Below are 115343 nucleotides of genomic sequence, written 5' to 3' on the forward strand. Positions count from 1 at the left end.
ATACAGGATCATTACTCGGATCTTGACTGAGGCGATCGCTGAAGTCTCCGATCCACATGAAAAGCTTCACAAACTTATCCAGACACATGTCTACCTGAGTGAGGCGATGCGAAGTTTGTTTTATTTCGTCTACATGGAGACAAGGTATCTGAAAAAAGAGGCTCAAAAGAAATCTATGGAGATGGAGTTGTTCACGGAAAAGCTCTTCACTGACATCCTTGATGAGGGCTGCATAAGAGGGCAGTTTCATTCAGTGGATACAGTGCTCACAGCGGCAGCGATTAAGGCTCTCTTGCAGGACTGGTACTTGAAACCATGGAAATACCGGCAACGTAAAATCACAGTTGAGGCATACGCCCAATTTGTAACGGCAATTGTCGATAGTTATGTACTGCTGTCACCAGCCACACCGGAATGAGCACGCATTCGTCTCCTTTTAGGAAATGGTAACTCATCGGGGGAAAAGGAATAATAAAGTCAAGGTTCACTGAAACAGAACAGGGAGGGTAAGGCATGGATTGTACCGACAAAACAAAAGCGGTTCGCGAAGGAGAAGGATTCGAGGTAAAACGCGTAGAGGCCTTCCTTAAGGATTCCATTCCAGGGCTGGACGGGCAGCTTGAAGTGTCGCAGTTTCCCGGAGGCTTTTCCAATTTAACCTATCTCATCAAAATTGGCGAACGGGAACTTGTCTTCCGCCGACCGCCTTTCGGTACAAAAGCAAAAAGTGCCCATGACATGGGTCGTGAATACCGAGTCCTCAAGCAGTTGAAGCCTGTGTTTCCATATTGTCCGAGACCTCTCCTGTTTTGTGAGGACGAATCCGTAATCGGCTGTCCATTTATTGTTATGGAGCGACTGAAAGGTGTCTTACTGAGGAAAGAACTGCCGCCTGGGCTTGCGTACACACCAGATCAGGCCCGGAAGCTTTGTGAGAACATTCTCGACGTACACGTGGCTCTTCACAAGGTGGATTACATCCGGGCCGGCCTGGAAGATTTCGGGAAGCCTGAAGGATATGTACAGCGACAGGTTGAAGGTTGGAGCGAACGCTACCGTCAGGCCAGAACGCCCGATGCACCTGACTATGAGAAAGTAATGACCTGGTTGGCGGACAAGATGCCAGGTGACAGCGGTATCGTCTCCGTTATTCATAACGATTATAAGTTGGACAACATCCTCCTCAAGCCAGACCAGCCTCCCATTGAAGTCCAATGTGTCCTGGACTGGGAAATGGCAACCGTTGGTGATCCTCTCATGGATCTAGGCGGGACCTTGGCCTTTTGGGTCGACCGCGATGATCCACCCATCCTCCAAGCAGTCAGTGTTACCCCAACAAATAAAATGGAAGGCGCCATGACGCGGAAGGAACTCGTGGAGCGATACTGCGAGAAAATGGGCATTTCCATCGAACATATCGATTATTATCACGTCTTCGGTCTCTTTCGCCTGTCTGTCATCATCCAACAAATCTATTACCGCTTTTACCACGGTCAGACGAAAGATGTGCGCTTCAAACCGATTGTGATCGGCGTCCACGCCTTGGAGGAAGCGGCCCAAAAAGTCATCGCTCAATCCGATCTTTAAGAAAAACATGCCGTATGGGAGGGGGTGATTGACCAGAAGTGCAAAGCCAGAAGACGGGATGTGTTGAGCAGTGAGACATGTGTGGTGTGTGGGCACTTTCCGGCATTATGGACGATAGGAACAAGGAACAAAATCATCGTATTTTTAATAATGATTCAATAAGGCCAATTACATCATCATTCCCACAAGGAGGGAGAATCCATGTCTAATAAAGGTCAAAAAGATACTGTGATGCCACCGCTCCAATGGCCAAAGGCGGGTGTCATCACGGTAAAATATGAAGGTGAAATTCAGGATGTCTGGGCCTGCCGATACGGAACCCTTACGGAACTTATGAAGGCTGGTGTGGCCAAGTACGGGAATAAGCAAATGTGGTATTTCCCCGAAAACAACCTGCGCTGGTCTTACAACGACTTCAACTCCGTCGTTAACAACGTCGCTTTTTGCCTGAGTCAGGATTACGGCGTGCAAAAGGGTGACCGTGTCGCCTTAATGATGAACAATGTGCCCGCAGCTTTTGTCGCCTACCTGGCGCTGTCTCAGATCGGTGCTATATCGGTTATTATAAACGCACGACTCGCATCCGAGGAAGCACAGCGCCAGCTGGAGGATGCCGGGTGCGTTGCATTGGTCATCGAGGCCCGCCTTTGGGATGACATGAAAAGAGTTGTCAGTTCATTGACCGGGCTTCAGCATATTTTTATTGCGGAAGGTGATGCTGCTGATGGGGCGGTTGCGTTTTCACAATTGATGGAAAAAAAGGCCTTACGGGAAGTGATTGCCGATGTTAGCGAACGAGACATTTGCAGCCTGCTTTATACCTCGGGGACGACGGGCCGTCCCAAGGGAACAATCATCACACACCGGGGCCTCATCAATAATGCACTAAATGGCATAAACTGCGCCACGCACATCTATAACGCACCCTTTGAAGAATGGCGGCAGTTAATTCTGACCCCCTTCTTCCATGTGACTACGCTCCATTCGCTCGTGAACTTCACCCTCCTTGGTGCCTCCTCCATAGTCATACCGATGTTCAAAGCCAAAGAGGCCGTGGACCTAATCATCGATGAAAAGATCAATTTCATGATCATCGTTACGGCTATGTTCTGGCTCATGCGGATGCAACCACGCTACCCAGAAATGGTAAAGGCTAAGTCCCTAAAATACATAATGCAGGGCGGATCTCCCATGCCACCAGAACTCTTCAAGGAACTGTTCAAGGATTTTCCGGATGCCCGTGTGGGGAACGGGTATGGATTCACGGAAGGCACTTCCCTTGGCTGGCTCACGTTACTGGGGGGGGACTGGGACATCCTTATCAAGAAAGCGGGAAGTGTTGGCGGGACGTTGGGCAACACCATGTTGAGGATCACAGACAGCAATCTGCAGGACGTCCCACGCGGACGGACTGGCGAGATCTTGGCTGCTAGTCCGGGGATTAGTCCGGGCTACTGGAATCTTCCTGATGAAACGGCAAAGAGCTTCATCCTCGACGAAGAAGGACGCCGCTGGTTCCGCACGGGCGACCTCGGATACATGGATGATGATGGTTACACTTACCTTGTAGACCGAGCTAAGGACATGATCATCCGGGGAGGTGAAAACGTCTATTGTGTGGAGTTGGAGAACCTGATCAGTCAACATTCGAAGGTGCTCGAGGTCGGTGTCGTCGGGGTTCCAGACAACGTCTTGGGTGAAAAGATCAAGGCTGTCGTGTTTCCCCTCCCCGGTGAAACGGTGACCGAAGACGAGATAAAGGACTTCTGCCGCAGCCGCATTGCCCGTTACAAGGTTCCGGATTACGTCGTATTCACGGATCAGTTATTGCCCAAGAACCCAGGAGGAAAACTCATCAAAAAAGAATTAAAAAGCATATAAATTGAGGGAAACCATGAAAACGATACAGTCAGTCGCCGGCCCCATAGATGTCGCCAGTCTGGGAAAGACATTAATCCATGAGCATTTCTTGTTCGGTTATCCCGGATGGGAGGGGGATGCCAGCGTCGCTGGCCAATTCGATTATAAAGCATGTATCCAGGCCGGTCTGCAAATGGCTGAAAAAGTCAAAGCACATGGTGTTAAAACTATTGTGGATGCAACTCCAAACGATATGGGGCGCAATCCCACCCTCCTTAAGGAAATTGCAGAAAAGAGCGGTCTGAACATCATCTGTGCATCGGGTTACTACTCGGAAGCAGAGGGTGCCAGCCCTTATTTCAAGGCATGGAGCAAATTCGGAGACGGTGTAAAACAGATTTATGATGTGTTTAAGAAAGAGACCACTGAAGGAATCGGGGCGACAAGAATTAAGTCAGGAGTTCTCAAGCTCGCATCGAGCAAAGGGATTATCACCGATTATGAACGGATGTTCTTTAAGGCGGCGGCCTTGGTCTCTCAGGAAGAAGGCATCCCCATCGTGACACATACGGAGGAGGGCACTCAAGGTCTCGAACAAACGGATCTTCTTTTGTCAGCGGGGGTGGACCCTAAGCGGATCATGATCGGTCATATTTGCGGCAGTACGAACATGGAATACCTGCTCTCCATTCTCGAAAAAGGCGTGTACATCGGTTTTGACCGATTCGGCATCGAGGGAATTGCCGGAACACCCAAGGATTCCCGGCGTGAGGCCTGCCTGATCGGTCTGTTGGGCATGGGGTATACCTCGCAGATAATGATCTCCCATGATTGGGTAAATTATTGGCTGGGGAGGCAAGGAGTATCGGCTATCATATCGATTGTCATGCCGAACTGGAAACCAACCCATCTCTTTGAGGATGTCCTGCCTATACTGGAGAAAGCTGGTGTGAAAGCTGACCAAGTAGAGTCCATGCTCAACGAGAACCCGCGTCGGTTCTTCGCCGGATCATGACAAATAGTTGAGTGTATTGAACACCGGCAAAACCGCTTAGCTTGGAGTTTATCCCTTCTCTTTTTGCCCTGTTCTATGAGCCCCGAGATTCGGTAGAGGTGAAGAGCGAAGGAGTCCCTTGATTGATGTGGGGGATCGGCAGAAGGAAAAGATGAAGAATACTAATAAAGGAGCAAGAAATTATGTGGAAGTTGGAACCCAGCGATGAGTATATGCATCCTGTTGAAGAAGCAAAGAATTTTAACGAAAGCATGTACTTCAATGTTTTTGATGCAGAAAAAAAAGTGGGTGGTTTCTTCCGAATCGGAAATCGCCCGAACGAGGGATATGCCGAGACGACAATATGTCTCTACCTCCCCGACGGGAGTGTGGCCTTCATGTTCAACCGTCCAAAGATAGTGGGGAATGAAGCATTTGACGCCGGCGGGATGAAATTCGAAGCTTTGGAACCCTTCAAGAAACTTTCCATCACCTATGATGGAAAGGTGCTCCTTCTTAGCAATCCCTTGGAGATGAACAACCCCAAGAAAGCCTTTGCTGAGAATCCTTATCTCGATTGCTCTGTGCGGTTGGAATATATTGGCCTATCTCCCATGTTCGGCGGAGAGCCCATGGAAGAAAAGAAACTAAGTGAACATGCGGAAATGGTAAACTTCGCCCGGAGACACTATGAACAGCATGTAGCGGGAAAAGGGGACATCCGTATAGGAGACCGGAGTTGGCAAATCGACGGTTTCGGCGTGCGGGACCACTCATGGGGGCCTCGCTACTGGCAATCTATATGGTATTATCGCTGGATGACGGCGAATTTCGGCGCCGATTTCGGCTTCATGATAAGCCTCATTGCAATGCGCGACGGCACGAAAGTGCGTTCCGGCATGGTGTTCACCGAAGGCCGCTACGATTTGATCAAAGACAATGATATTCAGACGGAGTGGATGGGAGAAGATCGTTACCACAAACGGCTTCTCATTACCGCCAGAACGGCGAACGATACTTACGAAATCGATGGAAATGTCCTCTCCCTCCTGCCTTTGCGCAATCAGCGTGTTTCTCCGGAAGGAGAAACATTGGCAACGCGGATCTCCGAAGGCATGACGGAGTGGAAGTGTCGAGGGAAGGTCGGCTACGGTCTTTCGGAATACCTGGATCAGCTTGTTGACGGAAAGGCCGTTGGGGCGACTTCATGAAGACGTCTGACAAGATCAAGCTGGCAGAGCACCTTGGGAAATCTTCACACACGCTTCCCGCAGATATTCGATGATCTGCTCCGCCATAAATCGCTTTCGACTCATCCTGCCCTCCTCGCGAATCCAGTCTTATGCCGTTATCCTAACATAAAACTGGAAACGTTGAGGGGCAGGTCAAGTTTCTATTTCCGGATCAGGTGGACCGCCGTGGCCTTGAAGGAGGCGTCGACGGCGCTCCCCTCTTCAAGCGTCAGGTCTTCCACGGACGAGGCCGTCACGTATGCCGTGATCGGAAATCCGCAGTCCAGCAGAACCTTGTAGAAAAGGCCCATGGGAACGACATTCGCGATCCTTCCATGGAAAACATTCCGGGCGCTTGCTCCGCCTGTCGGGAAGTTTGTAGACAGGGTGACCTGCTCCGGGCGGATACAGCACAGGACCGGATCCCCGATCCGTCCGATTCCGACTGCCTCGATCCGGCCGCCGGATATCTGCACGGTCACCGTTCCCGCCCCTGTCCCGGCGATTTCACCGCCAAGAACCGTTTCCACGCCCACGAAGGAGGCGACGAACTCGTCCAGGGGATGGTTCATGACCTCCTCGGGGGCGCCGACCTGAACGATTCCCCCTTGTTTCATGATCGCCATCCGGTCGGAGAGGCGAAGGGCCTCGACGCGGTCGTGGGTGGCCATCACAGCGGTGGTTTTCGTTTACCGGAGGATCCGCTGCAGGTCGTCCATCAGACCTTCCCGGGTGGGCGGGTCGAGGGAAGAAAAGGGCTCGTCGAGAAAGATGATCTCCGGTTCCACGGCGAAGGCCCGGGCCAGGCTCGTCCTCTGGGCCTCCCCGCCGGAGAGCTTCCGGGCATGTCGCCCCGTCAGATGTCCGATGCCGAAGCGCTCCATGCATTCCGTAACGGTCCGGCGGATGACGTCGCGGTCTGCCCCCCGGAGCTTGAGGCCCGAGGCCACGTTGGACTCGACGGTTCCGTCGAAGAGCAATGGCTCCTGGAAGACCATGGCGATTCTCCGCCGGTATTCCAGAAGGCCGTTTCCCGCCTCCACGGCATCTCCGCGGAAGGAAAGGGCGCCCCTGCGGCGGGGCAGGAGGCAGGCCAGCACGAGCAGAAGGGTCGATTTTCCGGCCCCGTTCGGACCGATGAGGGACAGGACCTCGCCTTCCCGGATGCAGAATTCGGGAATGTCCAGGACGGCGACACCGCCCCTGCGCACCTCCAGATCCCGAATCAGAAGGACGGCTCCGGAATCGTTCATCGCGGCCTCTGCTGCTGCTGGATGGCGGTAAGGATGGAATTGATGACGAAGGCCAGGAGCAGCAGGATGATCCCCAGCGCAATGGCGATGTCGAAGTTGCCCTTGCCCGTCTCCATGACGGTGGCCGTCGTGAGGACGCGTGTGTAACCCTTGATGTTACCGCCGACCATGATGGAGGCACCGACCTCGGAGATGACGCCTCCGAAACCCGCCATGACCGCCGCAAGGAGGGGCAGCTTCGCTTCCTTCATGAGCATCCAGACCATCTGGAGGCGGGTGGCCCCGAGGGCCAGGATCTGGAGGCGCAGGTTTTTCGGGAGGTGCTGGATGGCCGCGAGGGTGATTCCCATGACGATCGGCGTGGCGATGATGGCCTGGGCGATGACGATGGCCGTCGGTGTGTAGAGGATCTCCATGAAGCCGAAGGGCCCGTTTCGCCAGAGGAAGATCGACACGAACAGGCCCACGACCACCGGCGGCAGCCCCATGCCGGTGTTGATGAGGCTGATGACGAGCCGCTTGCCGGGAAACTCCGTCAAGGCGACGGTGGTGCCCACGGACATACCGAAAATCAGGCTGATTCCCGTGGCCGCTCCGGAAACCTGGAGGGAGAGCCAGGTGATGCCCAGGACCTCCCGGTCAAACGAAAAGAGAAGGTAAAAGGCCTGCCGGATGCCTTCAAGGATCAGGTCCAAAATTCACCTGCGGATTCTGCGATGGTGAAACCCGCCGCGACGATCCGCCTTCGATCGCCGCGGCGGGCAGGTTCTTCATTCAGCCCGGATCGGGTCTGCCGCAGCACGGGAAACGGGCGGCGGCATTCCAGCCGGTTACTTGCCCAGGGACTCCTCTTTCTTCCCGGCATCCGGGAAGAAAAGGGGCGATCCGAATTTTTCCACGCCGAAGGTTCCGATGATCTTCTGGGTCTCCGGGGCCACCATGAAGTCCGCGAAGGCCTTGGCGCCGTCGGCGTTGATCTTCTTGAACTTGGCCGGATTGACCGGAATCACCGAATAAACGTTCAGCAGGATGGCGTCTCCCTGGTTGAGGATATCGAGTCCCAGGTTCTTCTTCAGGGCCAGGTAGGTGCCCCGGTCCGCCAGGGTGTAAGCCTTTTTCTCCGCCGCGACGTTCAGGGTCTGGCCCATGCCGAGACCCGTCTGCTGGTACCACGTTTCCTTTTCGGGATTGATGCCGGCGGCCTTCCAGATGCCTTTTTCCTTCGCATGGGTTCCCGAATTGTCACCCCTGGACATGAAGAGCGCCTTCGAGAGGGCGATCTGCTTGAAGGCGGCCGCCGCGCTCTTGGACATCTTGACTGTCGCAGGGTCACCCGGGGGGCCGACGACGATGAAGTCGTTGTGCATGACCAGGGTGCGTTTCGTGCCGTTACCCTCCGCCATGAAAGCCTTCTCCGCGGCAGGCGAATGGACGAGAAGCACGTCCGCCTCGCCCTTCTTGCCCATCGCCATGGCCTGACCGGAACCGACGGCGATGGTCTTCACGAAGTAGCCTGTCTTCTTCTCGAAGATGGGGATCAGGACGTCCAGCAGGCCCGAGTCCTGGGTGCTGGTCGTCGTTGCCAGGATCAGGTTCTTCATCGTTGCCGGCGCCGCCGTGGCGTTGCCTGCCATTCCGACAGCCAGAACCAGCGCGAGGACGACGGCCAGCAAAGCCGTCCGCAGATACGATCGTTTCATCATTGTATGAACCTCCTTGGAGTATTTGATTATTTTTTCATCTTCCACTCATCGGAATTGGGGAAGAACAGCGGGCTGCCGTATTTGTCCTTGCCGAAGTCACGCACGATCAGCTGGCCTTTTCCCGGCGAGGTCAGCCAGGCGATAAAGGTTGCCGCATCTTTGGCGTTGACCTGCGGGAACTTCTGAGGATTGACCGGTATCAGGGAAATGAAGTTCAGAAGCGCCTCGTCGCCCTCGACCAGCACGGCCAGCTTGATGTCCTTCTGCAGGGACAGGTAGGTCGCCCGGTCGATGAAGGTGTAAGCCTTCTGCTGATCGGCATAGCGCAGCGTGGCGACGTTCCCCTCGGAGCCCTTCTCGTAGATTTTATACCAGGCGCCGGCGGGCTTCATTCCCGCCTGATCCCAAATGACCATCTCCGCCACATGAGTCCCGGACTTGTCGCCCCGGCTGATGAAGAGAGCATTCTTCGCGGAGAGTGCCTTCAGGGCGTCGGCGGCCTTTTTCATCCCCTTGATCCCCGCTGGATCCGCGGCCGGCCCGACGATGACGAAGTCGTTGTACATGAACGGAATCCGCTTTGTACCGTATCCGTCTTTGATGAATTTCTCCTCGAGGGACTTGGCATGGACCATGACAAGATCCACGTTCCCATTCGTGGCGATTTTCAGGGCCGCACCCGTCCCGGCCCCCACGTGACGGACCCGGATGCCCGTATCCTGCTCGAAGCGGTCTTCCAGGAGAGACACAATCCCGGAATCGATGGGACCGATCGTGCTGGACAGAAGAAGGAAGCCCTCTCCCGCCTGACACGGCCCGGTGAAGAGAAGCACAAGGAAGAGGACGAATGAGAAAACGGATTTTTTCATGATTCAGCTCCTTTCCGAATGGATGGTGTGCAGAACGCGGCCTGCACGGTGAAAATCATACCCTCCCAGCCGTTCCACGCTCCGCTGGAAGGACAGACTCTGCAGGCCTTCGAGAAAGGCCTGAACGCCCATGCTGAAAAAGGTGGCCTGCCGGAGGACCATGTCGAAACTCTCCGTGGCCAGGGGAACCATTTCCAGGCCCAGGAGCCTGGCTACGGCGGATGAGGCGATTCCTGCGTCGGCGTCTCCCGTAAGTACGGTCAGGCCGACGTCCATGTGGGTGAAAACCACCCGGTCATACCCCGGAAGGATCTCCGGTTCAGCCCCTGCCTTCTTCAGGTGATAGTCCAGCAGGATGCGGGTGCCGGCACCAGGCTGGCGATTCACGATCCGCGCCCGCATCCGGATGAGATCGTCGAATCCGCGTATCTCGAGAGGGTTGCCTTTTGCCGTTATCAGGCCGATCTCCCGGTTGAAGAGGTGAACCACCACCCAGCCTGCTCCCTGCAGGTATTGTGCAATAGCCGCAGGGGTGTTGTATTCGCCGCTTGCCGGGTCGATGATATGCGTCCAGGCGAGGTCGGTATAACCTTTTCCGAGGGCCTTCAAACCGTCGGCACTCCCGGTGCTGGCCGTGAAGATGTAGAATTCGGGATGAGACGCCTTGAGCGTCGCCAGAAGCATGTCGAGAACGGGATCGTTGCTTCCCGCCGCAAGCAGGGCGCCCTCGATCCGGGTGCTCTTCCGGCGGGCCTCCTGGAGTCCATCGCCTGCCCGAGTCCGGATCCAGTCATCGACCAGCGCCTTCGGGAAAAGCCATTTCCCCGTCACCCGGGTTGCCGGGATCCGGCGGGCCTTGATGAGGGCGTAAACTTGTTTTTCATGGATATCCAGGTAGTCGGCCACTTCCTTCGTATTCATGAATTCGTTCGGCATGGCTGCGTATCCTCGAAGTTTCGTCCATAGCGGATTTGGGACAGGGAATCAAGACGAAGACGTACCATTTATTACTAAAAATCATAAATATTCACAAATAAGAACTCTGGAGGCTGTTCGAGTTTTGATTATTTTTGATGATTGGTGAAACAAGCAAATGGGAATGAAGGCATATTGGAGAGATAAAAGAGGAAGGGTGCTTAGTTGTCTGCCCGCAGCATCGAAATCGCCGCCGTTCCACGGGAAAGATGGACAGCCGGGGGCTAGACAGGCTAAACTTCTTGACATATTGGGCATTTTACCCGATAGTTCCAAGGTTCCCGTGCCGGTGGGGCCGTTCGAACCGGCATGTTCGGAGGATTCCCGTGGAAAAAATAGGCTGGATCGGAACCGGCGTCATGGGCCGTTCCATGGCCATGCACGTCCTGAAAGGCGGCTATCCCGTTTCCGTCTTCAACCGAAGCCGGGAAAGGGCTGAAGATCTGTGCCGGGAAGGCGCGATATGGTGCGACAGTCCCGGGGAGGTCGCCGCCCGGAGCGATATCGTCTTCACCATGGTCGGCGAGCCGGCCGACGTCGAACGGGTCATCCTGGGGGAAGATGGCGTGCTTGCCCGGATCCGGAAGGGATCCGTTATCGTCGACATGACCACGTCCGAGCCATCCCTGGCTGTTCGGATTTACAACGAGGCAAGGGCACGATCCGTTTCTTCCCTGGATGCACCGGTTTCCGGCGGAGACGTCGGGGCGAGGGAGGGAACGCTGGCGATCATGGCCGGTGGCGATGAAGAGGCCTTCCGGCGCGTCCTTCCGGTATTCGAGCGGATGGGCGGGAACATCGTCCTCATGGGCGGCCCCGGCATGGGCCAGCACACGAAGATGAGCAACCAGATCCTGGTTGCCTCGACGATGATCGGCGTCGTGGAGGCCCTGCTCTACGCCCGGCGTGCGGGTCTCGATCTGGAACAAACGATCGGCGTCGTGGGAAAGGGGGCCGCCGCGTCGTGGGCCTTCAACCAGCTGGGGCCGCGAATCGTGAAGGGAGACACGGCCCCGGGTTTTGCAATCCGCCATTTCGTGAAGGACATGGGAATCGCCCTGGCCGAGGCAAAGAAAATGAGACTGTCTCTCCCGGGGCTTGCCCTGGTGAACCAGTTCTATCTGGCCGCCGTGGCGGAGGGACTTGAAAATGAAGGAACCCACGCTCTCTTTCACGTTCTCGACAGGATGAACCGCCCCTGAAGGCCGGGGAAAAGAGGGAGCGCAACAAGCCGGGAACCCGGCTTTCGGCATAGGCTTCGCTCGCAGCGAAGATGGAAAGAAACAAACAAATCGAGGAGAGAAGAAAACATGCAGGAAGAAGGAAGAGAGAACGATTCAACGGTCGGCGTTCCGGAGGTTCCGGGCGTGGAAGGCCGCGGAATAACTATGAATGAAGATGAACGGATTATCGAGCCGGCGGACTCCCTGCCGGAAGTGAAGCTGGAGGAACTCCCGGAGCAGCTGCAGACAGCCTGCACCCGGGCTGGATGGGCGCGACTCCTGCCGGTTCAGTCCCGGGCGATCCCGTATGTGCTGGCGAAGCGGAACCTGATGGTTCAGTCGCAGACCGGAAGCGGCAAGACCGCAGCTTTCGTCCTGCCGATCCTCGCGCGGATCGATCCCGGAAAGCGCGCCTGTCAGGCCCTGGTTCTGGTTCCCACCCGGGAACTGGCCGGCCAGGTATCCCGGGAAGCGGAAACGCTCGGGGCCGAGATGGCGATCCGCACCGCCGTCGTATACGGCGGAGTCTCCTACGGACCCCAGCTTGAGGCCTTCAAGGCGGGCGCCCAGTTTGTCATCGGTACGCCGGGCCGCATCCTGGATCACCTCATTCAGGGGACCCTTTCCCTCCGGGAGTTGCAGATCCTCGTATTCGACGAGGCCGACCGCATGCTCTCCATGGGCTTTTATCCGGACATGAAGCGGATCCAGCAGTTCATGCCCAAAAAGCCGATCAGCGGTTACATGTTTTCAGCCACCTTTTCCCCCGACGTGCTGCGCCTCGCCAGCCAGTTCCTCCAGGATCCGGAATTCCTGAGCCTCAGCCAGGACCGGGTCCATGTAACCGGGACGGACCACGTGTACTACCTTGTCCCGGGAATGCAGCGGGAGCGGTCCCTGGTCAGGATCATCGAAATGGAAAACCCCACCTCGGCAATCATTTTCTGCAACACCAAGGCAACGGTGCATTTCGTGACGATCGTCCTGCAGCGGTTCGGGTATGATGCCGACGAGCTCAGCTCCGACCTCTCCCAGGCCGCGCGGGAGAAGGTGATGAACCGGGTCAAGAAGAGGGTCCTCCGGTTTCTCGTGGCGACCGACGTCGCCGCCCGGGGAATCGACATCCAGGACCTCTCGCACGTGATCCAGTACGAGCCGCCGGAGGACACGGAGCTTTACATTCACCGCGCGGGACGAACGGGACGGGTCGGGGCGACCGGCACGGCCATCTCGATTGTCGCCGGCATGGAGCAGTTCAAGCTCAAATCCATCGCCAAGACATACCAGATCAACATGGAAGAGCGGGTACTGCCTTCGGAGGAAGACGTCGAGGCGGTCGTGTCGCAGCGGATCACCGCGGCGCTGGAAGCGGATCTCCGGGGGCGGGACCGGGTGCAGGTCGAGCGGATGCAGCGGTTTATTTCCCTGGGACGGAGCCTGGCGGAGGCGGAGGGGGAAATCCCCGTGATCGCCATGCTGCTGGACGATTATTACCAGCGGACACTGCAGGCGCCGATCCCGTCGCCTTCGGACGCAGAGCCCGTCGAGCAGGCTCCGGAGGTGAGAAGAGAAGCATCCCCGCGGCGGGACAGCGATCGCCCGAAGCGCCGGAGGCCGCCGAGAGAACGGGACAAGGATCGCTCGCGAAGACGCCGCTCCGGATCCGGGGGCGGAGGCGAATCGGCCTGATCCAGACTGGATGGTTTCCGGGGGTTCAAGAATGTGCTTCCCCAGATGGAAAAACCTGGTGAATCAGGCTCACTCGTCAGTGCAGCAGGAACAGGAGAGGCCTTTCGCTTCGGCAAAGGCCTCCCGTCCCTCCCGCCATGAAAACCAGGCGATTCCAAGGGCACCCAGGGCGTCCAGGCCGCCGATGCCCGTCAGTTCGTAGCCGGCGCTGGCCGCCAGGAGCACCGCCGACAGGAACATGCAGGCCCGGGAGCATTCGGCATCCGCCAGGATGGCCGGCGAACCGAGCTCCCGCCCCACCCGTTTTTTCGCACGAATCAACCACCACATGAACGACAGGGATACCAGGGAGATCACGACGCCCCAGAAGGTCGTTGCCGGACGGTGCAGTGTGTAGAGACTCCAGGCGGCCGTGACGGCCAGCCCCGCGGCGAGGATGTAGAATGCCGTGCCCGTCACCCGGAGGGCGGTTCGTTCGAAGCGATCCGGATCTTCGTCGGGCTCGACTTGCTGGCGGCGGACCATGTGCCAGACGCCGATCCCGGAGATGACCTCCACGAAGGAATCGAGGCCGAATCCGAACAGCGAAAGGGTGCCATCCTCAAGTCCGAACCAAACCGATACCACTCCCTCGGCAATGTTGTAGAGGACCGTGATCAGGGCGAGGTTGAGGGCGTGGCGGTAGAGGATATGATGATTTCCTCCGGAATACGGGTTCAAACTCATCCGACGTTTCGACCCATCGAGAAGGCCCTGCCCAGTTTATCCCCCAGACCGAAATAATATCCGTCATCCGGAGCATAGAGAATGGGCCTGATTCTCTCAATGTCCAGGGAGCCGCCTTCGGAAAGAACGGATTCCTCCGCCTTGAGATCCAGGATCTCCCCGACGAACTGGGTGTGAAGGCCCAACTCCAGGACGTGGACGAGCCGGCATTCCAGGACGAAGGGAAACTCCCGGATGAAAGGGGCGTCGACGACGGTGCTCTTCTCCGGGCTGAGGCCTGTGGCGGCGAACTTGTCAACCTTCCTGCCGGATGCCATTCCGAAATAATCCACTTCCCGGACGTATTTTTCCGAGGGAACGTTCACCGTGAAGGCCCGCCGATCACTAATGCTTCCGTGGGTGTACGTCGCTTTTCGCAACGATACGGCGATGCAGGGCGGCGAGGAGCAACAGATGCCCGCCCAGGCGGCGGTCATCGCATTTGGTTTCCCGTTTTTGTCATACGTACAGATAACGAGCGCCGGAGTGGGGTAGATAATTGTTTTGGGACCCATAGATTTTTTCATGGCGGATTTCCTCCCTTAGGATCGTTCATTCAATTTCCTGGCCTGTATTTCTCTCCAGAAAGAGGCCGATCCGGGTTGAGAAAAGGAAAATCGACTCCTCCCCATTCATATCTGCTCAAGCAGGATGACCCGGCCTTGGGCTTCAAAGCAGGCCATCAGTTTCTCCATCTGTTCCTTCTCCCTCTCCGTGAGGGAGCCGCCGCCGAGTCGCTCGCCCCGGTAGCCATTGGCGATGACTGTCCCAAAGCCGTTCAGGAACGTGGTCAGGTCCTCCACGTTTCCCGCCTGCAGGTAGAGGCTGATGTCGTTGACAAAGAGAATGTCCCGCGAGGTCTTGGAAGCACGCGGGAAGAGTGCATCGATGGCCAGGCGGTTCCGACGGGCCTTTTCCAGGGCTTCCGCCTCCGTTCGCGAACTGAGACGGGGCGGTTCGGGAGATGCCTCGAAGACGAGGACATGCCGGCCCGGGGGAGGGGACAGCCTGCCGCCGGCGCCCCGCAGCCCCTTCTCCAGGGCGAGTTTCTCCGGGATCACAGGCGCCAGGTCCAGGATGACGATGCGCGGACCGAGGCCCGAGAGGCATAAAGCGGATAGGATCTCCCCGCTCCGGTATGTCTTGCCGGTGTTGATGTCGCCGACGATCAGCGTCCTTCTGCCCAGGAAGTCTTGTACGTCGATGTCGCTCATGTTTCATTCACTCCACCGGAGCGCAGCGTTTCGGGGAGAAACAGGAGCAGCGCCGCTCCGAGGATGTAAACGATGCAGGTGACCGCCAGGCCCGTCTGGAGCCCGTAATTCTTCCCGATGGCGCCGATGGTGAAGGGAGCCAGGACGGCACCGATGCGCCCCATGTTCCAGCAGAAGCCGCCGGCATAGGCTCGGATTCTTTCGGGGAAAAGCTCCGCGAAGTATGCCCCCAGCACGCCTCCGACCCCGCAGAGACCGAAGCCCACGACGATTCCCCACCAGAAGAGGAAAACGGGATTGCGGACCACGATGTAAAGGGCGACGGCAAAAGCGACTGTAAGGAACGCGGCGATCATGGCCTTCCGCCGCCCGATCCGGTCGGACAGCGCCCCGAAAAACTGGAATCCGAGAAACATCCCCAGGTACATGACAAAGGAGAACCACGCCATGGTCGTAAGGCTGAGCCCCCGTTCCCTTGTCAGAAAGGTCGGGATCCAGTATGCCGCCCCCCAGTATCCGGCCAGGTTGACCACGCTGATCAGCGTCGCCAGGAAGGTGGTCCGGGCCATTCCATCCCGGAAGATGGCACCGACACCCACGCCGGGCTGACGCTCGCCATCCGGCGATGCCGGTTGAGCCGGATCGGGCGGCACAAGGCGGTAAACGAGGAGCGCAATGGGGATGGATACGGTACCCATGAGAAACAGGACATGCCAGTCCGTGTGCAGGACCATCCGCCCGACCAGGGAGGCCAGGACGGCACCGATGGCGAAGCTGCTGTAGACGAACGACGCGGCGCGGCCCCGGTATTCCGGCGACCAGTGCGCGGCGATGAGAGCGGCGCAGGGTCCCCAGATCCCGCCGATGGCGATCCCGGTGACGAGACGGAGGACCATCCACTGCTCCCAGGTGGAAACGACATAGACGGCCCCCATCCCAAGGCCCAGCCAGAGTAGGGCCAGGATCAGGGCGAAGCGCCGGCCGCGGTTCTCGGCGATCAGGCCGAAGAGGACGCCGCCGGCCATGGCGCCCAGCATGGTGGCCGAACCCAGGAGCCCGCCCTCGGGGAGCGACATGTCCAGGACCTTGAGCAGGACGGGCATGGCGATCGCCAGGACGATCAGGTCGTAGCTGTCCAGGAGATAAGTGATGAAGGCGGCCCACAGGACCCGCCAGCGATGGGGCGTGCCGCTCATTTCCCGGCTCCTCGGACCGCGGCGGCCAGGCGGATCGCCGCCTCCCTGATATCGGGCATGGCGAGGATCGAGGAGACGACGGCCACTCCGTCCACGCCGGTTCCCATGACCGCTCCCGCGTTTTCCGCCTTGATGCCTCCGATGGCGACGACGGGAATGTTCACAGCCCGCTTGATGCTCCGGAGGTCGTCGAAGGTCACCGACTCGTTGCCCAGCTTCGTAGCCGTCTCGAACACGGCGCCAACCCCAAGGTAGTCGGCCCCTTCCTTCTCGAAACGCAGGGCCTCCTCGACGGTGGCCGCCGAGGCTCCGACGATTTTCCCCGGTCCCAGGATTTTCCGCACCGTCGGCACGGGAAGGTCGTCCAGACCGAGATGGACGCCGGCGGCGTCCACTGCCTGGGCGATGTCGAGACGGTCGTTGATCATCAGGGGAATTCCATAGCGGTCGGTGAGCGCCTTCATGCGCAAGGCAAGCTGAAAGAAGGAGCGGGAGTCCACGTCCTTCTCCCGCAGCTGAACGACCGTCACGCCTCCGAGGACGGCCTCTTCGACGCAGTCAACCAGGTCCCGGCGCGCCAGCCAGCGCCGGTCCGTTACCAGGTAAAGGCTGTAATCAATCACTTTCTGCTCCTTGATATTACTGTAATACCTGATCGATCACCCCGCCTCCGAGGACTTCGTCGCCCCGGTAGATCACCACTGCCTGACCCGGCGTGATGGATTCCTGTGGCTCTTCGAACTCGATCCGTAGTCCTCCTCCCTCCGGAAAGATCCGGCAGGCCGAGGCCTTCTTGCGGTAGCGGATTTTCGCTTCCGCCGTTTCCGGCCAGGAATCGACCAGGAGATTGACATTCGACGCCCGGAGGCCCGGGGACAGCAGATCGCTCTTTCCCCCCACAACGACCCGGTTTGTATCCGGGTCCACGGAGACGACATAGAACGGTTCCGGGGCGCTGATGCCCAGGCCGCTCCTCTGGCCGATCGTGAAGGAGACGATGCCGTCGTGCCGGCCCCGTTCCCGGCCGTGCATGTCCACGATCAGGCCCGGTTGCTGGGTGCCTGCCAGGTCGCGGATAAACTGTCGATAGCCCTTCCGGGGCACGAAGCAGATGTCCTGACTCTCCGCTCTCTCCGCAACGGGAAGGCCTGCGTCCCTGGCCAGTGCCCGAACCTCTTCTTTCGTCCGGTCCGCGAGTGGAAACAGGATCGACGGCAGGTCCTCCCTCCGGATCGGATAGAGAAAGTAGGTCTGGTCTTTCGTCCGATCCTTCGGTCTCAGAAGACGATACCTGTCTCCTTCCTTCTCAATTTTCGCGTAGTGGCCCGTGGCCATGAATTCGAAGCCCGTCGACCGGGCCGTCTCGAACAGGCGGCCGAACTTGAGATGCCGGTTGCAGTCGATGCAGGGGTTGGGTGTCCGACCCCGACGATACTCCCGAACGAACCGGCCGATGACCTCCGCGTGCATCTCCCCGGCGAGATCGACAACCCGGTGGGGAATCCGCAGCCGGTCGCAGACCCGCCGTGCGTCGCGGACGGCGTCGCGGATCCAGCAGCGGCCGTGCCCGTCATCGGACCGGATTCCCAGGTGCATGGTCACACCCGTGACACTGTAACCGGCCTCGCAAAGCAGCAGCGCTGCAACCGAGGAATCGACGCCGCCGCTCATGGCCGCCAGAACGGTTTTTTTCTTCATCATCACCATGCGTTTTTTTAATTTGTTACGGGCCGGGAGTCAGCTATTTTTTAAAAAGGGATTCCAGCCGATCCCTGGAGGAGGATTTTCCCTTCGCCGGTGCCGCCGGCGACGATCCATCCCGGAAGGTAAAGAAATCGCAGAAGTTGCTGCGGTCCTTGTCCACGACCCGCTCGGCCTGCGGCTCACGGCAGTCGTTGTAGACCCCGGGAGCATAAAAGCGGCAGCAGATGCAGACGTGGAGGTCCCGGCTGCAACGTGGGCAGGTCTCCCGCCGGCCGATCCGGTCGCCCAATTCGATCCCTTTGCTGCAGAAGGGACAGGTCGCGTTCATTTTTGCACCTCCGGTGCCGGGGCCGGCGCGGACTGGTTTTTCCACTCCGATCCTGCATGAGCAGGGGAGGGCGGCGGCAGCGCAGCCGAAGCGCCCGGAGGGATCGACAGGATTTCCGTTTCCGGACGTCCGTCCCGCCAAAGGAGCCGGATCGGCTCGGGACGCCCGTTGTTCACCTCGAATTGCCCACCCCCGCTGACTGCGCGCAAGGTGACCCGGGGATCATGACCGAACGTAAAAGAACGACCCTCCCGTTCGGGAAATCGCCCGCGCCCCGTGACGGCACCGTCGATCATGAACAGGGCGGGACCCGCCGGCATCCGAACTGCCCAGGCCTGACGTTCCTCCGACTGCAGAACCGGTTCTCCCGCAAGGGATTCCATCCCGTAAAGAAACGATCCGTCACCCGTTTCCAGGATCACGTTTCTCGTCACGGTTGTACCCGCGGGAACGTCGGTTTTCCCCAGGCTCCAGGGGCCGCAGGCTCCGGTGGCGCATGGAGTGCTTGCCTGGGCCGCAGGGGTGGGCGGAGATTCTTTTTCCGGGACCGGTTCGCCGGCTTTCTTTTCCGCCGCGCCCTTGCGTGCTTTTTTCCCTTTTTTCGGGGCAGGGAGGGCAGTCTTCTGTGATGAAGTCCCGGCATCCGCTGTAGCCGTTGCCGGGATGTTCGACGGTTCCGGAAACGCCAGCATGACCCGGACGTCTTTCCAATCCTGGCCGGATGCCTGTCTCAGCTCGGCGTCGAAAGACATCCGGATCTTGCCCTCACCGGGCCTCGCCTCGATTCGATAGGAAGGAGTCCAACCGCAGCCGCCCGTCCGATAACTGAAAGTCAGCGTCTGTTCCCGGGCTGCCGTCCCGGAGAGGGACGCCGTGACCTGCCACGTCGCTTTGCGGTGCTCCGGCAGGGCCGTCCGTTCTGCCTCGACGTCGCGGAGTCGCTGCTCCGCCCTGCGGAGGCTGTCTTCAAGGGCGCTTTTTTCCTGGCCGGCCTTGCGGATGTTTTGACCGATGGCGGCGGCCATGTTCCGGGCATCGGCGAGGGTCTTCGTCTTGGCCTTGGTCTGGAGTTGCCAGAACTGGATCTGGGCCTCCGTGGCGAGAATCGCAGCCCGTGTCCGGGCGGCCTCGTCTCTCACTTTTGCCGCTTTCTTTTCGAGTTCCACTTCCTTCGCGCCCAGCGGTGTCTCGATCCGCTTCACCTGATAGTCCTCGACGCGGCAGGACCCCGCCGGCAGGCAGCCGATGGTCAGCGTGGCAGGGTCTGCCGATCCGGGAAGGGTAAAATTCGCCGACGCCAGGCTGCCGGCCGACGATGGAAGTTTAACCCGGACCGTCTCGGTGATGCGTGCGGAATCCGGGTAGAGGGTCACTTCGATTGGGACTGCGAAGAGCGAGGACGGCCCGGCAAGAACAAGCAGACCCAGGAAAAAGGGCAATGCGAACCGGGCAGCCCGGAACAGCTTCGTTTCTCCATGTTTCCCGTTCATGAGTTCCCCGTGCGGTCGGACTGGATCTTTTGTCCGATCCGCCTCACCTCTTCCATGGCGGCGCTCAGGTCGATCGTCAGGAGGCGCCGGTCCTTCATGACGACCTTCCCGGCGATCACGGAGGTTGTGACGTCGGAGCCCCGGGCGGCATAGACCAGATGGGAACACAGATTATACAGGGGCGTGAAATGGGGCTTGTCCAGGTCCAGGAGAATCAGGTCGGCCTGCTTTCCCGGTTCAACGGACCCGATCTCCTCTTCCAGCCCGAGGACCTTCGCTCCCTCGATCGTGGCCATGCGGAGAACGGTCGTGGCGTCCATGGCAGTCGGGTCCATTTCCATGAGCTTGTGGATTTTCGCCGCCGTCGCGATCTCCCCGAACAGGTCCAGGTCGTTGTTGCTGGCGCAGCCGTCGGTCCCCAGGCCGACGGCGATTCCCCGGCGGAGCATCTTCGGGACAGGGGCCATCCCGGAGGCCAGCTTCAGGTTGCTTTCCGGGTTGTGGGAAACGTTTACGCCCCGGGCCGCCAACCGGTCCAGTTCGTCATCCTCTATCCAGTTGCAGTGGACGGCGATGGTTTTTTCGTCGAGGACGCCGATGGAATCCAGGTAGCCGACGGGTGATTTCCCGTAGCGTTTGCGGATGATGTCCACCTCTTCCCGGGTCTCCGACAGGTGCGTCTGGAAGGGCACGCCGATTCGCCGGGCTGTTTCCTTGATGGTCGTCAGTGTCCCGGTGGAGCACGTGTAGGGCGTGTGGCAGAAGAGGGAAGGGGTGACCAGGGGCGAGCGGTCCCGCCAGGTCCCGACGAACTTCTCGGCGATCTCGATCTGCCGGGAGGGATCCGGGCTGTCGGGGGTGGGAAAATCGATGAATCCCTGGGCGACGACGGCCCGCATGCCCGCATCCACGGCCGCCCGGGCGACGGAACTGCTGTAGAAGTAGCTGTCGCAGAAGGTCGTGGTGCCGGAGAGGAGCATCTCCGCGATGGCCAGCGTGGTCCCGGCATAGACCATCTCCCGATTCACGTACTTCGCCTCGGCGGGCCAGATGTGCCGCTCCAGCCACTCCATCAGTGGGAGGTCGTCGGCGAGACCGCGGAAGCAGACCATGGCGGCGTGGGTGTGCGTGTTCACCAGGCCGGGGAGGACGGCACAGCCCGTGGCATCGAGCCGCTCCCGGGCCTCCGGAAGATCTTTCGTTCCCGGCCGGACGAAGGCGATCCGGTCCCCCCGGATCCCGATCGCCGGATCCTCCAGGACCTCCCTCTTTCCGTTCATCGTCAGGAGAGTCCCACCGGTGACAAGCAGATCCAAAGGGTCGCTGTCCATCATTTTGCCATGCTCCGCTTGACCCGCTCGGCAATGCGCCGGACGCGCTCCATGGCTTCGTTCACGTCGATCGTGAGAAGCTTCCGGTCTTCCAAGACCAACTTCCCGTTGATGAGGACCGTATCGACGTCGGAACCGCTCACGGCATAGACCAGGTGGGAATACTCGCTGTACATCGGCGTAAGATGCGGCCTGTTGAGGTTCACCAGGACAAGATCCGCCTTCATGCCGGGACGGATGGACCCTACCAGATGATCCAGGCCCAGGACCTTCGCCCCGTCGCAGGTGGCCATCCGGAGGACCGTCCGGGCCGACATGACCGTTGGGTCCAGTCGGACCGACTTCTCCAACTTGGCCGCTGTGTCCATCTCCTGAAACATGTCGAGGTTGTTGTTGCTGGCGCAGCCGTCGGTCCCCAGGCCGACGGTGATCCCCGCTTCGATCATCCGGGAGACGGGGGCCACGCCGGAGGCCAGTTTCATGTTGCTCTCCGGGTTGTGAACCACCTTGCAGCCGTGATCCGCGAAGATACGGATGTCCTCGTCGTCCATGTAAACGCCGTGGAAAACGAAGAAGCGATCGTCCAGATATCCGATCTCCTTCAGGAATTCGGAGGCCCGCCGGCCCAGCTTCTCCCGGATGATGTCCGGCTCCGTCGTGTTCTCCAGGTAGTGGGTAGCCACCGGAACGCCGTACGCGTCCGCCAGGGCCTTGGCGTCCTTCAGCAGGGTGGGGGAGCAGGTGTAGAGTGCATGCGGCTCCACGACAATGTTCACCAGGGGGTCGTCGGCCCATTTTTGAATGAGCATCTCCGTGTAGCGGAGGCCTTCGCTGGGCGTCTTGACGTTGGGAGAGGGAAAGTCGAAGAGGACCTCCCCCAGGAGGCACCGCATGCCTGCCTCATGGGCTGCCCGGGCCGTCTCGTCCTCGAAGATGTACATGTCGCAGAAGGTGGTGGTTCCCGACAGGATCATCTCCGCGCAGGCCAGGAGGCTTCCCCAGTAGGCCAGTTCGGGATCGACGTTGCGCGCCTCGGCGGGGAAGATGTAGTTGCTGAGCCAGTCCATCAGGTCCAGGTCATCGGCGATCCCCCGGAAACAGGTCATGGCCGCGTGGGTGTGGGCGTTTACGAGGCCCGGGAGGAGGAGGCAGTTGGTGGCGTTGATCTGCTTCCGTGCCGAGAACTCCCGGTCGATCTGCTCGACGGTTCCCACGGCAGCGATGGAGTCGCCGACGACGGCGACGGCGCCCCGTTCGAGGATGGTGTCCTTCTCGTCCAGGAGCAGGACTCGCGCCCCCGAAAGGACGACGTCTGCTTTTTTCATGAAGTTCCTCCGGAGATGGAATGTGAGGCGTCCTGCTTGTAGCACATCGGCCGGAGTCCCTTCAAGAATGAAAACACTGGAATTCCCTGTTTTTCCGGGGGTCCGGACAGGAACGACCGGGATCGGTTCGCGACGTGGAATCGGATCCCTGTTGACAGGTCACCGGCGATGATCTACTTGCCAAAACATGCAAATCGACCAGCATATTACAGGTGAAGCTGCATGAAGGCCCTTTTCTTCGACGGCGCCCTCCGTTTCCGGACGGACGCTCCCGAACCTCCGCGGGCAAAAGGATGGGCGCGGATCCGTGTTCACACGGCGGGCATCTGCGGAACGGATCTGCAGATCCTCGCTGGCTACCACGACTATCGGGGCATCCCAGGGCATGAATTCGTGGGCGTCGTCGAGGACGGGGACGATCCGTCCCTGATCGGTAGACGGGTCGTCGGGGAGATCAATATCGGCTGCGGCCGTTGCGCCTGCTGCAAGGCCGGAATGGAAAGACACTGCCTTGAGAGACGGGTTCTGGGCATCATCGGCCATCCCGGCTGCATGGCCGAATTCTGCAGCCTCCCTCTTGTCAATCTCCACCCCGTGCCAGAAGAAATCGGCGACGAGCGGGCCGTCTTCGTCGAACCGCTCTCTGCGGCCTGCGAAATCCTGGAGCAGGTTCCGCTCCGGAGGGACGAGCGGGCCGTCGTCCTGGGAAACGGGAGGATCGGTATCCTGTGCGCCTGGATCCTCTCTACGGTCCTGGAGGATGTGACCCTCGTGGGACATCATCCGGCCAAGCTGGAAGCCGCCCGCTGGCACCATTTGAAAACATGCGAAAAGGCGGGCGAGGCGGAGCGAAGCGCGGACCTGGTTGTCGAGGCCACCGGAAGCGCCCACGGCCTGGCGGAGGCGCTTGCTCTCTGCCGGCCCCGCGGAACCGTCGTCCTGAAAACCACTCTTGCCGCTTCCTTCCGCATCGATCTTGCCCCCGTCGTCGTGAAGGAGATCTCCGTCGTCGGGTCCCGCTGCGGCCGCTTCGCCGACGGGCTGGAGATCCTCCGTGCACACCCGGACATGCCGCTGGAACGGCTGATCACCGGACGTTATCCGCTGGAGCGGGGAGTCGAAGCCTTCGAGCAGGCGAAACGGAAGGACAGCCTGAAAGTCCTCCTGGAACTCCTTTAGAATCGGGCATTTTCGGGACAATCGCCTTGACACCCATCGGGAAAACCGTTAAGAATCCCCACCATGCCCGGGTGGCGGAACTGGTAGACGCAAGGGACTTAAAATCCCTCGGTCCTCGCGGCTGTGCGGGTTCGATTCCCGCCCCGGGCACCAATAAAAACAAAGGGTTAAGCATTGACGGCTTGACCCTTTTTGTTTTCGATTTTGGTGACTGTGCCCGAAATTGTGCCCGTCTGTGCCTGAAGGTAGGTTTCCAGCTTGTGGGCCGCAAGCTGTAAGTCGGTATCCGAAACCACGTTGTAACGCTCGAACACGCTCCGGGTCTTGTGCCCGGAAATCATCATGGCGACACGCTCCGGGATTCCACCCCGCACCATGTTGCGAACCGCCGTCCTTCTGAAGTCGTGAAATAGACGCTTGCCGATCTTCGCTTCATCGCAGGCTTTCGCCCAGGCTCCCCGGAAGTCCTTGACTCTGTCTGTTCCAGACTCATTGGGGAACACACAAGGCAAAACCTTCTGTAAACCCTTTCGGGATTCCCACTGCTTCTGGAACACGGCTTTCAATTCATCGTCAAGGCATACCGTCCGCGCTTCGTCGTTTTTAGTTTCTCCCGTCTCAAGTCTCACGATCCCTTGTGCAAGGTCCACGTTTGACCATTGAAGGTTTTCAATCTCTGAAACCCTCCATCCTGTCTTGTACGCAAAGGTCACAAGCCCTTTCAGGTAATCCGGCAGGGCATCCCGCAAGGTCAGAAAGTCGCCATGCTCAAAGAATCCTTTGCGGACGTTGTTTTCCTTCAACATGGGAATGAAGGGGAGGCGGTCCACCTTGGGCGGGGTTTGTTTTGCCCCAAGGTTCAGAATCCGCTTCAAAGCTGCAAGCTCACGATTCACGGTTGCGTTTTCCGCTCCCGCTTCAAGTCTCCCGTCAATGTATTTCCGTATGCGGGGTGTTGTGATTTCAGGAACTCGCATCCCTTCAAATGCAGTCTTTAGGTGCTTAACGCTACGTTCAGCACGGACTAAAGACTTCCTGCCGTTGATCTTGTAATCCGTTATGAAGTCCTCCGCCAATTCGTTAAAGCGGACCTTCTCAAAAACAATGCCGGGGAGCTTGCCGTCCACAATCTCTCCTTCACGCTTTCTTAACAACTTCTTTGCCTTTGTTTCGCTTACGGTCTTTGCGGACTCCCGATAGGGCTTCCCGTTCCGGTAATACTTGATCCACCAGACCTCGCCGCGCTTGTAAAGGCTTCCCATTGCTCTTGACCTCCTTTCTCGTTTTCGTTTTCTTTTTCGTTCCCTCCTTGCCGGTTACGCCTTCACCTCCTTCCAATTCCAGACACCGAAGGGCAAGATGCAGGAACGGCGGAATCTCCCTGACTCCCCGCTCCCACTTGCTTATGGTCATGACATGGACTTCCAAAGCCGCTGCTAACCGTGCTTGGGCGTATCCATGAACCTCGCGCCATTTCTGCAATTGATCCGCTTTCATGATTCATCCATAAGCCATTGGCTTATATTTGTCAAGGGAATTCTTCACGGGTAAGTGGTTTTCTGCATTTCAATCCATCGGTCCATATCGTGAACGTCCAGTAGGATTCGCCTTCCATCGCGGACAACCGGCAACTTTCCCGCCCATACCATTTCCCGGACGGCCCATATGGAACGGCCCAAGTAAACAGCGGCTTCCGGCAGGGCGTAAAGCCGTTTCAAGATTGTGCCCGTTGGATTCGTAATCCTTCGCGTCGTTGCAACCTCCCGAATCTACATGGTCAATTTTTCGACTGTGCCCGGATTGTGCCTACAAAAGCTCCCCTTGGATGATCGTCGGAACAGTCTTTCCCTTCATCAAGCAAACGGAGGATTCGAGGAAATTTTCCTGTTGGGACGGACCTTCCTTCATCCCCGGAATGGACTGTTGATAATGGCCGTCCGATTCCTTGACTGTCCCCCCTCGTTTAAGCCGGATCGCTTCCATCTCTGCCGCGCTTCTTCCGGCCCTGATGAAATTCGGGTTTTTCCCCAAGCGGAAGGGGTAGAGACCGCAGGACGGCTTGATGCAATCCCGGACAAAATCCGCCCGTCCACCTTGGCAGGAAAGGCAGAATTGACGGATCAATCGAACGGAAGGACGGCCCTTTCCAAACCTGTAGGGATTGAATTCACAGGACATGAATCCCTTTTCCCTTGCCGACTCTTCGCCGTCGCATCCGGCAACCGCTGAAGCCTGTCCTCCACAGCAATGAACACAGTAACGCCTGATTGCTTCTCCTGGGGTCAAATCATCCTCTCCTTTCTGTGCTGGTTTGTGTCCCGGCGGGGGTAATCCCTTCGCCTTCTTATGTCCCCCCTTATGTCCCCCCTTATGCCCCCCCTTTGCACCCCTTTTGCCCCCCTTGGGTCCCGTCGGGATGTTGTCTTGTTTCCCTTTGTCAAACTCCGACTCGATCAAAACATCAACCACCCCCGGTGGGGGGGACCGCCCCCTTATCGGTTCTTGATAATTTGCCCCTGTGTACCCGCCACGCAAAAAGGGGCATAAATTCACAAGTAATAAAGCGGACAGGCAGAACCAAAAAATCACATCATTTCGTCAATGACGCATTGACGGAACGGTCTTAATATCCTCAATGAAAACAAATTGATTCATCATCCGTATTTATTGGCATTTCGTAAAAAAAGTGGTGCCAATGTCACCAGTGAAAAGACAAAAAAGAGAAAGAACGCTTGACCAAGAAAGCATAAAAAAGGGTCTCATTAGATTTCCGTACCGCCTGGGCTTTGGACTCAGGCTGTCTTTCCTGGATCATGCGCGCGTGCGCGCGTATCGGTGCATATAAATCGCGCGTGCATAGCTACCGCCAATCCTTTCAAATCCTGTATGTTTCAAACGGTTACTGAATGTTCTGGCTATTGCCATTGCTGCAATACACGCACGTACTGTTTGGGCGGATCATTAACAATCCTGTAATAATCAGCCTTCCCCACGGTCCTTCCGTTTCAGGGTGACAGTCACAGGGATAGGTGCATCCTTCGGGATATAGATCATCCCGACGATCCCGCCTTCAGCTTCCATGGCATAGCGATGGAACCGCTTGCTGTCATGCTCGTAACGAAATGTGCCCTTTGCTTCTGCCGTCATGCTTTTCCTCCAATGGGTGTTGGTTTACTCGGTAAAGGTGCATCACCTGAACATTGGGTTTCCTTCCAGTAGGAGCGGAGTTCATCCGGTGTGATGCAACAGGCGCAAATGCTGTCAAAACGAAACGGGTAAGCGGCTTCCAGTTCGGGCGGTCTCCTCCATCGCAGCATGATTCGTCCGCATCGCTTACAAGGTACACGCTCTGCATAACAAGCCTTCTTCAGGGAACCACCCCATGAAGGCAAGCCAACTTTTGTAACAGCCGTTCCCATTTGTTTCATTTCCCAGTCCATTTTGTGCACTCTTCACTCTTCATTTTGTGCACTGGTGGCATCATGCAATGGCACCAACAGTTCAGATTTTGGACACTGAAAACCGGAATATTCCTTCCTACAGTGCACTTTCTGGACTCTTTACTAATATTTACCATCCCTAGTCCCCCCTGAAACCTCTTTCTCCGTTAGTCTCTCCTTCGCTTTATTGATGAAAATCTCCGCATAATCGGGTTCGGCTCGCTCAATTACTCCTTTCCCAATCCCGCCCTCGTACCGTTCCCAATCTTTGGACAAGCGGAAGCGGTTGCTGACCTTGGCATTTCCTTCGCGTAGCCCCCCTTTCATGGTCCGCACAGCGAAGCCCTTTGCTTCAAGATCCACATAGGATTTGCGGAACGTTGACTTTGCAAATCCGCATTTTTCGGCCTCTTGAAAGGTGAAGGTAAACTGGGTTGCGTATAAGGCAGGGTCATCCAAGCGGCATTTCACCTTGCCCAGGAAGTAGGGGAGAAGTTTTGCCGCTGACGGGATCAACCGCTTGTAAGCAGATGAATTGAGAATATCCCATCGAAACGGGACATAGGGTGGAGGCTTGGGTTTGCTGTGACTCTTTTTAGAGGGTCTTCCCATAGCCCGCTCCCGCACGCTTCAGCGTGAAGATCGTCCCTCTAACGGCTTTCAGTTCCCGTATGAAAGACCAGATTGGAACGGGAATATCCGTGTAGAGGGCAGCAATCGCCGGGGAGATGTCCCGTGAGAAACGCCAAGCTATGCGGCCGTCCTCACTGCGGACAAAGGGCTGTGGTGGAATTTTCAGATGAAGAGATGCAAATGCGGCAATTTCGGACGAATCTGTAACGCGGATTTCTTCCTTCCTCATGCAATCGTCTCCTTGTAATCGGGTTAGTCGTCAAACACCGAAAAGAAAACTTGACGCCCGGCTCCGACTGGTGCATGAAGAAGTCGTGACGCCGTTTCGGTGTCCATCGGGGCGATGAAAACCATGCTTGCCGGCCGGATTCATCGCCCCATTTTTTGTCATTGTACCTTAAAACATTCCTCCTCATGGTTCAAATCATCGACGCTATATCTTGTGGTGCGCGGGAACGGTACCACATAATAAGGTTTTTTCAAAAGAGTTTTTTTTATATAACTATCTGATTCATATGGATAATTTATAGACAAAAATTTTTCGCCGGTCTCCCAAGAATGGAAGCGGTATGAATAACCTTTATTCCATTCCCCCCTGTAAAATTTATTGTAGCCGTGTGATCAGCCACAAACAACAGAATTATCAAGAAAAAACCCAACTCCCGTCCGAATGCTTTGAAACGCATCCTAAACGTGCAAACGCGTGAGTCCATGTTCCATGAAGGAACACTACTCCACAATATCAATAACTGACGATTGGGTTTGTTAGGACGACTAACCAGCAGTCTTAGTAAGGGCGAGTGCCTGAATGAAAATGACAAGATCACATACAATATTCGCTTGGAGAAGTCAAGCGAAATCTCGTTCCGTAAATGCGTGTGCGTTGCCACTATCCCCTTATTTTAATTTGATATACGGCCATAGACGTTGCGAAATGTTCACTTTTTTGAATCGGACTGTTCGCAACCGTCAGGATATATCCGAAAGGAGGCAGCCCTTTTCGCCGTCATATTGGGCTTTAGCGTTGTTTACATTCCCGTTCCGTGTGTTGAAACGCCGGAGTCCCATCGACGGCTATTACCTCCCCTCACTTCCGGTACCACCCCCACCCCGCCCCCTCAACCAATATTTTGGAAACGTAAGCGAAGCAAACAACCGATCTATTTCTGCCTTGACATTTCTGACAGCCTGTGAATATCAAAATTCACATTTCCTTGGTTATCAGATCCATTTCCAGAATCACCATAAATAAGTATCACTTGCGTAAAGGCTGCATCTTTGGGCTTACACTGCATGGTCTTGAATTAATGGGGGCTGTTACCTTTGCCTGCTTAATATCGAACAACAGGGAAGGGAGGGGGTTAAAATGATTACAAAATTATTACAGGCTATGAGTATACCAATAATAATACTGAATATGGTTGGGGGATTCATCGGTGGCATCTGGTTAGCCTTTTTAGGCGAATGGAAATTGATTGGAATTGGATTATTACTTCTCTTCACATCTCATTGGATAATTTCAATTTTATTGATGCCGACTATTCCAATTGGTTTATTATCATTTCACTTTTTAAAAAAGAAAAATATTTTAGGACATTTTTTTGGTTTCTTGTCAATCCTTTACACGAACTTCTTAATTATTGGTAGTTGTTATGTGGCTTTCCTTATATGCACAAGTTTTTATACAGAAGCAACCATAAATTACAAACTAATTCCTTACATGTTGTGGTCTTGGGGAATGGCTCTCGGTCCCTGGCAGTACTTATCTTCAAAGGAAACACACAATGAAATTTCAACTATTACACTGTTTAGTGCGTCAGTCTTCTATTTCTTTATTCTTGTAACCATACTGATTATCCCGGCGATTGCTTTTATTCCTATTCTACTATTCTGTTTAATTCATTTCATAGTTATTCCGATTGTTAGCTTATATATAGCACACAAGACTATGCCAGATTATGTAGATGAATTTTGTGAAACGACACAAAACACATAGCTATTTTTAAAATACTCTTTTATAAATAAAGTTAGATTACACGTTTTCCCTTTCTTAAAGGAGAAGATTATGACCACCAAATTAGTTACCATAATTTCTGTCTTTTTATTATTTCTTATGGGCTATTCTGCTCAAGCTTTTGAAGTTAAAGGAATTGCTGGAACGACAACTTTTTGTCAAAGGGGAAAATGTGTTACAACAATTGATAATAGTGAAGTGATATATGAAGTGAATCTCGACGTACAAAAGGTGACAAGGAAAGCAGTATTGAACAAAAGCATTCCAAACAACACTATAGGTGGATTACAAAGCGATAACACAGAATATGCGGTATTTTATGATAATAAAGACTTGGAGACTCGTAAACTGTTTAATGAACAAAGAATTATTAAAGCCATTGGGAAAACAGCTCTACTGGATGGATTTGAAACAATAGTTATTGGAGATGATTTTATACATACTTCTAGATCATCAAGCGATTATTTTGTTATATATTATTATAAAAGGGTAGGGACTATCCCTATTCGCTGACCACCCCCGTGGAATGCATTCACTTTGTTGCTTTAATCACTTAATTGCCTGTTTGATTTCTTAATTGTCATTGGTTGTGAATATGCCAACACTCTATCGTGCATCAATATCAGGTCTCCGTGGAACGGGAAGGGGTGAGTACTTGTCCCCTCTCCCGACTGTGCCCAAAAATGTGCCCGTGAAAAACAAAAAGGCTCCAACCGTGGCCAACTCCTGCCAACATGGTTGGAGCCTCTTTCTTTTGTGATAACAGTTAATTACCCATAATTTCGGATGCCTGCAAAGTCACCAATGGTGCATGGATTGGGCTTAAAATCCCTCGGTCCTCGCGGCTGTGCGGGTTCGATTCCCGCCCCGGGCACCATCTGACAATCCAAGACAGTCCAATGCAGACCAAAACCCGTTAGAAATAGCGGGATTTTCTTGATTTCCTGTCCGAACCTGTGCTATGTAATCTTATGCAATCGGGGGTACATGGGGGTATATTTCGGCCATTTATACCCCCACGGAAAAACAGTTACCCCCAGAAACGGAGGAAATCCTTTATGGCATTGAGTGACGTAAAGATCCGATCCTCTAAGCCGTCAATGAAACAGAAGAAATTGTTTGATGGTGACGGTCTCTTCCTCCTGGTCACACCCCAAGGCGGAAAATACTGGCGATTCAAGTACCGGTTCGAAGGCAAGGAAAAGCTTCTCTCTCTCGGCACCTATCCTGAAATCAGCCTTGTTGATGCCCGGCAGAGGCGGGACGATGCCCGCCGACAGATAGCCCACGGCATTGATCCCGGGGCCGTCCGGAAGGCTCAAAAGAGGGCAGAGACGCAAGAGACGGAGACATTCGAGGTCATAGCCCTTGAATGGCACGGGAAGTTTTCTCCATCATGGCGACCGATACACGCCAATACCATCATGAGCCGCCTCAATCGCGACCTGTTCCCCTGGATCGGTAAACGCCCTATCAATGAAATCAAGGCACCGGAACTACTGGCGGTACTTCGCCGTGTCGAGGCAAGGGGGGCGCTTGATTCCGCCCACAAGTGCAGAATTATTGCCGGGCAGGTGTTCCGTTACGCTGTGGTTACTGGAAGGGCGGAACGCGACCCATCAGCCGATCTTAAAGGGGCATTAGCGCAGCGGGGGGATAAGCACCTTGCGGCTATCACCGACCCCAAGGAAGTAGCGCCCCTCATGAGGACCATAGACGGCTATGAAGGGCATTACGTTGTCAGGGCCGCCCTTCGCCTTGCCCCGCTCTTCTTCGTCCGTCCTGGCGAATTGAGGCACGCTGAGTGGATAGAGATGGACCTTGAAGAAGCAACATGGAACATCCCGCCCGGGAAGATGAAGATGAAAAACGCGCACGTTGTTCCCTTGTGCCATCAGGCCGTGGAGATACTGACAGAGCTGAAAGAACTGACCGGGGCGAGCAAGTACGTGTTCCCCTCCGGGCGGTCTTTTGCCCGGCCCATGAGCAACAACGCCCTACTGGCAGCCCTGCGGCGCATGGGATACGACAAGGAAACCATGACACCTCATGGATTCCGGGCCATGGCGCGAACGATCCTTGACGAAGTGCTGCAGGTGAGGCCGGATTTCATCGAACACCAGCTAGGCCATGCCGTCAGAGACCCGAATGGGCGGGCCTACAACCGGACGGCGCACCTTGCCGAGCGCCGGAAGATGATGCAGCTATGGGCGGATTACCTGGACGGGCTAAGGTCCGGTGCCGTCGTCGTGCCGTTCCGGGTGACGGGCCGTTAAAGCCGGGGGGAGGCGGGTATGCCAAGGCGGGTTAAAACCAGGAAGACGGCGGGCGGTTTCAGCATCCCGGATTACAGAAACATTCCGACCGGTATTGCTGAGGGGCGCTATGGGACTTTGACCGAGGATAATGTGAGAGATTTTCTGTTAAGCCTCAAGGGGGTCGCGGACGATGACGATATACTCCGCTTGGTGGCGGGGATCTCCTTCTACTTAGGCGAATACATCTCAATAGATGCCAGGACCCTCGCGACATGTAGAGCAACCAACCGGGAAGACTTGGCCGCGATGATTCGAGATAGCAAACAGCTCCTGGAGCGACTCAGAGAAATCGAGGACCGGCCTTTCTACGTCCCCGAGACACTCACGGGGGTCGTGTTCCTCAACGATGCGCCTGCGGATAGCGAAGACCACGAAACGGCATACCGCTTCAATCAGGCATTCGGAAGAAGGGCGGCCGACCTTGCCGGGCCGCTGGCGGCGTTCCTCAACGAGGCGGAGCTTCTCTCGGAGGCAATCACAGCGGGGAGGCGCGGCAGAAAAAGCGCCGATGCGGTTGGACTCATCAAGATCATCGCGATGTTCTACTCCCGCTACATCGGCAAGCCCATGAGCGAGCCTACAGGGGGATTCCGCGTTGCCGTGAAGTGGACGCTTGAGCATTTGGGCCTGCCATGTGAAGATCCATCCCGGGGCATCCGTGAGGCCCTGAAAAACTTCAAGCCATCACCCCTTGACAAGGGCTATACCGCCTCCTCTGACAAAAAGCCTTCAAATTAATTTCTTTTCGTCTCTTTAAATCGCGTCCAATCCTGCCCTATCCTGCCCCCACAGAACAAATCGAGGGGGAAGACATGACTACGCACAAAACAACCCAAGGCAAGTCGAACGAATTTGCAACCCCAAAACTCCTGCGGCTCCGGCAGGTTTTACAGATTATCCCGGTGAGCCGGTCGACCTGGTGGTCGGGGGTCCGCGATGGTCGCTTTCCGAGGCCCATCAAGCTCTCTATCGGGTGCACGTGCTGGCGTGAATCGGACGTGCTCCGCCTCGTGGAGGGCGAGAACAGCACCAGGCAGACTGATTGAGGGCCGGGCCATGAACGGCTACCCGTCAATCACAGTCGTCTTCAACCCCCTATCCTGGCGGATTGTGAAAATCCTACCCAACGCCGACAACGACGTGGTGGCGGCCCGCCCCGGGAACAACCATGGATGAAATCAGGGGGGAAGGCTGATGCCACGGATCCGGACCGTAAAACCAGGATTTTTCCGCCATGAGGGGCTCCAGGACCTGGAGGAGCAGCACCCGAAACAACGGCCCATGCTCGTCTTCGCCGGGCTCTGGACTCAGTGTGACAAGGAAGGGCGCTTCGAATGGCGGCCCCGGCAGTTGCATCTCGATATTCTCCCGTTCCTGACTTTCGACTTCGAAAAGACCCTCAACGTTCTGCAGGACGCCGGATTTATCCGCCGATATGAGGCCGGCGGGAAGGCTTACGGGGTGATTCCCGGCTTTTCAGAGCACCAGCGGATCAACGGGAAGGAAGCCCAGGCGGATCCGCTCTACCCGGTCCCTCCTAAATTTCATCAAGAAATCTCAACAGATGAAACCGAGAAACAACAGGGAAGTGCCGGAGAAGCACCCGGGAAGCACCCAGGATCCCAAGGAAGTGGAAGAGGAAATGGAAATGGAAATGGAACGGAAGAAATAAATTGCGGGGCGAAGGATCGCCCGCCCTATGAAGAAATCACACATTTCCTGAATGAAAATTCCGGAAAGTCCTTCCGTTCAAGCAGCAAGACAACGCAGCGACTCATAAAAGCCCGCTGGGCGGAAGGCTTCAGGACAGACGATTTTCAAAAAGTTATCCGGAACAAGTGCTGCTCGTGGCGGGCGGATCCGAAGATGGTTGACTACCTGAGGCCGGAAACGCTTTTCGGGCAGAAGTTTGAAAGCTACCTGAATGAAATCAAACACCCGATGACCGGCCAGGCATCGGACCTGACGGTGAAGAACATGGCGGCCCTTGAAAATTGGAGCCCTCCGGAATGAAGAACGACAGGCTTTTCAAATCCTACATGCTGGCCATGGGCGAGGTTTTCAACAAGCAACTGACGCCGCTCCTTCATTCCCTCTACTGGAAGGCCCTGGAGCCCTTCAGTGACGAGGACTGCGAGCGGGCCTTCAAGGATTTGATTTTCACATCGAAGTTTTTCCCGAAGCCCGTTGAATTTGTGGAGTTGCTGCAGGGTAAGAAGGAAGACCAGGCAACCCGGGCCTGGATTAAGGTTGTCGAGGCCGTCCGGAGGATCGGGAGCTATTCGTCCGTGAGGTTTGACGATCCGGTGATTCATTCCGTCTTCAAGTTTTGGGGCGGCTGGGGTGTCACGGCAACTTGGAAAGACGCGGACTTGAAGTGGAAGGGCCTGGAATTCGAAAAGCTGTACCGGGTCATGTCTGCCGGCGGGAATCATCCGGAGTACCTGCCCGGGAGCCATGAGATTGAGAACGGAGCCCGCGGGTATGACGCAAAACTTGGAATTGTTGAGATTGGCGGTGGAGCAAGGCTCCTCATAGGAGCTTCAGAAGAGAAATAGCGTTGTACTGTTTGTTGTCCTCCGCGAAGGGGGTTCCGGTGAAGCCTGCCGGACCCCCGACGGAGGACGGACAAAAACAAATCAGCGAACCGAAAGGAGCATGATCATGCCGAAAATCAGCCAACTTCCGGCCGCGACTACAGCGGCGGATGCAGACATTACCCTCCTGGTGCAGGGCGGATCGACAAAGAAAGTCGCACTGTCCGTCCTGAAGGCCTATTTTAACGGCAGTAAGGAGTGGCCGATTCAGGTGGTGGAACAGGCGAGCGCATGCTCACAGTATGCCGCCGCGGATAATGGCTATATACCCGACAGCATGAACGGCATGAACCTTGTGGGGGCAGTAGCCGGAGCAAGTGATCCCGGAATCGGCGGGACGATGGAAGTTGCCATTTATCGCAACCGGGAAACCCGCCTTGGCGACAGCACAACCCAATTCGACATTACGAATCCGAGCGGCACCACGTTCCGCTACACCTATGATGGAACGGGCACAGACCCCGGCATTGCAGACAGCCTTGCCTCATTACAGATCGGAGACCAGGTAATTCCGCAAGCCCAGAACTTTGCCGCCGGGAACAATGGAAAGTATGTGCTGACGGGAGTGGGTGCCAACTACTTTGAAATCGATAACGCTGGGGGGGCCGTTGAATCCAACAAGACCCTCGGCACCGGCTATCTTGCCGTCAACCGCACGCGATCCATGCTGTCAACGAACCTAAACATTGACAGTTACCATACTACATCGGTGACAGCAGCAGTCCCTGCTGCGGTCGACATGGACTTTGACGATATCCGGGCAGGAGATAGGATCGTGTCTGTAATCATGGCGATCCACAGCGGGACTCCGGCAACAGGGTTGGGTGTGACACCGACGTTCCGGCTACCGTAGGATCATAGTATGACACCTTTTGTATAAGGGTAAAATAAAAGCGGAGGAAAGAAAGATGCAAAAAATCATTTTTGGCATTGAAAACATCGAGAATTTCATGGGCGCGGGGTGGTCCGTGGAGTCGAAAAGCGCGGTCTCTGGTCTCCTGCGCGTCATGAAGCAAAGCTTCGGGTTCCCCATGAAGCCGCGGAGAAACTCACAGGGGACGAAGGTTCCATCTCTGGATCTGAAAGAGTTTCGGTCCTGGGCGAAGGAGAACGGCCTCAATCCAGGGGAGCCCGAGAAGATCACGCTTCAGGATCTGGAGCGGGCGCACCTCAGGCGGCACATCGGGGCCATGCCGGATCGGGTCTTGCGGGGTTGGCGGGAGATATGCGCCTTCACCAGGTCGGACATCCCAAGTTTCTTGGAATGGCGAAATTTTGTGAGCTACCCCATCAGCAAAACAAAGGGAGCCGGCGGCGAGGTTGAGGCGGATAGCAAGGACCTGCTCCGGTTCCTGCTTGAACGAGGCGCACCGCTGCCCATGGCGGAGATTTTCAGGCGGAGGCCCGTTGCATGAAGGCGGATAGGGAATTACGGAAGACGGCAGACCATGAAGCCGCCCACGCCCTTGTCGGCTGGATCGCCGGGCAGCGGATCGAGAGCATCACCGTTGATCCCAGGCGTGCCGGGGATTCCCAAGGGGTCTGCTACCTGTCGGGCGGCCGGATAGGTGTTATCGGAGAACCGAAGAGCCTTACAGCGGACCAGGCGCACTTCCTCCTGGCTGGGAGGACCTCCGATGATCTTTTCCATCCCGGGGGGCGTCCCGGTCATGGGCAGGATTTCCGGAACCTGGAGGACCTGCTGCCCTTGAATGACGAGACCCTCAAGATGCACGCCTTTCCCCACGGGGAAAAGTCTATCGAGGACTTCTACCAGATGTTCCGGGGGCCGGTCGTAAAGCTGTTGAGATCCCGCCGGGGACGACGTGCACACCGGGCGCTGTCGGCGGCCCTGATGGAGGACCAGACCTTATCCGGCCAACATGCGGCCGAGATCCTCCAGGGGGCCTGGGGCGATCCCCTGCCCCCCCGTGCCCTACCCAGGGAAGATCATTGCGGGATCATCGACAAGAGACCGGCGAACCACGGGGAACTGTTCCGGACCATTCGAGGCCTGGCCGGCCTGGCGCTGGCCGACTGTGAGGCGATGCAGGGGCGGGGCACGATGAAGGAGATCCAGCAGAGACAGCGGGCAGAGCATCTCCTCCACTTGCTGCTGGTCGTTGTCGGCAAAACCGGCGCGGCGCCCCAGGGGGACGGGCGGGTCCTCCCCAAAAGTTGAAGGCGGTACGGTACGCAGAGGCTCGATATTCGTCTAGGTGAGGGTAATTTTTTGAAGGTTTACGGTAGCAGTCGGATTCCAGAAACGAGGGCATTTTATGAAAATCAAGGGGAAATCGGCACTTGCCGAGCATTTCAAGGTTAGCAGGACGACCATTGATGCATGGCTCCGGCGCGGGTGCCCCTACGAAGGCGGCGACAGGGAACCATATGTTTTCGAGACAAGCGACGTGGAGCGATGGCAGCGGGACCGGGACCGGGACCGGGGCGGTAAGAGCGTCAGGACAATCAGACAAATCGAACTTGCAGACGGTTTTTTATCCAGTGAGGCCGACCACAGGACTCCCGGACAAGCCATTGCCGAAACCTTCGCAGGGGCGATCCTGTCTATTGCTCGGCAAAAAGGAAAGGGGTGGGACTTCCGAACCGACCCGGAGGTGCAGGAGCTGCTGCAGCAACTCGCCGATACCATTGACGGGGTGGATCATGAACGGTACAGATAAAATGCAGGCCATTCCCGAGAAAAACGAAGAGTGTAAAGTGCAATGACGCGTCCATTAAGGGCCATATCGCACCCCAAGGGTAAAGAGTAGAGCCCGCCTGGGTTTTAACAGGTAAACAGTAAACAACCGAAAGGAGGACGGCGTGGATATTGAGAAGTTAAAGGAATTTTTGACGGAAAGAAGGGCCGAGATGTTGAAACAAGCCCGCAGCGCTCTGGAAGCAAACACGAACAGCCTTCAGTCCATTATGGACGGGGAGGTGTCAAGGCTGGTCGTAGAATTTGCAGACCTGTCGACACAAATGGCCGATATTTACGAGGAGGCACTGGCCAAGGTCGAGACTACGTTTTCAGAAAATGCAAGCGACAAAGAAAGAATGAACTACCTTGTTTTTGTTCAGGATATTAAGGCACGGGTGGAAGATATTCAAAATAGAATCATGGTTATTCGTGAAAAAATATTGCGGCATTCAATTCGCATAACCAAGACCGGAAATTGCTGAATAAATTGAAGGAGGTAATAACCATGGCGGACGTTCAAAAAACAATTGAGATCCTGTTCGGCGGAAAAGACAATGTGTCGCCAGTAGTAGCGGACATCGGGAAGTCTTTTTCCACCCTCGATGCCTCCGTCGGGAAGGTCACGGATCCCCTGGCCAAGGTCGCCGATTCGGTTTTGAAGATCGACGCCGCCTTGGTCGCTATGGCTGTCGGGGGAATGGCGCTCGCCATAAAGGAATCATCAACATTCAATAAGAGCTTCGCGCTGATCTCCACATCCATTACCGCAACGGGAGCAGACCTGGCGAAATACCGGGAAGACATTCTTACCTATTCGACAGGGTCCGTGAAGTCCCTGGAGGACATCAATTCCGCTCTCTACACGGCCGCCCAGGCTGGCGTGAAATGGACGGACTCCCTGGAATTCATCGGGAAGGCCGAGCAGCTGGCCGTGGCGAACAACGCGAACCTGAACACCACGGTCGATCTGTTGACGTCGACCATGAACGCCTATGGATTCACGCTGAAAGACGTGGGGCACCTGAACGACGTCTTTTTCCAGTCCACCCTGATCGGAAAGCAGACCATCGACAGCCTCGGGCAGAGCATGGGCCTGGTCGTGGCCATCGCCGCAAACTCGGGCGTCTCGTTCGAGCAACTTTCGGCGGCGATCGCCACCATGACCGCCAAAGGCATGGAGACCTCCGAAGCCATCACCGCCGTCAAGGGCGTCATCACCAGCATCATCAGTCCGTCGCAGGAAGTCGCTGAAAAAGCAAAGGCCCTGGGCCTGAATTTCTCCCTGACAAGCCTTTCCGCCAAGGGCTTCAGCAACATGCTCCACGAGATCATGATGCGGACCGGGGGAAGCAAGGAGAAGATCGTCGGCCTGTTCGAAGAAGTCCGGGCCATGAACGGGGTGCTGCAGCTCACCGGCGACAGCATGAAGTTCTTTGACGATGCCCTCAAGCAGATAGAAGGATCGTCCGGGGCGGCGGAGAAGGCATACCGGAAGATGGTCGAGACCTTCGAAAATCAAGCCCAGAAGGTAAAGAACACGCTCAAGGCGGTCTTGACCGTCATTGGGTCGCAACTGGAAGAGGATGCCGGAAAGATAGCCGGGGCCTTTGGAAACCTACTGAAGGGGATCAAAATCGGTGTCGAATCAGGCGCATTCGACCCGCTGTTCGAATATCTGGATGACGTCGCAGCCTCCATATCCACTTGGTTGAATGCCGTTGCGGCCGCCTTCCCCGACGCCCTGAAGAGGATCAACTACTCCGGCCTGATCGCAGCCCTGAAGGATCTCGGCAAGGCCCTTGGCGGCATGTTCGGGGACCTGGACCTTACGAAGGCGAACGACCTGGCCGGCGCCCTTCAGGTGATTGTTGACATCATAATCGGCTTCATCAGGGTTACAACGGGCATGGTGGATGCATTCAAGCCCTTTGCCAGTCAGATCGCGGCATTCTTCAAGGAGATGGCATCCGGGGACGATGCGACCCAGAGGGCCGCTGGGAACATCCTCTTGTTCAGCAAGGCGATCAAGGAAGCCGGCCTTGGGGTCGTCGCGGCGATCCTGGCCATTGACGAATTGCGCGTGTCCATGGCGGCGCTGTTCGATATCGTGGCCGGGTCCGTCCAACTGCTCTGGGGCACGTTCATGTCCCTCGTTACCGGAGTTGAATCGGCTGTCCTGGCCGCCATGGCTTCCATCGCCACCATGTTTGATCGCCTGACGTTTGGGCTCATTCCGGGTCTCAAGTCAGGAATTGACGACATCAACCGCCGCCTCGAAGTGGTTCTGTCCGACTTCGCAAAGAATTCCGGAAACATGAGCGCCGGGGTGGCACGTCTTGCTTCCGGCATTGCAAAGCTGGGCGAAGAATCCTCCTCCACGTCCAGCAAAATCAAGGCCCTTGGTGCCGAACTCGGAAAGGTGCCCACAAGGGTGACGACGACCTATGAAATGCAGGTCGCCAAAAACAACGAAGACAAGATGAAGGAACTAAGGGCCATGATCGCGGCCCTCCCCACCGAAAAGCAGGTGACGATCAAAACGCTGGCCGACGGAGCAGCCATCGAAAAAGCCCACGGCATGCTGATTGAGAAGTTCCCCGACGGAAGCGCCCGGATCGTCAACATCAAGACGGTTGCCGACCAGGACAGTCTCGACAAGGCGAAAAAGGCCATCGATGACGCGGCAAAAACCAAAGAGGTTGAACTCAAGGCAAAGCTGGACGAAGCGAAGCTCAAAGAACAGTCGGCGATCATCCAGAGTGCAATCGAGTGGAAGGCCAAGGTCGATATTTCCCAGATCGAGGCGGCAACAACGACCATAAAGACTATGTTTGCCTCCATCGATAATACAATCACAAACTCGGGGACGCTTACCGGGACTATGATCTCGGCCTATGCAAGCGCCAGCAGCGGATCATCCCTCATTTATGAGCAGATCCAGAAGGAGTCTCAACGAAGAGACGAAGCGCTGAAAACACAGAAAAGCCTGATCGATGCGCAGGTTGACTTGCTCAAGGAGCAGGCGCGGATGATGAAAAAGGGCGAGTATGTGCCGATCAAAATATCCGCCGATGGAGTGGAGCCGCACATCACGGCATTCATGTTCGAGATCCTGAAGAAGATCCAGGTCCAGGCCAACATGGAGGGCCAGAAATTCTTGCTGGGGCTGTAATATGATCGGACCCAGCGCAGGGACCTTTGATAGAGATCACGCCATGTCTTTGGCTAGTGAGGGAGAAGACGATGGGCTCCGATGGGCCGGGACCGCCAGTGCTTCCGACCTGGAGGAGGTCCGGAGCGGCCATCAATTCTATAACCAATTCAGATACGGTATCCCGGATCTGCTCGGCAATTCCATTGTCGGCGCCTACTTCTCCGATATCATCAAGAAGAAGGAACACCTCCGGGACAATGATGCCTTCCTTGAATGGGTTGACGGTTGGCTTTCAGCCGTCGAGAAATTCATGGAGTCGATGGAAGAAGAGGGTGCGTAAGGATCCGGATTCAAACCTACTGCAAAATTTCCCCGGCCTTGAATCGGGCGAGCTCCGGTTATGGTTCCGTGTCTTCCTGGATGCCTTCGTTACCGTCCGAGACTGCGGCGGCGGGCAGGACGTGGCCTGGGCGTGGCTGATGGATCCCGGAAATCAATTTCTCGAAAGCTTGGCGGAGCATTTCGACTACACGCCGGAGGCCTTCAGGCAGAAGGTAAGACGAGCCCTTGAACGGACCTTCAGCGCCCGGGAGAAGGCCTAACAGGACCGCCTCCGGTCGGTAGTGGCGAGATCGGGACGGGCGAATGCCCGTGAATGTCTCCCCGAGAAAGTCCCTCATCGGTAATCACCCCGCTCATTTGTACCCGATCCCTCCAGGTTTTCCTCCTCCGCTGCGCTGAAGCATAACAGAAAGACAACCGGCTGGACTGCCTAAGGTTTGCTCCGGGTTGCTGGGGCGAGCTCATGGAAAACCTATGCCCGGGCCGTGGAGAAGGCGGAATAGGCCCTGAAGGATACTACAGACAAGAAGGAAGGCCGTTTCGCAAACCTGAAACAGGCAATCCGGCCAATTTGTCAAACTGAACGAAATGCCTGAGCGGACGGCTTCGGAGATCGAGGCGGAACTGCTCGAGCAGATCGAACGCCATGACCGGGAAGGCCGGCTTCTCGGTCATGAGTGACAGCACGATCCTGGAAATCCTCCGGGCGACCGCCCATCAGAACATCACACAACCCATGTCATCGGGAGCCGGGCTCATAGGTGAGGTGGCACCGGAGGTCATACTTCCCCTGAAACGAATGCCAGTGCGCGGCCCGGATCCGTCACGTGGCCGGAACCCAATGGGGATCACGACGGTACCTGAATATGGATCTGCTTAGAGAACAGGACCCGGATCAAGCCATTGACCTTGTGGAGGCAATCTAGAACCCGGAGGGCACTGCCACAATAAAAGCGAAAGATTCTTGACACTACCCTACGATCCCGAAAAGCAGCGTGTAGCATGGCAGACGGCTGTCGAGACCGCCCCCGAGGGCAAGATCACGGCAGCGCACAGGCCGCAATAACCAGCCCGAAGTCGGTTGTAATTCCCGGAAGAATACCTAATAAAATAAAGGGTTCGCACAAAGTGACGTAGGTTAAACCATGCCGGAAAAGGCGACTTTTCTTACTGACAATATCCGCTTATCAAATTGAGTCGAAGACATATTTCTTTCAGGTAAGGACAGAAGGCCGTCAAGGTCAACATCAGAGCCCACAGGACCAGAAGGAAAAGAGCCATGTTTCTTTCGAAGGATTTCATCCCTCCGCCAACTTGCGCGAGTTGATGGTCGCGGTTCGCTTTCTTCCCTTCCATATCTTTGTCGGGGTATCTCTCGTTCGACCATGCGAAATGCGCAAAATCTCGGTTTCCATCCCTTCCGATTGCTATTCCAGCTAATATTGAACCCTCTTCTCGAAGTGGGCCAAAGACGTGTGCCTCAAGGGTAAAATATCTGAGCGGCACGCCCAATGTGGAGAGTTTGTGTTCCAGATTCCGTAATGTTCGCCGGCAGTACTCCAGGTAATGATTTTGTTTATCATGCAGGGTTATCCAGCCGGCCGAAGAGATCATGCCTAATCCCGCTATGCTTGTTAGTATAAGTACCTTATCAAAAGATTCCCCCTCCACATTAATGAAGACTTCCAGAGCGGCAGCAAACAACGCTGCTTGGATTGCCAGCATCAAGAGTTGAACCCGTTTGAAGTAGTTTTCGTTTTGCACCTTCCAAATATCGAGATGAACTCGATACACTTCAAGGATGTAGCTTCTCTCACGCTCCAAAGGAATTCTTGATCCATTGGAACCGCTTGTTTCTGGGGCTGTCATGCTGCTCATGCCTCTCGAATTAAAGTACTTTTATTTCGAACAATTACTAAGTACTTGAAGCCCATCTTGTCCATGCAGTGGCAGAATTTTCAAGAACCGTGGCAGAAGGCCATCGAGACCACCCCGGAAGGCAATAAGATATCATCTATCTTGCCTTGCAGGCATCCAGGGCTTTCATGGTGATGATGCGGCGGGGATTGTTTTCATCGAACATCGAATGGACGCGGGCCTCGGCAATGGTCTTGCCGTTCTTCTCGCTGAATTCAATGATAAGCGACACGGGGCCGATGGTGCTCCCGCCTGTAACCTCTCCTGTCACATGGACCTGATAGGAATAGACGAAGACGTGCCAGTAAAAACCAAGTTCATCGGCTTCCTTCTGCCAGTAGCGCCCGATGCATCGAGTGGCTTCTGTCACGTCCCCCTTCATGACAGCAGTTGCGAAAGGCTTCTCCTGGCTTACGGTTTTGACGGTGACGAGCCCAACGCTACAACCAGAGAGGATGAGGAGCACGGCGATGGTGAACACAAGATGTTTAATAGGCTTTGCGTTCATGACACCTTCTATTTTCTAGGACAGGTCATCGAACACATATATGAGATGAGCAGCACGTGCACCTAAACGATGCGCGTGACGGGGATTTTTTCTATCCCCTCGAGTATCTCATATCGGTTTTCGTCGATTTTATTTACTCTGCTTCCCTGCGCTGTGATCAACTTAAGCATGCCTGGGATTTCTTGGGGTTCCGCCCCAAACTCTTCGGAGATATGAAAATCCTGCATAATAATAATGGAATAGACCTTTCCCGATGCGTCAACCGCCTTAAACCTTCCAACCTGACGTGTTACTTTCTTGTTCATTTTATCCCACTCCTTCAACAGCACGGTGATCTTCTGGCGGGCTGTCGCCTCTTGAATCGGCGCAATCACCAACAGGGCCGGATCCGGCGGTCCTGCTGGCTACGTAACCTGCGGCAACGGCCGGTACATATCCGAGGGAGCCCTGGCCGTACCCACTTCATGGTGCCGTTACTGTCGTGATGGTGATTGAAAATGAAGCTGGACATGCCGCCGGATCCGCTCATAGTACCTTAATGCTGCTTCACAAGAGGGAATGCTTTCACATCGCAGGTCCGGGCTGCAGAAAGAATTTCTAAAGAAGACGCTACGCCGCTCTTTTTCCGCTGTCAAGAAGTGCTTTCCGCCTTGCCGGACGGTACATCCGGAGTCATGTCCTGGTGGAATTCCACAGCGATTATCTTTCCTGTCTCATCCTGAATCAGTTTCGCCTGAATAGAAAGATCGGACTGAAACCCTACTGATTTTAGATATTCGCGTTCAGCGAACCGATGAAGTTGTTGGACGGTTTTAGCCAAGACGACGATTTTCTTTGATCCATACTGATATTCAACTTTGACGAGATCTCTTGTTTTGATGTCACGGATGGATTGGGCTCTGATTTCTGCACCCGAAGGAATGCCCTGCAGCTTTAGAAAATTCCGCTCAACGGCCCGATGAAGGTCCCGAAGCTTGCCGACCGAGAGAACGTGGTTCATTTCGTCGCTCCGATGAATGGTTGTAATAATTACGGCAACAACGAATGATCATTAATTTATGACTGCGTATTATGTCATATGTGACATATCACGCAAAAGCCATCTTTGAACAGCGAAAAACTGATGGGAATGCGCGGTGGCTGAGTTCAAGAACAGGCAAGCTTCGCCCCCTTACTGCCTTAAAACAACCCCAAGAAACGGGGCTAAGCATGGAAACAATGCGTAGAGACCACCCCGAAAGAAACGGTAGCAGCTGCGCTACAGGGGTGCTGTGAGGAGATCAGGACCCCGGGCGAAGGTGTTGACCCGTCCGGGCGGGACAAAACGTCCTAGAGGCGAATTTCATCTTGACACAGGGGCCGGATTCGGTAATCTGAAGGCGCTCACATCTTAACCGGGAGGCCTGCACCGTTATGCAGCCGTTTTTGTTTGTGGCAGAGACTACAATCTGGTCATTGGACTCGGGTAGCAGTAATGCCCCGGCCCCCGTTAAGAGGGTGAGCGGTCCAATGGCCTTTTTGCGTCTATGGAGGGAGGGGCGAACAGTGACCAGAGACGAAAAAAAGCTCAGGGGGGATCTCGAAAAGATCAATGGGGAAATCGAGGAAAAAGGGCTTTCCATAGATACCAGCCAGCGGCGGTTCAAGCTTAAAAGTAGGTTAGAAGCGGAAATTAATTATAAAAAGAACAAAGAAGAGCTTCGTTCGAAAATCGATGAAATGCTCGCTGAAACGGATCGAAGGATAAGCAGGGACTCAATTTATTTCATGTGCAGAATGCTCCAAGTTGGATATGGCTCATTCCTCGAAAAACGTGCAGAATACGCAAGGGCTCCAATCACCCACGTAGAAACAAATGAAACTCCCACAGAAAAAGGACTTATGACCATTCGTGGCGGAAAATATGTGCCAAAGCCCTCAAAGGCTAAAGTGGGGATCCTGTCAGACGAATTTCTCGCCTGGAAAAAGGAGCATGAGGAATCCCCCGCGCCAAACGATTGAAAAAGCACAGGAATTTGCATCTATGGAGGTGAATCATGTCGTTGTCATTTCTTTGCTCAAGGGAACATCTAAAAAAGTTTCTTACGGGTTGCATCGACTGTGAGGAAAAAAGGATCAAGACTTATGAAGATTTCCTCAAAAGGCGGTGGCGTGGGGAGCCCAGCGCGGAAGCAGTAAAGATAGAGAAAGAATCGAAAGAAAGAACCAGGAACGCAATAAAATTTTCCAGGGAGCTTATCAAGAAATGGCGGAATGACTATCAGCAATGTTGTGGACATGAATACGGGAAAGAAAAGGTGAACAAGCAAACGGAGCGAAGGAAGTTTATAGTGATCCAGGGCGGCCTTCGGTCTTCGGAAGGGCACGTTACATCCCCCGCGCCCAACGGGTCACAATGAACTTGCACAATAGGGGGCCGTCCCGATCTTCGAAGGTGACCAAGGCGAGAGGCGGGAGCGATCCCGCCTTTTTCTTTTTGCCGGCTCATGGCAAAAATGGGGGGAGGGTAGGGCGATATGGGGTACATTTGGGGGTATCAGTGATTTCTGCCATTGTGATTAGATAACGATACCGGATAGATACGGTCTAAATGCGATGGACGCCCCGGACAAAAGTTTTCATGTTCACGATGGGTCTCGCCGCTCATCATCTTCTCATGATCCGGTCGCCGGAAATGCTGGTTTTGAATGGACCCCGAAGCCGGTCGGACACGCTCGATCTGGACACCGTTTCTTGTACCAGATTAACGGGCTTTTCCCGGATCATCCGATCGTAGAGAACAGGGGAATCAAATTTCCATGACGGCATATGGGCTCATAGGACTCGGCATTGTTCTGTATATCGTCACAATCATCCTGCTGTTCAAGGATTCCCGTCGCGGTTACGGCACGACGATGGGAGGAGACATGCTTGCGGGCGGCCTGTGGGCGTTTGGTTCGATCTTTCTGGCTCCGGGAATCTGCCTCGCAGGCGGTCTGTCCCTGCCGTGGGTTTTGCCTCTTGCCGTAGTCCTGTACCTGGCGGGTCTGCCGTGCCGGGCGGCGGTTTCCAGGCTGGGAATGAAATACGGGAAGCCGGCGCCCGGTCCGCAGCCTTCCGGCTTCGCGGAGTATGTCCGGCGGACCGAATCGATGCGGGATGGAGAACGGAAACAATAAGCATCCTGTCTGAAACGGGTATAATGAGGAGAGGGCTGATGATGAAAAAACGGCTTTGCCTGCCGGTTCTATCCATTCTTCTCTGTTTGATGTTTCCATTTTCAGCCATGGCGCAATCGGTGCCCGATCCCGATCTTGTGGCTGCCATCGCCGGAATCAAGGCGATCGACAATCACGCCCATCCGTTGCGGGTCTTGAAGGAAGGCGAACGGGACACTGAATGGGGCGAGTTGAGCTATCATACCCTGTCGGCGGCAACCTCCGATCCGAGTGAAGAAATTCCGCTGGTTCCTTTCCGGCTGCGGCCGGAAAGTCCGGAATACGTTGCCGTCTGGAAAGAGCTTTATGGAGTATCTCTCGGCAGGGTCCCGAAAGAATTCATTCGGGAGGTGATCCGGACCAAGAAACGGATCATGCGGGAGCAGGGGGACAATTACCCTGCCTGGGTCCTTGATAAAATCGGCGTGGAAACCATGCTCGCCAACCGCACGGCCATGGACCGCAGCCTGCCTGCTACCCGTTTCCGCTGGGTCCCGTATGCCGACGCCTTGATGTTTCCACTCTCCAACCAGGAAGCCAAGGTGACGAGGCCGGATCTTGCCTCCTCTTATGAAGGTCTGGAGCGGCTGCGCGCGTCCTTTCTGAAGGACCTGGGAATCTCCCGGTTGCCCTCCAGCCTGAAGGACTACCTGTCCATGGTTGTCACCCCGTCACTGGAGCGCCAGAAGCAGGGAGGCGCCGTGGCTGTGAAATTCCTGACCGCCTACCTGCGCCCGCTGGAAGTATCGAATCCTTCGGCGGAGCAGGCTGGGCGTGTCTATGAGGGGTATGTTCGGGGGGGCAAACCGACGGGCAGGGAATACGGAACGCTGCAGGATTACCTGTTTCGCTACATCTGTCGGGAAGCCGGCAGGCTCGGCATGGCTGTCCATATCCACACGGGCTTCGGCATCGGCCAGTATTTCGACGTGGTCGGCTCCAACCCCCTTCTTCTGGAATCCGTCTTTAACGACCCGGACCTGCGAAAGACCCGGTTCGTCATTATCCATGGGGGATGGCCGTTTGCGAAGCAAACCGCCGCCATGCTGCTTAAGCCGAATGTATACGCCGATTTCTCCGCCATCGACTTTCTCCTTTATCCACGCGAGGTTGGCGACGTGCTCCGGAGCTGGCTGGAGATCGCGCCCGACAAGGTCCTGTTCGGGACCGACGGCTTTGAACTCGATCCGAACATGCTCTTTGTGAACTGGGAGGAATTCTCGTGCCTGGGTACCAGGAGTGCGCGGCAGGCCCTGGCGCTCGCGCTCACGGATATGAAGCAGGACGGCGAAATCACCCATGAGGAGGCCTTGGTGATTGCCCGGAAAGTACTTCGCGAAAATGCAATCCGGATTTATGGACTGGTGAGCCGATGAGTGTTTATGCCCGCTGACCTGCACCCGAAAAGCGGCAGCGAGGAGTGGAGTTTACCGGATATCGCTGGAGCGACGATGAGGGAACATGGAGACGGCGACATTAATGATCAGCCTTCTTTTTGCGGTTCTTGCCATTGCCATTGTCGTGGCCATTTCAAGGTGGGTATTCAGGATCAACGATATCATCGACGGGATGGACAAAGTAATCGAACTGCTTGAAAGGCAGATCCGCCTACGGGAATAGGACATTGGGATGGAAATCGGGGCGTGATCTTTCCGACGGCCGGCTTTACAGGTTTTCATTCAAGGACATGATATGATGGGAGGCATGTCCAGCTTACCTTTTTTACAGTCCGGACCACGGAGGTATTTGCTTACAAATCGGTATTAATTTTAGGTAATTGATCCTGTGCTGGCACCTGTGATAAGGGTGCCTCATGGACTTAACTAGTTATCATAATGTAATATCCAGCGAGAGCAAAGCCAGAAAATATCTGCTGGGAAAAAGCTTCAAAAACCATCAACGGTTTTGCCCTCGCTGCCGGCAACGCAAGTTATACAAGTTAAGCGACGAAAGGTACCGATGCTCCCGTTGTGAATATACGTTCCATGACTTCTCTGGTCGCTGGATTAATCATGGTCGTCTAACCTGCGTGCAATGGTTGTCGATCCTCAAGCTCTTTGAACTGGAAGTATCTGTCCGGAAGATGTCCCAGCAGATGAAGATGTCCTACAAGGCTGTTTATGGAGCCGTGAGCACGATCCGGATGGCCATTTTGAATCATGCAGCCGACGCCGATGTTCTCCTGGGCGGTGAGATCGAACTGGATGAGTCCTACTTCGGAGGCCGACGGAAAGGCAACCGGGGCCGTGGAGCCGCCGGGAAGGTTCCCGTGTTCGGCATCCTGGAGAGGAAAGGCGTCGTCCAGGTCAGTGTTGTCCCGAATGTCACGGCAGAGACCTTGCTGGGTCTCACCGTCAAGAAGGTTCGCAGGGGAAGCGTCGTTTATACTGACAAGTTCAGGAGTTACGACAGCCTGATGTTCTGCGGATACCGGCATCTGAAAGTGGACCATGGAAAGTACTTCTCTTCCGGTAAGGTCACCATCAACGGATTGGAGGGGTTCTGGAGTTGGGCCAAGGAGAGACTGATCAAGCATCATGGCGTCTCCAAGGAACAGTTCCCTCTTTATTTGAAAGAACTGGAGTTTCGATATAATAATCGCAACTCTGATATTTTCGACCAAGTTGCTACTTTTCTCTGCGATCTTGTGCCAAAATGGGACTAATTACCTAATTTTAATACTTATATTCATTGATAAAACTTTTTGAAAATAACCATGTTTCAGTACGTGTGTATGTGGTCGATACGGTATCGTCTTCCGGATGGAACATATTATACCGCTCACAAACCGACTGTTTCAGTGTGTCATTATCCAAATCACGATCTTGCCTGTTCTTGTCGAGATAATTATCAATTACTTTCTCTCTTATTATTATCTGGATTTTCTTGGACCGTTTATCCGGTCGCATAGGATCGCTTTCAAGTTTCCAGTCGACTTGTATTACATAGTCATTATCTGCATAACGTGAAGCAATCCAAGCGTTTGTCGGAAATATCGGTGTTATGAGCTTGACCCATTGATCCAAAAGATCTTCAGCCATTTTTTTCCCTTTTGGCTGATTGCTTCTCCCCGATTATCTTTATCTTCTTGTTCCATCCGGTCCTGTCCGTCCGCACATTTCTGCAGTTTTTTTTATACTGTAGTTTAAAGATAATTCGCCCCACGTACTCTCCCTCTTCCTGAATCCTGTATCCTAATACCGTCCCTCCATAAAAAGAAGGTTCATCGCGCGTTTTATGAAAATAAATATCACCGCCAACAAGTTCCTTTGCATTATTTTCATCCAGATTCCACCAACCACTTTCCCATACATTTTCGTCGATTTTGACGAAATTATTCATTTGCTCAATAATGTGTATGTCCATTTTTTTGTCTCCTTCGTTGACAAATAGGATGTATATGTTCCATGCTGACAGCAATTACGATCATAAATCAAAACCCCACCTCAAAATAAGAGACGGGGTTTAAATAGGTTTTCCAACCCCCTATATAGGGCCGGAATTAGTGTTAATAAATGTCTTTTATTTCTTCGTATTCAGCATCTGCCCTATTGTTCCAAAAGTCAAGGTATTTCTTTTTCATATGTCTGTACTCTGATCTGCAGCATTTTTTTGATATTAAATCATTTCAGTGATGCGCAACTTTAATTCTCTTAATATTGCAATATTGCATTTATTTATAGGAACCCTGCAATCGCCTCTCTTGTTTCCCAGACTATATCGGGGCAAAGGTCCTGTTCCGTTCTGTTCGGTTTTTCCCGGAGGTGGATGACCGGCTCGACGATGTGCAGACTCTTTCAGGCCAAGACTCGATTACAAGTACTCCAATCTGAACGTGAACAATCCTGCTGCTTGCATGGAAACGACGGGCCTGCGGCCTGGAAACCGGTCCGGGCCGGATACAACCACGTCGTGCTCGGTCCCTCGTCATGGGCGAACTGCCAGCGCTATATGCGTTCCAAAAATCAGCCCGGCTGGTGATGCGGCCTTACACTTCTCGAAATCCGGGCGGGCTGCCTGACGGTATACGCCGCTGATCAGCAGTGAATTGGAAATCGAGCCGCAATCATTACGGATTGTCCGGCCTTTTATCTTCCGACGAACAAGGAATCGGTCGGCGCGGACGATTGCCCATCTGGAAAGGGATTCGGGATGTCCGGCAAAGACTGAATAGCCATCCCCATCATGCATCGGACAGTCACCGATGCTTTCCGGATCATTTGCAGAATCATTTTTCAGCAGGAATCGTATGGCCATATTCCTTCCTTTCGGACATCCATGCTGTCAACGGACTGCGTTATATTAAACATAGATATTCTTGAAGGCAGGTTAATCATGGAGATAAAATTCAAACTCTGGATTGAACAGAATGGAATAACCCTGTTCGGTCATGGACTGGAAGAACTCTTGAAAGGCATCGACGAATACCAAAGCCTCTTCGGCGCCGCCAGAAAACTGAAGATGTCCTATCGGGCGGCCTGGGGCAAAATCAAAGACGCTGAAAAACGCACGGGGATACAACTTGTCGTCACCAACGGCCGCAAGGGTATGCTTCTCACGGAAAATGCGCGAAGAATCGTTATGGAATTCGAGAATATGGAAAATAACATTAATCAACTGCTTCATGATTGCAGCAATTCATTTCCGATACCGGATCTTGGGGGCATGCAGAACGAATCACACCCCCTCCCCACCTCCAAAATGCTTGAGCATTCCCGTCTCCATATGCCTCACCGGGCATATGCATAAAGTTGCATAACCAACTGTAATTATTACAAATTATAGCTTGACAATTCCCCCGGGAAGGCATACGCCGTAGTCGTCCGGTTCACAGGAACTGAAACCGGATCTCAGGTGTCGCCCTCGCCGGGCGGCAGAAAGATTGGGCATCGACTTTATTGCGGAGCGTCCGGAGAGCACAGGATCCGTCCATATCTCCGGAACGCGAGATTGCAGAGGAGGTTACAGGATGAAAAACAAGTTTGAGATGCCAAGACGAAGATTTTTACAGATGACCGGTGCAATCGGGATCGCCACCGCGATGACGGCTTTTCCCTTCCGAAACCTGCAATCGGCATGGGCGTTCGGAGATCATCCGCAGGAGCAGCTTCCCTACCGGATCACCAAGAAGGTCCCCCAGGTCTGTGCAAGGGCCTGCGAAGCGGACTGTGCCTATTATGTCGTCATGGGCGTGGACCCCGCCACGGGCCTGGAGAGGGCCATCACACTGGAAGGACGGCCGGAGGATCCTGTTTCGAACGGGAAATTCTGCATCAAGGGCATGGGGTTCGTCGATTCGCTGTACGATCCGGACCGCCTTATGGTTGCCCTGAAGCGGACCAATCCCGTCAAGGGAACGGACCAGGATCCGGGTTGGGTAACCATGAAGACGGCCGACGCAGTAAATGAAGTCATTGCCGGCCTCAAGAAGCTGAAACCAGAAGAGATTCTCTTTGCATCCCCCGGTGACCCCTACACGAACCGACTCTGCCAGTCCATCGGGGCCACCCGGAGCGACCAGCGGACGGAATGCTTCGGCACCCATTACTACATCAACTGCCTGACCCTGACCAACCCGCCCAACAAATTTTATTCCAGCTGCTATACGCCAAGCCACCATGTCTGCGGGTACGATTACGACAATGCCAAGTATCAGATCTGGTTCGGGTTCGACTCCTTCTCCAAGTGCGGCAAGGCGGGCATGCTCAACCACTGGGCCACGGGAAAGAAGAACGGTTGCAAGATTGTCATGTTCAATCCTGTCCGGACGCCTATGGCGGACGGGTATGCCGGCGAGACCTATGGCATCAAGCCGGGAACCGACCTCGCCGTGGCGCTGGCCATGATCCGCACGATCCTTGCGAACAGGAAATACAACGCCTCATTCATTAAAAAGTACTCCGATGCAATCGCTTTGGTCGATGTGGATGGACGTGCCGCCCTGAAGGCGGAGGACGGCCAGTTCCTGGCCTGGTGCAGCAAGCACAGGAAAGCTGAACCAATCGACGATTGTGATGCACCAGCCCTCTCAGGCGGTCCGTTCAGGGTCTCTATCGGAGGCAAAACGATCACCGCCAAGCCCGTCCTGCAGATTCTGACGGAATCGACCAAGACCTATACGCCCGAATGGGCCGCCAGGATCAGTGACGTTCCTGCCAAGGCGATCAGCAGGATCGCCCTCGAGTTTGCCGCGGCTGCACCTTATGCCATGATCCCGACGTACAAACGCGATGCGGCAGGCCCGAACTACGCCAACAGTTGGCGGCTCCGCCACGCGATCAACATTCTCAACACCCTGGCCGGTTCGATCGACCATGAAGGGGGCGTCCTGCTTCTCCACGGGATCAAGATCCCATGGATCGACGAACTGGCCCCACCGGTCGTTCCCTTTCCGGAACAGCCGGCCGAACCGGTCGATTTTCGGAACGAATTTCCCGTCACGAACGACATCTACCGGAAGAAGGATTTCTCCGCACCGGGACACTATGGCATGGTCGGCTGGGGACTTTACAAAACCAACCGGGCCAAGGCGATTTTCTTCCGGAACCCGCACCGGGGGCTCTTCGCCATGATCCAGTCGCAGATGCTGGAAAAGGCAACGGAAAAGATGCAGATGGTCGTGGACTGGAACCTCTACCTCGACGACCTCGGATATTTCTGCGACTACGTCATTCCGGCCCCCCACCAGTTCGAGGAGGGCAAGCTCGACCTGCGCCTCTACTACCCGAAGTATCCCTGCCTCGTCGGCGGCGTCCCGGTTCAGAAGACACCGGGCGACCAGATCGGCTGGGGCGGATTCGCCGCCAAGATCGGTCTGGCCATGGCCCCCAAGTACTGGACGACGGACGGGAGCGGCGATCCCAAGAAGATCATCCCCACGAACATGGGCGATATCGCCGTCAAGAAGGCAGGTGCAGCGGAAAATGGGGCTGATTTCAACAAGAAGGGGGCGTTCTGGATCGATCGGAAACCCTACGAAAACTACAAACAGATCGAGGAGATCGGTTACGGACGTCCCAAGGGAAGGGTTCGGATGTACGTCGACGAATTCGCCCGGGTCGGGCATGAACCGCTGCCGGTCTGGGCCACCCGATGGCATGATTCCAAAGGGGATTACAAGTTCTCTCTGCTGATCACCCGAGCCCCCTGGTACATGCATGCCGATCCGAACTTCATCAACAACGCCGTCCTGAAGGAAGTGACCGTACGAAACTTCATGGACTGTATTTGGATGAACCCCGAGGCGGGCAGGAAACTGGGCCTGAAGGAAGGGGACATGGTGATCCTGGAGAACGACCCCAATTACATGAAGGATCTCCCCAGACCGCAGAAGGCGAAACTGCACCTGACAAACCGCGTCGTTCGGCAGGATTGCATCCTGACCTTCCACGGAATCGGCCACCGGGCGAAAAACCTCCGACATGCCAAGGATTTTGGTTACAGGGATGGAGATCTGATTCCGCAGAAAGATCCCAACATCGTCAAGAAACACGATCCTACCGGGATGGGTTGGGTGGAAGACGTCTATGTCAGCGTCAGAAAAGCATAAGCGAGGTGAATGACGATGAAAGAATATGCGATCCTGCTCGACAATACGTTCTGCACCGGCTGCAACAGCTGTGCATACCGGTGTATCCAGGAGTTCCGATATCACGATCAGGCGTCAAAGGGCCTTTTCAGGACCTTCGTTTCGATCAACGACGGCGGTCTCTACCACAGGCGGTGCATGCACTGCCTCGACCCGCAGTGCGTCAGGAACTGCCCCGTCAAGGCCCTGACCAAGTCCGATTACGGACCGGTTCTGTACGATGCGAAAGTCTGCATCGGCTGCCAGACCTGCGTCCGGGTCTGCCCGTTTCATATCCCCCAGTTTGACGAGGCTTCGAAGAAGATCGTCAAGTGCAGCCTCTGCGCCCAGCGGCTGGGCGACGGGAAACAGCCGGCCTGCGTCGAGATCTGCCCCACCGGTGCGCTGCAGTTCGGCGAATACGGGGCGATGAAGACACTGGCCCTGAAACGGGCCAAGGAAAAGAAACTCAAACTGTACGGCTATGACGAGGGCGGCGGGACCCATGTGTTTGTCCTGACCAAGGAAGATTCCGCAGCGGCCGGCTATCCGAATGTGCAGAAGAAGGCGTTGAAAAGCGGAAGGGCTTCCCTGGATGGGGGGCTCGGCGTACCGGCCATGGCGGTGCTGGCCGTGACAGGCATGAAAAAGTTCAGCGAGCGGCGCGCCCGCATCGAGGCGGAAACGAAAAACGAAAAACCCTGATGATTGTCAGGAAGCGTTCCCTGGGCGGGGTCGAGAGGCCCTGCCCGGGGTGCCGGAATATTCCTCCGGGACAATGCATGGCCATCGGTCCCGGGGGCACGTTCTCACGAAGAACAATACGCAGAAAGGACACGGTCATGACCGCAGACAATAAAAAAATCCTGGAGTTGGAAGCCAGGGCAACCGTTTTCTCCCTTCTCGCCCAGGCTTTCAACTATCCCGATCGCGAACTGGTCGCAAGCCTCCGCAAAGGGGAGTTTCCCGCCGCCCTATTTTCCGCCGTCGGCTGTCTTCCGGATGCCTCATCAATCTCGGAAGAGATTGCAGCCATCGGAAAGGAGTATGTTGATTCCGATCAGGGGGATGACGCTCTGCTTCTGGAGCTGGAAAAGGACTACACTCAAATGTTCTTTTCCTCGAAGCCCCGGCTGGTCTATCTTTTTGAATCGGTCTACAACGAGGGCAAAATTCTCCAGGAATCAACCTTCCAGATCGCAAGGCTGTACTATGATGCCGGCTTGAGGCCCGCCGAACATTTCAAGCTGCCGCCGGACCACATCGCGGTGGAGTTCGAATTCATGTCCTATCTGTATTTCAACGAAATCAAGGCCATTCAGACGAACAATCCAAAGAATGCGGAATTCGCCCGTCAACTGCAGCATGACGTCATGATCAACCACCTGGGATCTTTCGGAGGAACGTTCGCGGAAAAAGTGGCGGCCCACGGAAGAACCTTATTCTACAAAAAGATGGGGATCATTGCGGCGTTTACTCTTGCCGGAGTCCGGTCTTAAGAATACTGCTGGCAGGCCGCACTTCCCGGGATTCTTCCAGCCCTTTCTTCCACTGATTTCCCTTTGTGGAGGAAGATGGGCGTTCCTTGTCCGGCAATCATCGATAAGCATATCCTTCCGTACACATTATCAATTCAATTATCTTTTCATATTACACATTACCCAGCCGCATCTGAATAAAGCATTTGACGAAATGGGCCGTGTTCCGTCAATGTATCGACCAGACAGACCGCTTATCCGCAATCCATCGCCCTTTCGCAACTCATAACATGAGGCGATACAACGGCCGGGGTGACCTCTCGGTCATGGAGAGAGGGACCATGGCGCGAATTCTGATTGTCGACGATACCCCGGAAAACCTTTATCTGCTGGAGATCATCCTGAGAGGGAACGACTTTGAAACCGTGACCGCCACCAACGGAAAGGAGGCGCTGGCAGCGGCAAGAACCAAACCACCGGATCTCATCGTCTCGGACATCTTCATGCCCGTCATGGACGGGTTCACATTTTTGAGAGAATGCAAGCAGGATGCGAACCTCGAAGACATTCCATTCATTTTTTACACGGCGACCTACACCGACTCGAAAGACCAGAAATTCGCCCTGAGCCTGGGGGCGGACATGATCATTGTCAAACCGATCGATCCGCCCGATCTGGTGGGAAAGATCCGCAGTCTGCTCGAAAAGCGGGGAAGGGGATTCCTGCCGTCAGGGAAACTGGAACCGACGCCGGACGAAGAATTTCTGAAAGGATACAGTGAAACCGTTGTCCGGAAACTTGAGGAGAAAGTGCATGAACTGGATGAGGTGAACCGGGCGCTTTCCATAAGCGAGCATAAATACCATCGCATTTTCGAAGACGCCGTCCTCGGTATTTTCCAGTCCACGCCGGAAGGGCAATACACGCTTGTGAACCCGGCCTTTGCGCGCATGTTCGGCTTCAATTCGCCGCAGGAGATGGTCGAGGCGGTCCGTGACATCGGTGAACAGCTCTATCTGAATTCCCATGATCGGAGTACTGTCCGCAGCATGTTATCGGAGGAGGGCGTAGTCCGGGGATTCATCGCCCCGTTCCGGCACCGCAGCGGCAAAACGATCTGGATCTCCATCAACAGCCATGCCGTTCGGGGCGAGGATGGACGCATCGAATACTATGAGGGAACGGCGGAAGACATAACGGAAAAAATAGAATGGGAGCGGCTCTACCGGATTCTTACGGACCAGTCCTTCGTCGGGGTCTACCTGATCCAGAACCGCAAATTCCGGTTTCTCAACCAGAGCGCCGCCGCATTTGCCGGATATGCACCGGATGAACTCATGGGGAAGGATTCCCTGTTTATGATTCATCCCGACGACCGGAAAAAGGTCCGCACCGTGTCGCGCCGGATGCTCCTGGACGGCGTCACGACCCCCGAGGAAGTCCGAATCATTCGCAAGGACGGAACCGTCCGCTGGATCATGATGACCCTCAATCCAACGGATTACGAGGGCCGGCCGGCAATCCTGGGAAATTCGCTGGACATCACGGAACTGAAGGAGGCCCGGGAAAAGCTGGATCTCTCCAGGGACATGGAATCCTCCATTCTCGATTCCATCCCTCTGGCGGTCATCGGGCTGGAGAACCGGCGGATCACCTTCGCCAATTCCGACACAACCGCCGTCTTCGGCTGGCGCCCCGACGAGCTCATCGGCCAATCCACACGCATCCTGTACCGTAGCGATGAGGAGTTCCGTCAGATCGGCGAGCGGGTATACCGGGCCCTGGCCCAGGAAAGAACGTTCACGGACGAACTGGAGTATCCCTGCCGTCACCAGGACGGACGCGGCATCCTCTGCCGGGTGAAGGCCGCGAGAATCGGAGAAACCCTTCAGGATAACAGGGTCGTCGTCACATACGAAAACATCACGGAGCTGATTCGGACGAAAGAGAAGCTGGGCCAGACCAACGAACAGCTGCAACGCACCCTCTCCAGCACCATCAAGACCATTTCCTCTCTCTTGGAGGCAAAGGATCCCTATACGGCGGGACATCAGGAAAGCGTCAGCCGGCTCGTGACGGCCATTGCGCTGGAGATGAATCTTCCCGAAGATCGAGTCCAGGCCGTCGGAACGGCGGCCCTGCTTCACGACCTGGGGAAGATCCACATCCCCTCGGACATCCTTTCCAAACCGGGAAAGCTGAGTGACGTCGAATACATGCTGATCAAGATCCATCCCGAAGTCGGTCATGATATCATCCGGAACATAGAATTCGTTTTCCCGATCGCGGAGATGATCCTTCAGCATCACGAACGCCTCGACGGATCGGGATATCCACAGGGGTTGTCCGGCGAGCAGATCCTCCTGGAAGCACGCATCATTGCCGTGGCCGATGTCGTGGAAGCCATGGCTTCGCATCGCCCCTACCGGCCGGCACTGGGCATCGATGCGGCCATGGAGGAAATCATGCGGTACCGGGGAACGCGCTATGACACCGGTGTCGTCGATGCATGCCGGCGGCTCTTTCTGGAAAGGAGCTTCCGGTTTGAAGAGCAGCATCAGCACTGAAAGCGAAACGGATTCCCTTCCACTGTCAAAAGGAATGCGGGCCTCCAGGCAGGACACCCGGAGATGAGGAAAGCGCCATGCATCGATGCCTGATAGCCGACGATCAGGAACAGAATCTCTATCTTCTGGAAGTTATCCTCAAGAGCAGCGGATACGAGGTGGAATGCGCCGCAAACGGGGCGGAGGCCCTCGAGAAGGCAAGGCGCCATCCGCCGGATATGGTCATTTCGGACATCCTGATGCCGGTTATGGACGGCTACACCTTGTGCCGGGAGTGGAAGTCGGACAATGTGCTGAAAAACGTCCCCTTCGTTTTTTACACGGCTACATACACAGAACCGAAAGACGAGGAATTTGCCTTGAGCCTCGGGGCGGACCGGTTCATCGTCAAGCCCCAGGAACCGGATGTATTGATCCGCCTGATCCGGGAAGTGCTGGATGAATCCTACTCGGCAAGGCAGGTGGAGGCCAGGCCCCTTGGCGAGGAGATGGAGATTTTCCGTCAGCACAACGAGATCCTGTTCCGGAAACTGGAAAAGAAGATGTCGGACCTGGAGGCGGCCAACCGTCAGCTGCGCATCCTGGAAGAGAAGTACCGCCTGAGCTTCGAGCATGCGACGGACGTAATCTACACAATCGACGCCGACCTGGTGGTTTCCAGCGTTTCTCCCTGCGTGGAGCGAGTCCTAGGTTACAAACCGGAAGAGTTTGTCGGTCGGCCGCTTTCCGACCTGAAGGCGATTCTGACGCCGGAATCATTCGAGCGAGCCGCCTTCGACATAAGCATGATCCTGCGGGGCGACACCATCGAGGCGACGGTTTATCAGTTTATTGCCAAGGATGGCTGCATCAAGCACGGCGAGGTCAGCAGATCTCCCATCCGGAGCGAAGGAAAAATCATCGGGATCGTTTCCATCGCCCGGGACATCACCGAGCGCAAACGGGCCGAAGAGGCCCTGCGGGAAAGCGAGACAAAATACCGCCACATCCTCGAAGACATGGACGATGCTTATTTCGAGCTGGACCTGAGAGGAGATCTCGTCTTCTTCAATGAAGCCCTGGTCAGGAGAACCGGGTATACTCGTGAAGAGCTCACGGGCATGAACTATCGGAAGTATGTAAGTCCCGAGACAAGCAAGCTGGTCTCGAAGGTATTTTTGGAAATCTACAAAACAGGCCAGGCGGTCCGTCTTTTCGACTATGAAGTGATCATGAAGGACGGGCAGATAAAAAATTATGAGTCCTGGGCCAATCTGCTGTCCGACGAACAGGGCCGACCTGCCGGTTTTCGCGGGATGGCCAGGGACATTACCAACCGCAAACAGGCGGAAATGCGTCTGCAGGAGTCCCTGGAGAATCTCCGGAAGGCACTGGGTACGACCATTCAGGTTCTGGTTGCGACTGTGGAGACCAGGGATCCCTATACGGCGGGCCACCAGGTCCGGGTTGCCGATCTTGCCCGCAATATCGCCCTTGAGATGGGATTGCCTCCGGACCGGATCGAAGGAATCCGCCTGGCGGCCGTCATTCACGATATCGGAAAACTGTACGTGCCCACCGAGATACTGACCAAACCGACCAGGCTGAGGGAAATCGAGTTTGCCCTGATCCGGGAACATGCCCAAAAAGGATATGAAATCCTGAAGGATGTCGAATCTGCGTGGCCACTCGCCCAGATCGTCTACCAGCACCACGAGCGAATGGACGGATCGGGGTACCCGAGAAATTTGAAAGGGGACGAGATTATCCTGGAAGCCCGGATACTGGCCGTTTCCGATGTCGTGGAATCCATGGCCTCCCATCGCCCCTACCGGCCGACGCTGGGCATCGAGGCAGCCCTTGAGGAGATTGAGAGGTATCGGGGAACACATTACGATGAAGTTGTGGTCGACGCCTGCCTGAAGCTGTTCCGCGAAAAAGGGTATCGCGTGGTGCAGTGATCCGGGGGATCGTTCGGGGCTTTGCAAGGCTCCGAATCCGTACCCGCCCTCAAGGTTCCCGAACTGTTCTCTGCCGCCATTGCTGCCCGATCTCGTCACCGGGCATCCCCGACCAGGACATAGGCCGCCCAGAAAAACGGATGCGCCGTCGATACGCTCAACGAAGGACTCATCGAGACGCTTCCGTCCGAGGCCACCATGTCGCGCTTGGCAAGGGCGAGGGCTTCCCCTTTCGGGGAATGACCTAGCCGGGAGAAGGTCTTCTGAACCAGCATCTTTGCCGATCGGCTTTCCACGCTCCATTGGGTGACCAGGAGTGACCGCGCGCCGGCATACATGAAACTGCGCGTGAGTCCTGCAAATCCCTCCCCCCGGTCCTCCCCGGCATTGCCGGCGGCGGTATTGCAGGCGGAAAGGACAACGAGGTCGGCATTCAGGTTCAACCCCAGGATCTCACCCATCTCCAACAGGCCGTCGTTCTCCGGGTCGCCGGCAAAACTCAGCGCCAGGGCGGGCTGCGTCCCGGGCCCGAAGTCGCCGGCCATGAGTCCGTGAGTGGCAAAGAGCATGTTCCGGTAACGGCTGAGCTCGAGGTGCTTGACGCTCCGTTCGCTCGCCCGTTCCCGGAGATACACGTCCCGGTCAGGGGAGGCCCCGAGCATGGCCGCCACCGACAGGGCTTCCTCTTTCGTTTCCGGAAGAGGCTGCAGGAGCCACTGCGCCCCGGTTGGCCGGATCGAAACAGCCCTCAGCAGGGCCGAACGGGTCACGGCTTTCCGGGGAGTTTCCGTCTTCCCATGATCGTTTCCCCCTCTGGAAAAATCCGGATCGGCAAAAGCCACGAAGGGGTCCTGTCCCGCAACCGCTTCCTTCCGGAACATCCGCAAGCTGCGCAGGACGGACAGGGAGGGCAGGTACACAATATCCCGGGATTGCAGCCAGAAGGGAGCGTCCTTGAGGGATGCTCCGATAACCGGGTCATTGCGTTTGTCCGGCTGGAACGGCCGGGTCAGGAGGGCCTCGAAAGGCAGCTTGTAAAGGAGGTCGTCCGGGGCAAGGTAAACCGTTTGAAAGGACCGGATGACGTCCTCGACCGGCGCGACAAGCGTTCCATACAGATCGTGGGCTTCTCCAGCCGGGAAGGCAAAAACGGATTGCAGCGTCTTTGCTCCAGGCGGTTCCGGGCTTCCGATGGTTTCGAGAATCCTGGCGAATATCTTTCGAAATGATTCGCTTTTCCGTATCAGCTCCGTTCTGGATATGGGAATCAGCATACAGACGGTGCGATCCCGGGTGACGGCCCAGAGGGCGGTCTGTGTCGGCGTCACGAAGTAACTCAGCGCGGCTTCATTCCTTCCGAGCTGTTTCTGGATGTCCTCGATTTGCAGGCGTCCCGGCGTTCTCAGATCGGCGTAGCGGGGATAACGAAGGGTGATCTGTTCCGCTACGGTCTTTCTTTCCCGACTCGCTTGATCAAGGCGGGTCAACATCTCCTGCCGCCCATCGGATTTTTTACTCTGCCGGATCTGCCTTTCCAGTGCGGCGATTTCCAGGTTCGTCAGGCGCTCCTTATTCAGCAGGGCTGTAAATTCCGGATCCTGCGCCGTCGCGATCAGCGCCTGCTGGGCCCGCGACTCCGTCATCATCTCCGTGAACACCCTCGAGCGCGCCTGTTCGGCCGCCGAAAAGGCCTCTCGATGGTATTCCGGCTGTCCCGTATCCCGGTAGAGTTGCAGCAAGAGGTCCACGTATTCGCGGTAAAGCCTGGAAAATTGCTGCAGGAACGTGGACCGGCTCTCCCGTGAAATGCCGCCCACGCCGGCGGCAACCGATTCCAGAACGGAAACGGCCCGCCGATAAGGGGGCAGGGCCTCTGTCGGCCGGTTTTCCGCCACAGCGGTGCGTCCCTGCAGGTGCAGGGCTTGAACCAGGCCCGCCTGGTCTCCGATCGCTTCCTTGATCGGCAGCGCTTCCTTCAAATACGTCCTGCATTCGGCATATTGACGACGGCGAAACGCTGCATCGGCGAGGTTGAGGGCGATGTCCGACCAGAGCATCCTGTCATCCAGACGAAGGGCCAGTTGAATGGACTGCAGAAAGAAGGAGCGCGCGCGGGTATCGTCCTTTTCGAGTACGGCAATGACGCCAAGGTGGTTCAGGGACAGAGCCTGTCCGTGCCGGTCGTCGATGTGCTTCAGGATGAAATAGGCGCGTTCTTCCGTACGGGCGGCCTCTTTCCGATCCCCCGCGGCCAGATGGCACTGGCTGAGCTTGTGCAGAACGATGCTTGTCGTTCCCTGGTCCCCCTTCACGAGATCCAGGGCTTTTTCATAGTAACGGATGGCGGCGGGATAATCGCCGAGACGGTAATACAGTTCCGCCAAGTCGATCTGGGCGCGGCCGATGCCTCTGTCCACGGCCCAGTTCAGGTTGACAAATGCCTGGTCATAGTTTCCCGTCAGGAGCTGCACCCGTCCGGTGTACCATTTGATGTAGCGCAGCATCCCCTTGTTGTCTCGGTGTTGTGCCTCCAGTTTTTCATACAGCCTCATGGCCTCGGTGTACCGGGCGGCATCGAAGAGCCCCTCGGCCTGCTGCCAGACGTCCGCTTCATCGGGCGACGCCAGGACCTCGACGGCGACATCGTCAATCCATATCGTCCCGGTGCTCTGATAGACGATGCGGAAATCGACGAAATCGTTGTGCCCGATATTGACCGTAACGGAAAATGGCCTCCAGTCGTATGTCCCCGGCGGGAGGGCAAAACGTTTCGCCCAGGCGGCGTCAACGGCCAGAAGCGCGGCGCCGGCGGGAACGTCCCGGGCCTTCAGCCAGCAGGACAGTTTGTATACCGTATTCGGCTTCAGGCCGGCGATTCGCTGCGAGACCGTCGTGAACACATGGGGCTTTGAAGGAGAATAGCTGGTGATTCGCAGGGCTTTTCCCCCGGAATGACGCTCGGCCGTATCGATCTTCATGAAGGCATTGGCATTCATGCTGTTCCACCAGAGGCCGAACTTGAACTTTCCGTCCGTCCGCTCGTAGTGGCCGGTTCCCCACGGGAACACGAGACCGTCCTCGAATCCGCCGTTTGTCAGAAGGTTTGACGCCCCGGATCGGGTCATCGCGGGATGAGCCAGGTTCTGTTTCAATTCCCGGGCGCGGGCAAAGCTGCCTTGAAACGCACCCAGGTTTCGGTTTGCCATGTGAACTGCTGCGATGTTGTTGATGATTTCCGACAGGAGGGCAGGCTGTCCGGCGGCCTGTGCCGTCGCCTGGCCGTAGAATTGCAGAGCCCCGGAAAAGTCCTCCCGGTTGAAGGCCTGATCGCCCCGCCGGACAAGACGCTCCGCATCTCCTCCATAGGCCTCCGGGGCAAAGACCGCCAGCAGACAGAACAGGACCAGGCATAAAAGACGGGAAACACCGGACATGGATGCTCCATGTTTCGGGAAAACCGCACGCGGACTAATCGATGCCCTCGCACGGTCCGTCGTTGAGAAAGTCGGAGACGGTCTTGAGGTACTCCCCGAGGAGCTGTTTGCTCACGACGAAGATGTGGCCGATGTTCTTTTCGAAGGTCCGGTTCAGTCCCCCGCGTGTCATCTGGATGTTCCCCTCGGCGCGCATCCCCCACAACTGGCTGGCCACGCAGGAGCCGGGAGGCGCGATGGGGTCCCTCGAACCCCGATAATCGAAGATCCGCACCTCGCCTCTGCGCAGGGCCTCCATATCGACGGGCCGTCCGTCGAGGTCCGGGTTCGTGGAAGGCATGCGATAGGTTCCCTTCACCAGCTCGTTGCCCATGAAAAACTGTTCAATCCACTGCCTGTGGGCCTTGGCGGGAAACTTTGTCCCGTGAGTGAGCCAGTAGAGGAAAGGCGCCGAATCTTCGATGGCGCGGGAATAGATGGCGCGGCCGTAGAAACCGGAGAGTACGGTGTAATGGACTCCCGGCTGAATCTCGTTCATTCCGAAATCGATGACCTGGGGCGGGATGTTCACGCTCCCGAACAGCTCGTTCATCAGGTTGGGGTCATAGTTCTGGCGGATAAAGGACCGCATCTTTTCATGCCCGCTGTCTTCGTCGTCGAACCGGACCGGCGACGCCATGAGGGCGATTTTGCAGATGTCCATCTTTTCGCCCCTCGCCATGCGCTCTTCTGCACGCCTGGCGAGATAGGGAAGCATCAGCGTCCCGCCCATACAGTATCCCATCATGTCGATCCGGCACTTCGGGTGTCGCTTGCCGATGATCTCCAGGTACCGGTCATGGACGGTTTTGTTGAAAAAGGCCAGTTCAAGATGCGTGTCATCGGGACCGCATTCCCCGTGATCGACCAGATAGACCGCATAGCCTTCCCGAAGCATGCCCTGGACGACCGACTTGCCGTCGGCCAGATCGAACAGCTCCGGCTTGTTGATCAGGGGAGTCGAGATGTAGAGCACCCTGCCGTTGGGCTTGATCCCTTTCGGCAGGAAATAGCGGCGGAGTCTAACGCTGTGAAGCCTGGATCCCTTGACGATTTCATAGTCGGAGCAGCCGATCCGGCCCTGCGTGGCCCGCTCCGAGTATTCCTTCGGGTCGAAGGCGTTGGTCCCGTGCAGGCATTCCAGGCGAAACCGGTTTTCCGCCAGGTATTCCTCAAAGGTCATGCCGTCCGTGCCGTCCGGCTTCTTTCTCATGTAGGGAAGGGATTCACCGTCCAGCGGCATCTCCGTGATAACGACCAGGAGGCACTTGAGCATTTCCTTCATGGCATGAAGCCGCGTCATGCCCAGAGAGTTGTAAGCGTTTTCCATCTGCCCGAATTCCTGGACATATTCCTTCAGCATGCGGTGACCTTCCGGGGTCGTGGCGACGGAGCGGGCCTTGGACCGGTCAAACTTTCCGTCCTTCATGAAATACCCGCAGAGGTCGTAGAGGGACCGGGCGTAGTTCTTGTAAATCCAGCCGTTCAGGTCCCGATAGATGTCCGGTTCCTTCCCGGAACGCGCGGTGATGCGGGCGTGGGTCTTGATCGGATCTGTGAAAAAGGGCTTGAATAGGGTGTTCTGAAAACTGGCGGCAATGGCAAGGGGACCGAACAACTGATAGTTTTGAGTGATCGTGTCGAGAAGCTGCTGGTACTGGAAAAGCATCCGGGTCTGCATTCCTCCTCCCATGCTCTTCCAGGGGATGGCCGTTTTCAGCCCCTCCCTGTTGTCCGCCGGCGTGATTCCCATCTGGATCAAGAGACTGGAGGGACTGATTCTGGTTGCGTCCTTCATGGTTGTCTTCTCCTTTTGGGATTATTCTGCGAGATGAACGTTGATTGAATTTGTCAGATTGATCAACAGGATGCAAGAAGGGAAAAGCATATGCAAGCCATAAATCGCCTCTCCGTCAAAAGGGCAGAACTCTCGCTCCACATGTGATATGGTATTCCTGTGTTTGTTCGGGTCTCTCCGATCGTGATTCAATCCGTCGTATCCTTTAGGGCTTTGTCAGGTTGGAACGGCCATGATTCAGATTTCAAGCTATCTTCATCGCGACATCCTCGACGGCGTCATCCGACGCTGGATGTATGGAGATATGCGCCAAAATGATCGAGAAACCGTCGCAAGGCTCGTTCATTTCAACAATCTTTTTGTCTGCCGTTACCTCGGAATCCTTGCCGAGAGCCTTTTCGGAGGTGCCCATGACGGCAAAACGACATTCCGGCGAATCGCCCGCAAGGGGGAGTTGAAGGATCTGCTGATCGAACATCCGCCCTACCGGAACGAGCGGATCGACGATCTCATCCGTCGATACGGAAGCAATCCGGGCCATTACTATCGGGAAACGCCCTTTCACGGGGTCCTGGTCTGCCGAACGGACGGGGAAGGGCGTCGTTATGCCGGATCCTACCGGATCAAGCGGGCCCGGCGCATTGCGGAAAAGGCGGCCCGTCGTGTCGTCGACCATGTATTTGCGGCCATCCGGAAAAGCGCCGATACACTGGCAGAAGGTCGTGCGAGGCGCATCGGCATTCCCCGGCACGAGCTGATCACGTCGCCGGAAGAGATGAGCCAAGAGTTTCAGTGCGCCGAAGAGGGTTTCCTTGAGGACCTGCGCCGGAAACGCCCGCTGGAAATACAGCACGGGATCGCCATTAATGATATCGGAGGGATAAAGATCGTATGGGAAGATCCTTCCCTGGACCGCCTGTACGAGATCCTCCAGCATGCGGGATGCACCATCGTGGAACAGGAAGAGCATCGGGGAATTTACAATGCCGTGAATCTAACGGTTCGATATGGTCCGCCACGCGAGGCGATTCTTGCGTCCCCCGTACGCGGTCACATACTGTCTTACTTTCAGGAAAGAGGGTGGGATGCCGAGTCGGTAAACCGGGAATTCGCCGAGTTCGTCGGGTCGGGAGAGGAAAACGTTCTGCTGGAGATTATCGTCTCGACGTTCCAGGAAATGCTGGAAAGCGAAATCGGCCGTTGCATGCATGAAGACCGGATCATGGAACAGCGGGCGGCCCGTCCCTACAGGGGCCATCTGGCCCGAAACATCGGCTATCTTCTGGAATACCTGTTTACGCTGCCGGAAGCGCCTCTGGCCGTCACGCAGTCATTGCCGATCCGCTTGTGGGACCGCTACCTTCCCGATACGTTTTTTGAGATCATGAAGGATCTTTTCCGGATACCAACGTCCGGTCCTCTTGAATAGCAGGCAAAGATCCCTTCATGATCCGTTATATGATTCCAGAATCAGGAGGCATTCATGTCGCAGGTCAAGAAGGGCAGTCGGGTTAAAATCTTCTACACGGGCAGGCTCAAGGACGGCGGGATTTTCGAGACCAACGTGGGCGGTCCGCCGCTGGAATTCTCCGTCGGAAAGGGGAAGGTCATCAGGGGGTTCGAAAACGGCGTCATCGGCATGAAGACGGGTGAAACCAGGACCGTCACCATCAAGCCCGCCGACGGTTACGGTCCGAAGGATCCGTCCCTGGTCTGGACCTTGACGGCTGCGGAGCTTCCCGCCGGGACGGTCCCGGAGCCCGGGATGGAGGTTGCCTTCACGAGGACCGGCGGCGTCGAGGTGGACGGCCGCATCGTAAAAGTGGACGGCGATCAGGTGACCATCGATGGAAACCACCCCCTCGCCGGCCGTAATCTCACCTTCGAGATCAAGGTCGTGGACGTCGGATAGGGGTTCCGGCAGGGAAGGGCGGAGAGATGGTCGCCGTCATTCACGGCTCCCGCTCATCCGGTATTTCCTTCTCTCCCATCTTCCTGACGATCAGGTCCACGTATTGCCGCCATCCGCTGCTGAGGCTGATCAGGGGATCCGGCTTCCATCGGTTCCTCGGACGGGCGATGATGGAGGCGAGAAACGCGCATTCCTCATCCGTCAGTTCGGAAGGATGCTTCTGGAAATAATGCCTGGCCGCAGGACCCAGGCCGTAAATCCCGTCACCCCATTCGATGATGTTCAGGTAGATTTCCAGGATGCGCCGTTTGGCCAGCTCCTGTTCGAGGGCGATCGTGATGAACAGTTCTTCGAACTTTCTGCTCAGCGTCCTCTCCTTGGGGAGATACAGATTCTTTGCCAGCTGCATGGTGATCGTACTGGCGCCTCGGACGACCCGGCCGGCCCGGATGTTGTCCGCCGAGGCCTCCATGAACTGCTGGATGCTGAATCCCCTGTGACGGAAAAAACCGCCGTCTTCCGCCGTCATGACGGCTTTGATCATGGCTGGGGGGATCTGCCCGTACGGAACGAAATCGGGATTCTCCGCTCCCACCCATATGGCGACGGTTTCCCCCTGTTCCGTCCGGAAGCGGTGCAGGAATGGTCCTTTTACCGTGGAGATCCGAATCCCCGTTCCCAGCGCAAGCACCCGGAGCCGCTCCGATTTGCCCGTAAACCGGTAGGCCGTTCGGTATGGCGGGGCTGTGGCGATCGTGGCATTGAAACTTCCTTTCAGATATCCGGTTACCTTCAGGTCGGACAGATTCGGGCGAAACGATACAGGGACGGCGGCAACGGCCCGTTCGAATGAAAAATCGGGAAACGTCGCTTCCAACTGGATTGCCGGCCGCTTTCCTTTCACGGTAGCAACGGAAAAGTCCATGGTCTGTCCGTCCAGGGCCATCTTTCCCCGGGCCTCCTCCAGTCCGGCAGGGGTTCCGGATCCTTCCACATCCAGATGGACTTTCAGGCTTCCGTCCTGCCCCCTGCCGAATATGTGCCCTGCAGCGGCAAAGGAAAAACGTCCGGAAGAGACTTCCCGGATCGTGGCTTTCCCATCCAGGAAGAGACGGTCAAACGGCAGGACCGGGGATGTGAACAGCAGCAAGGGCTCCAGAGAAACGGAATCCGCTTCGACCTCCACCCGCCGCTCCGGTTCCCTGCGGAAGTCGATCTTCAGCTTTTCCTGATCGCCCTGAAGACGGACGGAGGCGGTCCTGTTGATGGGATCAAAGCGGGCATCGAGTCGGTCGTACTGCCTCTCCATTGAGCCCCTGGGGGTCGAGAGGTCGACGCCGAGTTTTCTGACGCTGCAAAGAACGGGGGAGGGTGGAGAGGAGGATTTCCCCCCGGCCGATTCGTCATTCCGTGAAGAGAAGGGCGGCAGGGGAACGAGCCATTCGCCCGTAATGGAACGCTCCAGACGGACGTTCAATCCTGCGGCGTCGATGGACTTCAGGATCCGGACACTCACGGATCGGTTCCACAGAAGATCCATCAGCCTTATGCGAAAAGTCGCCTCTTCCGCGTCCAGAAGTGATTTCTCCAGAGTGGCGATCCTGAGTCGCGTTGCCCGGACGCCGTCGGGAAAGGCATAATCGAGATTGTCCATCTCAACCTGGAGTCCGTAGTGGAGGCTAGCGTATTCCGAGATACGCGGTTTCCAGAGCTTGATCTGACGCTGGGCTATCCCGAACGCCGAAACAAGGGCAAGCAGAATAAGAAAGAGGCCAAGGGCGAAGATGATCCGGCTTCGTGTCGATGTCATGATCATGATTCCGTGTTTGCTTACGTTAAAACCAATGCCCGAAAAGGCATTCACCTATGACACAAGTTCGCATCGATTTCCATCAGGGTCTGCGAAGCGGTGGACGATAGCAGACAGACTTCTGTCAAAGAAGGACAACAAAAAACGTCCGACGGAACAGCAGAATGATTTCCATGTTTTGTTTTACAACGGTTTCGGCTATATAATCGCGCATTCGATTTGCCAACCGGGGAATCTCACCGCTCGGAAAAAGGAGGAAACCAATGTTTCAGATCGCCACATACGAGAACTATCCGGATGGAACCGTGATATTCACCGAGGGATCCCATGGGGACTGGATCTATGTCGTCGATGAAGGCAGCGTCGAAATCTTCAGGACTGTGAACGGCAAGGAAATTGTTGTCGCCCTGATGAAGGAAGGTGAGATCTTCGGTGAAGTGGCCTATATAACAAAAGGAGAGCGGACCGCGTCCGCGAGGACGGTCGGAGACACCGTCGTGGGGATTATCGACCGTAATTTTTTTGACCAGGAATACAACCAGTTGTCCGATAACTTCCGGATGGTTCTCAAGACCATGGCAAGCCGTCTCCGGGCTGCCACCGACAGCCTCGTGAAATATCAGGCCGGAGGCGATTCATAGCCGGGGAACGTCAGGGAGACTCCCGGACGTCGGAGCGGATCACGTCGGCGATGGTCCTTGACAGTTCATTCATGTTGTAGGGTTTCTGGATGAACGCCCTGCAGCCGCGATCCATGATCTCCCCAGCCAGTCCGTTCAGGCTATAGCCGCTGGCCAGAACGATCCGGACCGAAGGGTCGATTGCCACGAGGGCATCGATGGCTTCGCTTCCGCTGATTCCGGGCATGATCATGTCCATCAGGATCAAATCGATTGTCTGACCCTTCCGGCGGTATGCGTCAATCGCCTCCTGTCCGTTTTGAGCGGTTATGACGGTATATCCCAGAAATTCGAGCATTTCACACGTTGTTTCCAAAACCTGTTCTTCGTCCTCGACAAGAAGGACCACTCCCGAGCCTTTGACCATATCCGTCCTCTCCGTTTCCCGTTCCGCAGTGTTTCCAGCATCCGCTGTGGGGAGGTAAATATTGAATTTGGTTCCATGCCCCGGTTCGCTGTAGACGGTGATATATCCCTTGTGACCTTTGACAATGCCATAAACCGTCGCCAGCCCGAGGCCCGTTCCCCGTCCCATCTGCTTCGTCGTAAAAAAAGGTTCGAAGATCCGTTGCCGCGTTCTTTCGTCCATTCCCGTCCCCGTATCCTGAACTGTGATTCTTGCATAAGGCCCCGGGGCCACTTCGTATGGTGCTATTTCTGAGGTATTCAGATAAATCCTCTTTGTTTCAAGGTAGATATTGCCTCCGGCCGGCATTGCCTGCCATGCGTTCACAAGCAGGTTCATCAGCATCTGCTCCATCTGGCTCCGGTCGGCCCGGACGATCATCGGGTCTTTCCCCAGGTCGAGATCGATCGTGATTTCCCTCTTCGTCTTGGCAAACATTTCCGCCGTCCGTGCAAGCACGACATTGATGTTCAGGGGCTTCACCTCATATTTGCCGCCCCGGGCAAAGCCCAGAAGCTGCTTTGTCAGGTCGGCCCCGCTCAGGATCTGTTCCTCGATGCTTTTCAAGCGTTCGTAATGAGGATGTCCGGCGGTCATCTTCATCAGCATCATCGAGACGTGCCCCTGGATTCCCATGAGAATGTTGTTGAAATTATGTGCCATTCCTCCAGCCAGGGTCCCGACCGCCTCCAGTTTCTGGGCCTGGGTGAGCTGGGACTCCAGGCGCTTGCGCTCCGTCAGGTCGATGACGATCCCTCGCAGGCCGATGGTCTTTCCATCTCTCTGGACGGGAGTTGAATAGATGACAACGGGAAATTCTTCCCCGTCTTTGCGGATTGCCAGGTACTCCCTCCCCGATTCCATCTCCTGGCCCATCACCCTGACCATGTTCAGGGTCGCCTTTTCCCTGTCACGGGGGGCAACGGTGTCGGCAGCATTGATGCCCTGCTGGAATTCCTCCCGGGTATAGCCGTAGAGTTCGAGAGCAAAACGGTTTACGTAGGTGAAACGACCCTGGACATCCGTTTCAAAGACAGCCTGGGGAAGCAGTTCCGCCAGGTCCCGGAAGCGCTTTTCGCTGATGCGGACTGCCTCCTCTGCCTTTTTCCGGTCCGTGATGTCGCGGGTCACACTCAGGATGTGGGCGACGCCATCGATGTCGATGATGGATGCGGACATTAGCCCGATATCGATGGAACCGTTTTTCTTCCGGAAAGGGGCCTCCAGGTTTTGCACCTCGCTGTGTTCGATCATGGTCTTGACCAGCCGATCCCGGTCTTCCAGATTGACCCAGAGATCGATTTCCGACGAGGTCTTGCCGATCACGTCTTCCTCCGTGTATCCGGTTGCCTTCGTGAATCCATCATTGATCGACACGAACATGCCGTCGGACAGGCGGTTGATGTTGACTGCATCGGGACTTGTGTGAAATGCCTTCCGGAACGTTTCTTCGCTTTTTCTCAGGGCCGCTTCGGCTTTTTTCAATTCGGTGACGTCCCGGATGATGCCCTCCGTTCCAAGCGTATTTCCCTTGTCGTCCCGGTAAAAATGGACGCTCAGGGATGCCATGAACACACGGCCGTCCCTTCTTTTCATGGCACCGACATAATCCTTCACACTTCCGTGCTTTACAACCTCCGCAAGGAGCCTGGGTCGTTCCCCGGGGTCCTCCCAGAGGCTCTGCACATCCGTGCCGAGAATGTCTTCCACCCGCTCGTATCCGAACATCGCCGCTCCGGAAGGACTCGTTAAAACCAGCAGGCCTTCCCGATTGGTCCTGTAGTAAACTTCCTGGATATTCTCGATCACGCTGCGATACATCGCCTCGCTCTTCCGGAGGGCATCTTCGGCCGTTTTCCTCTCCGTGATGTCAAGGCCATAACTGCAAACATATTCATCCTCTCCAACCTGCAGGTAAGAGGATTTGAACTCTTTTATCGTCGTGTGGCCGTCCCGGGCGACATGAACCGTCTCAAATGGCGGGAGGTCTGCCGTTTTCAGGTCTTCGAAGCGGCTGAGAAATTCCGAACCGTACAAAGGATCGAAATCCCGGATGTTCAGTGAGGCCAATTCATCAACCGAATAGCCCAGGTTGGCCGCAGCGGACCGATTCGCATAAGCAAGGCTGCCGTCACGGCGAACCAGATAAATTTCGTTTCCGGCATGCTCCACCATGAACCGATACCGGCTGATCGTTTCGTCCGCCGTCTTTCGAGCAGTGATGTCCTGAACATGGCCTTCAAATTGTTCAATCCGCCCGTCGTCGTTGCGCACGGTTCTGGCATTCACGGAAACCCAGATCTCGGATCCGTCCTTTCGACGGGCCTTGTATTCGTAATCACGAACATATTCGTGTTCGTTCATGATCTCCAGGTAACGCTTCCGGTCTTCCGGTTTGACATAGTACTGGGAGGACAGGTCGTCTATGGACGACAGGAGCTCCTCGGGGCTGGAATATCCGAGCATCCTGGCGAATGCCGGGTTGACACGCAGAAATCTACCTTCGGGAATGCTCTGGAAGAAGCCTTCCACGGAATGATCGAAGAATGCCCGGTAGGGTTGTTCAAGATGGTGCGGGTCGAATGGAGCGTTTGTTCCTTCGGAAAGGGAGGCCTCAAGTCGATCTGCTTTTTTCTTCCATTCTTCCAGTTCCTGAATGAGCTGCCGCTTGGTTTTTCTCATGTCGTTCATCCGACTCCTCCGGAATCTTTCATGCTTTCCGATTCCTTATTTAACGGCGGGTGAACATGACCATACTTCTTCATCGAAACGCAGCATGACGGATCTGAAAAAAAACGAGCAATGTCGGAAGATCTTTTCACAACCTCTCACATAAAATCCAGAGATTATGTTCGGAAAACGGCTAATTCGCGGAGGCTGAACGATGCGGCGGGAGATTCCGCTGGCACAAGATATACGAACATCCCAATTCCGGCGTTATTCAGACTGGCTGCTTCCAGCGATGAACGGGTCCACGGATGCCATGACGATCAATTCGTCCGCGGCCGGATATGTCTCCGTGAATGATTCCCCGGATCCTGTCGATTCAACTTCAGATTCTCCATTTTCAGCGGTTCCGGACGCGGCCTGCAAGTCATCCGTAGACGCATCCGTTGAGGCGATTGAATCGACAGGACTCTCTTCTGTTCCGGACGACGAAGAGGGCACGGTGTAACCTCGACGCTCCAGATTTGCCAGAATGTGTTCAGCCGCATTCCGCAAGCCCCTGACATCCGGCCTCTGATCACTGCGTGCGGCAAGTTTTTCCAGGACGGCATAGAGTCCCGCTTCCCTGCTTTTTTCGCTGACGGCCGAACGATCGGTATCCGAGGTATTCGATGCGGGCTTCGCTTCCTCACTTGTTGAAACGGTATCCCCGACCGACACGATGCAGGCAAAATCTTCCGCCTCTCTGGACCAGGATGCCGTTTCTCCCTTCTGAACGCGTTCGTCGCATCGTGTGTGATTTTTTCTTCCCAATGAATACACCATTGAGTTTGTTGACGTATCAATGGAACTGAATGACATTGTGCTTACCTCCTGACAAATGAATCGTTAGTACGTTAATATAATGGACAGCAATTACCGTGCCCGAGTTCTGCACGGTTTTTGCCGATTGTGGCATTAGAATGTCATATCGGCATATGGATAGCGCCAGTCCTTCGTTCATTGGAATGCTGCATGAATCGATATTGCATTTAGCTGATACTATTTGGAGATTCGCTCTGAGTGAGTGCCGGGTGAAGTCCAGCCTTCCATCTACTTCCTGCCATTACACGAAAGGCGCGTATACTCCGGGATCGACCTTGACTAAGGGGCATTGTTCATTTATAAAGCTTGAAATTTCCATAGGAAGTATCCAAGGGAGTCATTATTCGGCCAGTTTCATTGTAACCGGTTGAATCCAACGGGGAATGTCTGGCAACAAACTACAGGGAACGCGCAAAAGATGCCGCTTGAGAAAAAGGGAGGTCGGTCATGAAAAAAGCCGGTACGAAGAAATCTTCCAAGGTTGCCGAGAGTCTGATTTCCATCAAGACGGTGGATGGTTCCCTGCTTCGGGGAAAGATCAACCTGGGTGATGAAAAGAGGGTGTCGGATATCTTTGCCAAGTCGAAAAATCCATTTGTCGTCCTTTACGACGTAACAACCCAGAGCGCTGAGAGCAAGGTCATGATCATCAACAAAGACCACATCGTATGGGCCGAACCGGAAGAGGAAGCAGCCTGCTGATTCTGTGACCGGAAAGGTGTCCATCGTGACGGACACCCGATTTCCGGAGAAAACCAGGACAACCGGGGGAGGGGAGGAAACGGAATGCCTGACGGGGATGTCTACCGGGAACTGTCGAAGAAGGTCGGAGCGGAGCACTCCCACATTGTTCCCCTCATCTGGAAGGCCGTCTGTTCCGAGGATGAGGCCCGCCTGGTTAATTCTCTGCCGGCAGAGGCGGAGGAACTCGCGAAACGGTTCGATAAAACGCGCCCGGAAATGGATAACATCCTCCATTCTCTATTCCTAAAGGGACTCGTCTTCGAGGCCTTCAAAGACGGCCGGCCAATCTATCGCATGCCGCGGCACATCATCCAGTTTCACGATGCCTCGACCCTCTGGCCGGAAGCGCCGAGTGAACTGCTCGATCTCTGGCGCCGCTATACGGAGGAAGAGTATCCGCAGGTGCCGGCTCTACTTAAGGCAATCCAGGCCCCCCCGTTCTTCAGGGTGATCCCCATACAGGAGAAGATCGAACCCGAGAGCCATGTCCTTTCTTACGAGGATGCCGGCCGGATCGTTGAAAGTGCTGAACTGCTTGCAGTTACGAAGTGCCCGTGTCGGATGATCATGCGCAAGTGTGACAAGCCGCTGGAGGTATGTCTCCAGATGAACCGTGGGGCTGAATACGCCATCAAGCGTGGAACAGGCCGACGGGTCGATGTCGCAGAAGCGATGGCCATCCTCCGCAGCGCCGAGGAAGCCGGGCTGGTTCACCTGACCGAAAACAAGGCCGGCATTGGAACGGTGATCTGCAACTGCTGCCGATGCTGCTGTGTCGGCCTGCCCTACGCCCGAAAAGCGGAGACAAACAGCCTGCTTGTTCCCAGCCGATACCGGGCTGTTGTCGAGGCGTCGTCGTGCACGGGGTGTGGGATCTGTGTGGATGAATGTCCCATGGATGCCATATCCATGGATCCGGAAGACCTGGCAGCTATAAATAAGGACATTTGCATCGGATGCGGCGTCTGCGGCCATTTCTGCCCGACCGGGGCAATCGGCCTGACGGTCGCACGTGATCGGGACTTTATCCCTTCTTAGCTTCCGGATGAAAAAAATCCTCGTCCAGATCTACGAAGTTCAGGAGCCCCGGGAGGCTGGACCGCTTATCGAAATGGGCGTCGATCACATCGGCGGCGTGATCGTCTCCCGCGAACAGTGGAAACAACCCCTTCTCCGGGAGTCCATCGAGCTGCTCAATCATTCCACATCGAAAAGCACCCTGATTCCGCTGCTTACGGACACGGAAGAGGTCCTTCGGGCTCTTGAATATTACAGACCCGGCTTGGTCCATTTCTGCGACGAGATTCCTCTCCGGGACGGTGACGGCATGGAGAAAGCATGTGAACGGTTTGCCCGGTTACACGACCGAGTGCGGCTGGAGTTTCCCGACATCGCGATCATTCGCTCCATCCCCGTTCCGGAGGCGCACCTTTCGGATGTATTGGAGGCCGGGCGAGCGGTTCTTCGGATTGCTCGCCTCATCGAGGATTCCTGTGATTATTTCATGACCGATACGGTTATGGGCTGGTCAACCGGAGCATCCTCCGGTTCACAGCCTGTGGAAGGATTCGTCGGAATCACTGGCCACTGCTGTCACTGGGGGATCGCCTCTTCGCTCTGTCGTCAATCGCGGATTCCGGTGATTCTTGCCGGCGGTATTTCGCCTGACAATGTACGGGAGGCCGTTCTTTCTGTTCGTCCCGCAGGAGTAGACAGCTGTACACAGACCAATCTGGTGGATGATCGAGGAATCCCGATCCGTTTTCGGAAGAATCCGGCCAAAGTCCGCCTCCTCCTGGAAGAAGTCCGCAATGCCGAATCTGTTTTGGGGTGGTGAATCCGGGCAGGTGGCTTCATGCCATTTACCATAATGGTTCCAAACCGATGCATTCCATAAGGAGCAGGTCCGGTATGTTCGTCGTGCAATTGCGTTCCTTGAATCCGCTTGCATTCAGTCTCCCCGTCGGATAGCCTACGATACTTTCGTCCGAATGAAGGACGAAACCGGACGGACGGCAAGATTTTTGCGAACATTCCTGAGGTGTCGATGAGATGATGGAAAGGGAAGGGGCCAGAAAGCTTCCAAACGTAGAAAACCACAACTGCTTTGGATGCGGACCGGCGAACGAGCACGGTCTCAGGATGCAATTTTACAGCGATGATGCATCCATCATTTCCTGGGTAACGGTCCCGGAGCACCTGTGCGGCTGGAGCAATCTGGTCCATGGAGGCGTTATATCCACGCTCCTCGATGAAATCATGGGCAGATCAGTGATTTACATGCTCAGGATGTTGGGGCTGACCCGCTCGATGTCCCTCGATTTCCTCCGGCCGGTGTTTATTGGAACGGAGATCAAGGTACAGGGCCGCATCCTGGAAGTGAGGAACGGACGGGAAGCCACCGTCGAAGGGATTATCACCAATGGAGGAGGCGAGGTCTGCGCAAGAGCCACGGGAACATTCGCGCTCTTTTCACCCGAAAAGATCCGCAAACTGGGAATTGCCGCGGATGACGTACTGGAGTGGTTCGAGCATCACATTCTGAATGGCGTAACTTCCGGGCAGAGGTTTTCGTGACCGGACGAACTCTGTCCGTGTGTACCCTTGGCAGGAAGCTTCGTAACCCATATATTGTACAGAAAGTAGCTGACATATCGTCGATGTTCCGTCGGATCGAAGCGGCTGATCATATCGGCCCCGGTAAAGATTGATTGAAAGGGATTGTTTTTGCCGAACCGATCGATCTCGAGTATGAAATCCCACACTGCACGAAGAACGTCTCGGCCATACCTATCAGACATAATCATGTAATTCTGAGAGAGAGAACGGGTCATGACAACGGAAGAATTAGGATATTATGCCCTGAAGAAGGGGGACTTTCAGGAAGCCATCAACATTTTTCGTCGCGCCCTTCAGGAGCGTCCTGTTGCAGACGCGTGGCTCGGCTTGGGAAAGGCATATATCGGTCTTGAAGAACCTCTGACGGCACGATGGGCGTTATACAAGGGATTGGCTTTGGACTCGTCACACAAAGCACTTCAGGAGACCACGGCAGACCTGGAAAAATCGCTTGAACAAGGCAAGAGACAGCCGAATGCGGTGCAACGCAGGTCCCGTTTCCGGGCGCTTCGGGATTATATTGAAATTCTTGATAGGGGTTCATGGAAACCCTTCTTTATTAAAGGCATTAATCTTGGCCTTGGCATGCCCGGTTACTTCCCGGGAGAATACGCCATTCAAAAAGGGACCTATCTCAAATGGTTTAACTTGATGCATCAAGCTGGATTCAATGCGTTGCGCGTCTACACGCTCCATCCGCCTTCCTGCTACGAAGCCCTGTATGAGATAAACAGGTCGGGGAAAAGATTGTATCTTTTTCAAGGCATCTGGAATGAACTTCCTACGGACCACGATTTCTCATCGCCTTTATACATCGACACGGTCATGACCTCCATAAGGATGGTTATCGACGCCATATATGGAAACATTCAGTTGCCGGAACGGCCGGGATTACCACATGGGAAGTACCAGGTAGACATTTCACATCTCATTGCAGGCTTTATCTTTGGCAGAGAAACGGAATCTTGCGCCGTCAAAGCATTCAATGATCAGAAAAAACGGGAGGAACGTGATTTCTCGGGTAACTTCCTGAGAATGACCAAGGGAACCCCGTTTGAAATCTGGGTTGCACAGATGTGTGATACCATCCAGACATATGAGTCTGAGCGATATGGCATGACTCATCCTGTTGCCATGACGAATTGGCCTACCCTCGATCCTCTCGTCCATCAGTCCGAATCCAATAAAATTGACGAACTTCTCATTTTCGAAGGCCGCAAGGAAGAAGTTAAGGACTGTTCTGGCTATCTTGCCATGGAAGAAGATCAAGAAACCCTTGATCTTGCAAAAATATCCGTGAAAAAAGGGGCGGGGTTTTTCGCATCCTATCACCCGTACCCTTACTACCCCGATTTTATGGTGAATGACTTCCTCAAGGAAAAAGATACATATGCCGCATACCTGAAAAGACTGAAGGAACACCATGGCAGACAGCCGATTATGATCTCCGAATTCGGCGTTCCTTCGAGCCGTGAAGCGGCACACTGGCATCGTGATGGATGGAATCACGGAGGTCATTCAGAGGGGAGGAAAGGCGAGCTTGATGCGCTTCTGTTTCGAAACATCTTTGACACGAAACTGGCGGGAGGGCTGCTTTTTGTCTGGACCGATGAATGGTTTAAAAAGAATTGGATTTTTCTCGATTTTTATAATCCCGCGGAAAATAAAGCGAATTGGTACAACCTGCAGGATCCGGAAGAGAACTACGGATTGATTGGTCTCTATCCTGGCTACCCGAAACCACTCGTTTCATTGTCGGGGAACCTCTCCGAGTGGTCGACGGCAAGAGTTCTCTATAACAAGACGGATGATCGCATGCATTTTAAATTCGGTGACAATGGAGATGAGACACGTCATCTAAAAAAACTTTCCGTTCAGCATGATGAAGGATTTCTTTATGTCATGCTGGAAACTGCGCAACCGATCAACTTTGAAAAAAGTCATTATGTTTTTGGCATTGATACTTGTACTCCTGATGTTGGAGAGTTCAATATTCCTTTTAATACACAGGTAACCAGTCCTGTAGGACTGAAATTTCTTATTCAACTTTGCGGGAAAGAAAATAGTCGTATCATGGTGTGCCAGTCGTATGACAAGTACCTAAACTGGAGAAAATATATCTGTCCCGTCGTATCCCGTCAGGGGGCATGGGTCATGATGTTCAACGAGGTTAACAAACGCCGCGTGAGCAGGGACGGTAAACAGTATTATCCATCCCATAGTTTCCCAATGAGTGATCTCCACCAGGGCAGCCTTCAGGGAGATAAAGCCTTTCATCTGGCCGATTTTAATGTAAATGGCTCCATTATCGAAATTCGCATGCCGTGGGGTCTGCTTAACTTCACGGATCCAAGCACTAAAACGGTTCTGTGGCGGAATGCGAGGAGTATGACGAGAAAAACCGATGGTATTCGCATCATTGCTGTCTCATACAAACCGAAAGAGGGTTTATTGACAGCTGAAAAAACAGGTCTGAAACAAAATATCGCTGATGCTCTCCCGTTTACCCTTGAAGCATCAGTGGTCAAAACATATTCCTGGAACGAGTGGAGTATGCCTTTGTATCACGAACAAGTTAAGAAGAACTATTGGATCACCCAAAAATTTCTGAAAGAGATTCCTGATTATGTTTAATTCAGACATTAGCCGACGATATTTTCTCAAGTTCACAGGCATCTCCATGATGTCGCTGATGACAGCAGCCTGCGCCGATTTCTTGCCCATGGGCAGGCTCATTGAACCAAAATACGCTGCCTCGACAAAAGTTCCTATACTCATGTATCATGACATCAGTTACGACAGTCACGATGAATATACGGTTACACCGTCGATGTTTGCCGCGCAGATGGAATGGCTATATTCCAACGGGTACCAGACAGTCGCATTCTCGGAAATTGACCGCTTGATAAAGGGCGAATTCCGGAAGCCTATTATCATCACTTTTGATGACGGATACGCATCTTATGGCAGTTATGCCTTTCCGTTTATGCAACGCTACAAATTTAAAGCTACAATCAACGCCATCGGCAATTCAGTGGGCTCTTATGTTACTTATGGTAAAAACAGGCCCGCGCTCAGTTGGGATGAATATCGCTATTATGTGAACACAGGACTTCTGGAAGTTGGTTGTCATACTTTTGCACTCCACGAATATGGATATCAAAGTAAATGGCGCGAATTTGAAGATAAATTACCAGGAGATCTTAAAACATTTCAGAAAATATATACTGAAAAGCTGGGCAAACCGGCACAAGTCATTGCATGGCCGTATGGTTTTTATACACCCGGAAGCATCGAGATCGCCAAGCAGGCAGGATTCAAGTATATTCTTGGTTCTGAAAATGCTTTTATGACTTTTCCTTTACAGACTCCCGGTGAAGCGCCTTTCTCAATTTCCGATCTTCCGGTAATATCCCGAATCGTTATTCTCAAAACAGCCGATATTTCCTCGTTGAGTCGGATACTCGAGAAACAGGCATAAATCAATGTTTTCTATTCATTGTTCGATAAGCTATTAAGTACTGTTAAGATATACTATGAAATGGAATCTTTTTTTTCCCACGGTAGCAATATTTCTGATTATAACTCTTCTGCTCGGCTGTTCTTTTCTCGAAGATCTTGGAAAGTTGATAAGCTTCAAAAAGGAAAAACATTGGGAGTTAATATGGAGTGATGAGTTCAATGGAGACAGCATCAACTTGTCAAACTGGAACTTCGATGTGGGAGGAAACGGCTGGGGAAACAAAGAGCTTCAATATTACACAAAAGGCTCAAATGTCAGGGTGTCGAACGGCAATCTTATTATAGAGGCACGCAATGAAAAGTTCGGTATACATGATTATACTTCTGCACGAATAAAGACTCAAGGGAAACATTCCTGGCAATATGGAAAGATCGAAGCAAGAATCAAACTTCCTTATGGACAGGGACTATGGCCTGCATTTTGGATGCTGGGAGAGAACATTGAAACCGTAGGCCATCCGGATTGCGGGGAAATCGACATAATGGAGATGGTCGGCAGTAATGAGGGCGAAGAAAATGCGACCATATGGAGCAGCCTGCACTGGGCCGATCACGAAAAAGAAGGATCAAACAAGACAAAAAGCCTGAAATATTCATTTAAGAATAGCGATGGAGATTGGTTCAGCGACGATTATCATATCTTCGGCATTCAGTGGTCTGCAGATTATATTCAATATTATGTCGATAACCATGTTTTCAAAACAGTAACACTATCCACAAGGAAAAACGACGGCCAGGAGGCGTTCAGAAAACCGTTCTTTATCATCCTCAATCTTGCGGTCGGCGGAGAGTGGCCCAATTCACCGGACAAAGGTACGGATTGGCCTCAACAGATGGTGGTGGATTGGGTCAGAGTATACCAGTCGAGGTCCGATGGCAATGCAAAGTGAATCATGAAGGGGTCCTTGTAACTCGCGATGCGAAAACCGTTTTTCTCTTGATCCTATTGAAATGATAGACAGAAGAATTTCATCGAAAGCTACGGCTATAATCACCCGATGACCGTGACGGTTCCAGTTACGGCATTTTGTTCTTCTTTAATGTTATCAAATAGATACCATAACCTTCAAGAAAATTTTCGGCTTTTGAACAAATAGTTAGACAAATAATCCAAGTACTTGTATAAGCACTTTAAAAAAATGCAGAGAGGCGGACGACGAAATGAGCGACTTGAGGTTGATCCTGATCGTCTCTATTTTATCTGTATTCTCATTCATTCTTGGCTTCATTATCGCATCAGTTATCCGACGGCTCAGGAACGAACGACGCTATTCAGCCATAGATCAACTCAGGGATCGGTTCCGAACCAAACTGGCGGAAATCGACTCGATCACGGCGATAGACAGATTCTCGGTTACTCAATGGCAATCCGCCGTTCGCGTGGGTTCTGTCGAATGGATCGCTCTCGAAGACGTCATTTTTGAATTTGCCGAACGAAAAGGCCAGAAAGCTTTTGCCAGAAGGCTATTTACGGCGCTGGGTTATACAAAATATTACCAGGGCAGGCTGTCCCAGCGCTCCCCCATCGATTTATCGGTGGCCGCCGACAAGCTCGGTCGAATTGGTGATCCGTCTTCCCTGGAACCTCTGAGCAAACTTCTTGATCATCCCAAATCGGAAGTTTCCACTGTTGCATTCCGTGCTCTCTGTCGTCTCGGGAAGAGAGATGCGCTTCAAAGGCTGCTGAATGCTCTCCCGAAATTGATGAAAAATCAGAATGTATCGTCGAAAACCATCCAGACATCCCTTCTACTGTTTGAACCTTGGGCCAGTGCAACCCTCATAGAATTTGCAGGCAAAACAGGAGATCCCAAAATTCTTGCTCTGCTCATTGAAACGCTGATCGGGTTCCCGGCGCACAAAGAAATGTACGATCTGGCCATCAACTTGGTTTCTCACTCAGATCCGGAGGTTCGTGGGAAAGCGCTCCGGCTTTTGGCACGGGAAGAAAATGTATCTTTTTCCTGTGATCCGAGCATTCTTCAGCCCCTCCTCTCGGATCCGATCTGGTTTGTCCGTCTTCAGGCTGCGAAAACCATTGGCAGGATAAAGTGCGGTAATTTCATGGAAATGCTGAAGAAGTTCGCGCTTGACGAAAAGTGGCAGGTTCGGGATTCTGCGGCCTTCGCACTTTCCGAACTTGGTGAAGCGTCCATCGATGTTTTCCTTGAACTTATGGAGACACCGGACCGTTACGCGAAGGAAAGCATCTGCGAGGAAATTCAGCGAAGTGGTTATGTGCTGGGACTCATCGGTTATCTCGAAGACCGTGAAAGCGATAGGAAAGACAAGGCAAAACGAATTCTCCAATTGATGCATCAACTTGGTTTTTCGTCGCCGCTGCGCGATGCAGTAGAAGCAGAGTCCACTTCCCCTCATGTTCGCAATGAAATCAGCAGCATCTTAAATACTGGCGGTGCCCAATGAGAGCAATCCTTGTTTCAATCGTTATTGGTTTCAACTACTTCGTCGGTTTTTACTTCGGGTTGGTCAATGCGGTTTATTCCGTTCTCCTGGCCATAGCCCTGGTTATGATTCTCAGGCATATCCGCCGCATTCGCTATGCTCCTTTCCGGGACCTTGAAAATCGCTCTGAGATGCCCCCTGTGGCGATTTTGATCCCGGCCAGGAACGAACGCAATGTGATCATTCGAACAATCGAGTCTGCGCGTTCCCTCATTTATCCCTGGACGGAGATTATCGTTATTAACGACGGTTCCACGGATGATACTCTAAAAACCATTATTTCGCACTATTCGATGCGCAGGATCGATCCTTTGTACAGAGATATCATCAAGACCAGGCCGGTCAAGGGTTTTTATTACACCAGCGAAATTCCGAACCTGATCGTCGTGGACAAGGAAAATGGCGGCAAGTCTGACGCCCTCAATTGCGGAATCAATATCTGCAAGAGTCCGTACATATGTACTCTTGATGCTGATTCCGTCTTTGAACCTGAATCGCTGATCCGTCTTGTAACACCTCTTGTTCAGAGTACAGTTCCGGTGATTGCCTCCGGTGGTGTTGTCCGCGTGCTCAATGGAGTCAAGCGTGAGAATGGGGTTGTAAAACAGATCGAGTTACCAAGAGGCAACTCGCTCGCAATTTTCCAGATTGTAGAATATTTAAGAAGTTTCCTCTTCGGCCGGGTCGGTCTGGATGCATTAAACTGCAATCTGATCCTGTCGGGTGCTTTTTCCCTCTTTCAAAAGGCTGCAGTTATCACTGTCGGCGGTTTTCAATTGGGAAATGTGACGGAGGACATGGAGCTTGTTGTCCGCCTGCATAAGCATTATAGCCTCAAGGGGGATCCCTATGTCATTCGCTTTGTTTCCGATCCGATCTGCTGGACGGAAGTTCCTGAAACCTTGAAAATGCTGGGCAGACAGAGGCGCAGATGGCATCTTGGAATGATCCAGAGCATTTGGCAGCACAAGTCGACGATTTTTAATCCAAGATATGGCAGGCTTGGGATGTTTGCGATGCCTTACAACGTTTTTATTGAAATGGTGAGCCCTATCATCGAATTTCTTGGGTACATCATTGTCATCATCTCCTATATCCTGGGTATGATCAATTACGATTTCTTCATGCTCTTCTTGTTTCTGGCTATCGGGTACGGCATATTTCTGTCGACGACCGGTATCTTTCTTGAGGAGTTAACCTACCGCCGTTATCCCAAATGGAGTGACCTCTTCATCATGCTCGCTTACGGAGCATTGGAAAATTTTGGCTATCGGCAGATCAATTCCTTCTGGCGGTTTTCGGCATTTTTCCAATTTCTCTTTGGAAGAGGGCAATGGGAAACGGTGCGGCATCGGGGAGATAAAAAAAATACCGCTAAGACGTCTGCTTAAGTGCCGAAATGGAGCATTTTGCGGATCTGCTTTTATATAAAATATTAAAAAAATGTTTAAGGAGAAGCGAATGAAGAAAGTTTCTTTGTTTCTGCTTGCGAGTCTTCTGTGCTGTCTGTCAACTGCCTTCGCTGCCGATGAAATCGCCGATTTCAACAAGCGCCTTGCCGCATCCAAGGACAATGTCGAAAAAGCAAACGTACTTATGGATCTTGGTGATTATTATTCCAGAACAGATAAATATGACTTGGCTGCGGACGCATACTTGCGGGCATTGCCCGACATTCGCAACAGCTTGACGGAAGATCGATGGCTGCAGACAGCTGTCAATATTTCTTTGGGAGGAAAGCTTGAAGGCTCAATCGCGGAGTTGCGTTTGCTTCTGAAACGATATCCGAAGAATCTAAAAGCCAAAACACAGCTTGCAAAGGTTTTGCATTGGTCTGGAAACCACGATGCTGCCTTGGCTGAAGCAGAATCGGTACTTGCCGTTCAAGCTGATAACCGCGACGCCCTTTTTATCAAAGCTGAATCTCTCCGATTCAAGGGAGACTCGGATGGGGCCATTGCAATTTATCAGGCGCTTCTAAAGGGCGGTGATGATTTCGATACAAGGCTTGGTCTCGCATACTCATATTTTAATAAGGAAGATTATGCGAACGCAAAAAAACTGATATCCGGTCTGAAACCTACCTATACATATCAAGGAAATGATCTGAAAAGCTTACAGCTTGAGATTGAGAAGATAGAATCGGCTAAAAAAGCGGCCGTAGATGCCGTCGGTGACAAAGCCTATAACCTGAAACTTGAGGGTGACGCTCTGGCCGATAGGGAGAAATTCAACGAAGCGGCCGTAAAATATGAGCAGGCTCTTTCAATATCAAAGGGATTTTCAACAGCTGATCGTTTGAGGATGGCCCAAGTCATTTCCTGGGCGGGAAAAAACAAACTAGCTCGACATCTGCTTGAGGAGATCGTTTCCAAAGAACCGGGTAATGTTGAGGCCCGTGTAAATTTAATTCGTGTCCTTACATGGAGCGGTGAACTTGATGCCGCCATACACCATGCCGATGTAATTCTTGCGGCGGACCCGGGAAACCGTGACGCACGGCTTGGGAAAGCAAACGCTCTTCGCATTCGCGGCTTTTTTCGCAAGGCAGATGAATACTATTATTCCCTCTTGAAGCAGGGCGAAGATTTTGATGTAAGGGCCGGCCTTACAAACGGGTTTATTGCGTCTGGCAGGAAAACCGCCACAGACGAAAGTCTGGCGCTTATCAAAACGCAGTACCCTTATCAGGAAAATGATCTCGCTTCACTACGCAAGGATCGCAACTGGGCCTTCCGTCCTCAGCTCTATACAGGCATTCTGTTTTATTACGATAATGATGATAATCGTGTAACGACCGCATCAGCAGGTACGCAGTTCTGGCTCGGCAACTGGAGAACCAACATTGATTACTACCACATAAGGTCTCAGGGGGAAGCAACAGCATATAACGAGGATACGGGACTTCCGTTTCCTCTGAATGTCGGCAATCGAAATGACATTATCCAGCTCTCGACCTATTCAAGGATGCCTTGGTATGGCGGACTCGGGGGGGGCGTTGGTCTTTCGGACGGCCGCTTCTTCACCTGGAATGCAAGAACAGACTTGGATCTATTTTATGGCAACATAGGTGTTTCCATCGCAAAGGAAGCTTTTACTTCCTCTGCGGAACTGGTCGAAAAGAACATTCGTGCTACAGCTTTCACCGCCACGATCACCCAGAGTCCAACGGATCGTATCACCCTTACAGGAAGCTATGCTTTTCGCGAGTATTCTGACAGCAACGGCTCCAATGACATATCGGCTAGCATTGCCTACCAGTTCCTGAGAGATCCTTCTATGTCAATCGGTTATCGTTTTCGCTATTTGGACTTCCGGCGTCAGAGTGAAGGTGGATATTTCGATCCCAACGAATATTATGCTCATTCGATGTTCATGAACATGTCCTTTTATGCTCGTCCGTTTTACGGTAATATTGGTCCCTATATAGGATACCAAGATTTCAATCGCAATTCTGAGGATCAGAGCGGAATGTTCGGTGGTGTCGCAGGACTTCTTGGATACTGGATCACTGATAAAATCGCATTAGAAGCCACATGTGAATGGGGAAATTCACTGGCGGGCTCCAGTGCGGGCACCTCCGCCGGTTCTGGTTGGTATTACTATGCGACGGGTCTTAGACTCATTTTCTCGTTCTGATGATCAGTGCCAGATTTTCGCATATAATCCCGACCCCTCCGGCTACAATTCGAACCAGATAGCCGGAGGTAAAATGATCTTGTGCAAAAATTAGACGCGATTCATCTCCTTCAGACGCGATTAAACATCATCAATAAACCTTTTCGTCCCGGTGACCGTATCGGTATTAAACTACACTGGGGAGAGCGGGGCAACCGCAGTTTTCTTCCTCCCGATTTTGCCAAAGCCATAATCGACTGGATCTTTATGAACGGAGGACATCCATTCGTCTTCGATACGACGGTACTGTATTCCGGAAGCCGCAGAAACGGAAAGGATGCGCTTGTAACGGCCTCTCTTCACGGCTTCTCAGAGGAATTTCTCGGTTGCCCGGTCGTGATCGCCGACGGTCTCGACGGACTTGACGTCGTCTCCATCCCCGCCGGTTACCGTCATTTCGAAACGGTTCAGGTTGCGAACGTATTCGAACGGGCCGACGGTTTTGTGATCTTCTCCCACTTCAAGGGGCATTTGGCGTCGGGATTTGGAGGCGCCGTCAAGAACCTCTCCATGGGCTTCGCTTCCCGTGCTCAGAAACAGCGCATGCATGCCGATGTTTCTCCCACGCTGGAACCGTTGCGCTGCACGCGATGCGGCGTCTGCGTCTCGGTTTGCCCCGTTGGCGCTGCCTGCATGGAAGATGACGAATATCCGACCTACGATCTGGAAACCTGCATTGGATGCGCCCAATGCATTGGGGCCTGCCCTGAAGTAGCCCTCCGGATCCTCTGGGACACGGATGAGACGGTTTTCCAGGAAAAGCTCGTGGAAACCGCGGCAGCTGTCTGGCGTTTGATCCAGGGCAGGACGGTCCTGATTAACGCCCTTCTCAATATTACCGTCGACTGTGACTGCCTTCCTGGCAAGAACCCGTTGATCGCCCCCGATGCAGGATTCTTGACGGGAACCCATCCTCTCGGAATCGATGAGGAATCTCTTCGGATGATTGGGCCGGAACCCTTCGACCGGGCCCATCCGGGAGTCCCTTGGCGGCGGCAGCTTTCCTATGCCCGAGAGATCGGATTTACCCAATGAAGGAGACGCAGGCCATATCATGAGGCAGAAGGAACGTATCCATTCGAGAAACATCACTGTCGACTGTTACGAAACGCCGGATGGAAACCTCTTTGTGGAGGCATCCCTGACGGACGAGCGGTATGTCCCGTTTTTTCTCTACACAGCCAACCGGGTTCATGACCCGGGGGTCATTCACGGCATGATTGCAAGAATGACCTTGAGCGTTCCGGACTTGACGATTCTTGATGCCGATGCGGACATGCACACTGTTCCTATCGAAGAATGCACCGAGGTCCGGGATTCCATCCGCCGGCTCGTAGGTATGCGGATACGGGCCGGTTTCACAAATGAAGTGAAACAAATGCTTGGCAAGAAGGCCGGCTGCCAGCACCTGACAAACCTGATCATGACGATGAGTTCAGGAGCGGTCCAGGGTCTTTGGACCATCATGAGTCGCTTGCGGGAGGAGGAATCTCCTTTGAAACAACATCTGGATCCCGAACTCCTTCTCGACAGCTGCTGGTTATGGAGGAGTGACGGCCCGCTGGCGGAACGGCTTCGCATGGCGCATGAACAGGAAGAAGAAAAGGCAAAAACGGCTCCACGGACGGAACGATGAACCGGACTGCATGCCGGGATCGAAATATCCATTATCGATTTCCCGTTCTTCTTTACATGGCCTTTCTTTTTGGCCTCTCATCCATGCCCGGACCGGCGCTTTACGCTTCGTCCGTACCAAATCTCGACAAGCTCTTTCATTTTTTGGCCTATGCAGGTCTCGGCATCGTTCTGATGCGGCTGTTTTGCTCCTCGCCAAGAGCGGGAATCGCCCACAGGGCGCTACTCTTGGCCGTCCTCACGGGTACCCTTTATGGCCTCAGTGACGAGTGGCATCAGTCTTTCATCCCCGGTCGGGACAGTTCTCTACTTGACGCCGTTTCCGACGGACTTGGCTGCAGCATGGCCGCGTTACTTTACGAACCGTTCAGGCGCCGGTCCATGTTCCGAAGCGGGGCCATCACCGGGCCAGACGGAAGGAACTCTACATGATGCCTCCTTTCCTTGTCACGATCGACGGTCCGGCAGGAGCCGGCAAGAGCACAGTGGCAAAGGCGCTGGCACAGCGTCTGTCCTTTCTCTACCTGGATACCGGAGCGCTGTATCGGGCCCTGGCACTGAAAGTTCGGAGGGAGGAAATCCCTGCCGCCGATGAGGCGTCTCTTGAGAATTTATGCGAAAGAACAAAAATTGATCTTCTCCATGATGATGACGGCATGAGGGTATTCCTCGATGATGAGGATGTGACATCAGAGATTCGGGGAGAACCGATCAGCATTCTGGCGTCCACCATTTCAGCATATCCGCCGGTTCGAAAGGCGCTGCTCTCCGTACAAAGGAGAGTCGCTGAACGGGGATCGCTCGTTGCTGAAGGACGTGATATGGGAACCGTTGTCTTTCCCGAAGCGGACGTTAAATTTTTTCTGGATGCCTCCCCGGAAGAGAGAGCGCTCAGGAGATATCGGGAATTGGAGCATTCCCGTGAAAGGGTGGATCTGGATTCTGTGCAGCAGGACCTCCGGCTGAGAGACCGGCAGGACCGTCAACGTTCCGTTGCCCCCCTGAAAGTTGCCGAGGGATCCCACGTCATTGACTGCTCATCCCTCACGGCTGAAGAAGTCGTGGAGGAAATGCTTCGTGAAATCGGAAGAAGGCAGGAAAGTACTCTTGAACACAGGGAAGGCTGAATCCGATTCCTCTCGGATACCAATAAAACGGGCTCATCAAGCGGCCCGGAATGAAAAAGTCGGCATGCCCCGATACGGTCCCGGCTTGAAATTACTTGATCTTTAAGGATGCCTATGTTAGGCGCCTTAATTCATACGGGTTGAAAAATTTCAGGGGGTATTCAGGTTTATGGCCAACGGCAACGAGACGACGTTCAATCAGGAAACGGACAAGGAAAACCAGAGTCAATCCAGCGAAACCCAGACTGACAAATCCGACGAGGGGTTCGGTTTCAAGGAACTGTATGAACAGAGCCTGCAGAACCTCCAGATGGGTGAAATCGTCCGAGGAAAGGTCGTTCAGATCGGACCGGACGTGATCATGGTGGATGTCGGCTGGAAGACGGAAGGTTACATCCTGGCGCGGGAACTCAAGGACGCCGACGGAAACATTACTGTCGCCGTCGGAGACGAAATCGAAATTCTGGTAGACAAGAGGGATTCGGACGGCAATCTGGTCTTATCGAGGGAAAAGGCGGCTAAAATCAAGGTATGGGAGAATGTTCGTTCCGCCTATGAACAAAGCCGACCGATTCGTGGAACAATTGTCGAGCGCCTCAAGGGAGGGCTATCTGTAGATATTGGGATCCCGGCATTTCTGCCTGGTTCGCAGGTGGACATCCGGCCTGTCCGGGATCTGGAGCGATATATCGGCCAGAGTTATCTTTTTGAGATCCTTAAATATGACCGGAAACGAAACAATGTGGTTCTTTCCCGGAGAACGATTCTCGAACGGGAACGGGAAGAACTGAAGAAAGAAACCCTGGCCAAGATCGAAGAAGGGATCATCGTCGAAGGGATCATCAAGAACATTACCGACTACGGGATTTTTGTCGATTTGGGCGGCATTGACGGCCTCCTCCATGTGACGGACATCTCCTGGGGCAGGATCTCCAGACCATCGGACGGCTTTTCGCGAGGAGACAAGATCACGGTCAAGGTCCTTTCCTTCGACCGGGAGAAGGAAAGAGTATCACTCGGCCTCAAACAGCTTGCCGACAATCCCTGGCACACGATTCTGGAAAAATACCCCGTGAATTCCGTCATTGACGGCCGTGTCGTGAATGTGACCGATTACGGTGCGTTCATCGAACTGGAACCCGGCGTGGAAGGCCTCATCCATATCTCGGAAATGTTCTGGACCCGGGAAATCCGTCATCCCTCCAAGGTACTCCAGGTAGGACAGAAGGTCCAGGTGATGATCCTGGACATCAACCAGGAATCAAAACGCATATCTCTCGGACTCAAGCAGACCACCCAGAACCCCTGGGAGAATCTCCGCCAAAAGTATCCCGAGGGAACCGTTATAAGAGGCACGATCCGGAACATCACCAACTTCGGTATCTTCGTGGGCGTCGAGGAAGGTATAGACGGTCTGGTTCATGTCTCGGATATCTCCTGGAAGCAGCGAGTGAAACATCCCTCGGAGTTCTACAAAAAGGGACAGGAGATCGAGGCTGTGGTGCTCCATGTCGATGTGGAAAATGAAAAGTTTTCCCTCGGCATCAAACAGATCGAACGAAACCCCTGGGAAGAGTTGGCTCAACGCTTTGCCACAGGCACCACCGTTTCGGGAAAAGTAACCAACCTGACGGATTTTGGCATCTTCGTCGAAATCGAGGAGGGTATCGAAGGGCTCGTCCACATCTCCGAACTGAGCCAGAGGCGTGTCAAATCACCATCGGAGCTGTTTGCCGTGGGGGATGTGATTTCCGCTGTCGTCAAGAGCGTGGATTCAAAAAACCGCAAGATCCGATTGAGCGTGAAGGATTACGAGGCCTCCGTGGACGGAAGCCATTCCACCACCCAGTACCTCAACAACCGGGAGAACATCGGATCCAATCTGGGGAAGGCGCTGGCAAACGCCAAACTTCACGATCCGGAGCGGTGAAGTCCCGTAAGGCGCTTCCAGAGCCATGATCCGAAGGCATCCCATTCTTTTCGGGCTTTTGCTGCTGTTTATTGCAGGAACGGTATTTTTCGCCGTCGTTTATGCGCTCGGCAACCTTTCCGGCGGGAAACGGTCTCTCACCTTGGCGGATAAGGTCGGCGTCATAACGGTTGATGGCGTGATTACCGGCTCCAAGGACATCGTGGAGCAGCTGGAAACGTTCGGAAAAGATCCTTCCATAAAGGCTGTGGTTCTCAGGATTGACTCGCCCGGTGGAGGTGTTGCTCCATCACAGGAGATCTTCGGAGCCATCCTCGAACTGAGAAAAAAGAAGAAAGTCGTTGCATCCCTCGGCTCCATCGCCGCATCGGGAGGCTATCTGATCGCCTGCGCGTCCGACCGCATCATCTCCAATCCCGGAACCATTACGGGCAGTATCTCCGCAATCATGCACTTCGCCGACGTGGAGGAATTGATGAGGAAGGTCGGTGTTCGTGCAACCGTTATAAAGAGCGGGAAATTCAAGGATATAGGCACGCCCGCCCGGAGCATGACGGATGAGGAACGGGAACTTCTCCAGGATCTCGTGGACGATATTTACGACCAGTTTCTCGACTCGGTTGCCACAAATCGCAAGCTTTCCAAGGATTCTCTCAGGGCCTTTGCCGATGGGAGAGTATTTACCGGCCGCAGGGCCATGAAGCTCGGACTGGTTGATGAGCTCGGAGACATGACCGCAGCTGTCCGCGTTGCGGGAGGACTGGCCGGAATCAAAGGGGAGCCCGAAGTTGTCTGGCCGCCGAAGAAGCGTTCTTCCCTGTTTGACTTCCTGCTTCAGGACGCACGATCGTACCTGCTCGGAGCCCTTCGGGAACAGCCCGCCGGTCCTGTCGGCGCACACTACCTGTACCTGAATGGATCCGCCTTTTGAGGATCGATTATTTAAAAAAGGACTCCCGGTATGAACCCGGCATCGGAAGATAAAACGATTCTCCTGGAGAAACGAAACAGCATCGCCGTCCTGACGCTGAACCGTCCCCATGAAATGAATGCCCTGTCCGCCGAAATGCGCCGGGAGTTGATGGAAGCGCTGCTTCTCCTGGAAGACGACGGTGATGTTCGTGCAGTTGTTCTGACCGGGGGCGAGTACGTTTTCTCCGCGGGCATGGACATCAAGGAAATGTCCGGAATTCCCGATGATCGGATCGATGAGTATTTCCGGTCCATGGTTTGTTATCTTTCCAAGATCTACACATTCCGCAAGCCCGTGGTCGCCGCTGTCGGTGGAATCGCCCTCGGCGGAGGATTCAATTTGGCCGTTGTCTGCGACATCATCATCGCTTCCGAAAGCGCCATTTTCGGCCACCCCGAACTGAAATTCGGACTGAATCCGCTTTTTGGACCGCTCATGCAACTGGTCGGTATGGCAAAGGCAAAGGAAATCACCATGCTGGGAGAGCCGATCGGCGCCCGGGAGGCCCTTCGCATCGGCCTGATCAACAAGGTGGCTCCTCCGGACAACTTCATGAAGGAGGCCGTAGCCATGGCGGAGGAGTTGGCGAAGCGCTCACCCAGTGCTCTGGAAGCCGTAAAAAAACTGTCCGATGTCGTGCCTCGCCTTGACAAGACGACAGCCTTGGAGCTTGAGTTCGTCTCCAGCGCAATGCTGTTCTCCACTCCCGAACGCAAAGTATTGATGAACGAGTTCATCATGAATCAATTCCTTCACAAAATGCACAAGCCCTCCTGACCCGATGGGCCCGCCAACGCCCGAATCTCCTCGCTTCCCGCACAACAATTACTTTGACAATCCCGATTTCCTGATATAGAAAAAACGGATTCGCAAAGCCCCGTCCATTCGGCAATCAGCATGGATTTCACGAATTTCCGGGAAAGGGATCGACGTATGAAAACCATATCACTCGGACTGATCGGTTTCGGCACCGTTGGTACCGGAGTGGTCAGAATCCTTAAGGAAAGCGGGGATATGCTGTCCAGGAGGCTGGGAGCGCAGATTGTCCTCAAGAAGATTGCAGATCTCGATGTTGAGAGTCGGCGAGCAGCCTCCGTGGAAAGAAACCTTTTGACGACCGATGCGGGAGATATCCTGTCCGACCCGGATATCGACATCGTCATCGAACTCATCGGAGGATATGAACCGGCCCGGACATTCATTCTCCAGGCTTTAAAAAACGGGAAGCACGTCGTGACCGCCAACAAGGCGCTCCTGGCCACTCATGGGGACGAGATCTTTCGGGCCGCTGAGACTGCAAAAGTGGATATCGGCTTCGAGGCCAGTGTCGGGGGAACAATCCCCATTATCAAGACACTCAAGGAATCGCTTGTGGCGAACCGGATCCAGTCGATCCTGGGAATCATGAACGGCACCTCCAACTTTATTCTGACGAAGATGACCGACGAGGGAAAGGCATTCGACGTCGTCCTGCGGGAGGCCCAGGCCCTTGGATTTGCCGAAGCGGATCCGACCTTTGACATCGAAGGAATCGATACGGCTCACAAACTGGCAATTACCCTTTCCCTCGCATACGGCAAGCGGGTCAATCTCGGTGACCTTTACAGGGAGGGAATCACCCGGATCAGCGAACAGGACATTGAGTTTGCCCGCGAACTCGGCTACCGGATCAAGCTTCTGGCCATCGCTATCCAGCGGGGGCAGGCCGTGGAAGCGCGGATCCATCCCACAATGATTCCATCGAATCATCTGCTGGCCAACGTGAACGGGAATTTCAACGCCTTCCATATCGTGGGGGACGCGGCGGACTCTGTTTTTCTCTATGGGCAGGGGGCGGGCATGATGCCGACGGCCAGCGCCGTCATAGGGGATGTCGTGGACATCTCCCGCGAAATCCTGAAAGGCACCTCCTGCAGAGTTCCCCACCGGACCCTCGGAGAAGAGTTCCTGGAGGATATTTGCCTGGTCCCCTTTGACGAGATGACGACGAACTACTACTTTCGCTTCACAGCCGCCGATCGTGCTGGAGTCCTTTCAAAGATCTCCGGCATCCTGGGTGAAAAGAATATCAGCATCGCCTCCGTTATCCAGAAAGGGAAAAAGCAAGGCGGGGCCGTACCGGTCGTGATGACGACATACAAGGCCAGGGAAAAGGACGTGAGGGAGGCCCTCAAGCATATAGACCAGCTGGACGTAGTCCATGGAGAAACAATCCTGATCCGGATCGAGGACGAGAATCTTTGATGAAATATGTAATTCTCCTGGGAGACGGAATGGCGGATCGACCATTGGCCGAACTGGGCGGAAAGACCCCCCTGGAAGCCGCCCGCACGCCCAACATGGATCGCATTGCCGGAACCGGCCTGATCGGACTCGTGGATACCATCCCGGAAGGACTCGTGCCGGGCAGCGACGTGGCGAACCTGTCCGTGCTCGGCTACGATCCACGCAGCGTTTACAGTGGCCGGGGGCCTCTGGAAGCCGCCAATATGGGCGTCCGGCTCAAACCCGATGACGTGGCGTTCCGCTGCAACCTGGTGACCCTCGCAGGGAATGACCTGGACGTTATGGACAGTTACAGCGCCGGCCACATCGGGACGGATGAGGCCGCCTCGATCATCACCGACCTGCACCGTTGCCTTGGGAGTGATGAATTTCAGTTCCATCCCGGTATCAGTTACAGACACCTCTTGGTCTGGAAAGGCGGGAAGGCCTCTCTGGCCACCACTCCCCCTCATGATATTACGGGACGGAAGACAGCCTCCTATTTACCAAAAGGAGAAGGGGAGCAGGCGATTCTGCGCCTCATGGAGGACGCCGCCCCGCTCCTGAGCGGCCATCCCATCAACCGGCAGCGGATTGCAGCCGGGAAAAAGCCCGCCAATGGCATCTGGCCCTGGGGGCAGGGGTTGGCACCGCGCCTTGTTCCACTTACGGAGACATACGGAATCCTCGGGGGAATGATCTCGGCGGTGGATCTCCTTAACGGCATGGGAGTGTACGCAGGCCTGAACGTAATCCGGGTCGAGGGCGCCACCGGCTTCACCGACACCAACTACATCGGCAAGGCGCAAAAAGCGATTGAGTCTCTGGGGGAGATGGATTTCATCTTCGTTCATGTGGAAGCCCCCGATGAAATGGGCCATGCAGGGGACATCGAGGGGAAAATCAGGGCCATTGAAGACTTTGATGAAAAGGTGGTTGGAACGGTCCTGAAGGGGCTGGAGACGCTGAAACCTTACCGGATCATGGTGTTGAGCGATCACCCGACGCCGATCAAGCTGCGGACCCATTCGTCCGAACCGAGTCCCTTTGCGGTCCTCTCCTCCGAGAGAGAGGAGAATCCCGGCCGGGGTGCCGTCTACTCGGAGGCGGAGGGTAGGCGATCAGGGCTTCTCCTTTCCCCGGGATATCTTCTGATGGAGCGGTTCATTCGGGGACGGCTCCATGCCTAGGCACCGCGTCCAGGTCCGGGTGATCTATGCGGACACGGACGCCATGGGGATTGTCTACCATACGAATTATATCCGCTGGTTCGAAATCGGACGGACGGAGTTGCTGCGCGACATGGGGCTCAGTCATGCCCGGATGGAAGGAGAACCTTTCCTTCTTCCACTGACTCGCGTTTATTGCCATTATCTTGTCCCGGCCCGGATCGACCAGTTGCTGACGCTGGAAACGGAAATCGCCTACCTCAAACGAGCGAGCGTCAAGTTTCATTACGAAATCTGGGATGAGCGTCGTGAGGTGAAAATGGTGGAAGGATACTCGGTCCATGCGTGTACCGACCGGAACGGGCGGATCGTGCGGTTGCCCGATTTCTGCATCCGGCAGGTCCTTCATCACGAACCGCAGTTGAAAGGAGAAAAACATGGCGGATAAAACCCAGGAACTGGACCTGAAAGGACCGGACCGCTTCCAGACACTGATTATGAATATAACCCGATACGTATCGGAGAACAGGAAGCAGTTTTACATCGGCACAGCGGCCGCTGTTGTTGTTGTTCTGACAGTCAGCGGCTGGTTTTTCTATCGATGGCAGGATGAAAAAAGCGCCTCCGCACTGTACGGACAGGCGATGAGCAAGGCGCGGGGTGAGCAGGTCCAGCCGGCGGATGTCGTCAAGGCCTACCAGGAAGTCGTAACCCGGCATCCTTCAAGCCAGGCAGCGGCCCTGGCCTCATTCCGCCTGGGAAACATCCATTACCTGCTAAAGGACTACGATGCCTCCCTGAAAGCCTACCAGACTTTCCTTTCCCATGCCCCCGCCCGGAGCGACCTCGTGACGCTCGCCTATACGGGGGAGGGATACTGCCATGAGGCAAAAGGGGATTTCAAGAACGCCCTCTCTTCATTTGAAAAGGCCGAAAAATCGAAGGGTGGCACCCACTTTGAGTCCATGACATTGCGAAACATCGCCAGAACTTACGAGTCATTGAACGATCCTGCAAAGGCGCTGGATTATTACAAGAAGGCGTTGGGAAAGAGCAATGATCCTTTTGTTGAAAGCCTCATCAAGGTAAAAATCGCCACGCTGGGATAGGGCGATCCGCGACCCAATCAATCATGCCGAGCCTATCCACTCTGCAGGTCGTTCCGGAACTCCTTAAGCGAGAGGACATCCGGAACCGCCTGTTTTTCAGTATTCTTGTCACGATTCTGGCCATCCAGGTCTGGGCCGCCCTGGTCAATATTCATTTTGGGATCGACAGCATCCAGATGATGTCTGTTTTCGAATCCGATGAAACCGCGGCCGTGGCCCGAACCCAGAAGAACCTCGCCGAAGGAGACCTATCCCCGGACGGGATGTTTCAATATGGTTTCTTCTTCAACACGCTGGCCTACTGGACTGTTCGTTTCTTCCAGTTTCTGGGCTACAACCGGGACACGACAGTGGCTTTTCTGGCCATCAACTACCGTCTGATCGCCGTTTTGTCATTTCTCCTGCTTCTCTTTCTTTTTCAGCGCCTCTCGCTGCTCCTGGTCAAATCCCGCGAGCTCTCCTGGCTCAGTGTGCTTCTGCTCGCTTCCGTCCAGCAGATCTATTACTGGTCTCAGACGATTCACCCCGACATCACGCAGACCATGCTGATCGTGGCAGCCGCCTGGGTGGCACTGAAATCACACATGTTCCGAAATGCCAACTGGGCAGCCTTTCTGGCCGGCATGGCCTTCGGAACGAAATACGGAGGGATCTTCATCCTTCCATTTCTTTTCATCCCGGCTCTGATGAACGACCGGCCGGATCTGTCCCTGAAAGGAAAGCTCCGCGGGAAGGCCCCGCTGTTCCTCCTCTCTTTCCTTCTGGGGTGGCTTATCTTCAATCCCTATGTCATTTTCAATTTCATCCATTTCCTGCGCTGGTTGAAGTTGATCATTGTGTACACATTGACAGGTTTTGTCGGATCCACCGGACAAATCACATCGGCTAATCCGTTGCTCTGGTTCCCCGTCCTCTACAGGGCGTTTTATACGCCGGGCGCCCTCGTCATGCTGGCGGGACTCTTTCCCGCCTTGTGGTTCCTGGTCCAATCCATAAAACGAAGGGAAGGGCTTCGGGAACCCGACACATTGAACCGGATTGTCATCGGAGCCTACTGTCTTTTCGCCTTAGTCCACATCCTTCTGGGCGTCAAATCCCGCGAAGTGAGATACGCCTTTCATTTCATCCCGTTTCTCATTCTCCTGTCATTCACCGGATGGGCGATCCTGTCCTGCCGGATGAAGCAAAGGGGAAGGGCGATTCTTTCTTTCGCCCTGCTCCTTCTGATCGCACCAGCCAACCTGAACGCAGTCCATTCCATGGCATCCTGTTCAAACAAGGAATCGGATGCCCGGCTTGCCTCGGGGCGTGTCCTGGAGGAACGGTATTCTCCAGATACAAGGATACTGGCCGATTTTTACGCCTACGTCCCCCCCAAGTTCAAAAACACCCTGGTGGAATGGGGAATCAGAAGCGAGTCGATTCTACGGGAAAATCCTCAGGTCATTCTCGTCAGCCGGGCCATGACGGGCCGCTGGATCTGGAAAGCACCAGGCACGTCGTTCCGCGACGGGTCTTTCGTGACAAACCCATCCTACCCGGAAGCACAGCTGCGTTCAGTCCGGGATGTATTCTCCATGCTGTTCTCGAACCCCTCAAGGACATATCGTGCAATCTACGAGGATGACCACGTATTGATCCTGGAACAGCAGAATCTTCCGGAAGGAAAAGGTCAACCATGAAGATTCCTTCCACTGGACAGCAATACGTACAGGAAGGCACGCAGGCCGGTCATCGATTTTCGGAGACCCGTTCCGCACATTGGAACAAAGTCGCCAATACGTGTAATCCGTGGCGCGGGTTGGGAGGGGCTTACCGCTCCCGCCTTGTGGAGGTCTATGGCTTCCTGATTCCGCCCGGATCCACGATTCTGGAACTGGGATGCGGCCGGGGAGACCTGCTCGCTTCCCTCCGGCCGTCAAGGGGCATCGGGGTTGATTTCTCCACTGCCATGATTGAACAGGGAAGGCAATATCATCCGGAAATCCATTTTGTCTGCGAAGACGTACACAACTTCAAGACGGATGAGATCTTCGATTACATTATCATCTCCGATCTTCTGAACGATCTCTGGGACGTCCAGCAGGTCTTTGAAACCATACGGTCGAACTGTCACACCCGAACGCGGATCGTGATCAACCTGTACAGCCACCTCTGGGAAAAACCGCTGAAGATGGTCCAGCAATGGGGGATGGCCACCCCCACGCTTCCTCAGAACTGGCTGACCGTCGAGGATGTGGCGAACCTTCTGTACCTGACCGGTTTTGAGAGGATCCGCTCCTGGCCGGAAATTCTCTTGCCTTTGAGATTCCCCTTACTTTCGTCATTTCTCAACCGCTATGCGGTGAGGATCTGGCCTTTTCGCTGGTTCGCCCTGACAAATTTTCTCATTGCCCGGCCGCTCCCTCTCCCCAACAATGGAGCCCCGGCCTCTCCCCCTCTCGTATCGGTTGTCGTACCGGCGAGAAATGAGGCGGGCAACATCCCGCGGATTTTCGCCCGCACCCCGGAAATGGGCCGGGGAACAGAGCTGGTGTTCGTCGAGGGACATTCACAGGACGGGACTTACGAGGCAATCGAGAAGGCCATGGCGGAGAATCCTGAACGCCGCTGCCAACTTTATCGCCAGACGGGAGTCGGTAAGGGCGATGCGGTCCGCCTCGGGTTTTCCAAGGCAACAGGGGACATCCTGATGATTCTCGACGCGGACCTTACCGTGCCACCGGAAGACCTGCCCCGTTTCGTTGCTGCGCTTACCTCGGAGAAGGCGGAATTCATCAACGGAGTTCGTCTCGTCTACCCCATGGAAGATCGAGCGATGCGTTTTTTCAACCTCCTGGGAAATAAGTTTTTCAGCCTGGCCTTTTCGTGGCTTCTTGGACAGTCCATCAAGGACACCCTCTGTGGAACAAAGGTTCTGAAAAAGGAAGAGTACGGACGAATTGAACAGAACCGATCCTATTTCGGAGACTTCGACCCCTTCGGCGATTTTGACCTGATTTTCGGGGCTGCGAAGCTGAATCTGAAAATTGTCGATCTTCCAGTACGATACAGAGAGCGGACCTACGGCACCACCCAAATCCAGCGCTGGAGTCATGGCTGGCTTCTGCTGAAAATGGTGGCGTTTGCCGCCCGAAGAATAAAATTCATCTGATTGCGGTATGCCGGATGATCAAAAATCTCTTGCTCCATCCATTGACTCGAGGCCTGGATGTCGATGACCCCGCAACCACGGAGGTAAGGCGGAGGATCATTCGGAGCAAGCCTTTCCTGCATCGCATTTATGAGGAATGGTATACCGGCATCGTGGCATGCCTGCCCGGCGGGGAAGGCCCGGTTGTAGAGTTGGGTTCGGGAGCCGGCCATCTGGAGGATTTTCTTCCGGGCGTCGTAAAAACGGAGATTCTGCCTTGCCCTCATGTAGCCGTCGTCTTGGATGCGGGATTTCTTCCTTTTTCCGACACGTCTGTGCGAGCGCTCGTCATGACCGATGTGTTTCACCACCTTCCCAAACCGGAGGCCTTTCTGCGGGAGGCGGCCCGTTGCCTCCGGCCGGGCGGATCGGTGCTCATGATCGAACCGTGGGTTACTGCCTGGTCTCGGTTTGTCTATCGTCGCCTTCATCCCGAGCCCTTCGAGCCGGATGCGGAATCATGGGAATTTCCCAGCAAAGGACCTCTCTCGGGAGCCAACTCCGCCTTGCCCTGGATCGTCTTCGGCCGCGACAGGGACCGCTTTCAGGCTGAGTTTCCGCTTCTCCGGCTTGAGTCCGTCGAGCCGATGATGCCTATTCTTTACCTCCTTTCCGGCGGTGTTTCCCTTAGAAATCTCCAGCCCGGATGGACATTCCCGCTGTGGCGTTCCCTGGAGCAGGCATTGAAACCGCTCTGGCCGTCCATTGCCATGTTTGCCCGGATTGTCCTCCGCCGGATCGACGGAGCGGATCCCAAGGGGAATGGAAGATGAAGGAAAAGATCGAAGGCCCCTTCGGGCGATTTCTGAAAAAATACGGATCCCGTGTCATTCACCTCTGGTTCGAGGAATACACCGGTTGGATCACCCGCAACCTCCCTTCCCTGGAGGGAATGGCAATCCGTTACGCTTTGTACCGACTTCTATTCAAAAGGCTGCCTTCCTTTCCTCTGATCTATCCCGGCGTTTACTTCACACATACCTATGGTCTGAGTGTTGGACACCGTTTTTCCGTGAATACGGGGGCGCTCCTGGACGCAAGGGGAGGCATCACGATCGGTGATGGAGTCATGGTCGGTCCCTACGCCGTCATCGTATCTTCGGAACATGATCTGGGCCGACCGGGGATTCCCATGACGTCCAGAGACCACGTCCTTTCAATGGTTGTGATCCAGGATGATGTCTGGATCGGGGGACACGCGGTGATTCTCAAGGGTGTGACGATCGGCCGTGGAGCCGTCGTCGCCGCGGGCGCTGTCGTGGCATCCGATGTCGAACCCTATGCGGTTGTAGCCGGAATGCCGGCAAAGATCATTCAGAACAGAATGTATTCCAGGGAGGATTTGGAATGACCGGGGAATCGAACCCGCACGTGAAGGAAAGCAATTCCTCATCGCCTTCACGAAACCGTCTGCGGGAAGGATTGTTGAACGGTATGCTTCTAGTGGTAACACTGGTCCTGGGTCTGCTTTTCATTGACTGGTTCAGCACGTTTTTCATCGACAGCCGTTCCCCCTTTGAACGCATGTTCCCGGTGGAACAGACAAGGCATCTCGAACCCTTCATCATGTTCAAGGGAAAACCGGGAGGAGGGCACAACGATCTTGGATACAAGGGAAGATCCCCAACTCAAGCGCGGCCCGGCAGTTATCGCATCTTCTTCCTCGGGGGGTCCACCGCCTACGACGGGGAACCTCCCATTGCGGAATTGCTTGAAAAGCGGTTTCATGAAATGGGTGCAAAAAACGTTGACGTGTTCAACTTCGGCGTAGTCAGTTCCAATTCCGGGATGGAACTGGCCCGTGTCGTCCATGAAATACTGGATTACAAGCCCGATTATGTGATTTTCTTCAATGGCGGCAATGATCTGATCTCTCCTCTCGGCTGGGATCCGCGTCCCGGTTATCCATTCAATTTCATGGCTTATGAGAAAAATCCCCTGATGGAGACCCGCCGGCAGTACAGCCTGGTAAAATCAATAGCCTTGGGAAGCAACCTGTTCCGCGTCGCCGCCGGCCGCTATCCAGCCCTCAACGAATGGCTCCTGGGACAGGAGGATCTCCGGAAACAGGCCGGTTTCAAAACAGTTCCCTGGATGGAACATATCGTTGCCGTCTATCTGGGAAACGCCATGAAGGCCCAGACCGCCCTCTCCGGCGCTGATGCCCGCTTCGCCGTCTTCTTCCAGCCGCTGATCTATTACAAGGACCACCTGGGGGCGAAGGAACAACCGCTCTGCGCCGAACAGGGCAGGGGATATTATGAAGAAATGAGGTCGAAGGTGCGCTCGATGTACCGGGAGCGCTTTCCCAGCCTGAATTTCTTTGATGTAAGCGACATTTATGATACAGAGCGAAGCGACGTTTTTACTGATATCATTCACACAACCCAGGAGGGACGAATGGCCATGGCGGTCACGATCTGTGACCGGATCGCTGCCGACGCCCTCCGGGATATGAAGAGGAAAGGCAAATGACAGCATCGAAAAAGAAAGGTTCAGCGGGGAGGCGGCTGATGTCGGGAAACGAGGCCATCGCCCGCGGCGCGTACGAATGCGGCGTTCGATTCGGATCCGGATATCCCGGAACGCCCAGCACGGAGGTCATGGAAGAGTTCGCCCGTTATGAAGGCGTGTATGCCGAATGGTCCCCCAATGAAAAGGTGGCCCTGGAAGTGGGAATCGGCGCTGCCCTGGCCGGGGCGAAGGCCCTTGTAACCATGAAGCATGTCGGCGTGAATGTGGCTGCCGACCCTCTCTTTACCGCCAGTTATACCGGAACGAACGGGGCCCTGGTGATCGTCTCCGCCGACGACCCATCGCTGCATAGTTCGCAGAACGAGCAGGACAACAGGAATTACGCAAAATTCGCCAAGATCCCGATGCTCGAACCGGCTGACTCGGAAGAGGCGCGGCAATTCATCAAGATCGCTTTTGAAATGAGCGAACGATTCGACACGCCGGTGTTCCTGCGATCCGTGACGAGACTCTCCCATTCCAAGGCAGTCGTAACGCCCGAAGATCCAGTCCCGGTGGAAGACCGCACAGCCATTAACATCAACGCCGCCAAGTATGTAATGGTCCCCTTTAACGCCCGGGTCCGTCGCGTGGAAGTGGAAAAAAGAATGAATGCCCTCCGGGAATTCGCCGAAACGTTCCCTGAAAACCGGATGGAAATCAACGATCCCGAGGTGGGGATCATCACGGCCGGTATGTGCTACCACTATGCGAAGGCCGCCTTTCGCAATTATTCCTACCTGAAACTGGGGATGGTATACCCGCTCCCGGTGGGCCTGATCCGTGAGTTCGCCCGAAAGGTGAAGAAAATCTACGTGCTCGAAGAGATGGATCCTTTCTTCGAAGAGCAGATCAAAGCCCTCGGCATTTCCGTGATCGGAAAAGAGATCTTCCCCTACACCGGCGAATTCGACCCGGGAATCGTACAGACAGCCATTTCCGGTACAAAACCGGAATCCATCTCTTGCCCGGTCGAGATTCCTCCGCGGCCGCCCAACCTCTGTCCCGGTTGTCCACACCGAGGTCTCTTCCATGTCCTGAACCGTCTGAAGACCTTCGTTACAGGGGACATCGGCTGTTATACCCTTTCATTCATGAAACCTCTCGAGGGGCTGCATTCCTGCATCTGCATGGGCGCCAGCATCGGCATGGCCCACGGAATGAGCAAGGCACTGGGAGAAAAGGGGAGGGGAAAGATCGTCGGCGTGATCGGCGATTCCACCTTCCTTCACAGCGGCATCACGCCCCTTCTCAACCTGGCCTATAACAAGGGAGATGCGGTGATCGTCATCTGCGACAACCGGACGACCGCCATGACGGGCATGCAGGAGCATCCAGGGACTGGTTATACCCTGCAGGGGGAGAAAACAAAGCCGGTGGACCTCAAGGCACTGATCACCGCGCTGGGCATCGATTCCGTCAGGGTCGTGGATCCCTATGACCTGAAAGCGACGCGCGCGGTTCTCAAGGAAGAGCTCGACCGGCCGGGGCCTTCCGTTGTCATCTCCCAGCGGGCCTGTGTTTTGTTCAAGCGGGAAGCGCAGGCCGCACGCAAGCCCCTGCGGGTGAACCCAGACAAGTGCATCGGCTGCCGGTCTTGCATCGGCCTGGGCTGTCCGCCCATCGCCTGGCGCAATTTCTCGGAGCTGCCCCCGGAGCAGGTGAAGAAAAACGCCAAGAAGCAGGATGGAATGGCTGTCATCGATGGAACCCTTTGCAACGGCTGCACGGTCTGTCAGCAGTTGTGCAAGGTCGGGGCCATTGTCGAGGAGGACTGACGAATGAAAAGCGAAGTCAAAAGCATTCTCATGGCCGGCGTGGGCGGGCAGGGCGTCCTCCGGGCGAGTGATATCCTCTGCCAGGTGATGATGGATTCGGGGCTGGACGTGAAGAAGAGCGAAGTCCACGGCATGGCCCAGCGGGGCGGATGCGTTACAAGCCACGTCCGTTATGGGCAAAAAGTCCATTCCCCTCTGGCGAAAAAGGGGGATGTGGAGATCCTGCTGGCCTTCGAAAAACTGGAGACGCTGCGCTACCTGGATTACCTGAAACCGGGCGGCATCGTCATCATCAACGATGAAGAGATGAATCCGCCGTCCGTCAACCTGGGGGCGGCGGCATATCCGGAAACCGTGGTTCCCATCGTCAAGGAACGTTTTCCATCGGTTATCGTGGTCAACGCCCCGGAACTTGCCGACAGGGCCGGCAACCGCCGGGCCGTCAATACGGTTCTCCTCGGTGTCCTGTCGAAATATCTAAAAATCGAAGAGAAGCAATGGGAAAAGGGGATCCACGATTCCTTTCCGCTAAAGACCGTGGAAGCAAATATTAAGGCGTTTCACTTGGGGAGGGGCGCGTAGGCCTTTTTCCCGGGTCTCTTCGGCACTTTCTCCGTTCCGACCGGGAAGACGGACATCGCATAAGGCCATGATCGTCCAGGTCGTTCTTGACAAATTCCATGCGATGGCTACTCTTGTTTCAGTCGGAAAGGTACAGGATCAATCCGTTACCGTAACCGATCGGACCTGTACCGGAATCCCCGGCGCCTGAGGAAATCCTTTTCGAACGGAAAGAGAGCGAGCAGAGACGGGACATGGCGGACGACTATTACAAGACCCTCGGAGTCGAAAAATCGGCCTCATCGGAAGAAATCAAGAAGGCTTACCGAAAGCTGGCCCTGAAATATCACCCGGACCGGAACCCCGACAACAAGGCCTCGGAAGAGAAGTTCAAAAAGATCAGCGAGGCGTATGCGGTCCTGAGTGACCCTGAAAAAAAGCAGCAGTACGACCAGTTCGGATCGGATCAGTTCCGCCAGCGCTATTCCCAGGAGGATATTTTCCGGGGAGTCGATTTGGACGAAATCCTCCGCAGTTTCGGATTCGGAGGATTTTCACGTGGAGGTACAAGGACTTACAGGACTTCGACCAGAAGGGGAGGGGGCTTCGGCGGCGCGGAAGCGGACCCGTTCGCCGATCTCTTCGGCGGCGGGCAGGCGTATGCGAACATCCCCCAACAGGGCCAGGACCTGGAATACAATCTCGCCATTACCCTGGAAGAATCGGTTTTCGGCGCGGAGAAGAAAATTGCCGTTCCCCAGGAAGGGAAGGTCGAAGAGATCAATATCCGCATCCCGGCAGGCATCGCCGCCGGAAAAAAACTGCGCTTGGGCGGGAAGGGCTATCCCGGTGCCTTCGGCGGGCCCCCGGGGGATCTCTATCTCCACATCTCTCTCATGCCGCATCCCATTTTTGCCCGTGACGGCAGCGATATTTTTCTGGAAAAGGCCGTTACTTTTACGCAGGCGGCCCTCGGTTCCACTGTCGACGTGCCGACCCTGGACGGTACAACCAAACGGATCAAGATTCCCCCGGGAACCCAGAACAATACAAAGATCCGCATGAAAGGCTACGGCGTACCCCATATGAAGGGCGCGGGGAAGGGCGACCAGTTCGTCAAGATCAGCATCCAGGTACCGAAAAACCTGACGGACCGGCAGCATCAGCTCCTGAAGAAGCTGGCCGAAGAGGGGATGTAGGGAGGACGCGATATGTCGAGACGACTTCTGCTTGCGGGATTGATCGTATTGACCCTGTTTACGGCGGGCTGTGCAGCCGTAGGGCGGACCCGGGATTTTCGTCCCATCGATCCGTCTTCCCTTTCCCGCATCACACCGGGGGTAACAACGGGGGCCGAGGTTATCCGCCTGTTTGGTCCGCCCTCCCAGATAGTCAGGCTGTCGAACGGTAATGCCTACATTTATTCAAGTAAACTGTCTAAGACAACGGGGCTCTGGCTCGCCATCATCACCTTTGTCAACATGGATACCCGCCAGGATCAGGTGGTGTTCTTCCTGAATTCTCAGGATGTGGTAACCCATCATGGCGCATCTTTCCATACCGGCGAGGCGCTTTATGGCCTCCCGTTTTAAAACGGCGTTTCTTCTCATCCTTGCCTGCATCGTCTTCGTGACGGGCTGCTTTTCCTTCCGGGTCATGCACGCCCGGGAGGGGAATGACGTGGCGGATCCGGGGAAACGTTTTCAACCCGGAAAAAGCGGCCTCGGGGATGTCCTTGCCGTCTACGGCGCTCCGACGGAAGTCCATAAACTCGGGACGGAAACACTTCTCATCTACGAAAGGATGCACTATCGCGGCGGTCAAATGACCATGGGAATCCCCATGAGTGACGTCCTTCCCACCAGTATCAATCTCAGCGGCCACGGCGACCTGATTCGTTACGACACGGCAGCCTTCTTTTTTCGGCCTGATTCCGTTCTCATCCGGACTGCCTACGTTCAGGGAAGCTCCTATCCTTTTTGGGATACTTTCTGGAGCGACAAAGCCGGCAGGCCATAATTCTTCCTATCTTTTATTTGTCAGATAAATACCGGATAGAACCAGAATCCTGCCGATATCAACTCAATCGTCATTTCTTCTTTAAGCAGAGTCACTCCGAGAATCACTGCCGTCAAATGTACCTCCGCAATGCCTGAATATATCGTAAACATATTGGATCAGTAATTTGGTGTCGGACCGATGTCGGGCCACCGTCGTCACCCCACACTGAATGTCCGATAAGATATGTTATGTAAACCTGTGTGTATGTTTTCCTGAGTCTGGACTTCGGGGTCGACTTTACTCCTGCAGGTTTCCAATGAGAGATGACTTTGGGGTGGAATTGCCGGTTGTCATGGCACAGGTCAAGATCAGTCCAGTTCCACCTCACCCCAGGCGCCCATACTGTCTGCCACGACAATGACGACGCCGAGGACTCCGGTGATTTGCTGTGCTCTATCAAGACCTTTCTTTATGGTTGCCTTGTTTTGGACGAGATTGCCGATGGAAGTCGCTGCCGCATCGGCCAAGGCAGCAGACGTCGACAAGACGGTTACGGCATCGGCCCGTCCGAGACTGAGGCTCGGCCCGACCGTGCCGGACGACGTGCAAATTCCCAACGGTGTCTGCTCAGGACGAATATTCAAGGATATCCGGTCGCTTAACGGAGATGTGCCCGCAAAGAGGCCGATCCGGACATCCCGATCCATCCTGATGAAGATGTCCCCGCCGTTTTCGATAATGATGTTTTCCGATAAAGGCAGGAGATCCCTGCCCACCCTTTCCGCCATGGCTCCGGCTACAGCAGCCATAGGACCCACGCCGGCCTGCTCGGCGGCTTCCAGCATGTCCCGGACGATCGGCGGGGCAAGATCTTCTTTTTCCAATGGAATCAGAGAATTCAGGAAAGTCGGATGGGACTCGATGTATCTCTCAAGCTGCCTGCGATACTTGTAAACGGCCTGGAGAGAGGGTCCTGTGAGGTCGCGGGAAGCGCTGATCATGAGGTCAGTCTGGCCTACACGGACTGTAAATAACACCAGGTCCGGGGTTGAGATCCTTTGGCGATACGTTCGCTCACGATATTCCATTATTGAAAATGGGTCGTGCCTTTCCCCAGGAATTGTTCGGCCTCGTCCTTCAGAACATCCGAGATGTCCAATCGCGAATCCTGGCCAAGAAAGATCACCGTCTCACATCCATTGGCATGAAGATGAAGGTACCCTTCGTATTTCCCAGGATATTTCAGAATCAGCGCTTTCAGGGTTGCCAGATCGTCGGGCTGGAAACGCAATGCATCGACCTTGAAATGAACGGAAGAAAATGGATGATCGGCAATTTCCGCCAGATTGAGGATCTCCGTTGCCTTGACCCGAACATTTTCCTCGTCCGCATCCAGAGTTCCCGTAACGAGGAGCGGATCCGCCCCTTTCAGCAGAGACTCGTATTGCCGATATGTTTCGCCGAAAACGATCACCTCGACGGATCCTTTTAAATCCTCAAAGGTTACATAAGCCATTGTGTCTTTGCGCTTCGTCTTGATCTCTTTGATGGCGCTGACGATCCCGCCGAAAGAAACGGTTTCCTTGTCTTGCATTCCCTTCAGCGTCTCAATGTCCGCCGTTGCGACCCGCTTGAGCTTCTGTTCGACGAAGGCCAGGGGATGGCTGGTTATATAGAAACCGATCAGCTCCTTTTCATATGATAGCATTTCTTTATGATTCCAACTGGTATTGCCTTCATTATTAAAGCTATCGTTTAATGTGTCGCCGTCATTGCCCTCCAGCGAGTCAAACAAACCGGTCTGTCCCGCTGCCCTGTTCTGGGATTCCCGACTTGCCAACTCCAGGTCATGTTCAAACGATCCCATTAACAGGCGCCGATTTGGATAAACGGAGTCGAAGGCGCCGCACTTGACCAGGCTTTCCACAACCCGCTTGTTGATCTTCCGCAGATCCGTACGTCGGCAGAAGTCCTTGAAAGAAATAAACTTTCCACCATTCTGACGGGCCTCAAGAACGGCCTCCACCGCTCCAACCCCCACGTTTTTGACAGCTGCCAGCCCGAAACGGATATTACCATCCTCGGAAACGCTGAAATCGCTCAAAGACGAGTTTATGTCCGGGGGAAGGACTCCAATCCCCAGAGAGCGGCAATCGTGGATGTAGCGGATGATTTTGTCCCGATTGTCCTTTTCCGAGGTGAGCAGGGCCGCCATGAACTCAGCCGGGTAATGGGCCTTCAGGTACGCCGTCTGGTAGGTAATTACCGCATAGGCGGCACTGTGGGACTTGTTGAAGCCGTATTCGGCGAAGGTCTCCATCTGGTCCCAGATCTTCTGCGCCTTCTGCTGTGGAATGGCATTCTGTTTTGCACCATCGAGGAACTTCGGCTTCTCCTTCTCCATCTCCTCCGGCTTTTTCTTACTCATCAGTCGACGCAAATTGTCCGCATCGGCCATGGAGTAGCCGCCGATGGAACCGGCAATCTGCATTACCTGTTCCTGATAGACGATAACGCCGTATGTTTCCTGAAGGATATCCTTCAACTGCGGCATTTCATAGGTGATTTTTGTCCTACCCTGCTTCCGGGCGATGAAATCGGGTATTTGACTCATCGGCCCGGGACGGTACAGGGCGATCAGGGCGATGACATCCTCGATGCAGTCGGGCCGCAGGTTGACCAGAAGATCCTTCATACCGGAACTTTCGAGCTGGAAAACCCCGTCGGTGTCTCCCCTTCCCAGAAGCTCATAGGTCTTCGGATCGTCAAGAGGCAGGTCCTCAATATTCAGGTGGATTCCCCGCCCTTCTTCCATGAAATGAAGGCAGTTCTGAATGACCGTCAGCGTCTTGAGTCCCAGGAAGTCGAATTTGGTCAGCCCGATGTCCTGGAGGTCCTTCATAGCGTATTGGGTGACCACTGAATCGTCACCTTTTGGACTCCGGTAGAGAGGCACCCGTTCCACCAGAGGTACGTCTGAGATGACTACGCCAGCCGCATGAGTGGAGGCGTGGCGGTTCAGACCTTCCAGTGAGCGCGACAACTGAAGGAGTTTCCGGACCTTTTCGCTTTTCTTGGCCTCATCTTGCAGGCGGGCTTCATCCTGAATCGCTTTGTCGAGCGTTATGTTGAGCACATTGGGCACGAGCTTCGCGATGGCGTCCACTTCGCCATAGGGAATGTTGAGTGCACGCCCCACGTCACGAATGACCGCCTTGGCCTTCATCTGCCCAAAGGTGATGATCTGGGCCACCCGATCGTGACCGTATTTGTCAGTCACATAACGGATGATCTCGTCCCGTCCTTCCTGGCAGAAGTCGATGTCGATATCGGGCATGCTCTTGCGGTTCGGGTTCAGGAATCGCTCAAAGAACAGTCCGTAACGGATCGGATCGATGGAAGTAATGCCGATGGCAAAGGCGACCAGGCTTCCGGCTGCGGATCCCCGGCCGGGGCCGACGGGAATCTTCTTTTCCTTGGCGTATCGCACGAAATCGGCCACGATGAGGAAATAGCCGGAAAATCCCATGTTGCGGATCATTTCCAGTTCTTCCCGAAGCCGCTTCAGGTACACTACCTGGAGTTCCGGGTCCTTGCCGCGGAGCAGGGCCGGCAGTTTCTCCGCCAGCCCTTTTTCGGCCTCCCGGATGAGCAGGTCGTCCAGGGATTCCCCCGAGTCACTCTGGAACTGGGGAAGCAGGAACTCGCCGAACGTAAAGGAAAGCTGGCAACGTTCAGCAATCCGCAAGGTGTTTTCGATTGCTTCCGGATGGCTCCCGAACAGGCGGATCATCTCCTCGGGCGATCGGAAATAGAGCTGGTCTGTTCCGAACCGCATCCGGTCCGTCGTCTCGATGTTTTTCCCCGTCTGGATGCAAAGCAGGACCTCGTGGGCCTCGGCGTCCGAACGCTGCAGATAGTGGCAATCGTTTGTCGCCACCAGGGGAATCGAGCGCTTGCGGGCGATCTCGATGAGGCCGGCATTGGCAGCATTCTGTTCTTCCAGGCCGTTTTCCATGAGTTCGAGGAAAAAATTCCCGTCCCCGAAAATATCCCTCAACTCGTCGGCGGCCCGAATTGCGCTGTCCCGGCCTTCCTTCAGAAGGCGGTCCGCAACCTCGCCATGCAGGCAGGCGCTCGAGGCGATGAGTCCTTCATGGTGTGTCCGGAGGAGTTCCTTGTCCACGCGGGGCCGGTAGTAAAAACCCTCCGTCCATCCCGCAGTGACCAGCTTCATCAGATTCCGGTATCCCGTCATGTTTTCGGCCAGAACGACGAGATGCCGGGCCGTTTCGCCGATCCCCTGGGACTGCCTGTCGAAGCGGCTTCCCGGGGCAACGTAGAGTTCACAGCCGATGATGGGCTTGATACCCGCTTTCCGGGCCCGCTGATAAAAATCGATGGCGCCGAAGAGGTTGCCGTGGTCCGTGATGGCCAGCGCCGGCATTTCATATTCCTTCGCCTTCTGGAACAGATCCGCAAGACGGATGGCACCGTCTAGCAGGCTGTACTGTGTATGAACATGAAGATGAACGAAGTCGGAGGGCATGTATTCTCGATTTCCGGTCATAACACCGGACGTGCCGGGGTTTAATCCAGCCAGTAGTTGGGCGCTTCCTTCGTGATGATCACGTCGTGAACGTGGCTTTCCCGGAGTCCTGCAGATGTGATGCGGACAAACCGGGCTTTTTCGTGCATTTCGCAGATGGTGCGGCAGCCTACATAACCCATCCCCGACCGGAGGCCGCCGATCATCTGATAGATGCTGTCGGACAGGAAGCCCCGGTAGGGAACCCGTCCTTCGATCCCCTCGGGAACGAGCTTGAGAGGGCTTTCCATCTCATCCTGAAAGTAGCGGTCCCTGCTGCCTTCCTTCATGGCCTCCAGGGATCCCATTCCACGGTAAACCTTGTAACTCCGGCCCTGGAAAAGGACCGTCTCGCCAGGGCTTTCCGCCGTCCCCGCGAAAAGTCCGCCGACCATGACGGTGTGAGCACCCGCCGCCAGCGCCTTGACGATGTCTCCCGAAAATTTGATGCCCCCATCGGCGATCACGGGGATGCCGTGCCTGGACGCCACCTGGTATGTGTCACGGATAGCGCTCATCTGGGGAACCCCGACACCGGCGACGATGCGGGTTGTACAGATCGACCCGGGCCCAACACCGACCTTGACGGCGTCCACGCCCGCCCGGATGAGCGCCTCGGCTCCATCCCCGGTGGCAATGTTGCCGGCGATGAGTTTGCACTCCGGAAAGTTGATCCTCGTATCGCGGACCGCGTCGATGACTCCGAGGGAATGCCCATGAGAGGTATCGATGACGATCACGTCCACTCCGGCCGCAAGAAGGGCCTCCACCCGCGCTTCGCGATCGATCGTCCCGACGGCGGCGCCGACTCGGAGCCTTCCCAGGGAATCTTTCGAAGCATTCGGATATTTCTTTATCTTTTCTATATCTTTGATGGTTATCAACCCTTTCAGGTTGTATTGCTCGTCAACGACGAGGAGCTTCTCAATCCGGTGCTTGTGCAGGAGTTCCTTTGATTCCTCCAGCCCGATGGATGACGACACCGTGACGAGATTTTCCTTGGTCATCACGTTCGCGATCGGCTGGTCCAGTCGCGTTTCAAACCTCAGGTCCCTGTTTGTAAGGATTCCGACGAGTTTTCTGTTTCTTGTCACCGGAACACCGGAGATTTTGTAGCGCTGCATCAGTTCCAGCGCCTCGGAAACCTTCCGTTCCGGTTCGATGGTGATGGGATCGACGATCATTCCGCTTTCCGATTTCTTCACTTTGTCCACTTCCAGTGCCTGCCTCTGGATGGACATATTCCGGTGAATAATCCCGATCCCGCCTTCCTGAGCCATGCATATGGCCGTCGCCGATTCGGTGACCGTGTCCATCGCAGCACTCACGATGGGAATGTTCAGCGTGATCTCGCGAGTCAAAAGCGTTGTGGTGTCGACATCTTTCGGCATTACCGCCGATTCCGCCGGCACCAGGAGCAGGTCATCGAACGTCAGGGCCTCTCTTACCTGGTCACCCAACATGATTATTCCTCCATAGATTCATTCAGGATGTTTCTCCGTGGATTTGCGCTGGAGAAGATCGTAGGTCTGCCCGTTCACAGAGAGATAGAAGGCATCTCTTCGGGCGTCGTATTCAACGTGTTCCGCCAACTGGTAATAGGCCGGCCGGGAAAAGCGGGCCGGGAATCGTCCTCCGCGGACCGAGCAGTAAGGCACATTGTCTTCCGTCATGCACAGGCTGGATGGGTCGAGGGATTCCAGGCTGTCGTCGCACAGGAGAAGCTTGAGCCCGCCGCCGTTCCCTTCCGCTTCTGCCGACCGAAAGACAGCCCTGATTACAAAGGGAGTATCCTCCACTTCAATGACGCAGCAATCATGTCCCAGGTCGATCCAGTACCGCCCCTCTTCGTCAAGCCGGAGGTGTTCATAGAAATAATTTACAATCTCCTTGCGGAACATGACGGCGCCACGGAAGTACCAGACACCGTCCCGGTCAACCCGGATGTCACACAGAGGAATGTTTTCCTGTGAGTATTCCATCATTTCTCAAGATTCTTTCTGCTGTCGATCCATATCGTCACGGGACCGTCGTTGATGAGCCGAACCTTCATCATCGCCTGAAATTCGCCTTCTCCGACACGACCATCGAGCCGTTCCCGCGACTTGCCGACAAAGTAATCGTAAAGACTCCGGGCGCGTTCCGGCTCCTCAGCGTGAGCAAAAGACGGTCGCCGACCCTTTCGGCAGTCTGCCAGCAGGGTAAACTGGGATATAGCCAGCATGGCCCCTCCCGTGTCCAGCAGGGAAAGGTTCATTTTGCCGTCCGGGTCCTCGAAGATCCGAAGGTTGATGATCTTTTCCAGGAGATAGTCGGCATCCGCTTCCCTGTCTCCCTGCTCCACGCCGAGGAAGACCAGGAGTCCGGCACCGATTTCGGAAAGGTTTTTTTCTCCGGCCGTTACACCGGCCTCGGAGACACGCTGGATGACGGCCCGCATCTGCATACCCCGTCTAAACGCGGCGCATGTTAGCAGCAATCGGAGCGGCCTTCAAGTGCTTTGTGTTTTCGTGAGCGGGAAATGGCGAGAGGCCCCAGGGTGGGGCCTCTCAAGCCGAGAGCCGTCGGAAAAAATCAGTTGTTCTTTTCCGGGGCGACAGACAGAATCTGTGTTATGGGGAGAGCGGCAATATCGAGGAATTTTCGATACTTTGGATTTTCAGGCGGAAGCATGTCCATGACCCTTGAGTACAGATTTTCGATGGTTACTTCACGTCCCTCCTGCTTGCCCGGAATTCCGTAGCGGATTCTTTTCCGTTCCTGTTCGTTCAGTTTATTGATAAGATTCTTTGTTGTCCAGATGGAACCCCGGCGTGCGAAGTCCGAGAGCCTCGATGCATAGTTGACCGAGTCACCCAAAGCTGTGAATTCGATGTTCGGGGCTGTGGGAATCGTCCCGAAGAACTCCTGTCCTTCATTGATTCCAATATTTAAATACAGATCGTTGGACCATCCCTTGCGCAGTTTCCATTCGTAGCTCAGACGTGCCATATTTGCCTTCAGTTCCACCGAACAGGCAATGGAATTCATCAGGTAGTTGGAATCCCGCTCCCGTAGGAAATAATAAACCATACCGTCCCCCACGTGCTTTCCGTACATCCCGTAATAGCTGCGGAAAGAGCCTTCCATCGTTTTCCAGATCTCGTTGATGAGTTCGAAGTACTCCTCCGGTGCCAGTTCGGCGCAGATCCGGCTGGATTCCTGCAGGTCGGCCACGAGGACACAAAAGGAGGTCAACGTGGGCATCCTCTGCTTCATAAGTTCCCGGACCACTTGGTCGCGGCTGGAGAGAAGTTCAGCAACTCCTTTAATAATCCTTTCCACCTGCCCGTACACAAAGAGAATTCCCTCGCGAAACACGGCATAATACACGTGATAGGGTTGCTTTTTTCCATTCAGGCCTGGGGTCTCCAGAAAAAGGTCTTTCACAGAATCATGGGGAGCTGCTTCCGAGCGTTCGTAGAGCTTCTCCAGATATTCCAGCTCTTCCGAGGCCATGTCGCCGTACATTCTTGAAAGAAAACTTGTAGTTTGTTTGGCTTTCACAAACGACATGTGAAAAGCGCAG

Annotated in this window: 107 protein-coding genes, 1 tRNA gene and 1 pseudogene (2 of these 109 cut by a window edge); 69 read left to right on the forward strand and 40 right to left on the reverse strand. The window is 54.8% G+C overall.

Annotated elements, in window-relative coordinates; all coding sequences use genetic code 11:
- From HPY65_00570 to HPY65_00590, 5 genes are all read left to right on the forward strand, one after another.
- On the forward strand, window positions 1-418 hold the 3' portion of the coding sequence (locus HPY65_00570; GenBank protein ID NPU82952.1) for a TetR/AcrR family transcriptional regulator. Its footprint begins 239 nt before the window's first position; 418 of the gene's 657 nt are visible here — the last part of the coding sequence; the start codon falls outside the window, past its left edge; it ends in the stop codon at window positions 416-418.
- Window positions 419-513: 95 nt separating this feature from the next.
- Window positions 514-1587: a phosphotransferase family protein gene (locus HPY65_00575; protein NPU82953.1), complete on the forward strand. Its 1074-nt coding sequence runs from the start codon at window positions 514-516 to the stop codon at window positions 1585-1587.
- A 201-nt stretch (window positions 1588-1788) separates the two neighbouring features.
- A complete protein-coding gene (locus HPY65_00580) occupies window positions 1789-3468 on the forward strand; it encodes an acyl--CoA ligase (GenBank protein NPU82954.1) in 1680 nt (559 codons plus the stop codon).
- A 13-nt stretch (window positions 3469-3481) separates the two neighbouring features.
- On the forward strand, window positions 3482-4462 hold the full coding sequence (locus HPY65_00585) for a phosphotriesterase-related protein (protein ID NPU82955.1): 981 nt from the start codon (window positions 3482-3484) through the stop codon (window positions 4460-4462).
- Window positions 4463-4644: 182 nt separating this feature from the next.
- Window positions 4645-5652: a hypothetical protein gene (locus tag HPY65_00590; GenBank protein NPU82956.1), complete on the forward strand. Its 1008-nt coding sequence runs from the start codon at window positions 4645-4647 to the stop codon at window positions 5650-5652.
- A 182-nt stretch (window positions 5653-5834) separates the two neighbouring features.
- Here the strand turns inward: HPY65_00590 and HPY65_00595 are convergent.
- The 5 genes and pseudogenes from HPY65_00595 to HPY65_00615 all read right to left on the reverse strand — a co-directional run bounded on the left by HPY65_00595 (window position 5835) and on the right by HPY65_00615 (window position 10434).
- Window positions 5835-6926: pseudogene (locus tag HPY65_00595) on the reverse strand (ABC transporter ATP-binding protein).
- Window positions 6923-7621, reverse strand: coding sequence for an ABC transporter permease (locus HPY65_00600; protein NPU82957.1), 699 nt, complete (start codon window positions 7619-7621; stop codon window positions 6923-6925). Before HPY65_00600 ends, HPY65_00595 begins: the two are co-directional and overlap by 4 nt.
- Before the next feature lie 135 nt (window positions 7622-7756).
- Window positions 7757-8629 (reverse strand): solute-binding protein, encoded by an 873-nt coding sequence (locus HPY65_00605; protein NPU82958.1) that lies wholly within the window; start codon window positions 8627-8629, stop codon window positions 7757-7759.
- 26 nt (window positions 8630-8655) lie between these two features.
- Window positions 8656-9498: a solute-binding protein gene (locus HPY65_00610; GenBank protein ID NPU82959.1), complete on the reverse strand. Its 843-nt coding sequence runs from the start codon at window positions 9496-9498 to the stop codon at window positions 8656-8658.
- A 3-nt stretch (window positions 9499-9501) separates the two neighbouring features.
- Window positions 9502-10434 (reverse strand): helix-turn-helix transcriptional regulator, encoded by a 933-nt coding sequence (locus HPY65_00615; GenBank protein ID NPU82960.1) that lies wholly within the window; start codon window positions 10432-10434, stop codon window positions 9502-9504.
- 248 nt (window positions 10435-10682) lie between these two features.
- On the opposite strand from HPY65_00615, the gene HPY65_00620 reads away from it, so the two are divergent.
- Both HPY65_00620 and HPY65_00625 read left to right on the forward strand, forming a co-directional pair.
- Window positions 10683-11675: an NAD(P)-dependent oxidoreductase gene (locus HPY65_00620; protein ID NPU82961.1), complete on the forward strand. Its 993-nt coding sequence runs from the start codon at window positions 10683-10685 to the stop codon at window positions 11673-11675.
- Between the two features lie 186 nt (window positions 11676-11861).
- Entirely contained in the window at window positions 11862-13385 is a 1524-nt protein-coding gene (locus HPY65_00625; protein ID NPU82962.1) for a DEAD/DEAH box helicase, read from the forward strand.
- A 69-nt stretch (window positions 13386-13454) separates the two neighbouring features.
- On the opposite strand, the gene HPY65_00630 is transcribed toward HPY65_00625, so the two are convergent.
- The 10 genes from HPY65_00630 to HPY65_00675 form a co-directional block, all read right to left on the reverse strand.
- Window positions 13455-14111: a cation transporter gene (locus HPY65_00630; protein ID NPU82963.1), complete on the reverse strand. Its 657-nt coding sequence runs from the start codon at window positions 14109-14111 to the stop codon at window positions 13455-13457.
- Window positions 14108-14677, reverse strand: a complete 570-nt coding sequence (locus tag HPY65_00635) for a flavin reductase family protein (protein ID NPU82964.1) — start codon at window positions 14675-14677, stop codon at window positions 14108-14110. The genes HPY65_00630 and HPY65_00635 overlap by 4 nt, the downstream gene beginning before the upstream one ends.
- A gap of 105 nt (window positions 14678-14782) precedes the next feature.
- Entirely contained in the window at window positions 14783-15364 is a 582-nt protein-coding gene (locus HPY65_00640; protein NPU82965.1) for a hypothetical protein, read from the reverse strand.
- A complete protein-coding gene (locus HPY65_00645; protein ID NPU82966.1) occupies window positions 15361-16560 on the reverse strand; it encodes an MFS transporter in 1200 nt (399 codons plus the stop codon). Before HPY65_00645 ends, HPY65_00640 begins: the two co-directional genes overlap by 4 nt.
- The gene (locus HPY65_00650) at window positions 16557-17198 is read right to left on the reverse strand and encodes a thiamine phosphate synthase (protein NPU82967.1); all 642 of its coding nucleotides are present in this window, start codon (window positions 17196-17198) and stop codon (window positions 16557-16559) included. Before HPY65_00650 ends, HPY65_00645 begins: the two co-directional genes overlap by 4 nt.
- 1 nt (window position 17199) lies before the next feature.
- Complete coding sequence (gene mnmA / locus HPY65_00655; protein NPU82968.1) at window positions 17200-18267, reverse strand: tRNA 2-thiouridine(34) synthase MnmA; 1068 nt, start codon at window positions 18265-18267, stop codon at window positions 17200-17202.
- Window positions 18268-18301: 34 nt separating this feature from the next.
- Window positions 18302-18592 carry a hypothetical protein gene (locus tag HPY65_00660; protein ID NPU82969.1) on the reverse strand — a complete coding sequence of 97 codons (291 nt, stop codon included), beginning with the start codon at window positions 18590-18592 and terminating at the stop codon, window positions 18302-18304.
- Entirely contained in the window at window positions 18589-20082 is a 1494-nt protein-coding gene (locus HPY65_00665; protein ID NPU82970.1) for a DUF4139 domain-containing protein, read from the reverse strand. The genes HPY65_00660 and HPY65_00665 overlap by 4 nt, the downstream gene beginning before the upstream one ends.
- Window positions 20079-21413 carry an amidohydrolase gene (locus HPY65_00670; protein NPU82971.1) on the reverse strand — a complete coding sequence of 445 codons (1335 nt, stop codon included), beginning with the start codon at window positions 21411-21413 and terminating at the stop codon, window positions 20079-20081. Before HPY65_00670 ends, HPY65_00665 begins: the two co-directional genes overlap by 4 nt.
- A complete protein-coding gene (locus HPY65_00675; protein ID NPU82972.1) occupies window positions 21413-22738 on the reverse strand; it encodes an amidohydrolase in 1326 nt (441 codons plus the stop codon). The genes HPY65_00670 and HPY65_00675 overlap by 1 nt, the downstream gene beginning before the upstream one ends.
- Before the next feature lie 222 nt (window positions 22739-22960).
- On the opposite strand from HPY65_00675, the gene HPY65_00680 reads away from it, so the two are divergent.
- Entirely contained in the window at window positions 22961-23917 is a 957-nt protein-coding gene (locus tag HPY65_00680; GenBank protein ID NPU82973.1) for an alcohol dehydrogenase catalytic domain-containing protein, read from the forward strand.
- 65 nt (window positions 23918-23982) lie between these two features.
- Window positions 23983-24070: transfer RNA gene (locus tag HPY65_00685), tRNA-Leu, on the forward strand.
- A gap of 14 nt (window positions 24071-24084) precedes the next feature.
- Here the strand turns inward: HPY65_00685 and HPY65_00690 are convergent.
- The 5 genes from HPY65_00690 to HPY65_00710 form a co-directional block, all read right to left on the reverse strand.
- The gene (locus HPY65_00690) at window positions 24085-25179 is read right to left on the reverse strand and encodes a tyrosine-type recombinase/integrase (GenBank protein ID NPU82974.1); all 1095 of its coding nucleotides are present in this window, start codon (window positions 25177-25179) and stop codon (window positions 24085-24087) included.
- A 279-nt stretch (window positions 25180-25458) separates the two neighbouring features.
- On the reverse strand, window positions 25459-25596 hold the full coding sequence (locus HPY65_00695; GenBank protein NPU82975.1) for a helix-turn-helix domain-containing protein: 138 nt from the start codon (window positions 25594-25596) through the stop codon (window positions 25459-25461).
- A 1300-nt stretch (window positions 25597-26896) separates the two neighbouring features.
- Window positions 26897-27064, reverse strand: coding sequence for a hypothetical protein (locus HPY65_00700; protein ID NPU82976.1), 168 nt, complete (start codon window positions 27062-27064; stop codon window positions 26897-26899).
- 416 nt (window positions 27065-27480) lie between these two features.
- Window positions 27481-27969, reverse strand: coding sequence for a hypothetical protein (locus tag HPY65_00705; GenBank protein ID NPU82977.1), 489 nt, complete (start codon window positions 27967-27969; stop codon window positions 27481-27483).
- Entirely contained in the window at window positions 27953-28219 is a 267-nt protein-coding gene (locus tag HPY65_00710; protein NPU82978.1) for a hypothetical protein, read from the reverse strand. Before HPY65_00710 ends, HPY65_00705 begins: the two co-directional genes overlap by 17 nt.
- 1137 nt (window positions 28220-29356) lie before the next feature.
- On the opposite strand from HPY65_00710, the gene HPY65_00715 reads away from it, so the two are divergent.
- The 5 genes from HPY65_00715 to HPY65_00735 all read left to right on the forward strand — a co-directional run bounded on the left by HPY65_00715 (window position 29357) and on the right by HPY65_00735 (window position 33368).
- Complete coding sequence (locus HPY65_00715; GenBank protein NPU82979.1) at window positions 29357-29986, forward strand: hypothetical protein; 630 nt, start codon at window positions 29357-29359, stop codon at window positions 29984-29986.
- A 69-nt stretch (window positions 29987-30055) separates the two neighbouring features.
- On the forward strand, window positions 30056-30517 hold the full coding sequence (locus tag HPY65_00720; GenBank protein NPU82980.1) for a hypothetical protein: 462 nt from the start codon (window positions 30056-30058) through the stop codon (window positions 30515-30517).
- Window positions 30518-31062: 545 nt separating this feature from the next.
- A complete protein-coding gene (locus HPY65_00725; protein NPU82981.1) occupies window positions 31063-32280 on the forward strand; it encodes an integrase arm-type DNA-binding domain-containing protein in 1218 nt (405 codons plus the stop codon).
- A gap of 18 nt (window positions 32281-32298) precedes the next feature.
- Window positions 32299-33060, forward strand: coding sequence for a hypothetical protein (locus HPY65_00730; protein ID NPU82982.1), 762 nt, complete (start codon window positions 32299-32301; stop codon window positions 33058-33060).
- 74 nt (window positions 33061-33134) lie between these two features.
- Window positions 33135-33368 (forward strand): AlpA family phage regulatory protein, encoded by a 234-nt coding sequence (locus tag HPY65_00735; GenBank protein NPU82983.1) that lies wholly within the window; start codon window positions 33135-33137, stop codon window positions 33366-33368.
- A 73-nt stretch (window positions 33369-33441) separates the two neighbouring features.
- On the opposite strand, the gene HPY65_00740 is transcribed toward HPY65_00735, so the two are convergent.
- Window positions 33442-33678 carry a hypothetical protein gene (locus HPY65_00740; protein NPU82984.1) on the reverse strand — a complete coding sequence of 79 codons (237 nt, stop codon included), beginning with the start codon at window positions 33676-33678 and terminating at the stop codon, window positions 33442-33444.
- Here HPY65_00740 and HPY65_00745 point away from each other — a divergent pair.
- The 10 genes from HPY65_00745 to HPY65_00790 all read left to right on the forward strand — a co-directional run bounded on the left by HPY65_00745 (window position 33604) and on the right by HPY65_00790 (window position 41379).
- Entirely contained in the window at window positions 33604-34335 is a 732-nt protein-coding gene (locus HPY65_00745) for a hypothetical protein (protein ID NPU82985.1), read from the forward strand. The genes HPY65_00740 and HPY65_00745 overlap by 75 nt on opposite strands.
- Window positions 34332-34880 carry a hypothetical protein gene (locus HPY65_00750; protein ID NPU82986.1) on the forward strand — a complete coding sequence of 183 codons (549 nt, stop codon included), beginning with the start codon at window positions 34332-34334 and terminating at the stop codon, window positions 34878-34880. Before HPY65_00745 ends, HPY65_00750 begins: the two co-directional genes overlap by 4 nt.
- Window positions 34881-34986: 106 nt before the next feature.
- Entirely contained in the window at window positions 34987-35772 is a 786-nt protein-coding gene (locus HPY65_00755; GenBank protein ID NPU82987.1) for a hypothetical protein, read from the forward strand.
- A 55-nt stretch (window positions 35773-35827) separates the two neighbouring features.
- The gene (locus tag HPY65_00760) at window positions 35828-36334 is read left to right on the forward strand and encodes a hypothetical protein (protein NPU82988.1); all 507 of its coding nucleotides are present in this window, start codon (window positions 35828-35830) and stop codon (window positions 36332-36334) included.
- Window positions 36331-37101, forward strand: coding sequence for a hypothetical protein (locus HPY65_00765; GenBank protein ID NPU82989.1), 771 nt, complete (start codon window positions 36331-36333; stop codon window positions 37099-37101). Before HPY65_00760 ends, HPY65_00765 begins: the two co-directional genes overlap by 4 nt.
- A gap of 97 nt (window positions 37102-37198) precedes the next feature.
- Complete coding sequence (locus tag HPY65_00770; protein ID NPU82990.1) at window positions 37199-37603, forward strand: hypothetical protein; 405 nt, start codon at window positions 37199-37201, stop codon at window positions 37601-37603.
- Between the two features lie 142 nt (window positions 37604-37745).
- Complete coding sequence (locus tag HPY65_00775; protein ID NPU82991.1) at window positions 37746-38105, forward strand: hypothetical protein; 360 nt, start codon at window positions 37746-37748, stop codon at window positions 38103-38105.
- 23 nt (window positions 38106-38128) lie between these two features.
- Window positions 38129-40795, forward strand: coding sequence for a phage tail tape measure protein (locus HPY65_00780; GenBank protein NPU82992.1), 2667 nt, complete (start codon window positions 38129-38131; stop codon window positions 40793-40795).
- 43 nt (window positions 40796-40838) lie between these two features.
- On the forward strand, window positions 40839-41117 hold the full coding sequence (locus HPY65_00785) for a hypothetical protein (GenBank protein NPU82993.1): 279 nt from the start codon (window positions 40839-40841) through the stop codon (window positions 41115-41117).
- Window positions 41110-41379 carry a hypothetical protein gene (locus HPY65_00790; GenBank protein NPU82994.1) on the forward strand — a complete coding sequence of 90 codons (270 nt, stop codon included), beginning with the start codon at window positions 41110-41112 and terminating at the stop codon, window positions 41377-41379. Before HPY65_00785 ends, HPY65_00790 begins: the two co-directional genes overlap by 8 nt.
- A 907-nt stretch (window positions 41380-42286) precedes the next feature.
- Here HPY65_00790 and HPY65_00795 read toward each other — a convergent pair.
- The 4 genes from HPY65_00795 to HPY65_00810 form a co-directional block, all read right to left on the reverse strand.
- Window positions 42287-42988: a hypothetical protein gene (locus tag HPY65_00795; protein NPU82995.1), complete on the reverse strand. Its 702-nt coding sequence runs from the start codon at window positions 42986-42988 to the stop codon at window positions 42287-42289.
- 145 nt (window positions 42989-43133) lie between these two features.
- Complete coding sequence (locus HPY65_00800) at window positions 43134-43544, reverse strand: hypothetical protein (protein ID NPU82996.1); 411 nt, start codon at window positions 43542-43544, stop codon at window positions 43134-43136.
- Window positions 43545-43606: 62 nt separating this feature from the next.
- A complete protein-coding gene (locus HPY65_00805) occupies window positions 43607-43849 on the reverse strand; it encodes a hypothetical protein (GenBank protein ID NPU82997.1) in 243 nt (80 codons plus the stop codon).
- Between the two features lie 326 nt (window positions 43850-44175).
- Window positions 44176-44544, reverse strand: a complete 369-nt coding sequence (locus HPY65_00810) for a hypothetical protein (protein NPU82998.1) — start codon at window positions 44542-44544, stop codon at window positions 44176-44178.
- 545 nt (window positions 44545-45089) lie between these two features.
- Here HPY65_00810 and HPY65_00815 point away from each other — a divergent pair.
- The 5 genes from HPY65_00815 to HPY65_00835 all read left to right on the forward strand — a co-directional run bounded on the left by HPY65_00815 (window position 45090) and on the right by HPY65_00835 (window position 49406).
- Window positions 45090-45545, forward strand: a complete 456-nt coding sequence (locus HPY65_00815) for a hypothetical protein (GenBank protein ID NPU82999.1) — start codon at window positions 45090-45092, stop codon at window positions 45543-45545.
- Window positions 45546-46342: 797 nt separating this feature from the next.
- A complete protein-coding gene (locus HPY65_00820) occupies window positions 46343-46702 on the forward strand; it encodes a hypothetical protein (protein NPU83000.1) in 360 nt (119 codons plus the stop codon).
- Window positions 46703-46740: 38 nt separating this feature from the next.
- A complete protein-coding gene (locus HPY65_00825) occupies window positions 46741-48117 on the forward strand; it encodes an amidohydrolase family protein (protein ID NPU83001.1) in 1377 nt (458 codons plus the stop codon).
- An 85-nt stretch (window positions 48118-48202) separates the two neighbouring features.
- Window positions 48203-48361 carry a hypothetical protein gene (locus HPY65_00830; protein ID NPU83002.1) on the forward strand — a complete coding sequence of 53 codons (159 nt, stop codon included), beginning with the start codon at window positions 48203-48205 and terminating at the stop codon, window positions 48359-48361.
- Window positions 48362-48554: 193 nt separating this feature from the next.
- Complete coding sequence (locus tag HPY65_00835; GenBank protein NPU83003.1) at window positions 48555-49406, forward strand: IS1595 family transposase; 852 nt, start codon at window positions 48555-48557, stop codon at window positions 49404-49406.
- A gap of 10 nt (window positions 49407-49416) precedes the next feature.
- Here HPY65_00835 and HPY65_00840 read toward each other — a convergent pair whose 3' ends face one another.
- The 3 genes from HPY65_00840 to HPY65_00850 form a co-directional block, all read right to left on the reverse strand.
- Complete coding sequence (locus tag HPY65_00840; protein NPU83004.1) at window positions 49417-49782, reverse strand: hypothetical protein; 366 nt, start codon at window positions 49780-49782, stop codon at window positions 49417-49419.
- Complete coding sequence (locus tag HPY65_00845; protein NPU83005.1) at window positions 49775-50107, reverse strand: hypothetical protein; 333 nt, start codon at window positions 50105-50107, stop codon at window positions 49775-49777. The genes HPY65_00840 and HPY65_00845 overlap by 8 nt, the downstream gene beginning before the upstream one ends.
- Window positions 50108-50668: 561 nt before the next feature.
- On the reverse strand, window positions 50669-50998 hold the full coding sequence (locus tag HPY65_00850) for a hypothetical protein (GenBank protein ID NPU83006.1): 330 nt from the start codon (window positions 50996-50998) through the stop codon (window positions 50669-50671).
- 78 nt (window positions 50999-51076) lie between these two features.
- Between HPY65_00850 and HPY65_00855 the strand changes: the two genes are divergently transcribed.
- The 6 genes from HPY65_00855 to HPY65_00880 all read left to right on the forward strand — a co-directional run bounded on the left by HPY65_00855 (window position 51077) and on the right by HPY65_00880 (window position 60293).
- Window positions 51077-51490, forward strand: a complete 414-nt coding sequence (locus HPY65_00855) for a LysR family transcriptional regulator (GenBank protein ID NPU83007.1) — start codon at window positions 51077-51079, stop codon at window positions 51488-51490.
- Between the two features lie 220 nt (window positions 51491-51710).
- A complete protein-coding gene (locus HPY65_00860; protein ID NPU83008.1) occupies window positions 51711-54290 on the forward strand; it encodes a molybdopterin-dependent oxidoreductase in 2580 nt (859 codons plus the stop codon).
- Window positions 54291-54305: 15 nt separating this feature from the next.
- Window positions 54306-55013 (forward strand): 4Fe-4S binding protein, encoded by a 708-nt coding sequence (locus HPY65_00865; protein ID NPU83009.1) that lies wholly within the window; start codon window positions 54306-54308, stop codon window positions 55011-55013.
- Window positions 55014-55150: 137 nt separating this feature from the next.
- Window positions 55151-55807 (forward strand): molecular chaperone TorD family protein, encoded by a 657-nt coding sequence (locus HPY65_00870; protein NPU83010.1) that lies wholly within the window; start codon window positions 55151-55153, stop codon window positions 55805-55807.
- A 320-nt stretch (window positions 55808-56127) separates the two neighbouring features.
- Complete coding sequence (locus HPY65_00875) at window positions 56128-58353, forward strand: PAS domain S-box protein (protein ID NPU83011.1); 2226 nt, start codon at window positions 56128-56130, stop codon at window positions 58351-58353.
- A 77-nt stretch (window positions 58354-58430) separates the two neighbouring features.
- Window positions 58431-60293 (forward strand): PAS domain S-box protein, encoded by a 1863-nt coding sequence (locus HPY65_00880; protein NPU83012.1) that lies wholly within the window; start codon window positions 58431-58433, stop codon window positions 60291-60293.
- Window positions 60294-60388: 95 nt separating this feature from the next.
- Here HPY65_00880 and HPY65_00885 read toward each other — a convergent pair whose 3' ends face one another.
- Both HPY65_00885 and HPY65_00890 read right to left on the reverse strand, forming a co-directional pair.
- Entirely contained in the window at window positions 60389-63727 is a 3339-nt protein-coding gene (locus tag HPY65_00885; GenBank protein ID NPU83013.1) for a CHAT domain-containing protein, read from the reverse strand.
- 34 nt (window positions 63728-63761) lie between these two features.
- Window positions 63762-65564 carry a hypothetical protein gene (locus HPY65_00890; protein NPU83014.1) on the reverse strand — a complete coding sequence of 601 codons (1803 nt, stop codon included), beginning with the start codon at window positions 65562-65564 and terminating at the stop codon, window positions 63762-63764.
- Between the two features lie 232 nt (window positions 65565-65796).
- Here HPY65_00890 and HPY65_00895 point away from each other — a divergent pair, with 232 nt between their 5' ends.
- Together HPY65_00895 and HPY65_00900 are read left to right on the forward strand one after the other, a co-directional pair.
- A complete protein-coding gene (locus tag HPY65_00895; protein NPU83015.1) occupies window positions 65797-66993 on the forward strand; it encodes a hypothetical protein in 1197 nt (398 codons plus the stop codon).
- A gap of 54 nt (window positions 66994-67047) precedes the next feature.
- Entirely contained in the window at window positions 67048-67476 is a 429-nt protein-coding gene (locus tag HPY65_00900; GenBank protein ID NPU83016.1) for a peptidylprolyl isomerase, read from the forward strand.
- Window positions 67477-67516: 40 nt separating this feature from the next.
- Here the strand turns inward: HPY65_00900 and HPY65_00905 are convergent, their stop codons facing one another.
- Window positions 67517-69286, reverse strand: a complete 1770-nt coding sequence (locus tag HPY65_00905) for a hypothetical protein (GenBank protein NPU83017.1) — start codon at window positions 69284-69286, stop codon at window positions 67517-67519.
- 263 nt (window positions 69287-69549) lie between these two features.
- Between HPY65_00905 and HPY65_00910 the strand changes: the two genes are divergently transcribed.
- On the forward strand, window positions 69550-69927 hold the full coding sequence (locus HPY65_00910; GenBank protein ID NPU83018.1) for a Crp/Fnr family transcriptional regulator: 378 nt from the start codon (window positions 69550-69552) through the stop codon (window positions 69925-69927).
- A 10-nt stretch (window positions 69928-69937) separates the two neighbouring features.
- Here the strand turns inward: HPY65_00910 and HPY65_00915 are convergent, their stop codons facing one another.
- Together HPY65_00915 and HPY65_00920 are read right to left on the reverse strand one after the other, a co-directional pair.
- A complete protein-coding gene (locus HPY65_00915) occupies window positions 69938-73063 on the reverse strand; it encodes a PAS domain S-box protein (GenBank protein ID NPU83019.1) in 3126 nt (1041 codons plus the stop codon).
- A gap of 246 nt (window positions 73064-73309) precedes the next feature.
- Window positions 73310-73900, reverse strand: a complete 591-nt coding sequence (locus HPY65_00920; GenBank protein NPU83020.1) for a hypothetical protein — start codon at window positions 73898-73900, stop codon at window positions 73310-73312.
- Between the two features lie 450 nt (window positions 73901-74350).
- On the opposite strand from HPY65_00920, the gene HPY65_00925 reads away from it, so the two are divergent.
- Together HPY65_00925 and HPY65_00930 are read left to right on the forward strand one after the other, a co-directional pair.
- On the forward strand, window positions 74351-74605 hold the full coding sequence (locus tag HPY65_00925; GenBank protein NPU83021.1) for a hypothetical protein: 255 nt from the start codon (window positions 74351-74353) through the stop codon (window positions 74603-74605).
- Between the two features lie 84 nt (window positions 74606-74689).
- Window positions 74690-75685, forward strand: coding sequence for a 4Fe-4S binding protein (locus tag HPY65_00930; protein ID NPU83022.1), 996 nt, complete (start codon window positions 74690-74692; stop codon window positions 75683-75685).
- Here the strand turns inward: HPY65_00930 and HPY65_00935 are convergent.
- On the reverse strand, window positions 75672-75812 hold the full coding sequence (locus HPY65_00935) for a hypothetical protein (GenBank protein ID NPU83023.1): 141 nt from the start codon (window positions 75810-75812) through the stop codon (window positions 75672-75674). The genes HPY65_00930 and HPY65_00935 overlap by 14 nt on opposite strands.
- Before the next feature lie 162 nt (window positions 75813-75974).
- Between HPY65_00935 and HPY65_00940 the strand changes: the two genes are divergently transcribed.
- The 29 genes from HPY65_00940 (at window position 75975) to HPY65_01080 (ending at window position 107205) form a co-directional block, all read left to right on the forward strand.
- Entirely contained in the window at window positions 75975-76484 is a 510-nt protein-coding gene (locus tag HPY65_00940) for a hypothetical protein (GenBank protein NPU83024.1), read from the forward strand.
- 215 nt (window positions 76485-76699) lie between these two features.
- Window positions 76700-77224 carry a PaaI family thioesterase gene (locus tag HPY65_00945; GenBank protein NPU83025.1) on the forward strand — a complete coding sequence of 175 codons (525 nt, stop codon included), beginning with the start codon at window positions 76700-76702 and terminating at the stop codon, window positions 77222-77224.
- A gap of 255 nt (window positions 77225-77479) precedes the next feature.
- Window positions 77480-79900 carry a hypothetical protein gene (locus tag HPY65_00950; protein ID NPU83026.1) on the forward strand — a complete coding sequence of 807 codons (2421 nt, stop codon included), beginning with the start codon at window positions 77480-77482 and terminating at the stop codon, window positions 79898-79900.
- Window positions 79901-79946: 46 nt separating this feature from the next.
- Window positions 79947-80747: a polysaccharide deacetylase family protein gene (locus HPY65_00955; GenBank protein NPU83027.1), complete on the forward strand. Its 801-nt coding sequence runs from the start codon at window positions 79947-79949 to the stop codon at window positions 80745-80747.
- Between the two features lie 55 nt (window positions 80748-80802).
- Window positions 80803-81678: a glycoside hydrolase family 16 protein gene (locus HPY65_00960; protein ID NPU83028.1), complete on the forward strand. Its 876-nt coding sequence runs from the start codon at window positions 80803-80805 to the stop codon at window positions 81676-81678.
- A gap of 271 nt (window positions 81679-81949) precedes the next feature.
- On the forward strand, window positions 81950-83215 hold the full coding sequence (locus HPY65_00965; GenBank protein ID NPU83029.1) for a HEAT repeat domain-containing protein: 1266 nt from the start codon (window positions 81950-81952) through the stop codon (window positions 83213-83215).
- On the forward strand, window positions 83212-84645 hold the full coding sequence (locus HPY65_00970; protein NPU83030.1) for a glycosyltransferase family 2 protein: 1434 nt from the start codon (window positions 83212-83214) through the stop codon (window positions 84643-84645). The genes HPY65_00965 and HPY65_00970 overlap by 4 nt, the downstream gene beginning before the upstream one ends.
- Window positions 84646-84715: 70 nt before the next feature.
- Entirely contained in the window at window positions 84716-86893 is a 2178-nt protein-coding gene (locus HPY65_00975; protein ID NPU83031.1) for a tetratricopeptide repeat protein, read from the forward strand.
- An 81-nt stretch (window positions 86894-86974) separates the two neighbouring features.
- Window positions 86975-87967: a DUF362 domain-containing protein gene (locus HPY65_00980; GenBank protein ID NPU83032.1), complete on the forward strand. Its 993-nt coding sequence runs from the start codon at window positions 86975-86977 to the stop codon at window positions 87965-87967.
- A 19-nt stretch (window positions 87968-87986) separates the two neighbouring features.
- Window positions 87987-88568 carry a DUF2889 domain-containing protein gene (locus tag HPY65_00985; GenBank protein NPU83033.1) on the forward strand — a complete coding sequence of 194 codons (582 nt, stop codon included), beginning with the start codon at window positions 87987-87989 and terminating at the stop codon, window positions 88566-88568.
- Entirely contained in the window at window positions 88565-88999 is a 435-nt protein-coding gene (gene vanZ / locus HPY65_00990) for a VanZ family protein (GenBank protein NPU83034.1), read from the forward strand. Before HPY65_00985 ends, vanZ begins: the two co-directional genes overlap by 4 nt.
- The gene (locus tag HPY65_00995; protein NPU83035.1) at window positions 88999-89694 is read left to right on the forward strand and encodes a (d)CMP kinase; all 696 of its coding nucleotides are present in this window, start codon (window positions 88999-89001) and stop codon (window positions 89692-89694) included. The genes vanZ and HPY65_00995 overlap by 1 nt, the downstream gene beginning before the upstream one ends.
- 169 nt (window positions 89695-89863) lie before the next feature.
- A complete protein-coding gene (locus tag HPY65_01000) occupies window positions 89864-91624 on the forward strand; it encodes a 30S ribosomal protein S1 (GenBank protein ID NPU83036.1) in 1761 nt (586 codons plus the stop codon).
- A gap of 25 nt (window positions 91625-91649) precedes the next feature.
- Entirely contained in the window at window positions 91650-92555 is a 906-nt protein-coding gene (gene sppA, locus HPY65_01005; protein ID NPU83037.1) for a signal peptide peptidase SppA, read from the forward strand.
- Between the two features lie 30 nt (window positions 92556-92585).
- Window positions 92586-93374, forward strand: a complete 789-nt coding sequence (locus tag HPY65_01010) for an enoyl-CoA hydratase/isomerase family protein (GenBank protein NPU83038.1) — start codon at window positions 92586-92588, stop codon at window positions 93372-93374.
- Window positions 93375-93530: 156 nt separating this feature from the next.
- Window positions 93531-94841, forward strand: a complete 1311-nt coding sequence (locus HPY65_01015; GenBank protein NPU83039.1) for a homoserine dehydrogenase — start codon at window positions 93531-93533, stop codon at window positions 94839-94841.
- The gene (locus HPY65_01020; protein NPU83040.1) at window positions 94841-96052 is read left to right on the forward strand and encodes a cofactor-independent phosphoglycerate mutase; all 1212 of its coding nucleotides are present in this window, start codon (window positions 94841-94843) and stop codon (window positions 96050-96052) included. The genes HPY65_01015 and HPY65_01020 overlap by 1 nt, the downstream gene beginning before the upstream one ends.
- The gene (locus tag HPY65_01025; GenBank protein NPU83041.1) at window positions 96045-96479 is read left to right on the forward strand and encodes an acyl-CoA thioesterase; all 435 of its coding nucleotides are present in this window, start codon (window positions 96045-96047) and stop codon (window positions 96477-96479) included. The genes HPY65_01020 and HPY65_01025 overlap by 8 nt, the downstream gene beginning before the upstream one ends.
- Complete coding sequence (locus tag HPY65_01030) at window positions 96469-97140, forward strand: tetratricopeptide repeat protein (GenBank protein ID NPU83042.1); 672 nt, start codon at window positions 96469-96471, stop codon at window positions 97138-97140. Before HPY65_01025 ends, HPY65_01030 begins: the two co-directional genes overlap by 11 nt.
- Window positions 97141-97163: 23 nt before the next feature.
- Window positions 97164-98822 carry a hypothetical protein gene (locus tag HPY65_01035; GenBank protein NPU83043.1) on the forward strand — a complete coding sequence of 553 codons (1659 nt, stop codon included), beginning with the start codon at window positions 97164-97166 and terminating at the stop codon, window positions 98820-98822.
- A complete protein-coding gene (locus tag HPY65_01040) occupies window positions 98819-100294 on the forward strand; it encodes a glycosyltransferase (GenBank protein ID NPU83044.1) in 1476 nt (491 codons plus the stop codon). Before HPY65_01035 ends, HPY65_01040 begins: the two co-directional genes overlap by 4 nt.
- Before the next feature lie 14 nt (window positions 100295-100308).
- Entirely contained in the window at window positions 100309-101106 is a 798-nt protein-coding gene (locus HPY65_01045) for a class I SAM-dependent methyltransferase (GenBank protein NPU83045.1), read from the forward strand.
- Window positions 101103-101684: an acyltransferase gene (locus HPY65_01050; protein ID NPU83046.1), complete on the forward strand. Its 582-nt coding sequence runs from the start codon at window positions 101103-101105 to the stop codon at window positions 101682-101684. Before HPY65_01045 ends, HPY65_01050 begins: the two co-directional genes overlap by 4 nt.
- Before the next feature lie 83 nt (window positions 101685-101767).
- Entirely contained in the window at window positions 101768-102808 is a 1041-nt protein-coding gene (locus HPY65_01055) for an SGNH/GDSL hydrolase family protein (protein ID NPU83047.1), read from the forward strand.
- Complete coding sequence (iorA, locus tag HPY65_01060) at window positions 102805-104625, forward strand: indolepyruvate ferredoxin oxidoreductase subunit alpha (protein NPU83048.1); 1821 nt, start codon at window positions 102805-102807, stop codon at window positions 104623-104625. Before HPY65_01055 ends, iorA begins: the two co-directional genes overlap by 4 nt.
- Before the next feature lie 3 nt (window positions 104626-104628).
- Window positions 104629-105207: an indolepyruvate oxidoreductase subunit beta gene (locus tag HPY65_01065; protein NPU83049.1), complete on the forward strand. Its 579-nt coding sequence runs from the start codon at window positions 104629-104631 to the stop codon at window positions 105205-105207.
- A 233-nt stretch (window positions 105208-105440) separates the two neighbouring features.
- Window positions 105441-106385 (forward strand): DnaJ domain-containing protein, encoded by a 945-nt coding sequence (locus tag HPY65_01070; protein ID NPU83050.1) that lies wholly within the window; start codon window positions 105441-105443, stop codon window positions 106383-106385.
- A gap of 12 nt (window positions 106386-106397) precedes the next feature.
- On the forward strand, window positions 106398-106778 hold the full coding sequence (locus tag HPY65_01075; GenBank protein ID NPU83051.1) for a hypothetical protein: 381 nt from the start codon (window positions 106398-106400) through the stop codon (window positions 106776-106778).
- Window positions 106762-107205, forward strand: a complete 444-nt coding sequence (locus HPY65_01080; GenBank protein NPU83052.1) for a hypothetical protein — start codon at window positions 106762-106764, stop codon at window positions 107203-107205. The genes HPY65_01075 and HPY65_01080 overlap by 17 nt, the downstream gene beginning before the upstream one ends.
- A 350-nt stretch (window positions 107206-107555) precedes the next feature.
- Here HPY65_01080 and HPY65_01085 read toward each other — a convergent pair whose 3' ends face one another.
- The 6 genes from HPY65_01085 to HPY65_01110 all read right to left on the reverse strand — a co-directional run.
- On the reverse strand, window positions 107556-108275 hold the full coding sequence (locus tag HPY65_01085) for a UPF0280 family protein (GenBank protein ID NPU83053.1): 720 nt from the start codon (window positions 108273-108275) through the stop codon (window positions 107556-107558).
- Window positions 108275-111736 carry a DNA polymerase III subunit alpha gene (gene dnaE / locus HPY65_01090; GenBank protein ID NPU83054.1) on the reverse strand — a complete coding sequence of 1154 codons (3462 nt, stop codon included), beginning with the start codon at window positions 111734-111736 and terminating at the stop codon, window positions 108275-108277. Before dnaE ends, HPY65_01085 begins: the two co-directional genes overlap by 1 nt.
- 41 nt (window positions 111737-111777) lie before the next feature.
- Entirely contained in the window at window positions 111778-113238 is a 1461-nt protein-coding gene (gene guaB / locus HPY65_01095) for an IMP dehydrogenase (protein ID NPU83055.1), read from the reverse strand.
- Window positions 113239-113256: 18 nt separating this feature from the next.
- Window positions 113257-113760 (reverse strand): DUF1285 domain-containing protein, encoded by a 504-nt coding sequence (locus HPY65_01100; protein ID NPU83056.1) that lies wholly within the window; start codon window positions 113758-113760, stop codon window positions 113257-113259.
- Window positions 113757-114215, reverse strand: a complete 459-nt coding sequence (locus tag HPY65_01105; GenBank protein NPU83057.1) for a D-tyrosyl-tRNA(Tyr) deacylase — start codon at window positions 114213-114215, stop codon at window positions 113757-113759. The genes HPY65_01100 and HPY65_01105 overlap by 4 nt, the downstream gene beginning before the upstream one ends.
- A 134-nt stretch (window positions 114216-114349) precedes the next feature.
- Window positions 114350-115343 carry the 3' portion of an adenylate/guanylate cyclase domain-containing protein gene (locus tag HPY65_01110; protein ID NPU83058.1) on the reverse strand. The gene runs 455 nt beyond the window's last position, so the window shows 994 of its 1449 coding nt (coding positions 456-1449); the start codon falls outside the window, past its right edge; its stop codon occupies window positions 114350-114352.

The organism is Syntrophaceae bacterium (genome assembly GCA_013177825.1).
Classification (GTDB): domain Bacteria; phylum Desulfobacterota; class Syntrophia; order Syntrophales; family PHBD01; genus PHBD01.

Excerpts from the sequence above, each read along its gene's own strand:
- HPY65_00970 (NPU83030.1), top strand. The coding sequence starts at position 83,212 with ATGAGAGCAATCCTTGTTTCAATCGTTATTGGTTTCAACTACTTCGTC.
- HPY65_01030 (NPU83042.1), top strand. The coding sequence starts at position 96,469 with ATGGCGGATAAAACCCAGGAACTGGACCTGAAAGGACCGGACCGCTTC.
- HPY65_00910 (NPU83018.1), top strand. The coding sequence starts at position 69,550 with ATGTTTCAGATCGCCACATACGAGAACTATCCGGATGGAACCGTGATA.
- dnaE (NPU83054.1), bottom strand. The coding sequence starts at position 111,736 with ATGCCCTCCGACTTCGTTCATCTTCATGTTCATACACAGTACAGCCTG.
- HPY65_00965 (NPU83029.1), top strand. The coding sequence starts at position 81,950 with ATGAGCGACTTGAGGTTGATCCTGATCGTCTCTATTTTATCTGTATTC.
- HPY65_00900 (NPU83016.1), top strand. The coding sequence starts at position 67,048 with ATGTCGCAGGTCAAGAAGGGCAGTCGGGTTAAAATCTTCTACACGGGC.
- HPY65_00800 (NPU82996.1), bottom strand. The coding sequence starts at position 43,544 with ATGAACGCAAAGCCTATTAAACATCTTGTGTTCACCATCGCCGTGCTC.
- HPY65_00880 (NPU83012.1), top strand. The coding sequence starts at position 58,431 with ATGCATCGATGCCTGATAGCCGACGATCAGGAACAGAATCTCTATCTT.
- HPY65_01040 (NPU83044.1), top strand. The coding sequence starts at position 98,819 with ATGAAGATTCCTTCCACTGGACAGCAATACGTACAGGAAGGCACGCAG.
- guaB (NPU83055.1), bottom strand. The coding sequence starts at position 113,238 with ATGTTGGGTGACCAGGTAAGAGAGGCCCTGACGTTCGATGACCTGCTC.
- HPY65_00985 (NPU83033.1), top strand. The coding sequence starts at position 87,987 with ATGAGGCAGAAGGAACGTATCCATTCGAGAAACATCACTGTCGACTGT.
- HPY65_00855 (NPU83007.1), top strand. The coding sequence starts at position 51,077 with ATGGAGATAAAATTCAAACTCTGGATTGAACAGAATGGAATAACCCTG.
- HPY65_01010 (NPU83038.1), top strand. The coding sequence starts at position 92,586 with ATGAACCCGGCATCGGAAGATAAAACGATTCTCCTGGAGAAACGAAAC.
- HPY65_00875 (NPU83011.1), top strand. The coding sequence starts at position 56,128 with ATGGCGCGAATTCTGATTGTCGACGATACCCCGGAAAACCTTTATCTG.
- HPY65_01065 (NPU83049.1), top strand. The coding sequence starts at position 104,629 with ATGAAAAGCGAAGTCAAAAGCATTCTCATGGCCGGCGTGGGCGGGCAG.
- HPY65_00950 (NPU83026.1), top strand. The coding sequence starts at position 77,480 with ATGACAACGGAAGAATTAGGATATTATGCCCTGAAGAAGGGGGACTTT.
- HPY65_00845 (NPU83005.1), bottom strand. The coding sequence starts at position 50,107 with ATGGACATACACATTATTGAGCAAATGAATAATTTCGTCAAAATCGAC.
- HPY65_00670 (NPU82971.1), bottom strand. The coding sequence starts at position 21,413 with ATGGACAGCGACCCTTTGGATCTGCTTGTCACCGGTGGGACTCTCCTG.
- HPY65_01105 (NPU83057.1), bottom strand. The coding sequence starts at position 114,215 with ATGCGGGCCGTCATCCAGCGTGTCTCCGAGGCCGGTGTAACGGCCGGA.
- HPY65_01020 (NPU83040.1), top strand. The coding sequence starts at position 94,841 with ATGAAATATGTAATTCTCCTGGGAGACGGAATGGCGGATCGACCATTG.
- HPY65_00585 (NPU82955.1), top strand. The coding sequence starts at position 3,482 with ATGAAAACGATACAGTCAGTCGCCGGCCCCATAGATGTCGCCAGTCTG.
- HPY65_00865 (NPU83009.1), top strand. The coding sequence starts at position 54,306 with ATGAAAGAATATGCGATCCTGCTCGACAATACGTTCTGCACCGGCTGC.
- HPY65_00640 (NPU82965.1), bottom strand. The coding sequence starts at position 15,364 with ATGAGCGACATCGACGTACAAGACTTCCTGGGCAGAAGGACGCTGATC.
- HPY65_00710 (NPU82978.1), bottom strand. The coding sequence starts at position 28,219 with ATGAGGAAGGAAGAAATCCGCGTTACAGATTCGTCCGAAATTGCCGCA.
- HPY65_01055 (NPU83047.1), top strand. The coding sequence starts at position 101,768 with ATGCTTCTAGTGGTAACACTGGTCCTGGGTCTGCTTTTCATTGACTGG.
- HPY65_01100 (NPU83056.1), bottom strand. The coding sequence starts at position 113,760 with ATGATGGAATACTCACAGGAAAACATTCCTCTGTGTGACATCCGGGTT.
- HPY65_00785 (NPU82993.1), top strand. The coding sequence starts at position 40,839 with ATGTCTTTGGCTAGTGAGGGAGAAGACGATGGGCTCCGATGGGCCGGG.
- HPY65_00810 (NPU82998.1), bottom strand. The coding sequence starts at position 44,544 with ATGAACCACGTTCTCTCGGTCGGCAAGCTTCGGGACCTTCATCGGGCC.
- HPY65_00995 (NPU83035.1), top strand. The coding sequence starts at position 88,999 with ATGCCTCCTTTCCTTGTCACGATCGACGGTCCGGCAGGAGCCGGCAAG.
- HPY65_00645 (NPU82966.1), bottom strand. The coding sequence starts at position 16,560 with ATGAGCGGCACGCCCCATCGCTGGCGGGTCCTGTGGGCCGCCTTCATC.
- HPY65_00915 (NPU83019.1), bottom strand. The coding sequence starts at position 73,063 with ATGAACGACATGAGAAAAACCAAGCGGCAGCTCATTCAGGAACTGGAA.
- HPY65_00920 (NPU83020.1), bottom strand. The coding sequence starts at position 73,900 with ATGTCATTCAGTTCCATTGATACGTCAACAAACTCAATGGTGTATTCA.
- HPY65_00725 (NPU82981.1), top strand. The coding sequence starts at position 31,063 with ATGGCATTGAGTGACGTAAAGATCCGATCCTCTAAGCCGTCAATGAAA.
- HPY65_00660 (NPU82969.1), bottom strand. The coding sequence starts at position 18,592 with ATGAACGCGACCTGTCCCTTCTGCAGCAAAGGGATCGAATTGGGCGAC.
- HPY65_00610 (NPU82959.1), bottom strand. The coding sequence starts at position 9,498 with ATGAAAAAATCCGTTTTCTCATTCGTCCTCTTCCTTGTGCTTCTCTTC.
- sppA (NPU83037.1), top strand. The coding sequence starts at position 91,650 with ATGATCCGAAGGCATCCCATTCTTTTCGGGCTTTTGCTGCTGTTTATT.
- HPY65_00715 (NPU82979.1), top strand. The coding sequence starts at position 29,357 with ATGATTACAAAATTATTACAGGCTATGAGTATACCAATAATAATACTG.
- HPY65_00890 (NPU83014.1), bottom strand. The coding sequence starts at position 65,564 with ATGAAGGACGCAACCAGAATCAGTCCCTCCAGTCTCTTGATCCAGATG.
- HPY65_00605 (NPU82958.1), bottom strand. The coding sequence starts at position 8,629 with ATGATGAAACGATCGTATCTGCGGACGGCTTTGCTGGCCGTCGTCCTC.
- HPY65_00590 (NPU82956.1), top strand. The coding sequence starts at position 4,645 with ATGTGGAAGTTGGAACCCAGCGATGAGTATATGCATCCTGTTGAAGAA.
- HPY65_00680 (NPU82973.1), top strand. The coding sequence starts at position 22,961 with ATGAAGGCCCTTTTCTTCGACGGCGCCCTCCGTTTCCGGACGGACGCT.
- HPY65_00745 (NPU82985.1), top strand. The coding sequence starts at position 33,604 with ATGCTCGTCTTCGCCGGGCTCTGGACTCAGTGTGACAAGGAAGGGCGC.
- HPY65_01070 (NPU83050.1), top strand. The coding sequence starts at position 105,441 with ATGGCGGACGACTATTACAAGACCCTCGGAGTCGAAAAATCGGCCTCA.
- HPY65_00700 (NPU82976.1), bottom strand. The coding sequence starts at position 27,064 with ATGACGGCAGAAGCAAAGGGCACATTTCGTTACGAGCATGACAGCAAG.
- HPY65_00735 (NPU82983.1), top strand. The coding sequence starts at position 33,135 with ATGACTACGCACAAAACAACCCAAGGCAAGTCGAACGAATTTGCAACC.
- HPY65_01075 (NPU83051.1), top strand. The coding sequence starts at position 106,398 with ATGTCGAGACGACTTCTGCTTGCGGGATTGATCGTATTGACCCTGTTT.
- HPY65_00580 (NPU82954.1), top strand. The coding sequence starts at position 1,789 with ATGTCTAATAAAGGTCAAAAAGATACTGTGATGCCACCGCTCCAATGG.
- HPY65_00795 (NPU82995.1), bottom strand. The coding sequence starts at position 42,988 with ATGACAGCCCCAGAAACAAGCGGTTCCAATGGATCAAGAATTCCTTTG.
- HPY65_00960 (NPU83028.1), top strand. The coding sequence starts at position 80,803 with ATGAAATGGAATCTTTTTTTTCCCACGGTAGCAATATTTCTGATTATA.
- mnmA (NPU82968.1), bottom strand. The coding sequence starts at position 18,267 with ATGGTGATGATGAAGAAAAAAACCGTTCTGGCGGCCATGAGCGGCGGC.
- HPY65_00955 (NPU83027.1), top strand. The coding sequence starts at position 79,947 with ATGATGTCGCTGATGACAGCAGCCTGCGCCGATTTCTTGCCCATGGGC.
- HPY65_00625 (NPU82962.1), top strand. The coding sequence starts at position 11,862 with ATGAATGAAGATGAACGGATTATCGAGCCGGCGGACTCCCTGCCGGAA.
- HPY65_01025 (NPU83041.1), top strand. The coding sequence starts at position 96,045 with ATGCCTAGGCACCGCGTCCAGGTCCGGGTGATCTATGCGGACACGGAC.
- HPY65_00835 (NPU83003.1), top strand. The coding sequence starts at position 48,555 with ATGGACTTAACTAGTTATCATAATGTAATATCCAGCGAGAGCAAAGCC.
- HPY65_00720 (NPU82980.1), top strand. The coding sequence starts at position 30,056 with ATGACCACCAAATTAGTTACCATAATTTCTGTCTTTTTATTATTTCTT.
- HPY65_00830 (NPU83002.1), top strand. The coding sequence starts at position 48,203 with ATGGAGACGGCGACATTAATGATCAGCCTTCTTTTTGCGGTTCTTGCC.
- HPY65_00635 (NPU82964.1), bottom strand. The coding sequence starts at position 14,677 with ATGAAAAAATCTATGGGTCCCAAAACAATTATCTACCCCACTCCGGCG.
- HPY65_00825 (NPU83001.1), top strand. The coding sequence starts at position 46,741 with ATGATGAAAAAACGGCTTTGCCTGCCGGTTCTATCCATTCTTCTCTGT.
- HPY65_00820 (NPU83000.1), top strand. The coding sequence starts at position 46,343 with ATGACGGCATATGGGCTCATAGGACTCGGCATTGTTCTGTATATCGTC.
- HPY65_01035 (NPU83043.1), top strand. The coding sequence starts at position 97,164 with ATGCCGAGCCTATCCACTCTGCAGGTCGTTCCGGAACTCCTTAAGCGA.
- HPY65_00665 (NPU82970.1), bottom strand. The coding sequence starts at position 20,082 with ATGAACGGGAAACATGGAGAAACGAAGCTGTTCCGGGCTGCCCGGTTC.
- HPY65_01080 (NPU83052.1), top strand. The coding sequence starts at position 106,762 with ATGGCCTCCCGTTTTAAAACGGCGTTTCTTCTCATCCTTGCCTGCATC.
- HPY65_00925 (NPU83021.1), top strand. The coding sequence starts at position 74,351 with ATGAAAAAAGCCGGTACGAAGAAATCTTCCAAGGTTGCCGAGAGTCTG.
- HPY65_00895 (NPU83015.1), top strand. The coding sequence starts at position 65,797 with ATGATTCAGATTTCAAGCTATCTTCATCGCGACATCCTCGACGGCGTC.
- HPY65_01085 (NPU83053.1), bottom strand. The coding sequence starts at position 108,275 with ATGGAATATCGTGAGCGAACGTATCGCCAAAGGATCTCAACCCCGGAC.
- HPY65_00860 (NPU83008.1), top strand. The coding sequence starts at position 51,711 with ATGAAAAACAAGTTTGAGATGCCAAGACGAAGATTTTTACAGATGACC.
- HPY65_00805 (NPU82997.1), bottom strand. The coding sequence starts at position 43,849 with ATGAACAAGAAAGTAACACGTCAGGTTGGAAGGTTTAAGGCGGTTGAC.
- HPY65_00850 (NPU83006.1), bottom strand. The coding sequence starts at position 50,998 with ATGGCCATACGATTCCTGCTGAAAAATGATTCTGCAAATGATCCGGAA.
- HPY65_01000 (NPU83036.1), top strand. The coding sequence starts at position 89,864 with ATGGCCAACGGCAACGAGACGACGTTCAATCAGGAAACGGACAAGGAA.
- HPY65_00705 (NPU82977.1), bottom strand. The coding sequence starts at position 27,969 with ATGGGAAGACCCTCTAAAAAGAGTCACAGCAAACCCAAGCCTCCACCC.
- HPY65_00930 (NPU83022.1), top strand. The coding sequence starts at position 74,690 with ATGCCTGACGGGGATGTCTACCGGGAACTGTCGAAGAAGGTCGGAGCG.
- HPY65_00870 (NPU83010.1), top strand. The coding sequence starts at position 55,151 with ATGACCGCAGACAATAAAAAAATCCTGGAGTTGGAAGCCAGGGCAACC.
- HPY65_00630 (NPU82963.1), bottom strand. The coding sequence starts at position 14,111 with ATGAGTTTGAACCCGTATTCCGGAGGAAATCATCATATCCTCTACCGC.
- HPY65_00740 (NPU82984.1), bottom strand. The coding sequence starts at position 33,678 with ATGCAACTGCCGGGGCCGCCATTCGAAGCGCCCTTCCTTGTCACACTG.
- HPY65_00945 (NPU83025.1), top strand. The coding sequence starts at position 76,700 with ATGATGGAAAGGGAAGGGGCCAGAAAGCTTCCAAACGTAGAAAACCAC.
- HPY65_00840 (NPU83004.1), bottom strand. The coding sequence starts at position 49,782 with ATGGCTGAAGATCTTTTGGATCAATGGGTCAAGCTCATAACACCGATA.
- HPY65_01050 (NPU83046.1), top strand. The coding sequence starts at position 101,103 with ATGAAGGAAAAGATCGAAGGCCCCTTCGGGCGATTTCTGAAAAAATAC.
- HPY65_00940 (NPU83024.1), top strand. The coding sequence starts at position 75,975 with ATGGAGAAAGCATGTGAACGGTTTGCCCGGTTACACGACCGAGTGCGG.
- HPY65_00615 (NPU82960.1), bottom strand. The coding sequence starts at position 10,434 with ATGCCGAACGAATTCATGAATACGAAGGAAGTGGCCGACTACCTGGAT.
- HPY65_00765 (NPU82989.1), top strand. The coding sequence starts at position 36,331 with ATGAAGGCGGATAGGGAATTACGGAAGACGGCAGACCATGAAGCCGCC.
- HPY65_00575 (NPU82953.1), top strand. The coding sequence starts at position 514 with ATGGATTGTACCGACAAAACAAAAGCGGTTCGCGAAGGAGAAGGATTC.
- HPY65_00755 (NPU82987.1), top strand. The coding sequence starts at position 34,987 with ATGCCGAAAATCAGCCAACTTCCGGCCGCGACTACAGCGGCGGATGCA.
- HPY65_00750 (NPU82986.1), top strand. The coding sequence starts at position 34,332 with ATGAAGAACGACAGGCTTTTCAAATCCTACATGCTGGCCATGGGCGAG.
- HPY65_00770 (NPU82990.1), top strand. The coding sequence starts at position 37,199 with ATGAAAATCAAGGGGAAATCGGCACTTGCCGAGCATTTCAAGGTTAGC.
- HPY65_00885 (NPU83013.1), bottom strand. The coding sequence starts at position 63,727 with ATGTCCGGTGTTTCCCGTCTTTTATGCCTGGTCCTGTTCTGTCTGCTG.
- HPY65_00905 (NPU83017.1), bottom strand. The coding sequence starts at position 69,286 with ATGACATCGACACGAAGCCGGATCATCTTCGCCCTTGGCCTCTTTCTT.
- HPY65_00690 (NPU82974.1), bottom strand. The coding sequence starts at position 25,179 with ATGGGAAGCCTTTACAAGCGCGGCGAGGTCTGGTGGATCAAGTATTAC.
- HPY65_01045 (NPU83045.1), top strand. The coding sequence starts at position 100,309 with ATGATCAAAAATCTCTTGCTCCATCCATTGACTCGAGGCCTGGATGTC.
- HPY65_01015 (NPU83039.1), top strand. The coding sequence starts at position 93,531 with ATGAAAACCATATCACTCGGACTGATCGGTTTCGGCACCGTTGGTACC.
- HPY65_00780 (NPU82992.1), top strand. The coding sequence starts at position 38,129 with ATGGCGGACGTTCAAAAAACAATTGAGATCCTGTTCGGCGGAAAAGAC.
- HPY65_00975 (NPU83031.1), top strand. The coding sequence starts at position 84,716 with ATGAAGAAAGTTTCTTTGTTTCTGCTTGCGAGTCTTCTGTGCTGTCTG.
- iorA (NPU83048.1), top strand. The coding sequence starts at position 102,805 with ATGACAGCATCGAAAAAGAAAGGTTCAGCGGGGAGGCGGCTGATGTCG.
- HPY65_00730 (NPU82982.1), top strand. The coding sequence starts at position 32,299 with ATGCCAAGGCGGGTTAAAACCAGGAAGACGGCGGGCGGTTTCAGCATC.
- HPY65_00760 (NPU82988.1), top strand. The coding sequence starts at position 35,828 with ATGCAAAAAATCATTTTTGGCATTGAAAACATCGAGAATTTCATGGGC.
- vanZ (NPU83034.1), top strand. The coding sequence starts at position 88,565 with ATGAACCGGACTGCATGCCGGGATCGAAATATCCATTATCGATTTCCC.
- HPY65_00620 (NPU82961.1), top strand. The coding sequence starts at position 10,683 with ATGGACAGCCGGGGGCTAGACAGGCTAAACTTCTTGACATATTGGGCA.
- HPY65_00675 (NPU82972.1), bottom strand. The coding sequence starts at position 22,738 with ATGAAAAAAGCAGACGTCGTCCTTTCGGGGGCGCGAGTCCTGCTCCTG.